The organism is Thermovenabulum gondwanense (genome assembly GCF_001601575.1).
In the GTDB taxonomy this organism is placed as follows: Bacteria; Bacillota; Thermosediminibacteria; order Thermosediminibacterales; family Thermosediminibacteraceae; genus Thermovenabulum; species Thermovenabulum gondwanense.
Genome location: NZ_LOHZ01000022.1, coordinates 115,061 through 208,766 on the forward strand (window position 1 = coordinate 115,061; position 93,706 = coordinate 208,766).

Below are 93,706 nucleotides of genomic sequence, written 5' to 3' on the forward strand. Positions count from 1 at the left end.
ATGTGGGATTTAAATTGTAAACAAAATCTGCGAGCTTCTTCCCGTCGTATGTCTGTTTTTTCTTAACTATGTGGGATTTAAATGGGCAGCAATTGCGGATTTGCAAATTGCATTCATGGGTTTTTTCTTAACTATGTGGGATTTAAATGAGAAGCGAATCAAGTGTATCAAACAACTTACGGGCAAGTTTTTTCTTAACTATGTGGGATTTAAATATTGAAGTTTTAAAAATTTATGACGGCTATTTTTGCGTAGGTTTTTTCTTAACTATGTGGGATTTAAATGAATTACGTCGCCTTCGCTGATTTCCTGCGGTGCCCAAGTTTTTTCTTAACTATGTGGGATTTAAATTTGTGAGAAACGTTTCTGGTTCTACTACTACTTTAGGTTTTTTCTTAACTATGTGGGATTTAAATAAACAAGCCTCTGCAATTAGTCGCAAGGCTTCTCGGGTTTTTTCTTAACTATGTGGGATTTAAATTTGCTTTGCTTGATGAATTGAAGGCGTTTCTGGAGCAAAGTTTTTTCTTAACTATGTGGGATTTAAATTCGTAATTTGTGTTTATTGTGAGTATTTTATTAATATGTTTTTTCTTAACTATGTGGGATTTAAATTACAAGGGATTTTATGCAGGATTATAAGAAAAGAAAGTTTTTTCTTAACTATGTGGGATTTAAATTTAAGAGTCATAACTGATAATAATATTATTAAAACGTAGTTTTTTCTTAACTATGTGGGATTTAAATTGATTTTATTGGTGGGGAATTAGGGATTCGAACCCCAGAGTTTTTTCTTAACTATGTGGGATTTAAATAAAACTCATAGTCTTTTGCTATACAATTATAAAATGTTTTTTCTTAACTATGTGGGATTTAAATATTAGTAATTTAAATGATTTAACACAAAAGACTTGGCGTTTTTTCTTAACTATGTGGGATTTAAATTCCCTCTCGCTACATTAAGGGGGGTGTACTATCATTAGTTTTTTCTTAACTATGTGGGATTTAAATGAATATAAATACACCATTTTATCACCTTTCTATTCTGTTTTTTCTTAACTATGTGGGATTTAAATGTACAGTTTTAGACAAATTTCGGCACGTTAAATACTAATGTTTTTTCTTAACTATGTGGGATTTAAATTCTCAAATATTGCAAAAGCATGTCCGGAACAGGGATGTTTTTTCTTAACTATGTGGGATTTAAATGGCAATATTTCCCAAAAACAGTATCGTGGGACGGAAGGTTTTTTCTTAACTATGTGGGATTTAAATGAGCATCCTTTTGCATCATCTTGGCCATTGACTTGGCATTAGTTTTTTCTTAACTATGTGGGATTTAAATCTTTGCAGCAGTCCAGGCTTTTGTCGCTGTTGTATTCAGTGTTTTTTCTTAACTATGTGGGATTTAAATTTCGTTAGTTGTCATATATACACTCCTTTAATAATTATTGTTTTTTCTTAACTATGTGGGATTTAAATTGGGATGTTTATAATTTGATAATGTTATTTAATGAGGTTTTTTCTTAACTATGTGGGATTTAAATGAGCAATCAAGAATCCAATCCCCTTTAGGGGGATGTGGGTTTTTTCTTAACTATGTGGGATTTAAATTACCGTGAATGTAGCGGCCAATCTCGATACGGTGGCGAAGTTTTTTCTTAACTATGTGGGATTTAAATGGCAAGGGTAGCATCGTAGACTGTGCCACCTTTCGCGTTTTTTCTTAACTATGTGGGATTTAAATGACATAGCGAAGCGTCTCCGCATCAGGAAGACCTATATCGTTTTTTCTTAACTATGTGGGATTTAAATTAGCAGTGGTTGCATTTTTTATCCTGGAGCGTCGCTGAAAGTTTTTTCTTAACTATGTGGGATTTAAATTCATGCAATACGGCGAAATATTGCCGGCGGTAATTACGTATCGTTTTTTCTTAACTATGTGGGATTTAAATGAGAGTGCCGATTCTGTCCGAGCCGACCAAGAAATTTCGTTTTTTCTTAACTATGTGGGATTTAAATCTTTTGTCAAATCAAAGCGCCCCACCTTCATATCAGGTTTTTTCTTAACTATGTGGGATTTAAATTCGTAGGGCAAATTCTTTTGCAGATTGGTAAGTGGGCGGTTTTTTCTTAACTATGTGGGATTTAAATAAAAGCTCGTAAAATATAAGCTAAGTCCATTAGGCGTTAGTTTTTTCTTAACTATGTGGGATTTAAATGCTGGAACAGCACCAGAAGACGCTACCAAACTAGCCTTTGTTTTTTCTTAACTATGTGGGATTTAAATAGGTTTGACGAAATAGTGTTCCATGTTGAAATTAGCCAGTTTTTTCTTAACTATGTGGGATTTAAATGATTAGAAGTCGGTGTTTGTGTAGGGTCTATTGTTCTGGTTTTTTCTTAACTATGTGGGATTTAAATGGGGAATTGATGGCCCGGACAATTGGCCTTCCGCACAGTTTTTTCTTAACTATGTGGGATTTAAATTGAAGCAGTATTGAACGGGGCTAAAGTCCTGGCTTCGTTTGGTTTTTTCTTAACTATGTGGGATTTAAATAGAAGACAGCAAAAAGAGATTAAAGTGCTGACAAGAGTTTTTTCTTAACTATGTGGGATTTAAATGCGAAGTTGAATACGTGCTCTTGCGGAGCAGTTCCAGCGTTTTTTCTTAACTATGTGGGATTTAAATCTTTTGACGTGGTGTTTGTCAAACGCTGTGGAAATTGTTTTTTCTTAACTATGTGGGATTTAAATTGCCTTCGAACAATACTTTAGTCTGATCCACTTTGCTTAGTTTTTTCTTAACTATGTGGGATTTAAATGTAGGATGGGTAACGGCTACGGTGATAGCGCTGGCCGTGCGTTTTTTCTTAACTATGTGGGATTTAAATCCAGAAACTTGGTGACATCAAGGAACTAAAAGTGTTCATCAACGTTTTTTCTTAACTATGTGGGATTTAAATGGGAAGAAGATACCGAAAGTAAGAACAAGCTCCGGCGTTTTTTCTTAACTATGTGGGATTTAAATTCGCTTGTTTGAGTCGCTCCCATGCCGCTGAAGCTATTTCGGGTTTTTTCTTAACTATGTGGGATTTAAATGCGTAACATATCATAGTCGCTGTGCCGCCCGCATCGGGATAGTTTTTTCTTAACTATGTGGGATTTAAATGAAACCGCTCTGGCCGTGGATGGCCGTAGGTGCTGCGGTTTTTTCTTAACTATGTGGGATTTAAATCTTGAGCTGTCGATGACAGATGCGCAATTCCTGGAGACGGTTTTTTCTTAACTATGTGGGATTTAAATCCGTCCTGCCTTCTTCTTGAATACGACGCTGGACTACGTTTTTTCTTAACTATGTGGGATTTAAATGTATTGGATGTTACAAAGCAGGTGCTAACAATAACGAAAGTTTTTTCTTAACTATGTGGGATTTAAATTTTGACCCAACAAAGGATTATGTGGTCGCGGCATTGGTTTTTTCTTAACTATGTGGGATTTAAATTTGTGAGAAACGTTTCTGGTTCTACTACTACTTTAGGTTTTTTCTTAACTATGTGGGATTTAAATGCACTGCTGCTTGGCGACAGGGTTAGCATAACTGACGTTTTTTCTTAACTATGTGGGATTTAAATTGCCGAATATCCTGCCTTGACGCAGGAGGAAAAGGACGTTTTTTCTTAACTATGTGGGATTTAAATGAAAGAATTGACCGCATAATACCAGTTAAACTTCCACGTTTTTTCTTAACTATGTGGGATTTAAATTGAAGGTAGCGGAAAAACTACATCAAGCTGGCGTGGTTTTTTCTTAACTATGTGGGATTTAAATGGAAATTGAAAAATGGGATCATCTTAAGCATTTAAAAAGTTTTTTCTTAACTATGTGGGATTTAAATTCAAATACAAAAGCCCAGCTACGGCGAAAAAAGCAATGCCGTTTTTTCTTAACTATGTGGGATTTAAATTATATGCATGGAAGTGGATAGGATAGAGAAAGATATGGCAGATAGTTTTTTCTTAACTATGTGGGATTTAAATATGTGTCAACATTAGCAGATAATGTAGGCGGTTTAGCGTTTTTTCTTAACTATGTGGGATTTAAATATCAAAGAAACACTGCAGTCCCAGAAACACTAATCGTTTTTTCTTAACTATGTGGGATTTAAATTTGTCTAATTTGTCTTTTGCAGAGTATGTGCGGGTTTTCGGTTTTTTCTTAACTATGTGGGATTTAAATGTGATAGACGAAAACGGCAGGGTATTGGTACCGATAAGGTTTTTTCTTAACTATGTGGGATTTAAATAAATGTTGTTGTTCGTTTTTCCGCTAATGTTAATGGTTTTTTCTTAACTATGTGGGATTTAAATTCGATGGATACTTTCAGATATATTACTTCAAATTCATGTTTTTTCTTAACTATGTGGGATTTAAATGCAGGTTCTCCAGTGCGATGGCCTTGCCTTCTTTTTTCGTTTTTTCTTAACTATGTGGGATTTAAATCTGTTCCGGATGTAGTGCCCTGATCCCTCTGTTTACGCTGGTTTTTTCTTAACTATGTGGGATTTAAATGCGGTACCGGCCTTCCATTGTATTTGCTTCCCCGACTCGTTTTTTCTTAACTATGTGGGATTTAAATCTTGCGGATCTTCGGCGTATGTGCCGATAATAATCTTAACCGTTTTTTCTTAACTATGTGGGATTTAAATGTATATTTCCTGTATTAAAATTAATGTCTTGCCATTGAGTTTTTTCTTAACTATGTGGGATTTAAATGGGCATAGCAGACGTGGAACTTCCTAGCCTGGAGGCCGTTTTTTCTTAACTATGTGGGATTTAAATTAGCTGGGCTTGTCTACATCATGGCGCAGTATGTTTGTTTTTTCTTAACTATGTGGGATTTAAATTCTCTAATAAACCAACAATTTAGGGAGGTGGTTTGGGTTTTTTCTTAACTATGTGGGATTTAAATCCGGGTTAGTGAGGAAGCCGCGCTCCAATATGGCCGCGTTTTTTCTTAACTATGTGGGATTTAAATCTGTTGCTACTGTGCTTTCATTTTGCTGTATAGGTAGTGTTTTTTCTTAACTATGTGGGATTTAAATAACATTGTTCCTGCCCCGGATCGCCTTAAATTTGAGGTTTTTTCTTAACTATGTGGGATTTAAATGTGTTACCTGGTCCACCAAAAGCCTGGCCAGTTTGTTGCCTCGTTTTTTCTTAACTATGTGGGATTTAAATTTTTATATCTTTCAGGCATGTATCGGTCGCATGGATATAGTTTTTTCTTAACTATGTGGGATTTAAATTTTCTTGAGTTAAACCGGCATTCTCCCGTGCGATTTTATGTTTTTTCTTAACTATGTGGGATTTAAATTGATGTGCAAAATATTTCTTCGCCCGGTTTTTTCTCCAAAGTTTTTTCTTAACTATGTGGGATTTAAATATAAAAGCGGCAATTGAATTTGAGTCCGTCATGGCTGAGTTTTTTCTTAACTATGTGGGATTTAAATGAATGTTGTGTAATCGCCAGTATATAAAATCGTCCCTGTTTTTTCTTAACTATGTGGGATTTAAATGTAAATTAATAGCAATGATAACGGAAGATGAAACTGGGTTTTTTCTTAACTATGTGGGATTTAAATGGTTTAAAAATAAGCCAAAGGTGCCAGAAATGGCGCGTTTTTTCTTAACTATGTGGGATTTAAATCGTAAAGGAGGTGTGCTGATTGAATCAGGTACCTGAAAAAGTTTTTTCTTAACTATGTGGGATTTAAATGTGTTGATAATCGTGGCAATGTTTTGGTAAGTATCGGTTTTTTCTTAACTATGTGGGATTTAAATTTCTTCCCGTCGAGTAATTATTTCGTCCAGCTCAGCGGTTTTTTCTTAACTATGTGGGATTTAAATCCGCCCCAACGTAGGCCAGCCGATCCGCTCAATGGCCCGCGTTTTTTCTTAACTATGTGGGATTTAAATAAGTTCTGGTCTGATCCAGAAATCAGAGGAGCAGAATTCGTTTTTTCTTAACTATGTGGGATTTAAATGCCCTTGTGGTGCGCCGCCAAGAGCGATGAAAATGTTGTTTTTTCTTAACTATGTGGGATTTAAATTATTGTAAACGGGCAGGTGATGCTATGCCGATGGAGTTAGTTTTTTCTTAACTATGTGGGATTTAAATCAATTTGCGATGCGGTACGTTCTGCATAAGCTATACGTTTTTTCTTAACTATGTGGGATTTAAATAGCCACATGGGAATATGCCAAAATGCGTTGAGCATTGGTTTTTTCTTAACTATGTGGGATTTAAATCATTCATGGCCGTTGCCGATGCAGCTACCGCATTCATGGTTTTTTCTTAACTATGTGGGATTTAAATTTTGGTATTTGTCAGGACCGTGCAGGTCCTTGTAAACCGTTTTTTCTTAACTATGTGGGATTTAAATAAGCCAATGTGCTCGTGCCAACCCAGTATCTTCAACGTTTTTTCTTAACTATGTGGGATTTAAATCCAGTTCCAAACGATGCCGGCAGCAGCAGCGATGCGCATAGTTTTTTCTTAACTATGTGGGATTTAAATTTCTCATTTTCTCTGTACCCAGTCGGCGGCGGATGTGTTTTTTCTTAACTATGTGGGATTTAAATATGGGTGGTATGCGGTTGCTCAAACTTGCCACACAGAGTTTTTTCTTAACTATGTGGGATTTAAATTGCAGTGGAGCTATTACGGATAGCGTTTCTGGCCGTTGGTTTTTTCTTAACTATGTGGGATTTAAATGGATAGAGGGAGTGGAACCTGCATTCTGTACTGCATGTTTTTTCTTAACTATGTGGGATTTAAATTTATAAAGGAAAACAGAAAAAAGCAAAAGATAATACCGTTTTTTCTTAACTATGTGGGATTTAAATAAATGAGAGGAATTTAATAAAGGAGGCAATAAACGACAAGTTTTTTCTTAACTATGTGGGATTTAAATTGTTGGCAATGCCTCAAGCGTTAGTGCGGTCATAGATGAGTCCCGTTTTTTCTTAACTATGTGGGATTTAAATAAGCAACGTCAAAGCCGAAAACGGAAAAAAATTCGTTGTTTTTTCTTAACTATGTGGGATTTAAATTTAGTATTTTCCTTATATAATCCAGCCCTTTTTGATAAGTTTTTTCTTAACTATGTGGGATTTAAATTGATACTATCGGTGATATTACCAATAAAATACCTACTACGAATTTCCTAACCATGTATAAAAAATTCATGTAAAGTATTAAACCGGCAAATGCTAATTTTATTAAGCCGTCTAATATTGCATTATTGTATGGGTTCATAAGTGCCATACTGCTTGACAGGTTTTTTCTTAACTATGTGGGATTTAAATTTACTTGAATCGTTTGGCTATGAAATACTTTTAAAAGTTTTTTCTTAACTATGTGGGATTTAAATCAATTTCCCCTACATCCGTCGAATCAAACTCAATTTGGTTTTTTCTTAACTATGTGGGATTTAAATTCGCCATGCAAATCGAGTATTTGATTGAGCAGTATATTAAGGTTTTTTCTTAACTATGTGGGATTTAAATGCGCGTAAGCTTACGGTTATTGGAGCGGCTAAGCAGGGTTTTTTCTTAACTATGTGGGATTTAAATTTGAAAAAGAAAGGCAGAAAAAAATAAAAGAAGGAAGTTTTTTCTTAACTATGTGGGATTTAAATTCAAGTAAATTCTTTGGTTTTGATATTATCTCAATATGTTTTTTCTTAACTATGTGGGATTTAAATTTTGTCAAGGTGCAAGGCTTTACAAACGCTCGTTTGCGAGTTTTTTCTTAACTATGTGGGATTTAAATGCGTTGCGGATATATAACAACTCACCTGGGAAACGTTTGTGTTTTTTCTTAACTATGTGGGATTTAAATGGCTAAAAAACGGCTTGACATCTACACGTACCAAGTTAGGTTTTTTCTTAACTATGTGGGATTTAAATGTAACACTTCCACACCGTGCCTTGTAGCATTCAGTTTTTTCTTAACTATGTGGGATTTAAATGGTTCCGATATTACCTCAGCAGTAGCTAATGCGACGTTTTTTCTTAACTATGTGGGATTTAAATATGTAAGTCGCACCATTGGGCAATGTCTGAGGATTAGTTTTTTCTTAACTATGTGGGATTTAAATGCAGATATAGGGGCAGCTACCCAGGCCCAAATTCATGATAGTTTTTTCTTAACTATGTGGGATTTAAATTTCTTCCGGAGACATACCGGAGTAAAGGGGTTCACCGTTTTTTCTTAACTATGTGGGATTTAAATTTGATACCGAGTATGTGGATGTCGACATTATCAAAGTTTTTTCTTAACTATGTGGGATTTAAATACTCTCATCACAGTAAATTTTATAAATCGTGACTTAGTTTTTTCTTAACTATGTGGGATTTAAATCAAAGACACATGGCTTGGAAAATATTATCTTTTCCAGTTTTTTCTTAACTATGTGGGATTTAAATCGAAATTTTTCTAGCGACAGGGCTGAAAAATTGACTGTTTTTTCTTAACTATGTGGGATTTAAATTCTTCTTCAACTTTTAGCCGCGAAAGGACTAATTCCGTTTTTTCTTAACTATGTGGGATTTAAATGAGCGTGACTTGATGCCTTTTATCCTGCTTTAATGAATTGTTTTTTCTTAACTATGTGGGATTTAAATATATAGCTTTCCAGGCTGAAACCACAATAGCGCAGTCTCCGGTTTTTTCTTAACTATGTGGGATTTAAATGGAGGTCAGTCCCATCCTCATAAACGCGGAAGTTAATCAAGTTTTTTCTTAACTATGTGGGATTTAAATACAGAATAGTTGCAACATAAATGCTGTCTATATGCTGGTTTTTTCTTAACTATGTGGGATTTAAATGGGTTCAATATATTCTAAAGATGACCAACCACCGGTAAGTTTTTTCTTAACTATGTGGGATTTAAATGGCGTCGGAGAGGCTTTATTGTCATACGTCCCTTCCGTTTTTTCTTAACTATGTGGGATTTAAATGCTTTAATGAATTCACTTTGAATTCACCTCCTAATTAGTTTTTTCTTAACTATGTGGGATTTAAATCTTGTGAGCTGGTCATTACTACGATAGTTTCTACCTCGTTTTTTCTTAACTATGTGGGATTTAAATCCAATATTGCATTCTGTTGTTTATTCTGCTTTTATTATAGTTTTTTCTTAACTATGTGGGATTTAAATGTGTAGACGTCCAGGATGATCGACTAGAAGTTGAGGGTTTTTTCTTAACTATGTGGGATTTAAATTCGATGGAAAAGAGATTATGGAGATCGATAAGTTCAATTATGTTTGCAAGATTAACGGAGTTGATTATCTAAAACAGGTACGGCAAGCCTTGGGACTTAACTAAAAAAAATAAGGCCCACCGCTTTCTTTTCGTCGGTGGGCCTAATATTCTCAATTTTCATCCTTAAAATATCGCTTAGCGAATTTTATGCGACGTTGGAGAGTGAATGGGGAAACATTTTTGTTTTGTTCGGTCCCTCCATCTCCATATAAATTCTCTCCGATAAAGATAACAAAGGCTGCTGCGCCTACGATGAATCCAGGCCAGAACAGCAATTTTCCGAATGTAACTTCTAAAATACTTCCGACAATAATTCCGGGTATTATTGAAAGAGCCAACACGATCGTCCAAATAAACACTCGTATGGCAATATCCAGAATACCCATAATTTTCACCCCTTTAGCTTCATTATATCACGAAAGGAGAAGATAATCCAGTTTTTTCTTAACTATGTGGGATTTAAATACGAGGAGCAGGCAAAGAAAGCCGCTCTCATAAAAGTTTTTTCTTAACTATGTGGGATTTAAATAAAACTTTCCTTGCCCAGGTCGTCCCACAACAGAACGGTTTTTTCTTAACTATGTGGGATTTAAATTGAATGTGGACGTGCTACTGGAGGAAAACAAATTTTTAAGTTTTTTCTTAACTATGTGGGATTTAAATCTGATTAGACTGCTGGAGAGGCCCAATCCTCGAATGAGTTTTTTCTTAACTATGTGGGATTTAAATGGCTCTGTGATGGCCACCGTTTTTAATTCCTGGACCGTCTGGTTTTTTCTTAACTATGTGGGATTTAAATTGGAAAGACGACTACTTCCGCAAGTGCGAGGACTGCAAGTTTTTTCTTAACTATGTGGGATTTAAATGATGCTGCCAGTAGAGCAGGTTGTAAACGACTTGGTTGGTTTTTTCTTAACTATGTGGGATTTAAATGAAGCAGGAAGAGTTGTTTGCGAGGTTTTGGGCGGCCGTTTTTTCTTAACTATGTGGGATTTAAATTGGTCTGGCGGCGGTTACCGTAAAAGTTGATAGGCTTCGTTTTTTCTTAACTATGTGGGATTTAAATGCGGTGCTCCTGGTAAACTTCCAGGATGCTGTAGCGTTTTTTCTTAACTATGTGGGATTTAAATCTCATATAAAGAGACTGCGGAAATCATGGGCGTGAAGTTTTTTCTTAACTATGTGGGATTTAAATGATACCCATGCGGCAAAGCCGGTGAGTGAGGGCATGGAGTTTTTTCTTAACTATGTGGGATTTAAATCAGCATAGGACAGGGTAACGCTAACATCTATAGCCACGTTTTTTCTTAACTATGTGGGATTTAAATGCGGGCTGGTGTGGCAGGTGATTAGGTTTCCTTGCGGTTTTTTCTTAACTATGTGGGATTTAAATCGGCCACTGTTTGCCGAGATGCTGGCAGTTCATCCTGTTTTTTCTTAACTATGTGGGATTTAAATCTATCCGCCCTCAGGCGGCCGCGGCAGGAACTATCAAGTTTTTTCTTAACTATGTGGGATTTAAATGGTCAACAACCTGGTCCGCCGCAACCCTTACAAAAAGTTTTTTCTTAACTATGTGGGATTTAAATGGATACCTTTGAGCGGATGGGGCCTGTTTTGTGGGGGCTAGTTTTTTCTTAACTATGTGGGATTTAAATGGACTTGTGAGCCGTTGTGAAAATCAACTCGGTAATAGTTTTTTCTTAACTATGTGGGATTTAAATGTTTTTAATCGGGTCATCAATAATCGCCACATGGGCACCGTTTTTTCTTAACTATGTGGGATTTAAATCAGCGGAAAGGTCCCGGTTCTTTTGCTCCAGGGCGGCAGTTTTTTCTTAACTATGTGGGATTTAAATGGATTATCCGTGCTTCGGTGCGGGTTCCATTCCACCAGTTTTTTCTTAACTATGTGGGATTTAAATGTCTGAGCAAAAATCTCAGGTCTCATTAATAACTGCAAAGTTTTTTCTTAACTATGTGGGATTTAAATCTGGGTACCCGCACCGGCCCCGGAGCCTGGTGGCCATCGTTTTTTCTTAACTATGTGGGATTTAAATGCGGGTGCTCCTGGTAAACTTCCAGGATGCTGTAGCGTTTTTTCTTAACTATGTGGGATTTAAATCTCATATAAAGAGACTGCGGAAATCATGGGCGTGAAGTTTTTTCTTAACTATGTGGGATTTAAATGATACCCATGCGGCAAAGCCGGTGAGTGAGGGCATGGAGTTTTTTCTTAACTATGTGGGATTTAAATCAGCATAGGACAGGGTAACGCTAACATCTATAGCCACGTTTTTTCTTAACTATGTGGGATTTAAATGCGGGCTGGTGTGGCAGGTGATTAGGTTTCCTTGCGGTTTTTTCTTAACTATGTGGGATTTAAATCGGCCACTGTTTGCCGAGATGCTGGCAGTTCATCCTGTTTTTTCTTAACTATGTGGGATTTAAATCTATCCGCCCTCAGGCGGCCGCGGCAGGAACTATCAAGTTTTTTCTTAACTATGTGGGATTTAAATGGTCAACAACCTGGTCCGCCGCAACCCTTACAAAAAGTTTTTTCTTAACTATGTGGGATTTAAATGGATACCTTTGAGCGGATGGGGCCTGTTTTGTGGGGGCTAGTTTTTTCTTAACTATGTGGGATTTAAATGGACTTGTGAGCCGTTGTGAAAATCAACTCGGTAATAGTTTTTTCTTAACTATGTGGGATTTAAATGTTTTTAATCGGGTCATCAATAATCGCCACATGGGCACCGTTTTTTCTTAACTATGTGGGATTTAAATCAGCGGAAAGGTCCCGGTTCTTTTGCTCCAGGGCGGCAGTTTTTTCTTAACTATGTGGGATTTAAATGGATTATCCGTGCTTCGGTGCGGGTTCCATTCCACCAGTTTTTTCTTAACTATGTGGGATTTAAATGATTTTAAGTCAAAAGAAGATGTTGATAAATGGTTTGTTTTTTCTTAACTATGTGGGATTTAAATCTGTTACTTCCTCAAAAGGTTTATCTAAACAAGGTTGTTTTTTCTTAACTATGTGGGATTTAAATCTGAGCATCGCTTAAAGTTTCGGGTGGATTAATATCGTTTTTTCTTAACTATGTGGGATTTAAATGAATACGACGAAGTCTTGGCGAAGCTGGCTAAACGGAGTTTTTTCTTAACTATGTGGGATTTAAATTAGTCATGATTAGGTTTAAGTGTTTTCTGAACAATTGCGTTTTTTCTTAACTATGTGGGATTTAAATGTTGCAATATAATCAAGCCATCTTACTATACTGCTAAGTTTTTTCTTAACTATGTGGGATTTAAATTTCTCTGCCCAATCTATCTTTAAAACCGGTTAAACCGTTTTTTCTTAACTATGTGGGATTTAAATAAAAGTTTCTTGAGTTCTTCTGCGTCTTGCCTAATTGTTTTTTCTTAACTATGTGGGATTTAAATGTATGTGGTGTAACTGAAAAAGTCACATTTCCTGTTGTAGTTTTTTCTTAACTATGTGGGATTTAAATTTTTTGGTAACGTATGATGGCGTAAGCGTAACAGAAGGTTTTTTCTTAACTATGTGGGATTTAAATTGTGGAATGGGTGGCAAATGCTACGGTGGCGGCGGTGGGTTTTTTCTTAACTATGTGGGATTTAAATTCGTGAGTTTGCAGAGTGCGAGGGCCTTAACTATAAGTTTTTTCTTAACTATGTGGGATTTAAATTTTATAATAGCTGATTATAACAATATCGTTATAATAGTTTTTTCTTAACTATGTGGGATTTAAATCAGCGCAACGAAACAGGGCGATGCCGAAACATTCCGCAGTTTTTTCTTAACTATGTGGGATTTAAATGTGCCATTGTTGCAAGTCATAGTCGCTTTCCTTTATTTGTTTTTTCTTAACTATGTGGGATTTAAATGCTTGCAAAAGAACAGAGCCTGCCACGCCTCTGGGTGTTTTTTCTTAACTATGTGGGATTTAAATCAAAATTGGGAGAGCGGGAGAGCCTTTCGGCAAGCTCCCGTTTTTTCTTAACTATGTGGGATTTAAATGAGCTAATGATGAAAGGGCAGAAGGCAAAATAAGAGTTTTTTCTTAACTATGTGGGATTTAAATAAGGGAAGCTGAACAGCGAAGTTGGCCTGAAGGGGATAGGTTTTTTCTTAACTATGTGGGATTTAAATATGCCGACTTCAATCGCATTGAAGGAAACATTCTTGAACGTTTTTTCTTAACTATGTGGGATTTAAATGTGATAGAGTGCATGGCCAGGACGACTACAGCGACCGTTTTTTCTTAACTATGTGGGATTTAAATTTACGAGAGAGCTATTCCGCTACAGGCAAATCGCTGGGTTTTTTCTTAACTATGTGGGATTTAAATCTGACTACATATTCCCCATATTCATTCTGTTCCAAGGTTTTTTCTTAACTATGTGGGATTTAAATGCTAATGCCATTATTATCCGACCTCCTTGATTATTCTAAGTTTTTTCTTAACTATGTGGGATTTAAATGAAATTGATGGCTGAGTATGGAGGTGGGCAGTAATGGGGTTTTTTCTTAACTATGTGGGATTTAAATTTATTGTGTCATCAGGATTTGTTTGCTGTAATAACTACGTTTTTTCTTAACTATGTGGGATTTAAATTGCAACGGTGCGCATTTCTCACAGGTAGGATAATGTGTGTTTTTTCTTAACTATGTGGGATTTAAATTGGTTTATTAGAAACCTTCTCTGCCATTTGATGCTCACCTCCTTGCAAGAAGGCATAAAAATACCACCTCAACCGCTTTGGTTGGGTGGTCTAATGTGCAAACACCTTTATTTCTGTCGCTAATTCTCTTATTGGGACACCATCGATTTTGTAATCATCCAAAAACTCCTCTATCGTATCATATTCTTTTTCCGTCTCTGGTTTATTGTACTCGCAAATATAAATCTTGTCATAATACAAAAGTGAATAATCTTTACCCTTATACTCAAACTCAATCTCGCCTATCCTCTCTAAATCCTCAATAAACTCGTTTAAATCCTTATAAGTATCATACATCATTCTTCATCACTCCAAATATCCTTGATTTTTTCTTTTTCTACTTCAGTTAATGGTCTGAATTCCCTTTGTCTTTCGCCATTCTTCCAATCATGTGCATGAGGGACAATAGGATGCGTTTTGGGATGTCCGTGATCCGTTAAATCGATATCCACTTTTGCATTACCTTTTTCGTCATAAAATCTTCTCTGGGTTATTTTGTCCAACTTGGGATTCAGCAAATCTACAACTGCATTAGGGAAAGCTTTTACACTCTTATTTGTTGTGCCTTTGATAGTAATTATACCACTTTCCTCATCAATTTTCACTATGTTATTTATATTCAAGTTTTCAAGGTATTTATTAAGTCCATTCAAATAATGTTTATCGATATTGTTTATCTTGTCACCTACTTTTTCATAGCTCTTTTTCAATTTTTCAGCAGCTTTTAGCCGTTCTATCAATGGAGCTTGCTCATTGTATAAAACTTCCCTTGCTCTTCTCCTGATAGTCTGTATTGTCACCTTGTCACGCATCTCTTTATAAGCCTGTTTTTCCTTTTCGCTTCTTGGGTCCTCGGTCAACGAGTTTTTTCTTAACTATGTGGGATTTAAATAAGCTTTTTTGCTAAATTTCCCCCATTCAAAACTCATTCGTTTTTTCTTAACTATGTGGGATTTAAATTTTCATATTTTTACTATGCACTGCCCTTCCTATGCTTCACCGTTTTTTCTTAACTATGTGGGATTTAAATTAGACTGCGCTTTTTGCTCTGGGTTAAATTATATATTTGTTTTTTCTTAACTATGTGGGATTTAAATGCTACCGACAATAATAAGCAGCGAAAAGACGCCAGAGCGTTTTTTCTTAACTATGTGGGATTTAAATGAAGAAGAACGCCTGCTAGCATCTGTCGCCTACCAGGGTTTTTTCTTAACTATGTGGGATTTAAATCCTCTATAGACTGGTCAAGGAATGGGTCGGTGTAGTCGTTTTTTCTTAACTATGTGGGATTTAAATTTGTCCCGTCGTCATGTTCAACCCCCAGCCAAGCCGTTTTTTCTTAACTATGTGGGATTTAAATGCGCAATTTCTAAAGCCTTTTTGTTGTAGTCTCGTATGTTTTTTCTTAACTATGTGGGATTTAAATGTGGCACCTTGCGCACGTAACCATATTGCATTCCTCCGTTTTTTCTTAACTATGTGGGATTTAAATCGGCTTGGCAAAATCAAGCTCGGCAAAAAAGACGAAAAGGTTTTTTCTTAACTATGTGGGATTTAAATTGCAAGTTGAAAGTGATGTGAAAGGGTGATGAGTTGTTTTTTCTTAACTATGTGGGATTTAAATTCGAGATAATACACCTAAGGAGGTTAGCGATAAAGTTGTTTTTTCTTAACTATGTGGGATTTAAATTTCGTACCACGCGCGGATTGTCAACGCGGGCGGCACGCTGTTTTTTCTTAACTATGTGGGATTTAAATTTCTTCCTCAATCCTTGCCAGTTCTTCGTCCGCGTCAGGTTTTTTCTTAACTATGTGGGATTTAAATGGACATTGGAGCGGCCATGTTTTCGTCTATCAGAAGAAGTTTTTTCTTAACTATGTGGGATTTAAATCTGGATTATATAAGCTCCGTCGGTATCTGGTGTATCAGTTTTTTCTTAACTATGTGGGATTTAAATGCGTCTGAAGCTGTTCATTGACGTTTACTTACAGCTGTTTTTTCTTAACTATGTGGGATTTAAATTGTTACTTTCGGCGACGGTGTATCTGAAGACTGGACTTGTTTTTTCTTAACTATGTGGGATTTAAACAATTACTGTTTTAAAAGCTGATGTGCAATGTGGAGATGGTTTTCTCTTAACTATGTGGGATTTAAACTACTAACGAAAAGGTACTTTTTCCATCAAACCTCTACGTTTTCTCTTAACTATGTGGGATTTAAACAAGTATATGTAAATGATTTAAATCGCGCTCTCAAATTTGGTTTTCTCTTAACTATGTGGGATTTAAACTTAACACAGTCGTCCATGGCCTTGTAGAGGAATGTCAAAGTTTTCTCTTAACTATGTGGGATTTAAACCTGCAATACTTGCGTTGGCTGGTCGAAGCAGGGGCCAGGTTTTCTCTTAACTATGTGGGATTTAAACAGACGATGAAGTTGATCAATTATGGGCGGAAGCATTGTTTTCTCTTAACTATGTGGGATTTAAACGTTCAGCCCGAACCAAATAATGTGATTACCGCCCTCGTTTTCTCTTAACTATGTGGGATTTAAACTACAGTTTCTTGTAATTGGACATGGCCATGTTGGTTCGTTTTCTCTTAACTATGTGGGATTTAAACTGCGTTCTTTTTCTGCGGTCTCTTGGCTTTTCTTTAACTGTTTTCTCTTAACTATGTGGGATTTAAACCGACCTTCATTGACGGCACTCGCTCTCCCGAGACCCGTTTTCTCTTAACTATGTGGGATTTAAACGCGGAGGAATGTAAACGAAGGATAAGGCAAGATCCAAGGTTTTCTCTTAACTATGTGGGATTTAAACTTTTGAATATGCGGACGGGGAGGTGAAAGAGTGGCAACGTTTTCTCTTAACTATGTGGGATTTAAACAGAGATGAAACCGGAAGTCTTTTTTTATTGCTTCTACGTTTTCTCTTAACTATGTGGGATTTAAACAGAGATGAAACCGGAAGTCTTTTTTTATTGCTTCTACGTTTTCTCTTAACTATGTGGGATTTAAACGAAAGAAGCTGGAGCAACCAACATCAGATACCACTGGGTTTTCTCTTAACTATGTGGGATTTAAACCGTTAGAAAAGTCCTGGCCAGTAGTATTGGCAATGTGGTTTTCTCTTAACTATGTGGGATTTAAACAAATACTTGGAAAAGCGCGTGGTTGAATTATTAAACAAGTTTTCTCTTAACTATGTGGGATTTAAACCCAACTGTGCTTCAAGCTGTTTCTTAGCTTCGTTCACTTCGTTTTCTCTTAACTATGTGGGATTTAAACCTTGAAGTTTTGCGAATCTCAAATACTCTGGGATTTGTTTTCTCTTAACTATGTGGGATTTAAACCTTTCTTTGATAACCGAATAAGGCTTGTTGGTTAACAGTTTTCTCTTAACTATGTGGGATTTAAACTACAAAGAGATAGTTGAGCTTTATAACGAGATATGTGGTTTTCTCTTAACTATGTGGGATTTAAACTTCAATGCATCAGCAATTATTTTGATTATATTGTCGTTTTCTCTTAACTATGTGGGATTTAAACCAGCAGAACTTCAGGATAAAATATTTGCTTCAGCAGTTTTCTCTTAACTATGTGGGATTTAAACCGGATTTACCCAGCTCTTTTTTATTGCCAATGCGTCGTTTTCTCTTAACTATGTGGGATTTAAACTAATCGTGGTTTGCGTGTAGGGTTTGCTGAACAACCTTCGTTTTCTCTTAACTATGTGGGATTTAAACGATAGAAAATCGCTGTCCTCTGCTTTCTGGAATAATCCGGTTTTCTCTTAACTATGTGGGATTTAAACATATAGTGTGACGTATTCTGTCACGCTGGTACGGGTTTGTTTTCTCTTAACTATGTGGGATTTAAACTTTGGTAATTTCGCTTTATAAATTCTATCTCTCTATCGTTTTCTATTAACTATGTGGGATTTAAACGTAACAACTCGAAAAAGTTTTCTCTTACAATTTGACAGTTTTCTCTTAACTATGTGGGATTTAAACTTTCTCAGCTTTATATTCTGATAGCCATACGACCTTCTTCGTTTTCTCTTAACTATGTGGGATTTAAACTATGAGGATAGTGGGTTGACAGTAAGTTAGAGATTTGTGTTTTCTCTTAACTATGTGGGATTTAAACCAAGTGCAGTTATATTAAGAATTTCAGGGATTCTCTGTTTTCTCTTAACTATGTGGGATTTAAACTTGTAAGTATCTGCAATTCCAATTTCGTAGATGGATTTAAGTTTTCTCTTAACTATGTGGGATTTAAACGCGTGTCCGAATTAGCCGCTTCCTTTTCTCGCTAATTTCGTTTTCTCTTAACTATGTGGGATTTAAACGAGTGTGTGACGCGCTCAACAGTTTCACAAAAAAAGTTTTCTCTTAACTATGTGGGATTTAAACCAGGGTATGATTACAACGTGGTTCAGACAAAAGTAAAGTTTTCTCTTAACTATGTGGGATTTAAACGGGATGAAGGAAAGCATGTCCCAACTCATGAGCGCAGAGTTTTCTCTTAACTATGTGGGATTTAAACGATGAAGGTATTAAATCACATGATATCATCTGCAATGTTTTCTCTTAACTATGTGGGATTTAAACTCCATAACGGTATAATTTCTTCGCTGGGAATCTTTTTGAGTTTTCTCTTAACTATGTGGGATTTAAACAAAAAGGAACTACTCAAAGAAGCAAAACAATATTTCGTTTTCTCTTAACTATGTGGGATTTAAACGGGATATGGTAAGAACTGAATTCTTATCAACATTGAAGCGTTTTCTCTTAACTATGTGGGATTTAAACAAATTCTATTATAAGGTTGTTCCTTTGGAATGTTTATTGCATAATTAAAATGGACAGAGTTGCAAAATAAAATCCCCACTTTTGCAACTCAAAAATCCCCAAATATGCAAAGGTCATTGCAGGCACCCATAAAAAATATTACCCTTGTAGTTAAGGACAAAAACTGCAAGGGAGGATTGGAGGATGCTTACAATGACCCAAATTAATGATATCAGACATTCGTTCTTTTTTAAAGGAGAAAATATCAGTGAGATAGCTCGTGAGTTCAAAAAAGATCGAAAAACAGTGCGTAAATACATCTATCAAGAGGACTGGAATATGAAACTTAAAGCTAAGGAAATCGAAAATGCATTTCCAAAACTCAACCCTTTCAAAGCTGATATAGACCAATGGCTTGAAGAAGATAAAAAAGCTCGAAAAAAGCAGCGTCATACCGCTAAGAGAATTTATGATAGGCTTTGCGAAAAATACAAAGATAATTTTAACTGTTCTTATCGCACAGTTGCAGCTTATGTAGCATCGAAAAAGAAAGAGATTTATCAGGATAATTCTTGCTGTCTGCCGTTAGAGCACATTCCAGGTGAAGCACAGGTTGATTTCGGTGAAGCTGACTTTTACGAAAATGGAATACTTTATCACGGTTTTTATCTTAATGTATCTTTCCCTTATAGTAATGCTGGATTTACCCAACTTTTCAAGGGTGAAAACCGTGAATGCCTATTTCAAGGCTTAAAAAACATATTTGAATACATTGGTGGAGTCCCGCCTATACTATGGTTTGATGACCCGAGCACATTAGTGGCAGCTATCCTAAAGGATGGAGAACGCAAACTAACCGATGCTTTTCTAAGATTCAAAGAGCATTATGGCTTTGAAGCAGTATTCTGCAACCCGGCAGCCGGGCATGAAAAGGGTAATGTGGAAAACAAAGTAGGATACCATAGACGTAACTTCTTAGTCCCAGTCCCAAAGTTTGAAAAGTTAGAGGATTTTAACCGAGAACTCCTGCAATTATGCGAACAAGATATGTATCGTGAGCACTACCGGAAGGACGGGACTCACGCAGAGATTTTCAATGAAGATAAAAAAGCTTTGCTTAAACTTCCTGATATTCCTTATGAGGTTGCCGATTACATAACTGTTAAAACCAATGCATATGCAAAATTCAGCTTAAATGGAGGGAAACATATATATTCTACCGCACCAAAATACGCCAATAGCCGAATACTTGTAAAAATAACGGCTAATGAGGTAATACCGCTGGATGAAAGTCACAGGGAAATCGTTCGTCACCGCAGGCTTTACGGGGATTCCAAACAGGAAAGCATGGACTGGCTGCCTTATCTCACTCAACTATCCCGCTGTCCTGGAGCCCTAAAATATTCAGGAATTTACAACATGCTGCCTGATCCTCTCAGAGAATACCTTGAAGGATGTAGTAAAAGTGAACGCGGTAAAGCACTTAAGATTCTTGCTTCTCTTTGTATAGAAAGCAGTTTTGAAAAGGCTTTAAGCGCTGTAACCCAGGCAATACTTTATGGGGTAAAGGATTTAGACAGTTTAATAGCCATCCATAGCAGGATAACTGGTATAACCCCTCAATTAGAACTGGTAAGACTTCCTGAAGAAATTCCAGAATTAAAGGCATTTAGTTTTAATGCTGAGGAATACGATAAAGCCTTTTTGAAAGGCGGTGCTAATATATATGCTAAGGGATGAAATTGCAGATTGCTGTAAAGCATTAAAACTAAGTCAAAATTTTGCAGAAAACTTCGATAAGATAGAAGCTAAAAGTCACGGCGAATACCTTTTAAAACTTCTTAAGTTAGAGATTGAACACAGAGAAACAAGAAAAAGAGAAAGGCTTCTTAAAAAAGCCGGATTTTACACAATAAAAACCTTTGCCGATTACATATTTGACGAAATAAAGTTACCCACAGGGCTAACTCAAAAGGATTTGAAAGAATGTAAATTTATAGAAGAAAAACGGAACCTAATTCTTTACGGCAATGTAGGAACGGGGAAAACCCATCTTGCTACAGCAATTGGAGTAGAAGCCTGCAAAAAAGGATTAAACGTTAAATTTTTCCGTACTGCAGCGTTAGTAAATAGGCTTGGGGAAGCCAGGAAAAGAGGTGAACTTTCCGGATTACTGAAACAGTTTTCAAAATTGGATCTTTTAATCTGTGACGAATGGGGTTATGTTCCATTGGAACGTGAAGGGGCTCAGCTTTTATTTCAGGTAATTTCAGATTGCTACGAACGCAGGAGTGTAGTTATTACTACAAATCTTGAATTCAGTCGTTGGGCATCAATATTTTATGATGAACAGATGACAACCGCTATGATAGACCGGCTAATACACCACAGCTACTTGTTAATATTTGATGGTCAAAGCTACAGGATGAGGCAATCACTCATGAGGCAATTAAGTTAACATAAAAATTCCCCACTGGTGCCTGGGGAAAAATCTTTGCAATATTGGGGAATTTACTCTTGCAAAAAACACTTTGGAACTTGAAAGTTTTCTCTTAACTATGTGGGATTTAAACTTTGAAAATTGAAAAGGAAGATATTCCAGCATATTTTTGTTTTCTCTTAACTATGTGGGATTTAAACGATGGTGAATATGAACTTACAGTGGTTGATTCAGATGTTTTCTCTTAACTATGTGGGATTTAAACCAATTGCTTTTGAAAACCTGTTCTTTGACTTATTCGTTTTCTCTTAACTATGTGGGATTTAAACGTGCAGGAAGGTTAAAAAATAAAAAAATTTTAAAGGAGTTTTCTCTTAACTATGTGGGATTTAAACTTTATTGTAGATTTTCCCCTGCCTACACTTTTTTTCGTTTTCTCTTAACTATGTGGGATTTAAACTAAAAAGACTTTCGGGCTGTAATTAGGGTTTACTTAGGTTTTCTCTTAACTATGTGGGATTTAAACGTGGAGATACTATCCGGCAAGTGGGACAATATTTATCGTTTTCTCTTAACTATGTGGGATTTAAACGAGGGTGAAAAGATTGTGCTTGAAGGAGAAGAAATACCGTTTTCTCTTAACTATGTGGGATTTAAACTAATCCTTCCGCTTCCCAACACCTCCCCAGTTAACCATTCGTTTTCTCTTAACTATGTGGGATTTAAACGCTGGACGTAAATTGACCCGCTTTCTATGTTTACATGTTTTCTCTTAACTATGTGGGATTTAAACGGGGGGCGGTCCGAACGCAACGTAACGAGGGGCTGGAAGTTTTCTCTTAACTATGTGGGATTTAAACCTTGCTTTCATCGTATGTATCCGCAATCCCAATTTCGTGTTTTCTCTTAACTATGTGGGATTTAAACAATTAAAAGAAAAACCCTTCCCCATTTCGTCGGGAAGTTTTCTCTTAACTATGTGGGATTTAAACCTGGTACGGGTTTAATTCTGGCGTGGGGATACTGTTAAGTTTTCTCTTAACTATGTGGGATTTAAACCGATGGAAGGAGAACCAGTAGACATCGAAACCAGCCTGCGTTTTCTCTTAACTATGTGGGATTTAAACGCGCATCATTGAAAAAAAGATGCCTAAAGTCATAGTGTTTTCTCTTAACTATGTGGGATTTAAACGGCCGAGACATTCTGGAAGATTGCACAGGCTGCAGGGTTTTCTCTTAACTATGTGGGATTTAAACCAAGCTCTGCATATCTGGCCTCGCGCATCTTCATGTAGTTTTCTCTTAACTATGTGGGATTTAAACATTGTAACTGAAACAGAATATATGAATGCTCTAAATGCGTTTTCTCTTAACTATGTGGGATTTAAACATATTATTCAACTACAACGATTCGTGTATATCACGAGTTTTCTCTTAACTATGTGGGATTTAAACTTGCTCAATTATTAAGTAATGGTGACATTCGTATTTATGTGTTTTCTCTTAACTATGTGGGATTTAAACCATCTATACCTAACACACGAGGTGTTTCGAAAATCAGTTTTCTCTTAACTATGTGGGATTTAAACCAAGGATACGGGCCAGCGGCGGTTTAAGAAGGCTTTTGTTTTCTCTTAACTATGTGGGATTTAAACAATTCAAGCAGGAGGTTTACAATTGGCTCAAGGCTAACGGATTTGAATCCTTGGTCTATGAGACGGTCAACCCCCAGAGGTTTTCAGCCTTTATAAAGGAGCTCTTGGAGGAAGAAGATGAACTTCGTTTTCTCTTAACTATGTGGGATTTAAACTGGCTGTCGTAAGATACTTGAAACAGGAATTGTCCTCGTTTTCTCTTAACTATGTGGGATTTAAACTGAAGATTTCAAAAAAAATGCTGAACAATTTTTAGAAGTTTTCTCTTAACTATGTGGGATTTAAACGGCTAATATGTGGGGGAATATGGAGGGGAGCTTATGGTTTTCTCTTAACTATGTGGGATTTAAACCGAATTTGATAATATTATCTACGTCTGGCTTCTTCGTGTTTTCTCTTAACTATGTGGGATTTAAACCAAAATGAAACGACGCCTGAAATACCTCCAGCGGGCTTAGTTTTCTCTTAACTATGTGGGATTTAAACATGCGGAATTGGCGTGAGATGCCGGCTACGATGATAAGGAAAGGTTTTCTCTTAACTATGTGGGATTTAAACAGGGTTCATGTGGAGATTGAGGAGGTGTACTAAAATGTTTTCTCTTAACTATGTGGGATTTAAACATCCTGAAGTGGTGTCTCACTAATGTAAACGTAAAGAGTTTTCTCTTAACTATGTGGGATTTAAACGATGAAAAAATTGTTTTTACTATCGTTGGTTATTTTAGTTTTCTCTTAACTATGTGGGATTTAAACATATCTCTGTTCGAGTTAGCCGAAATGGTACTAGAAGGTTTTCTCTTAACTATGTGGGATTTAAACGCAGAGAATTCTTCGTATATTCGTTTGTCGTTTAGCATAGTTTTCTCTTAACTATGTGGGATTTAAACTTGTCAACTACGGTGAACCTGTTTGATGGGCTTGTTACAGTTTTCTCTTAACTATGTGGGATTTAAACGGGCGTAACGGGTTATTCATATGCGGGCCAAAAGGGACAGGCAAAACTCATCTTGCAGCAGCGATAGCAAACCAACTCATACATAGTTTTCTCTTAACTATGTGGGATTTAAACATAAAAACCCACCAACAAACTTGTTTAATTTTTCGCTTGTTTTCTCTTAACTATGTGGGATTTAAACGGCTTCATTTACATTCAGGGCTTTGGCTATCAAATAGTTTTCTCTTAACTATGTGGGATTTAAACTTCTTACTATTCTATCATATTGGCCTATGATCTAAATGTTTTCTCTTAACTATGTGGGATTTAAACGCAAGCAAAATAATGCCATCCTTCTGATAAGGTATCAGAGTTTTCTCTTAACTATGTGGGATTTAAACGAAGAAAAAGAAGAAAAACGGGTGACAATTAGAATACGTTTTCTCTTAACTATGTGGGATTTAAACTGAAGAAGAACGGCACTCCCGCTTCCTGGCACTGGTGTTTTCTCTTAACTATGTGGGATTTAAACAAGGATAAAAAATATCCGTTTTACGATGGGGTGAATGTTTTCTCTTAACTATGTGGGATTTAAACGTTTTATTTAATTCAAGATGTGTTTTGTGATAACAACAGTTTTCTCTTAACTATGTGGGATTTAAACGCTGTTGTGCAATTTGCTTCTGTTCCTCTTCGTATTCCCGGTTTTCTCTTAACTATGTGGGATTTAAACAAGGATTAGCAGGGAAAGTGTAGCGAATTAAGCCATGTTTTCTCTTAACTATGTGGGATTTAAACCGCTAAAACTGTTATGAAATACAAAATTGGTCAAAAGTTTTCTCTTAACTATGTGGGATTTAAACCATCACAACAAGCCATTCCTCCCTGTTTCTTCTCCAGTTTTCTCTTAACTATGTGGGATTTAAACTGATATGTCGGTGCGGGACTTTGTTTAGAAAATACGAAGTTTTCTCTTAACTATGTGGGATTTAAACGGAATGGATCGGTATTCGTTGGTGAGTTCAATTATGGTTTTCTCTTAACTATGTGGGATTTAAACTTCTAGAGGCGTATACAGGGTTAAGCAGACGAGAAATAGTTTTCTCTTAACTATGTGGGATTTAAAGAATTTAAGCTTTCAAGAAGATTTTTTGCGAAAAGCAGTTTTCTCTTAACTATGTGGGATTTAAAGCAGGAAGTCTACCGCTCGAACGAGCCGGTCTCAATCGGGTTTTCTCTTAACTATGTGGGATTTAAAGTGTTAATATCCAAACCAAAGAAATCATAAAATTTTTTATGTTTTCTCTTAACTATGTGGGATTTAAAGTATAAGCCGAAAAAGCCTTGTGCTTATCCGATGTACAATAAGTTTTCTCTTAACTATGTGAGATTTAAAGTCAGAAGTAGCAAGACAGACTAAGAATGCACTAAGACAAGTTTTCTCTTAACTATGTGGGATTTAAAGCTGGTGGTAGCTGTGGTCCCGGACGCAGAAGTTAAAGTTTTCTCTTAACTATGTGGGATTTAAAGGCTGTCGTGCAAGGCTGTTTTCCATCACATAACAATATACGTTTTCTCTTAACTATGTGGGATTTAAAGTTTCTATTTGTTTTTCTGTTTCTCTTAAACGTTGTGCAAGTTTTCTCTTAACTATGTGGGATTTAAAGCGCAGGGACGTAGAAGTAGAATGGCGAGGAAACCCTGCGTTTTCTCTTAACTATGTGGGATTTAAAGTCTTGACCGCCTCGATAGCGGCTTCGGCCCAGTGGCCTGGTTTTCTCTTAACTATGTGGGATTTAAAGTCAGCAGCAGTCCCTATTTTCAAGCTTCTAAATTCGTTTTCTCTTAACTATGTGGGATTTAAAGTTCTCCCGGTAATCATCGAAGTTTTGCGCATAGTCTGTTTTCTCTTAACTATGTGGGATTTAAAGCTGTAAAGAAGGCAATCCCATATTGGGCAATGTCTGCGTTTTCTCTTAACTATGTGGGATTTAAAGACGCATGGCGTGATCCAGACAAAGATCCGGAAACAGTTTTCTCTTAACTATGTGGGATTTAAAGCGGTGTTTTGGAGAAGGAATCGGGAAGGATGGCTTGGTTTTCTCTTAACTATGTGGGATTTAAACCTGGTGGACTGCACCAGAATGGGCACGCTCCAGTTGCGTTTTCTCTTAACTATGTGGGATTTAAACTTAATCTCAAACTGCATTTTGAGTAAGCTCCCTTGCTTGTTTTCTCTTAACTATGTGGGATTTAAACGCGAATTTGAGGAAATTGAGCGGGTGCAGGACTACGAAAAGTTTTCTCTTAACTATGTGGGATTTAAACCTTGAGGTGAACGAAGTTAAAGACATACTCAAAGATGTTTTCTCTTAACTATGTGGGATTTAAACGAACTCAAAAGAGAAGGAGTTTTTGATAGTGTAGAAAAGAGTTTTCTCTTAACTATTTGGGATTTAAACCCAAAAACGCAGGAAGTCAAGCTATTTTTCTCATAATGTTTTCTCTTAACTATGTGGGATTTAAACCGGCACGGCGGAATACTTCTTCAAACTTCGATATATCGCGTTTTCTCTTAACTATGTGGGATTTAAACGGAGTAAGAGGGACATATTTCTCTTTCTTATTTTTAGGTTTTCTCTTAACTATGTGGGATTAAAACGAAGGTTTGGGAAGAGCTTATTCGAGAGAAACAAGAGAAGTTTTCTCTTAACTATGTGGGCTTATATACATATAGAGATGGAGATGGAATAAAGAACAATAAGAGAAGCAAAAATTTCTGTTTTTCGGTGTTTCTGAGAAATTATAAACTGGTGGGAGACTTTTTTGAGTCTGCTAATGAGGAAGAACCATTAAAACTTTTTTTTAACGTAAGCTATCCTGATGCAGAATTTGTATTAAGAATTTACAATGGACTTTTAAATATACCCAATTTTAAATATAAAGATTTTAAATTGAAAAGGGGCTCAGTTAGGTTAATAAGAGAGAAATCCATAACAAATAATGAGGTGGTTTTTAAGACATTATCTCCCTTATATATAAGGGGTAAGGATGGAAAGCCTCTAACGCCCATTAATGAAAATTTTGAAATAGAATTAAATTATATAATGAACACGGTTTTAATGAATTACAGAGGTTATGGCCTAAAAAGGGATCTTTGCTTTACACCTCTTGATCTTCGAAAACAAATTATAAAAGAAAAAATAGAATCATTTATAAAAAAGACAGGAAAAGAATATATGACATTAACGGTTTATAAAGGAGCTTTCAAATTATTCGGAGACCCCGAGGATTTAAGAGATATCTATTTTTTAGGGATAGGCTTTAGACGAAGTGAGGGGTTCGGAATGGTGGAGGTGGTATAGGGATGGAAAAGGATGATGTGATTACTTTATATCCTGGAAACTGGCTATATAATGCGGGGGTGATTGGGCTATTGAGATCTGTGGAGGAGGTTGAAAAATTACCTCTCGATTGTTGTTTTAATTTTTATGATGATGGATCTCTAAGTGTTAAAAAGATTATCTTTAATGAATTGGATGTTGAGAGAAGATATTTTTCAGAAGAAGAGAAAATATCTTCAATTGTAGGAAAATCCAATTTGTATAGGAATTACTTGCAGCCTTCATGGATAAGTAGTTTTCCTTATTTTGTAAAAAATCTTTCAAAAATTAAAGAAAATGATGTATCATTTTACTGTAATCTTTGTTATAGAAGATTTGCTTTACCTAACTCAGAAGTTGAGGATTTAAAAAGCAGGGGTTTAAAGAAATTTTTAGAAAGTATTAAAAAATTTGATATACGTCATAATGCAATTTTAGGTCCATCCTTAGGAGAATTTCCCAACAGTTTTTGGAATAACAATCAAAGTCTTTACATTTGTCCTCTCTGTGCTTTTCTAATTATTCATCATCATCTTGCTTTAACTCGGCTTCGTAATGGTTCGGAAATCTTTATAAACACTCCATCTTTCGAAATAATGTGGCACTTAAACAAATATGCAAGACAAATTTTTGAAAAAGAGAATGTCGCAACCACCAAAGAGCTTCTTGGCATGTCACTTATTGAAATGGTTTTAAAACTTAATATTCAACTTGGGAAATGGACCATAATGAATATTGAAGTTGTCAGTAAATATAAGATTGATAATAAAGATAGAATAGATTTCTTTTCTTTACCGTATGAAATTGTATATCTTCTTTCTGATCGAGAGATTGCAAGCTTATTAAATGACATTGGAGAATTTAATGTTTTGAACATGGTTTTAAACAGTAATTTTAAAGGAATTTTAGAATTTGCTGAAAGAATTTTTAGAATTGCGTTAAAATCTGAAAGAGAAAAACAGGAAAATAAGTTTATAAATGATAATGTTAAACTTGAAAGGAACAAAGGAAACAACTTGATTGCCTTTTCCCAGAAATTGTTCAAACTTTATACGTTGATTGAGGAAAAAGTAATAAGGAGGTTTTTGTATGAGTGAAAACTTAAACTTTGAAGAGATAAAAAAGAATTTAGAAGAGCAGATAAAACAGAATAAGATTGAATTTGATTCGTTTAAAAAAGCTATTAATAGTTATAAAGATCTTGGTCTTATGCTGGAGAAATTATTGGAGTATGCAGCAAGAAATATAGAAGGTGATGATAAAGATAAATTTTGGGGACTATACAAGGATATATCTTTTCAAAATGTTAGTGAATTGTGTGATAGATTAAGAAAATATGGAGAAAATTTAAGACATTCTAAAGTTTACGAGAGATTTTACGATAGTGATAAAAAGGCTCCTAAAAGTATAACTTTTAGAATACTCGAGCTAATAAGACTTGGGAAGAGGGATGAAGTTTTTTACATAATTTTAAGAGAATTTGTCAATGCACAGCAAGAAGTTGATCAGAGCCTAATAAAAGCCTTTAATCCAAGGTATTCCGTAGAAAGTTTTAAAGTTCTTGTTTATTCTTTTTTAAGCGGATTGTTAGAAAAATTTGAGGAAATTGAAAAATAATAAGGAGGGTGTAAAGATGAGTAACATTAGTAAAAATCAATTAAAACATATAACTCTTACTATTATTTTTAAGGCCTCTGCATTAAATAGGGATGAAAAAATTGGCGGGAATATCCTTTCTATTAAAAAATTAAAACAGGGCAATAAAATAGTTAGTTTCATTGGAAAACCTGCTATAAGGCATTATCTTTTTGAAACATTAGTAAAATCTTGTGGTTGGAAAGAAAGTACAGTAATAAAAAAGGAAGAGGTTATTCAGTTTGATATTACAAAAGATGATATTTTAACAAGTCCTGAGCTTGATGCCTTTGGATATATGTATACTATAGGAAAACAGTCTTCAATCACAAGAAAATCTCCTGTGGGTATTACCAAAGCTATTGGTTTAGATCCTTATGAGGGTGATATGGCTTTTTATGCAAATCATGATCTTGTTAATAGAGGGATAAGACAAGGACTTGACGTGACTCCTGATCTTTATAATAAAGAGGAACACCATTCCTTTTATAAAGTGAGCTTTACTATTGATATTGATGTTTTGGGGAAAGATGAGTGGATAATTAATGAAGAACCTAAGTTTAATAATGGGACAATAGAGATAGTATTACCAGATCAGAACCGGAAAGAAATAAGAGATGTTGGGCTTATGAATAGTGAAGATAATAAATATAAAGTAGAAAATGGAACTATTAAGTGGACGAAAATATATGATAACAAATACAAAATAACTTTTGAAGTTAACGAAGAAGAAAAGAAAAACCGTGTTATACAAATCCTTAATGCCATCAAAAATGGTTTTTATGCTCAATCAAGCAATGAGTCAAATACAATTGTTCCACTTTTTTTAATTGCTGGATATGTTAAAGTCCCATCCCCTATATTTCATTCATACCTCGACATAAGCCCACTTGAGGGAAAAACCCATAGGGTTATAGGAGTTTTTGATGCTTTAAGAAATGGTTGGATTGAGGAAAAAGTATTCCTAATGGATAGCGAAAAAGTGAGAGTAGAGAGAAAAGAAGAGCTAATAAATAAGATAAATGAACTAAATTCAAAAGTGAAAATAACAGAAAATTGGGATGATTTTCTTAGAGAATTAAATGACTTTAGCAATAAGGAAAGGGAAGATTAGAATGGATACAAAAACTATCGGGGGACTAAAAATTAAAATATATCAACCTCAATCTCATTATAGAATGCCCTTCACCTATCAAAGAAGACATACTTATCCTCTTCCTCCATATTCCACAGTTCTTGGCTTGATAGCAAATATCCTTGGAATAAGAAACTTACCAGATCAAGAAGAACCATGCATCAAGGAAAACTGTAATTGCTCTTATCATAAACTTAAACAAATTAAAATGTCTATTTGCGGGAAATTTCAGGCTAAAAGCACTGAATACATATGGCTTCGTAATCTAAGTAAAAATGCACATATAGGGAGATTTGGTTCTATAGAAAATAGATTTGTTGCAGGACATATTGAACATATTGGAGGGCAATCTCTTTGTCTTATTGATATTTTGAATGATGTTCAAATTTTAATTTATCTGTATCACCATGACTATACCTTTTTAGATGAAATCAAACAAAAATTTGAAAATCCAGCTAATAGATATTCTCCCTTACATCTTGGAAGAGCTGAAGATTGGATCGTAATAAAAGAATTAGAAGATATTGAGCTTGAAGTTCATGAGACAAACGGAAATTATGGTTATTTCTTCTGGATTCCTGAAAGGATTTTTAATATAGGATGTAAATTTGAATTTGACAAAATAAATGGGCTAATTTATAACCTCACCACATTTTACAAGATAAAGGATGGGGTAAGAAATTTTGATTATATAAAAACAAAGCTTAATGATGGAAACTTAGGGGATATTTCCACTTATTTTGATACAAAAGAAAAAATACCTATATTCTTTGCAGATCTAAAGGAGGGTTAAAATGATTGAGATTTTAGCAAAATCCCATGTTAAAGATGGGAAGAAAGTAACTTTATCAAAGCATACTTCTGATGTACTAAAAGTATTCGAAAATATTAAGAGAAAACTTAACAAAATAAATAGCGCTGATTTAATAGAAGCAATAGAAATTGCTATCTTTTTACATGACCTTGGAAAAGTTTTGCCCTCTTTTCAAATAAAGTCTCTTGGTAATAAACACTATAAACCCTGGGATATATATCATGAGATTCCCCATTCCTTATTTTCTGTTTTTTGGGTTGATAAGGATAAATTAAAAGCTAAGTTTAATAATGAAAATTACTTAAATTTTATAATTTCATCTATTGCTTATCATCACTGGAGAGAAAATTTTGATGACTTTATCTCAAGACATAATGAAATTTTTATAAAATTGTGCCAGAAGGTAATGGAGGAATGGGGTGAAATCCTAAAGGAAAATCTATCTCAAGAATTTTCGTCATTTAATGAATATAAAGATTTTATCGGCATAAATAAAAAATGGACTGAAAGTATTATAAATAGAAGAAGCTTTACGAATCTTGCAGTTCCTCCGTATAAATTTGACTATGAACCATTGAGAGGAGAAATAAAGAAAGAATGGATATTGATATCAGGTTTTTTGCAAAGATGTGACCATTTTGCATCATGGTGCGAAGAGGAAGGAGAAAATCTAAATGAAGTGGAAATAGAACCCAAAAGAGAAAATGAGGTTAAAGATGTAATTGGAAATAAGATTAGAGATTATGCATGGCAGTTCAAGGTATTAGACGGAAAGACAGACAAAAATATTATACTAATTGCACCTACTGGGTATGGCAAAACTGAATTTGCGTTTTTATGGGGAAAAGGAAATAAGTTCTTCTATACTCTTCCTCTTCGCTCAGCAGTTAATCAGATTTATGAAAGAGCAGGAGAAATATTTGGGGAAAATACAACAGGGCTTCTACACTCGGATGCTGATGCGTATATATTAGAGAAAGGGATTGACGAAACTAACACAATGAAATCTTATGAACTTGCAAAACAGCTTTCCTATCCAGTAATAATCTCCACAGGAGATCAGTTTTTCCCATATGCTTTAAGACCACCTGGTTATGAAAAAGTGTTTGCGACTCTTTCTTATTCTCGTCTTGTAATTGACGAAGTACAAGCTTACGACCCAAAAGCTTGTGCAATAATCACTAAGTTTATGGAATGGATTTACAAAATGGGCGGAAAATTTCTACTAATGACTGCAACACTACCTAAATTCATAGAGAATAGGATAAGAAGTTTAGTGATTGATCTTGAAATAGTAAACATTTATGAAAAAGAGAAAGAGAATTTTCAAAAGATCTTTAAGCATAAACTTAAAATTAAGTTAATAGAAAATAAAAAAGAAGGGAAAAACCCAGAATTTGAATTGCCGGAAGGAGAAATAGAAGAAATAATTAAGAAAGCTAATGAAGGTAAAAGAGTTCTTGTAATCTTAAATACCGTTGATTTTGCTCAAAGGGTTTATGAAAAATTAATGAATAAAACTTCTTCTCCCTTAAAAGATAATATTTTCTTATTGCACTCTCGTTTTACCTTTGAAGATAGAAAAAACAAAGAAAATGAATACATTAAAAAATTCGAGAATCCAAAACCTTCTACGGAAAATATTGGCAAAATTCTTGTTGCTACACAAGTTGTAGAGGCTTCTCTTAATATAGACGCAGATGTTCTCTTTACTGAAATTTGTCCTCTTGATGCTTTAGTCCAAAGGATAGGAAGAGTTTTGAGAAGGTACTTTTATAAAGATGGAAAAATTAGAAATAAGAGTGATAATACAGAATATAATATATCTCAAAGCGAGTTTAAGTCTTTTGAAAATGAACCTAATGTTTATATGTGGGTCTTCAAAGAAGGATTACAGTCTGGAAGAAAGAAAGTTTACTCCGAGGAGTTGATTAAATTTTCCATTGTATGGTTGTGGAAGAAGGGGAAAGGAGATATAGAAACTTTATTGAAGGAGATATCCCAAGTTGAGACGGGTATCAAGGATTATGATGAAAGTGTAGTAGAAAAAATTTTTAAGGAGGAATTTTCCCTTCTTTTAGAGGATAATTTAAAAGAGAAAAGCAAAAAGCAAAAGAAAGAATCTAAAGAGAATATTTATGAAACAATTTTAAAAGATAACAAATTACTGGATAAGTTAAATGAAATAGAAATTGAATTGTCAGAATATGATAAATATGCTTTGGTGACTTTATTTTATTCAACAATAAAAAGGAATGGAAATTATTTAAAGGAGTTTTTTGATACCCTTAGTCTTCTTGATGCAGGATGGATGTCTGAGAGAAAGTCAGAAGCAGAAAGGATTTTTAGAGAAATTTACGATGTAGGAGTTGTACCTAAAAATAAATTAGAAGAATTTAAAAATGAAATTGAAAAATTTATTGATAAAATAAATCTTAATAAAAAGGGATGGTCTTTGTTTACATGTTTTAAAACAGAAGTTTTGTCTAAGTATGTACTATATTTGCCAAGATATTCATTATCAAATAATCCAATCTTAGTTTATGAAATTATAAAAATAAAATTAGATGAAAAATGGGCAAAAAGGATAGAGAAATGGCTATCGGGTATTTATCTTTATCAAGGGGAATACAACGAGGAGCTTGGTCTTAAAGTCTAAGCATTAAGTTAACATAAAAATTCTCCACTGTTGCCTGGAGAAAAATCTTTGCAATATTGGGGATTTTCCTCTTGCAAAAAAACAAAATAACCTTTTTTCTGCTAATTTAGCAATTAAATATTTTATCTAATATAGACTTTAATTTTCACAAAAATATTTAAATATCTCACACCGTTTTTTATATTATCATATATAACCATGAGAAAATTAATTCACTTTAAATTTGCCTATAATTTCTTGAATATTACCTTATCAAATGATAACATTGAATTAATAATTCTTATTGTTCAATATAAGTCGCAGAGAGGAAGGAACCCGAGTGCCTTTATTGACTATCAAAGCCAAAATTCATGCCGATGATTATACCGAAAAAATAATAAAAGATGCTATGTTTTGTGCTACAAAAGTGTATAATGGTATATTGTGGCACTTAAGAAAAGAATTTGAAGAAGAAGGAAAGGTAAACATATCAAGAAAAAATTTAAATAGTATTATGAAAAAAACTTCAAAGAATAAATGGGTATTATTCTATGTCCGTCCAGCTTACAAGAGATGAAGTCAGGGAAGCATTTAAATCCTTTTTTTCTTTAAAAAAAGTAGGTGTTACAAAACATAATGCACCCGGGTTTCGTTCTAAAAATCAACTATCGCCTATAAAATATGTTCAAAGCGGTTATATAATTGAAGGAAATAAAGTTACTATAAGTCTTGGAAGAAAAAGGGGAGACGGAGTAAAAAATGTCTCTTTTAGTATATCTTACAGAAAAGATATTAATTTTGAGCGCGTACGTCAGCTCACCATTACCTACGATAAAAAATGCGGGCAACTTGAAGCTCGTCTGGTAGTGGAAGTCTGTGAAAAAGCAAATGATGGGATAAAAAAAGTAGCAATAGATGTTGGAGAAACAGTACTTATGGCCTGTATTTTCGATGATGGTAAAGTTTTTCTTTATTCCGGAAGGTTAATTAAATCTGTCCGCAGGTATTGGCAAAAGGTACGTAAAAATCTTAAAACCAATTCTCAAAGATGGAAGCAAATATCTCATAGAGAAAATAGACAGGTAGAGCAATTATTGCATATAGCTACAACGCACTTTATTGAACAATGCTTAGAGAATAAAGTTGGGGAAATTGCAGTTGGTAATTTAAATGGTATTCGAAAAAATATTAATTTTAATGATTCAATGCGACTGCATGCTTGGCCATATAGAAAATTGATTGAAATGTTGAAATATAAAGGTGCTTTAGCGGGTATAATGGTTCGAGATGATATTAATGAAAGTAGAACATCTATAACTTGTCATGCCTGCGGCAAAGTATTGGCATCAAATAGAGTATACAGAGGATTATATAAATGTTCATGTGGATGGAAAGTACATGCCGATATAAATGGTGCCTTAAATATTTTTGAAAAGGCTTATAAGGTATCTCCTTTAAAGGGGAGTAGTGGCTTTGTGGCGAAGCCCGCGGCTGTTTCATTCTATCTGGGGTGGAACGGTGTCGCTGAACCTATACATAAATAATTGTATTAGGACGTCACCCTACCTATAAGGGACTCTTTATAAAATTTTTAATGGAGGGATATGATGTTAGAGGTTATATGCACAAGTATGTTTTCGGGGAAAACCGGATAGCTGATAAGAAGGATTAGAAGATGCAGGATTGCCGGACAATCGGTGGTGTTACTAAAACCCATTATTGATAAAAAAAACGTTTGCGAGGTTAAGTCGCATAACGGTAATACCTTCTTAACGCAGGGACGATCGGGTCATGCAATCATGTAAGAAAAGTATGAATCAGATCCAAGCAGTCCGAAACGATTTCATTGGGTGCTCGTCCTATTATTTGAAGCTGTCGAGAGCGCCAATCTAGACTTTTGACCTGATCTGCCAAAATCACACCTTCAACAGCCGAGCCTCCTGGCAATTCCACTTCAAACGGATAGCCTTTTTTTTGCCGGGTAATCGGGCAAAGTACCGCAAATCCTGTTGATTGATTAAATGCTTTCGGTGATAGAACAATCCCCGGCCGCCTTCCTGCCTGTTCATGCCCTGATTGTGGATTGAAATTGACATAAACAAGATCCCCGCGATCCGGCGGTTGCATCAGAACAATTCATTCCCTTCTACTCCAAAATCAATTTCAGCATGGCGATTTTCCGGTGTTATTTTGGCTAAAAGTTCTTCTAATGTCGGCTTTTTCTTTTTTGGGATCAACTTGATCGCTTGATTCTCAATAACCATTTCCAATTCTAAGCCTTGGCGAATCGCCAGCTGTTCAGCAATCACGCTTGGAATACGGATTGCAAGGCTGTTTCCCCATTTTTGCACCTTTGCTGTCATAAGAGGCACCTCTTTCTGTTCGTTTGATTCCATTATACCACCTTCCTTTTCTTTTGTATATACATAGTTTATACATAAATTTAAAAAAAGATTCGCTTTTTCTAAGGTGTCCGCAATACTCGGCGGGCTTTTTTATTGGACAAAGCGAGCAAATGCAAGTCTTATAGCTTGAGGCTTATAATTTTTGTATTTGGTTAACAGGAATTTTGTTATTTCTTGTAGAAATTGTACTTAGACAAAGGGTTTTTATGGAGGGATTCGATGTTAGAGGTTATCTGTGGAAGCATGTTTTCAGGTAAAACGGAGGAACTCATTAGAAGGCTCAGAAGATGCAGGATTGCCGGACAGTCGGTGGTATTGTTAAAACCCGTTATTGATAAAAGAAGCGTTTGCGAGGTTAAGTCGCATAACGGTAATACCTTCGAGGCAAAAGAGATTTCATGCGGTGAGGATATCTTGAAGGCTTCCGAAAATGTACAGGTGATAGGCATCGATGAGGCGCAGTTTCTTCCGGAAGATGCCATCCAGGCCATAATAGATTTATCTCGAATTTACGAAAAAAGGGTGATTGTATCCGGGCTTGACATGGACTATAAGGGAAGGCCTTTTGGAATAATGCCTACGCTTTTAGCTGTTGCCGATGATATTACCAAACTTCACGCGGTATGCGAGGACTGCAAACAGAATGCTTCGGTAAGCTACAGGGTAACTGAAGAACAGGAGCAGGTAGTAATCGGTGCAAAGGACAAATACGTTGCCCTTTGCTGGAAATGCGCCATTAAAAGGGATGCCAGCAAACTGGGTGTATACAGCGAAAGCGATGTTTTAAATTCCGGGGAAAAGATATAATAAATTGGAATAGGATGGTATGACATGAAAAATATAGAAAAATATGAAAAATTAGTAGAAAAAGCAAAAGATTATTTAGAAAAAAGAGACTTTAAGAAGGCAAAGGAATACTTTTATAAAGCCCTGGAAATCGATGATAATGCGGTACTGAGAAATAATATAGCTCTGACGTTGTTTTTATTAGGAGATTCTGAGGGAGCACTATATAATTTGCAGTTATTGTTTACAAGCAGTGAGGAAAAGATGAACCCCAACGTATATAGTTATGCTTTAGCTTCTCAGATTTACTCATCTATAGGGAATGAAGTCCAGGCAAGATTTTTTCTAAAAAAAGCAATAGAAGAATTTGAAAAATTAAGAAAAATGTTCAACGTTTTTTTACCCGATTCAGTAAAAGAATATGTAATAATGATAATAAAATCTGCCGCAGCTTTAAAAGACCATTATTTGATCTATGAACTTTTTAATAAATGGCAGGGATACCATATAAGCTGGGAAAATTACTATTTAGCTGGTGTTGCATGTTTTAATATGAAAAAATATAAACAGGCGGCTAACTTATGGGATAAAATTTCAAAGACAATTTTTTTTGCTTCTGATATTGCTAAAATAGCAATATTAATTCAGGATGGGGTGATCCCTGCTTTTGAATTGGAATACGAAATATTGTCTTTAGAGGATTTGAAACATATAATCAAAAAATCAGATGATCAAAAAGACGGATTAAAGAAAATAATAGATAATGGATTTATAAGGATGTATTATTTATCCTATTTACTGGAAATATTAGAAAAAGATGTTTGTGATGAAATATGTGAAAATATGTTAAGACAGTTAATACTTTTTACCGATAGATGGGGAGATGAACTGGCAAAAAGGATTTTACAGTCCAATAGATTCCCGGAAAAAAGCAAATTCATTGCAGCAGGTGCCCTTATAGAAAAAGGAGTATATAATCCTAAAGACAAGATACCAGTCATAATAAATGGGAAGGAAACATATATAGAAATTAAACAAACGCCAATTATAAATGAGCGAAATGAGGATCTGGAAAAAATTTTATTAGAATCTCATACTTTGCTGGAAAAAAGCAAAATAGAGGATGCAATAAATCTTTTAGAAAAAACTATTAAAGAAAAAGGAATCTATCCTCCCATAGTCTTACAATTGGCAAACATATATAAAGATAAAAAAGAGTTTGTAAAAAGCCGTTCTTTATACAAAATTCTGGAAGAATTGGGCTATATGCATCCCGAGTTTTTATATGACTATGCTTCTTTTTTGATGAAAGTTGGGGAAATAGAGAAGGTTATTGAGATTATAAATAGAATAGAAGATTTTGTAGAAAAAACTAATAACACTAAAATTAAAACAGAACTGGAAAGAGTGAAAACGCTTTTACTATTTATGATTCAATTAAAAGAATATAATTTTATGGAAGATGAAAAAATGAGAAAGGAAATTGAAGAAAAGCCTATATCGATATATGCTACACTGCAAAGAGGCATGAAAAATAAACCTGCTCACTGGATCGAAGGGGCTTATAATTTTTACGGATTAAATAAAGCAAAAAAGAGAAATGAAAGAGAAAAAGAAATAATTGAATTTTTATTGAAAAAAGAAAATCTTAAAAAATTGTTATTTGAATTGAGCGGGGAAGAAAAGGAAATATTGAAATATCTGCTGGAAAAAGGCGGATGGAGCAAAATAGGCAACATTACAAGGAAGTTTTGTTCTATGGAAGGAGAAGGATTTTTCTGGAATGAAGAGCCTCCTAAAAGCCCGCTGGCTAAGCTGTGGTTAAAGAACCTGGTTAATATCGGTAAAACAAAGATTGAGGGCAAAAGCTATAAAATAGTTTCCATACCGGTGGATTTAAGAAATATGATGGCGGAAATACTAAAATAGGTTTAACAATAAAGTTTATCAGGAAGAAGGGTGTATATGAGAAGGTTAAGTCTTCTGTTGATTTTCCTCTTAATTTTTACGTTAAGTTTTTCAGGGTGTGCAAGGCAAAGCCAGCCTCCTAAGGAAAATCCTCCGGTGGAGGAGTTGAAAATAAGCGATTATTTCCCAACAGCAGCGAATTTGTACTGGATTTATGAAGGTGTGGGAAATGAATATGCGGGAGGCAGGGTGGATACGGAATTCATTGACGAAAACAGGGTTCAGCTTTCCCAGGATAACGGAGGAACGGTTTTGGCAAGGGTTTTTGAAGTAAATGAATATGGGGTGAAACTTATTTTTTCAAAGGAGGAAAGTTATTACAGGATAAATTACTTAAATGAAACACCTGAGCAGGAAAAATTCTATTTAAAAGCACCATTGAAGGTAGGAACAAGCTGGCAGGATGGAGAAACCACATGGACGATTGCAAGTTTAGAAGAAAAGATTAAAGTCCCTGCAGGGGAATATGTATGTATTAAGGTTGTAGGCAAGTCAAAGGACTCTACTTTAGAAAGATATTTTGCAAAAGGCGTAGGACTGGTAAAACAAAAATTTATTGCGGGAGAAGCGGTGGTGGAGGATAATCTTTCAAAGTTTGGGGATGCTGAAAAGGATAACAACCTGCCCAAAAAAGAACTGGTTATATTTTATCCCTCACAAAATATCGATAAGGTATTAAAAGATGGAATTAATGAAACTTTTAAGACGGGAGAAAGCCTGGCGGATAAAATTACAAATATTTTAAAACAGGATAAATACAGGGTTTTGAGCAAAGATGTTAAGCTTTTGGATCTTGAAAGAAAAGATACGGTGCTCAGGGTGAATTTCTCCAAGGATTTAATCAGCGGAATGAATGCTGGGTCTTCCTACGAGGGATTGATTTTAGATAGCATTGTAAACACTTACGGAAATAATTTTGGGGTAGAAGGGGTAATCATTAACATTGAAGGAAAAGGGTATGAGTCCGGCCACTTTGCTTTTGGAAAGGATGAGGTTTTAAAGGTAAAGCAACATTAAAATAAAAAGGATTAGATAAACGAGCTATCCGGATGAGCGGGTAGCTTTTTTTATGCAATTTTCCCCCTTTTTTCAAATAAACATAGAAAAAGGGGGGAAATGCATGATTATACCGGATGATAGCGAGATAAAAAGGATTTACAATATGGCCGAAAACAAGGCTTTAATATTAAAAAATTTAGCGGATTCGATTATAACGGAAATAGAAATGAACCTTATCGGCAGGATAGAAAGCAGGTATTTAAAAAGTTTTGATAAAAAGATTGATTACCTTATAAACAATTGGAAAAGGTTGGAGGTGACAATTGATAAAATAAAATGGTATATTGACAACTACCTCAGTTTTATAGAGGATGAAAATTTGAGAAAAAAAGCCTTCGTATTTCTGGGTATAAGTGAAAATCCTGAGGACTTTCAAATACTTGATGTAAATTCAAGCTATAACAGAGCATTGGCCGCAAAATACGCAGAAGACCATGCGGAAAATCCAAATACTTTTAAATATCCCTTTTTTGCAGGAGCCGATTGCGCCAATTTTATATCCCAGGTTCTGCACGAAGGAGGAATGGCTTTTCTCGGAGGGTCATGGGAGAGCTTCAACTCCTGGTTTTGCTATACAAATAGCGTTAGCAATCTTACAAAAATCTCACTGACCTGGAGGGTGGCCAGGTATTTCAGACGGCATTGGGGCAATGAAAACGGCATAGGCAGAAACAGGGCATATAATTATTCGGAGATGAAGGTAAAGGAGGCGCTGGAAAATTTTGATGGTTTGTATTCTTTTTTGATTGAAGGGGATGTAATACAGTACGGCGACCCCAAAAATTACAATATACCGTATCATACGCAGGTGATTCATTATAAGGGTTTTAATCCCGATATTAAAAGAAATGATTTATTTATGGCCCAGCATACGCGAAACAGAAAAAACGTGTCTTTTTTTAAATACCTGAAGGCTTTCAAGGATCCAGAAGAAAGGAACGTATATGTATATAAAATGAAAAAGGACTAAATTTTTGATATAATATGCGGTAGTAATTAATTTTTGAAGGAGGAGAATCAGTACAGTGGAAACAATAGATTCTGCTAAAAAGCAGCATTTTGAAAGGGGAAAAAAAAGGGTTTATTACGGACTAATGAGCGGATACGTAGGTATTTCAGTCAATATCCTTTTATTTATAATTAAGTTTTTTATAGGGCAATTCACAAAAAGCGTGGCAATATCGGCGGATGCTTTTAATAACTTAGGAGACATAGGTTCATCAGTGGTAACTATAATAGGTTTTAAATTGGCTTCAAGGCCACCGGATAAGGATCATCCTTACGGATATGGAAGAATCGAATACATTACAAGTTTTTTAATATCTATATCCGTTGTTTTAATCGGTATTGAGCTTTTCAGGAACTCCTTAGGGAGGATAATTAACCCCGAAAAGGTTGTGTTCAATATTGTCTCGTTTATTATTCTTCTGTTATCTGCAGGGGTAAAATTCTGGCTGGGGCGTTTTAATGCCAATCTTGCAAAAAAAATAGAGTCAGGAGCTCTAAATGCCAGTGCTTTTGATAGTTTCGGGGACGTTATTTCGACCTTTGCGGTATCTATTTCCTTCTTGCTTTCAAATCATACTGACTTACCCGTAGATGGATTTATCGGGATAATGGTTTCACTATTTATAGTGTATACGGGATATAATCTTATAAAAGAATCAGTGGATGTTTTAATAGGAACAAAGCCGGAAAAAGAATTGATTGAAGATATACAAAAAGTTGCGCTAACTAAAAAAGGGATTTCCGGTATACACGATATGATGGTACATAATTATGGTCCGGGAAGGTGTATAGTAACCTTTCATGCCGAAGTTCCGGAAAGCATTCCCATTGATGAAGCCCATGAAATCATTGATGAGCTGGAAAGGGAGTTAATGGAAGAACTTGGAGTATTTGCGGTGGTTCATATGGACCCGGTAAATTTTGACGATGAGGAGCTCAACAAAACCAGGGTTGAATTGGAGGATATTTTAAAAGATTTCCCGGAAATTTTATCCTTTCACGACTTAAGGGTAGTTGGGAGGGGAAGAAAGAAAAATATTATTTTTGATATCGTGGTATCCCATGATGTTAAAAACGAGGAGGAAAGGGAATTAAAAAAGGAAATCACCAATAAAATTAAAGAAAGATATCCGGGGTATAACCCGGTTATAGTGGTAGACAGGGAATATGTTTAAAAGTAGAAAAAAATATTAAAATGTAATATAATATTAAGAAAATATTCAAAAGGGGGATATTTATGAAAATCCCTGAATTTAAAATAGGAATGAGCACCACTTTGCAAAAAAAGATTACTGAAAAAGAGGCGGCTTTTGATTACGGTACGGGAGTTTTAAAAAGCCTCCTGGATACACCCTCAACCGTAAAGCTGGTGATCCAAGCAGCGTCGAAAATGATTGACCCTGTCCTCCCGGAAGGTTTGGTTTCCATAGGTAAAGGTATAAACGTTATCCATATGGAACCGGTACCTGCGGGTATAACGGTAACCGTAGAGGTTACATTAAAAGAAATTGATAAAAATAAACTCCTTTTTGAATTTGTGGTATACGATGAGCTAAGCGAGGTTGCAAGAGGACATCACGAAAGGTATATTGTAAGCAAAGATATTATTGAAAAGAAAGCAAAGGATCGGTTAGAAAGGCTGAGCGGGTTTAATATTTAATCTAATGCCGGTAAGAAGAAGCTGAAAGTAATTTCTTTTTACCGGCTCTTTTATGCTTAAAAAACTTTCAAAGCTGCGGGTAAGGAGCCTTGTAAAATGTAAAATACCAACCCGTTTCAGTTTGAATTGTCCCATCTTCAAGCTGCTTTTCAACAACAGCGTGTGCGGATATATAAATCATCTGGTTGTAAGCAAATCCTAATTCTTCTAAAGATATTACATATGTGTCTTCGGATACTGAAGGCATGTAAATGTTTTTGTAATCGAATTTACCGGGCTTTTGTGTGAAAGAAGAAGATTGGATCTTAAGGGTTAAAGGTGCGGATTTTATTGTTATATTGTATGATATTGAGGATAGTAAGGCATATAAGGTATGCAAACACATATTGGAAATAATTAATTTACTTTGATAATAAAAAGAATATAATATTATTATAGTTATACGTCTAAATATTTGACGTATAACTAATAGGGAGGGGTTTGATGGAATGTTTTGAAAAAAATACTTTATACGGGTTATTTATGAAGGTTATTCGGCTTCATTACTTAAAACTTTACGAATATTTGGAGGGATTAAATATTTATCCGGGGCAACCTCCTATTTTATTTTCGCTTTATAAAGAAGACGGGCAAAGTCAAAAAGATTTAGCAAAAAGGCTAAATCTAAAACCTGCAACCCTTACCGTTATGCTCGGGAGGATTGAAAAGGCAGGGTATATTATAAGGAAGCAGGATGATAGGGATCAGAGGGTGCAGAGGGTTTACTTAACCGATAAAGGCAGAAAAACTTGCGAAATTTTAAAAGAGGTAATTTCACGAATAGAAGGGGAATGTTTTAAAGATTTTTCCGAGCACGAAAAGGAAATACTTGAGGATTTGCTGTTAAAAATGTCGCGGAATCTCGAAAATAATTAATATGTAGGTTTAGAGGTGATAGGATGAAGAAGTTTTTAAAATTTTTAAAGCCATATAGGACATATATTTTTGTTTCTCTCGGGTTGGTTTTTCTTCAGGCACTTTCAGAGCTTTATTTGCCAGATTTGATGTCGGACATAGTAAATTACGGAATTGTAAACGGGGATATCGGGTATATTTTGCGAAAAGGTGAACTGATGATCTTAATAGCATTGGGAGGTACATTTGCTGCTGTTGTTTCAAGCTATTTATCGGCTCAGTCATCAATGGGATTTGGCAAGATGCTTCGGGAAGAAATATTCACTAAAGTAGAGAACTTTTCCCTTTATGAGTTTAATAAATTTGGAACTGCATCTTTGATAACCAGGACCACAAATGATGTAAACCAGCTTCAAATAGCAGTATTGATGGGGCTTAGAATGGTTGCAAGGGCACCCCTTATGGCTGTAGGAAGTATAGTAATGACCGTTTCAAAGGATACCAGGCTTTCTTTAATTGTTTTTGTTTCCGTATTCGTAGTATTATCTTTGGTTTATATTTTTTACAAAACGGCCACTCCAATATTTAGAGCAATTCAAAAGAAAATCGACAGGGTAAACCTGATATTAAGGGAAAACCTTACTGGCATAAGGGTAATAAGGGCTTTTAATAAGATTGACTACGAAAAGAGAAGGTTTGATGTAGCAAACAGGGATTTAACCGAAACTTCTATGAAGGTAAACAGGCTGGTTTCAGGACTTATGCCTTTGATTATGCTGATTTCAAATTTAACCTTTATTGCGTTAATTTGGTTTGGAGGAATCAGGATTGACAGAGGGCAAATGCAGGTAGGAGATTTAATGGCTATAATTCAATACGTCATGCAGATAATGTTTTCAATAGTGATGCTTTCTATGATTTTTGTTATGCTGCCCAGGGCATCGGCATCTGCATTGAGGATTCAAGAGGTTCTTGATGAACCATTTAAGATAAAAGACCCCGAAAAAGTTGAAGAAATTAAAGATGTAAAGGGTGTAATAGAGTTTAAAAACGTTACCTTCCGTTATCCCGGTGCCGAAGAGCCGGTGTTATATGATGTGTCTTTTAAAGCGGAACCCGGCAAGGTAACCGCAATTATCGGAAGTACCGGTGCAGGGAAATCCACGATACTAAACCTTATTCTAAGGTTTTATGATATAAATGAGGGAAGTATTTTGGTAGACGGTGTGGATATCAGGAATTTAAAACAGGAAAACTTAAGAAGCATTATAGGTTATGTGCCTCAGAAAGCCCTTTTATTTTCGGGTACGGTTGCCGAAAATATAAGGTTCGGGAGTAAAAATGTAACCGATGAGGATATAAAGAGGGCTGCCGATATTGCTCAGGCTACGGAGTTTGTTTCTTCTATGATGAACGGATTTAATTCAGAGGTATCGCAGGGAGGGGTAAACCTTTCCGGCGGTCAAAAGCAGAGGCTTGCAATAGCAAGGGCGGTTGCGAAAAAAGCCAGGATATATCTTTTTGATGATTGTTTTTCTGCCCTTGATTTTAAAACTGACCTTAAGGTGCGTACTGCATTGAAGAAAGAAATAAAGGATGCAACGGTAATTATTGTGGCTCAAAGGGCAGCTACTATTATGAATGCGGATCAAATAATAGTGCTCCACGAGGGCAAAGTTGTCGGTATTGGTACTCATAACGAGCTTATGAAGTACTGCGATGTATATAAGGATATTGTATCATCACAGATTTCGGAGGAGGAATTGGCATGAGCATAGGCCCAGGAGGACCGGGTTTTTCAGGAAGGAGAATGGGGGGAAGGGGATTTGCAGGTGGCCCGCCCATGACAAGGCCTGCTGAAAAGCCTAAGGATTTCAAGAATACTTTAAAGAGATTGATAAGGTATTTAAAGCCCTATATTTTTCAGTTTTATATAATTATCATTATGACAATTCTAAGCACCTTCTTTAATATTTTCGCACCCAAGGTAATGGGAAAGGCAACTACAAAGCTTTTTGAAGGATTTATACTAAAGATAAGAGGGGTGCCGGGAGCAAACATAGATTTTGCTTATATTTCTCATATATTGCTGTTGTTAGCCGGGCTATATGTTTTAACCTCATTTTTTGCATATATACAGCAGTATCTAATGGTAGGGGTATCTCAAAAAACTGTTCAAAATATGAGAAGGGATGTTTTTGAAAAACTTTCAAAACTTCCTTTAAAATATTTTGATTCCCGCACTCACGGCGAAATTTTAAGCAGGGTTACAAATGATATAGACAATATCAGCGTAACTCTTCAGCAAAATATTACCCAGTTTATATCTTCAGTGGTAACCATATTGGGAATTATTATAATGATGCTAACAATAAATCCTGTTTTAACCCTGGTTACCTTTGCTACCCTTCCCTTGAGCGTTTTTGCGACTATTTCTATTGCTTCCCGTTCTCAAAAGCTTTTTGTAAAACAACAAAGGGTATTAGGAGAGCTTAACGGACACATAGAGGAGGTATTTGGGGGGCATAATCTTATAAAGGCTTTTAACAGGGAGAGGGATTCCATAGATTATTTTAACCGCATAAACGAGAACCTTTACGATGCAGGCTGGAGAGCTCAGTTTATGTCAGGTGTTGTTATGCCCATAATGCACTTTATAAGCAATTTGGGTTATATTGCCGTTTGTATTTTGGGTGGAATATTCGTAACAAAAAGGAGCATCACTATAGGTGATGTTCAGGCTTTTCTCCAATATTCAAGGCAGTTCAACCAGCCCATAACCCAGCTGGCAAATATAGTAAATATAATACAGTCCACAATAGCTTCGGCAGAAAGGGTATTTGAAATTTTGGACGAGGAAGAAGAGGTAGCCGATGATGCAAAACAGGTTTTGGAAAAGGTAAAGGGTGATGTTAAATTTGAAGAAGTGAACTTTAGATACAGGGAGGATTCACCTCTTATTGAAGATTTGGATATAGATGTAAAAGCTGGACAGACGGTTGCGATCGTAGGGCCCACGGGTGCTGGAAAGACCACCCTGGTGAATCTTTTAATGCGTTTTTACGAGATACAGGGCGGGAGGATAACCGTTGATGGCGTGGATATAAGGGACATAAGCCGCGAAAACCTGCGAAAAATTTTCGGTATGGTACTTCAGGATACCTGGCTATTTAACGGAACTATAAAAGAAAATATTGCTTATGGGAAAGAAGGGGCAACCGATCAAGAGATAATAGTAGCGGCAAAAGCGGCTCATGCCCACCACTTTATTAAAACCCTGCCTCAGGGATATGATACGGTGATAAATGAAGAAGCCTCCAACCTTTCTCAGGGGCAAAAACAGCTAATTACAATTGCACGGGCGGTAATTGCAAACCCCGATATACTGATACTCGATGAAGCTACGAGCAATGTGGATACTCTAACGGAAATATATATTCAAAAAGCCATGAAAAGTTTGATGAAAGGAAGAACAAGTTTCGTGATAGCCCACCGATTATCCACCATAAGGGATGCGGACATTATCCTGGTGGTGAATAAAGGGAAAATTGTGGAGAAAGGGACTCACAGGGAGCTCTTGGAAAAGGGTGGTTTTTACGCAGATCTTTATAAGAGCCAGTTCATGGGAGCTGCGGTTTAATTAAAAATCCTCTTCTACCCTCTGCGAGCCCATGATATCATGATAAGCCAGGGATTCTCTCTTTGTTATAAAAAGATTATCCAACTTGCTAACCACGGGGACCACAATTAACGGTAAAAGCATGGCCAGGCTTCCAAACATGGGAATCTTTCCCGAATCGAATTTATATATTATTGATAACCCCAGGGATATTGCAAGGCCCGTAAGGGAGCCTGCCCATGCGCCCAGCTTTGTGGTGTCCTTCCTGAAAAGCCCGAAAACATACGGAGCAAGAAAAGTTCCGGCAACGGTTCCCCAGGAAATAGCCATAAGGGTAATTATGATGGAAGGTTTTAAAATGGCTATTATCAGGGAAAGTCCGATAAAAATTAAACAGAATAACCTCATTAAGGTTACCTTTGATTTTCCAGAGATTTTTATACCCAGCCCTTCGATTAAATCAATGCTAACAGCAGAGCTTGAAATCAATACTAGCGAGGAAAGGGTGGACATGGAAGCGGATATGACAAGGGCCAGGATTATTGCGGCTATGGCTTCCGGCATTGCCATTTGTATAATTTTAGGGACCATTAAATCCGGGTTTGGTTTACCCCCTTCTAAGGGGATGGAAGTGAAAAACAACCTTGTCATGGAACCGATAAAATAGGCCGTAAAGCTTATTACCAGTGAAAAAACCGTTGTAATTACCGTTGCAGGTTTTATGGATTTTTCATCTTTAATAGAATAGAATTTATGGACCATTTGAGGTAATCCCCATGGGCCTAAGCTGGTTAGCACCACAAGGAAAAATAACGGCCAGAATCCCGGGGGTCCAACGGGGGATACTAATTTGGGATTTATCTGGTAAAGTTTTCTAATGCCCGAAACTAATCCTCCTACACTGGGGTGGGAGGTGATGGAATAAACCATTATCAAACTTCCAGAAAACATGATTATCCCCTGAATAAAATCCGAAAGGCTTACGGCAAAATAACCGCCGAGAATTAAATAAAAAGCTGTAAGTCCTGCCATTATTATAAGTGCCAATTGGTAATTGATGTTAAATACGCTTTCGAAAAGATAGCTCAAACCCATGTATACCGAAGCGGAGTAGGGGACCAGGAATATAAAGATAATAAAAGCGGAAAATATTCTGTAAAAAGGCGAATTATATCTTGCTGCAAGAAGTTCCGGAAGCGTGCGAACGTTTAACCGCCGGGTAATTTCTTTTGTGGGTTTTGCCAGCACCCTCCATGCTAAGTAACCTCCAATCAAACTATTTCCAATAGCAATCCACAGTCCGGAAAGCCCAAATCCCCATCCGATTTTTCCCGCATAACCGATAAAAATCACTGCGGAAAAATATGCCGTACCATAAGCGAATGCGGACATCCAGGGCCCCATATTTCTCCCTGCAAGTAAAAAGTCGTTGAGATTTTTGGTTTTTTTCATACCTATTATTCCGACGACGATCTGGGATAGAATGTAAAGAAAAAGAATAAAAAACTTCACTTTAAATACCCTCCTTATTATTTTTTGATAAAAAAAAACCCGCCCCGTAAAGGGGCGAGTTTTTGCTCGCGGTACCACCCTGATTGGTTTATCAAGGAGAAAACCCTGATAAACCCACTCTTCCCCCTAACGCGGGGCAAACGGCCCAGCCTACTCGAAGACCTTTCAGCCTGCAGCATCGGGAATGTACTTCGCCGCAAAAACTTACCGGTTCGCACCGTCCACCGGCTCTCTTTGAAGCTTTTGCGGTTACTCTTTCCCTCATCGCCTGTTTATGGTATATTATTAAAAGGCTTGATAAGATAAAATTTCAACACATTAAATAGTCATAATATTGAAATAGTAAATTGTAAAATATTATCCTATATTATATAGCCTGTATTCTGATATGTCAATATGCATGGGAAAAATTTTTCGGGGGATTTGTATGAGGATTTTTCAATTATTGAAATTAAAAAAGAACGAAGAGGCAATAAGTTTTCTTGAAAATATAGATTATAATGTGGAATTTTTAGAGTACGGGGGGCGAAAGATACCGAGAATTTACGGTGATTTTTGGACTTCAAAGCAACGCCAGAGCTCTTCCATACATGAAATTTCTTACAGGGCGTGTTTTAAACCGGAACTTCCCTATTTTTTTATTAATCTTTTGACGCAAAAAGGGGACGTGGTGTACGACCCCTTTTCGGGGAGAGGGACAACCGTTATCGAAGCAGGACTTAACGGAAGAAGAATTATTTCCAACGATGTAAATCCGTTGAGCGAAATCCTATGTAAACCCCGCTTTTTTATACCTGATTATGAAAATGTAAAGGAAAGGCTTGAGCACATTCCTGTAAAAAATAATATCCTTTGCGATATAGACCTTTCTATGTTCTATCATACCGAAACATTAAAAGAAATATTGTCACTTAGAGAGTATTTAAACGGCAAAAGGCAAGGGGGAAATGAGGATTCAATAGATTTGTGGATCAGGATGGTTGCCACCAACAGGCTTTCGGGCCATTCTTCCGGTTTTTTTTCGGTCTATACCCTGCCTCCCAACCAGGCGATTTCTCCAGAAAGGCAAAGAAAAATAAATGAGAGGCTGAATCAGACGCCTCCTTATAAAAACACGAAAAATATAATTCTAAAAAAGACCGGGAACCTTTTAAGAAAGATTACCCCGGAACAAAAAAAGAACCTCCTTTCAGCAGGGGAAACGGGACTTTTTCTATCAAAGGATGCAAGAGATACAAAAGAAATACCCGCCGGTACCGTGAGCCTTACCGTTACCTCGCCGCCATTTTTAGATGTGGTGCAGTATCATCAGGATAACTGGCTGCGCTGCTGGTTTAACGGAATAGATGCTGAAGAAATTTCAAAGAAAATCACCATGGCAAAAACCATCGAAGAATGGTGCAGTATTATAGAGGAGGTTTTCTTAGAGCTTTACAGGATAACCAAAAATGGAGGATATGTAGCTTTTGAGGTAGGCGAGGTAAAAAAGGGCAAAGTATACCTCGATGAATACGTAATCCCCCTCGGGATAAAAGCAGGATTTACCCCGGAAGGAATCCTCGTGAATTACCAGAAATTTACCAAAACTTCAAAAATATGGGGAATTGAAAACAACCAATTGGGAACGAATACAAATAGGATTGTGGTTTTTAGTAAAGAAAATTAAAATTAGATATTATTATATAAATTTAAGGTAAGATTATATTTGAATTTAATCTATTTATTTCTTCTCTGATACTTTCAATAATCTCTTTGTTGTAAATTTCTTTTTTACCATTTTTTGAAGTAATAGAAAAAACCACAAAAACCTTTCCTCCGTATTGTTCGGTAAATTTTGTATGGGATTTGGATAACCATTCTAACCAGTTATGAATCTGGGGCGTATGTTCGTAGGTTATCGGCTTAATTTGAATTCCTATAAATTTTTTATTTATTTCTATATAAAAGTCTACGTTAAATAGCCTGTCCCATTCATCAGGAGCGGGTAATATCTTTACCCCTAATTCCTCTTCCAAGCGGCCGTATATCGTGTCGCGTTCTGTCGTGTATCCCTGGAACGTCCTATCTATTACGAGTTGATAAATGTAGTTTATACAATCTTTTTCTGTTACTTCTTCGATTTCCGAACGTATTACCTCGGATACTTTTACAAAAAGCTTTCTTCCTATATCTTCTAAATATTCCTTGGCTGTTAGATTTAAGTCTTTTTCGTTCTTAATTAATCTTTCTTCTAAGAGTTTTAAATAAGCCTTTTCCCATTCTTCTGGTGTCTTTGGTGATACTTCCCTGATCCACTGGGCGACCGGACCCACCATACTTTTTTTGTTTAGACCCCATCTATTTGTGGCCATATTCAGTATCCATTCTTTTGCCATTAGGTATCACTTCCTTCTAATAATAAGAATTTTTCCTTAAAACGGTGAAAAATTTCGCGATCAGCTAAGGCAAGTCCGCTTTTTACTAAATAAGCGTTTACAAATATTTTGTTTTTCAAAAAGACGTAAGCATTTGCCGTATCATTTTGAATTTGAGAATTGCCGTCAAACTTTAGAAACACTTCTTTGTTCAGGATGTAGTTTTTAAGATATTCAATGGTTTCTTTTTCTTTTTTTATTTTTATTCCCAAAAACTTTACCTTTAACCCGCTGTCAAGTTTTACCGTATCGGGGGAAATTATTTCGGAAACATTGTAGTATTTTTCTTTATCAAAATCTATGAGCTTTGGGTTAACTACTGGGGAAGCGTCTTTGATTCTCGGGGTGTAGTTTACTTCTGAGAGCTTTATTTTATCGCGTTTTTTTATTATTTCCACCGTATGAAGAAAGTTGTCATTTTTAAGGTTGAGCTTTTTTTCAATTACTTCTAAAAACTTCGGATTTATTTCATATCCGATGCCGTTTCTTCCGAGATCTAAAGCTACTTTCAGTGTTGTACCGCTTCCAAGAAACGGGTCGAGAACGGTTTCCCCTGTAAAGGAAAACATTTTTATAAGCCTGTAAGGCAGCTCCTCGGGAAACATAGCTTCATGCTCTACTTGCCTTTCCCCTTTGAAGTTCCAGTGACCGCTGAAATATTCCTTCCACTCTTCCTTTGTTAAGATCGATGCGCTTTTTACTTCGGCAGGTATTTTTTCGGGGCTTTTTCCCGGTTTCTTAAAAATGAGGATAAATTCGTAATCTATTTCCACCATTCCGTTTGGTGGGTAAGGGTATGAGCCCATTACATTTGCGCCGCCGCTTGTGTTCATTGTGGTTTTTTTCTGCCAAATTATAGAGCCCATGTAATCAAATCCTATGTCTTCGCACTGGGCTATTATTTCTGAATGCAGGGGTATAATTTTATACCTGCCGTATATTAAAGAGCGGGCAAATTGATCCCCGATGTTGATGCAAAGCCTTCGCCCATCCTTTAGCACCCTGAAACATTCCTGCCATACTCTATATAAATCCCTCAGGTATTCGTGGAGGGTTTGTCCGTAGCCTATCTGGTTTTCAACTCCATAGTCCTTGATATGCCAGTAAGGAGGAGATGTAATTATCAAATCTATTTTTTGATTTTCAATTTCGGACATATTTCTACTGTCACCAATAATGATTTTACCCCAATTGATCATTTTTGGACTCCTTTCAATGTCTGGTTGTGATAACTTTTTATGACTGCGTACATTAATATTATAACATTTGCTTTTTCGTAAAAATCAAAATTAAAAAATTTACGCCGTTGAATTGTTTGAAAGGTAGCAAACCTCTTCAAGGGGCAATATTTTTTCCGCAACTATCGTGGGGGTCCTATCATCGTTTATATCGGTGGTTCCCCATATCACCAACGGATGGGAGTATTCAAGATAGAGTTCGCATTTTTTTATTACTTCCGGAAATATTACCAGTTCCAAACTTCCCGTAAGGTCTTCGAAGCTTGCAAAAAGCATCCTTTCTCCGTTTCTCGTTCGCGCCCGCCGCATATCCGTTATTATGCCCGCGACGCATACCCTGTTCCTTTTTTGCATTTCGCATATTTGAGACAAGGTGTGGGTCCTTATTTTGGACGCGGTTCTTTCAAAAAATTCCATGGGATGCCTTGTGACGTAATGCCCTAAGGACGCAAGCTCGTGGGAGAGTTTTTCAAAGGGAGAAAAATCCGATAACATTACGTCGTCTATCAGGGGCTCAAAAGAGGGACTGCTTTCGCCGATAGAAAGCTGATTGCCGTCAATAGCTTTCGTTTCCTTTAGCACCTTTTTTAAAGCCAGAAGCAAAACGGGCCTTTTAATCCCGAAGGAATCAAAGCAGCCGGCGAGTATAAGGGATTCAAGGGATTTGGAATTTATTATTTTTTTATTTACCCTTTTTACAAAGTTGAAAAATCCTGAAAAAGGTTCTTCTTCCCTTAAAGAATATATTTCCTTGATTCCTTGAGGTCCAAGGTTCTTGATCAAGCCAAGTCCGGTTCGAATAAAAATTTTGCCTTCTTCAATTTCCGGAGTAAACCCTATGCCGCTTTTGTTTATATCAGGCAATAGAATTTGTATCCCCGAGTTTCTAGCTTCGCAGAGATATCTTTGAAGCCTTGACGGCGTATCCATATAAAGGGTGAGGAGGGAAGAAAAGTACTCCACCGGGTGGTGAACTTTCAGGTAAACCGTGTAATATGCCAAAAGCGCATAGGAAATGCTGTGAGATTTATTAAAACCGTAGTCTCCGAAAGCTTCTAACGTACTGAATATTTCCAGGGCGGTTTTTTCTTCAATACCCTTTTTTTTCGCTCTATCTAAAAATTTCGGTTTTTCCTTTTCAATCTTTTCCTTATCCTTTTTGGCAATAGCCCTTCTCAAAAGGTCTGCTTCGCCGAGGCTGTAATCGGCAATGATGTTTGCCGCCTGCATGAGCTGCTCCTGGTAGATGAAAACCCCGTAGGTGGAAGATAGCACATCCTCTAAAAGAGGGTGAGGGAAGGACACGGGGCTTTCTCCTCTTTTTCTCCTGACGTATTCTTCGGTCATTTTACTTGTCAGGGGGCCTGGCCTGTAGAGGGCGAGAACATCGGATATTTCCTCTATGCTTTCGGGTTTTACTTTTCTTAAAAGCGTCCGCATACCGCTGGATTCTAACTGAAAGGTAGAGGTAGTATTTCCGCTTTTTATGGCTTCGAAGGTTTTTAGATCGTACAATGGTATATCCTTTAAAGAAAGTTTTACCCCTTTTGTTTTTTCGATGAATTTCAGGGTGCTGTCTATTACGCTTAAAAACCTGAGTCCCAAAAGGTCGATTTTTACGAGGCCTAAGTCTTCCAAAGCGTACATATCCGCCTGGGTTATTATTTCCTCACCCGATGCCCTTTCTAAAGGTATGTATTCGGTTAAAGGCTTATCCGCTATAACTACTCCCGCAGAGTGCTGGGTCATATGGCGGGGTAGGCCCTGCAGTTTTTTTGCCGCGGTAAATGCCTTTTTTGTTTTTTCGTCGGAAAGAACCGCATTTTTAAAGTTCGGGCTTTGATTTATAAAGGTTTCAAGATCGACGGCGGAATAGGGGACAAGAGAAGTCAACCGGTCTACGGTTTCGTAGGGAAGCCCTATCGCCCTTCCCGTATCTCTGAGCACCGCCCTGGCCTGCAGGGTAGAAAAGGCTCCCGCATGGGCTATGTTTTCTTTACCGAATCTTTCCCTTATAAAATCTAAAACCTTCCTCCTGCCCGTATGGCAGAGGTCTACATCTATGTCGGGAGGGCTTATCCTCTCGGGGTTTAAGAACCTTTCAAAAATCAGGTTGTATTTTATCGGGTCCACATCGGTAATAAAAAGGCAGTAGGCTACGAGGCTTCCTGCCGCTGAGCCCCTTCCGGGCCCTACCATTATTCCGTTTTTTCTCGCAAAATCCACTATTTCTTTTACCACCAGAAAGTAACCCACAAAACCCGTCTTTGCTATTACGGAAAGCTCGTAAAAAAGCCTCTCTTTGACCTTCGAAGGAAGGGGATTTCCGTAGCGTATGAGGGCTCCTTCCCAGGCGATTTTTTTCAGGTATTCTTCTTCGGTAAAGCCTTCGGGCACCTTGGCCTTTGGTAAGTTTACGGTGTTAAGGTCAAGTTTTACGCTGCACCTTTTTGCAATGTATTCCGCATTTAGCAGGGCCTCGGGTATTTCGGCAAAAAGCTTTTTCATCTCCTCTTCAGATTTAAGGTAGTGCTCCGGAGTGGTGTAGCGGGGGAACTCTTCCACTGTAGACAAAGTCTGAACCGCCATAAGCACCCTGTGAAGGGTGTAATCAGTTTTTTCAATAAAATGCACATCATTGGTGGCTACGATATCCAGTTTTAGCTCTTTGGACATGTTCAAAAGCCAGAAATTGACTTTTTTCTCCAAGGGGAGGCCGTGGTATTGAAGCTCCAGAAAAAAGTTATCCTTTCCGAAAATGTCCATGTAATTTTTCGCTTCGGTTTTCGCACCATCGATATCGCCTTTAAGGATCAATTCCGGCAACTTTCCCTTTACGCAGCCGCTTAAGGCTATGAGCCCTTTTGAATACCTGCTTAATAAGGTTTTATCCGTCCGGGGCTTAAAGTAAAAACCTTCCAGATGCGAAAGGGATATTATCTTGTAGAGGTTTTTTAGACCTTCATCGTTTTCGGCGAGCAAAACTAAATGATTTGGAGATTCCTTTCCCTCCCTCTTTTTCATATTGTCCACCACGTAAATTTCGCAGCCTATCAGCGGTTTTATTCCGTTTTCCATGCAGGTTTTGTAGAAAGGGACCATTCCGTATAGCCCTCCGTGATCCGTAAGGGCAAGGGAGTCAAAGGACAGGCCCCTTGCTTTTTTTATTAAATCCTTCAGGCGGCAAAGGCCATCCAAGAGGCTGTACTCCGTATGAAGGTGAAGGTGGCAAAAGCCCATATAAAAATCTCCTCCATCCAAACATATGTTCGATTATATTATACACAAAAAAGGAGAAATTTAAAAGAGAAAATAATTTTTGGAGGAGAAATGTGATAACCGGATTTATCGCAGGTATTTTCGCTGCAACATTTTGCCTTTTTTTTAACAGCTTTCTTTACAAACTGCATAAGGATAAAGCAGTGGTTTACGAAGCGCCGTTTTTGGAAGAATTTATTAAGACCTATACGGCGGTTTTGTTTCGTGGGAATATTTTGTTTTCCCATTTCGGATTCGGATTGGTAGAAGGAATCTTTGATTTCCTGAAGGATGAAAGGGGGAAGATGAACAGGACTGCGGGTTGTTTTGCGGTTTTAAGTCATATGATTTTTGGAATGATCGTTTATTATGCGGTCAAATCAGGGTATCCTGTTTTTGCAGGATTTTTAATGTCAAGCTTTCTTCATCTTTTATGGAATATTTTTATATACAGGGTGAAAAAAGATAATAAAAATAAAAGCCCGGGATGATTTCCCGGGTTAAAGTTAAAAAAGCGATAATTTGTCATCAATAGCAGCTGCAGAAATATCCTGAATTGGAATTATCTCCTTTATTTCCCCATCAAACATTAGGACAAGACTGGGCTCTCCTTTAATTCCCAGCCTTTGAGCCATGCTTTTTCCCTTATATACATCTATTTTGTTGAATTTTATTTCGGGGTGTTTTTTACAATATTCTTCTACCAGAGTCATTTTTTCTCTGGAAAGGGCATCGGTGGGATCGTAACATAAAACAATCTGGGATCCTTTTACTCCTTTGAATTCTTTTTCGAACATTTCCGTTTCAGCAATATATCGTTCGGCCATGAAGCCAGCGATGGCACCGTCCCCTACGGAAGTAGCCACCTGCCTTAAGGTTTTTTCTCTTACATCGCCGCAGGCAAAAACGCCCGGGATATTCGTTTCCATGTTTTCGTTGGTTATAATATAGCCTCTTTCGGTCATGTTCAATATTCCTTTAAAAATGTCTGTATTTGGTAAATAACCGATGAAAAGGAAGCATCCGTCTACCTTAACCGGTATTTTTTCTCCCGTTTTCACATTTCGCAAAACAACGGTCTCAAGGGTTTCACCTCCGACAAATTCATCCACCATAGTATTCCAAATAAAATGAAGCTTTTCATTTTTTAATGCCTGTTCCTGAGCAACTTTATTTGCATCCATTATTCCAACGTCATGGATAACGGAAATATAAATTTTATTGGCGAATTTGCTTAAAAATATTGATTCTTCGATTGCTGCATCGCCGCTGCCCACTACCAATACGTCTTTTCCGGTATAGTAAGCGGCGTCACATGTGGAACAAAAGGATATACCCTTGCCGAAAAGAAATTTTTCTTCATTTTTTGCGCCCGTTAAACGAGGTTTGCCGCCGGTGGCCACAATTACAACCTTAGCGTGGTAGTCGGTTCTGAAGGTTTTAACCACCTTTGTTTCTCCTTCCAGTTCTACTCCGGTAACATCTGCGTATTTTATTTTTACACCGAATTTTTTAACCTGCTGTTCAAAAAGTTTCATGAGGCCGGTACCGGAATTTCCTTCGGGGAAACCGGGATAATTTTCTATTTCATTTGTGTAAGTTGCAAGACCGCCCATTAAGGACTTTTCAAGAAGGATGGTATTTAATCTTGCTCTTCCGCAGTATATGGCGGCGGTCATACCGGCTGGACCACCACCAATGACCACAACATCGTAGTTTTCAATATTTTTTGGCATATATTTTCCTCCTCGTTAAAATTTTCATTTTTCTCTATTATGCATTTCGGCGGGGTAATTCCCCGCCGAAATATTAAGTTAAAAAGTATTTTACTAAAAGCTTGGAACCAAAATACGCACCGATAAACATGGAAAGGAAAAATAACCAGCCGTGAAGCGACATCGAAGCCGTGCCGCTAAAAAGTGCACCGATGTTTCAGCCGTAGGAAAGCCTTGCTCCGTAACCCATCATCAAGCCGCCTAAAATAGCCGCTACAACCTGCTTTCCACTTTTGATTTTTTTAATTCTGAACTGGGATGCCAGCAGTACGGCAAGAAGAGCTCCGAAAATTATTCCCAGGTTTTGAATGGAACCTCCGTCATTTAAAAAGCCACCGGCTAACGCTTTTGCATTGGCCTCGTTTTGATAGAATGCCCAGGTTTCGGGATGAGCTCCGAAAATTTTTGCTACCCATGCGCCCCAGTGTACAAAGGGTGTAGTTACACCCCATCCATGGCCGGTAAGGATGAAAATTACAATATTTAGTAAACCGAGGAAAATAGCCCCGAGCCAGTATGGAAAAGCGTCCTTCAAGAGGGCCTTTTTAAGCTTTTCAGATTCTTCCTTATATTTACTCACGGTAACCCCCCTTACTTATTTTTTTCAATGTAAATGTACCAGTGTCCTTCCTCGATTTCTTCTATTTCTACTGAATAGCCTTCTTTTCTTGCCCATTCAGGCACATTTTTCATAGCACAGCTGTGGTCAATTTCAACTATCAATATATCTCCTACATTTAGCTGGTTTAACTTATTCTGGGTTTTAATTAAAGGAACCGGACAAGCTTCACCAAGACAATCAAGATGTACTTCAGCCATACAAGATAACTCCTTTCTTTAATGGTATACTGATTATTCGGCTTTTCTATAGTCCCACCAAAGGGCTAACCAGTATAGGGCAAAAAGAAGTACTAATTGTCCAAAGAAAGCCAGAGGCCATCCCAACACATTGGGCAGGAAAATGGATGGAGCATTTTTTATCACGTTGGCTTTCCACCATCCAAAGTGATAAGCCCCGAGAGCAGATCCTGCGATAAAGAATACAAGTGCAATCATATTCATTATATAGGCTTCTCCTACCCTCATCAGTGTTCCTGAAGCGCAGCCGCCCGCTATTACCGCACCAATACCGAATATAATACCGCCTATGATGGTGTGGATACCTACGGGGCTTATATTTCCGGGTACTGGTTTTCCAGCTGAAAATGCATTGTATTGAATAGCTGCGAATCCAACTGTGGCAATCATAATTGCTATTAATACGGCTCTCAAAAGGGATGTGCTTCCTGTTAGAAAAGGATCCCGGGTGGCAGCAGTAAAGCAAAACCTGGAACGCTGAAGGACAAAACCAAGAGCAATGCCCAGCATCCACCTTATCGCAAGGGGGGCTTTAATATTTGAAAGGAATACTCCGAAAAGAATTATTGCTGCAAGAAGAGCAATTCCATAGCCCAATTGGTTCTTCTTTTTAACAGAGGGTTTTGCAGTTACCGTATGAACCCTGGATTTTAATGAAGCCTGAGGCTGTTCCAATACCAACACCTCCTAATTGATGTGAAGGCCTTCACTTTCTCATGATATAATTATAAAACCATTTAAAATTAATGTAAAATTATTAAAAATTATACCGTTATAAGAATTATTTATATTAAATAAATATGATATAATAATATTAAGCATAATTACCGCTTTTGCGGAAAAAATAAGGTGATAAAATGAATGTAAATTTACTTAATACCTTTGTGACTATAGCGGAATCCGGGACCCTTTCTAAAGCGGCTGAAAAGCTTTTTATCTCTCAGCCTGCATTAAGCCAGCAGATTAAACAGCTGGAGAATTATTTTTCCGTTCAGCTTTTTGAGAGGACAAATAAGGGTGTAAGTTTAACCGAAGCGGGAAGAATTGTTTATGAATACTCCACTAAGATTTTATCTTTATGCAAGGAATTGGATGAAAAAATGAATGCCCTCAGGTCATCAATAAGCGGGATTTTAACGGTCGGTGCTACTTCTGCAATAGGAGGATATGCGGTACCCTGCAGTATTTTTATTTTTAAGGAAAAATATCCAGAGGCAAATATAAAGCTCCGGGTAGGCAATAAAAGGCAGGTAGAAGAAGAATTAAGAAATGGGCAGGTGGATGTGGCCGTAATTGAAGGAACAAGGCCGAGGGAAGAAATTACCGCTGAAGAAATTGCAACGGAAGAGCTTTTTGTTATTGCCCCGAATAATAACCGCTGGAGCGGGAAAAATACCATAACCCTGGAAGAGTTTTTAAAAGAACCTTTGATTGTAAGAGAACAGGGGTCAGGGACAAGGGAAATAGTTGAAGGAACCTTTGCGGCTCTTGGTATAAAATGGAGCGAATTAAATATAATAATGGAACTGAGCAGCAACGATTCTATAAAGGCGGCGGTAGAAGCAGGGCACGGAATTTCTATAATGCCATCCATAGCATTAAAAAAGGAGGTATATAACAAAACGCTGGTTACATTAAACTTAGAGGGTATTAACCTTCAGCAAAAAATTTATGTGGCCTATAAGGAGGATAAAATTTTGAACAAACTTGCCAAGGCTTTTATACATTTTATGCGACTCCCCAGTAGAGGATTTTGCTAACTCTTCTTTATATATACCTGCCATATTCCATTGTCTATTTCCTTTATTTTAACTTTAAACCCTTTTTTGGACATTTCATTTTTTATATTGATAGCTGCACAGCTATGATCGGTATCTAGCACAATGACATCACCCTTTTGTATATTCTTCAGTTTTTCTTCAACCTTAAAAAGAGGTACGGGACATATATCCCCAACAGAGTTGATAAAATGTTTCATAAATTCTCCCTTTCTTATGATTTTTTGCGCTATGCAGTACATTTTAAACCAATCTATATGAATTTTCAAAAGTCAATTTTTATTGTATAATTAACTCTTGTTGAGTTATACTTTATATTAGGAATTTTTTTGAAGGAGAAGCTATGTTTGCACTGAAATTTTGCGAAAAGATAGAAGATTTCAACAGGATTACGAAAGACATCGAAAACGGAATAAAAGGTTTTTTTTCCTATGGGCTTTCCGACTCACAGAAGTCTTTCATAATAGCGGGGCTCAAAGAAAGGTTCGGTAAAAGAAATTTTCTGGTAGTGGTGCCGGATGCTCTTGAGGCTAAAAGGATAGCGGAGGACCTGGAATTTTTCCTGGGGAAGGAAGAGGTACTGTATTTTCCTTCCAATTACGTGATTCCTTATGAAACCGAAGCAAAAAGCCTTGAGTTTACGGCACAGAGATTGTCGGTGCTCGAGAAGCTACTTTTTAATAACTCCAAGATAGTAGTAGCCCCGTTAAATGCCCTTGTAAATAAGCTTGTGCCGCCGAATATAGTGAAAAATTTCACATTAGAGCTTGAATACGGCCGCGAAGAAAATCTGGAGGAAATAATTCTAAGGCTTATAAATATGGGTTATGAAAGGGTCGAAATTATTGAAGGGAAAGGGCAGTTTGCTCAAAGAGGCGGTATACTGGATATTTTTCCCCTTACTGCCGAATATCCTTACCGCATTGAATTTTTCGGCGATGAAATAGATTCCATAAGGTGTTTTAATATTGAAGACCAGCGCTCCTTTGACAGACTGGAAAAAATAAGGATATTCCCCGCCAGGGAGGTTATATTTGACGAGGAGACCGGTAAAAAAGCGGCTTTAAAGGTTTCGCAGGATTTGGAGGAAAAGAGAAGCGCTCTATATTCTGCAGGGAAAAAGGAAATTTTTGAGACATTAAAGGAAAAAGTAGGAGTCCATATTGATAAGCTGGAAAGGGGAATTTTTTTCGAATCAGCCGAACTTTATACGGGATATTTGTATGAAGAACTTTGCTCCCTTATGGATTATTTCTCCACTCCTCCTTTTGTGTTTTTTATTGAACCCGGCAGGCTTATGGAAAGTTCGAAAAACATCGCCTTTGAGATCGAAGAGACCTATAAAGGGCTTTTAGAAAAGGGGCACATCCTTCCTTCGGCTTCGGAGATTTATTTTTCTGTGGAACGGGTAATTGACGAGATGAAAAAATATCCCTCTTTTTATATTTCCATGTTTCCGAGGATACCGAAAGAGTTCAGTATAGGAGGGGTATATTCCTTCCAGTTCAGGGCGGTTACAGCCTTTAACGGAAAATTTGAACTTCTAGTAGAAGAAATAATGAATTATAAAAAGAGGAGATATGGGATAATTTTATTATCGGGGAATGAAGAGAGGGGAAAACACTTATCAAAGGCATTAAGGGAAAAAAACATTGAAGCGGTATTTTATAAAAGCTTAAAGGGAGAACTTATGCCCGGGCAGATAGTGGTGATCCCCGGATCCATAGGTAAGGGCTTTGAGATTCCTGAAATAAGGGTAGCCGTAATTTCGGATACGGATGTTTACGGAAGGCCGAAAGTGAAGCAGGCAAAGCCTGCCATTACTAAAAAAGGCAAAAAAATAACCGCCGTGGACGAGCTGAGCCCGGGAGATTATGTGGTTCACGCCACGCACGGAATAGGAAGATACCTGGGTGTGGAAACCTTGGAGGTGGAGGGCAACAAGCGGGATTACTTCGCCCTCCAGTATCTGGGAGGGGATAAACTCTACGTTCCCACGGACCAGGTGGAACTTATCTATAAATACGTTTCTCCCGAAGATAAGCCCCCGAAGCTGAACAAGCTCGGCGGAAGCGAATGGAGCAAGACAAAAGCAAAGGTCAAGGAATCCATCAAAGAAATGGCAAGGGAGCTTATAGAACTTTACGCCGCCAGGCAAAGTATAAAAGGTTTTGCCTTTTCAAAGGATACGGTATGGCAACAGGAATTCGAAGAAATGTTCCCCTATGAGGAGACCCCGGACCAATTGATGGCAATAGAAGAAGTAAAAAAGGATATGGAAAGCGATAAATGCATGGACAGAATAATATGCGGTGATGTGGGATACGGGAAGACGGAGGTAGCTTTAAGAGCGGCTTTTAAAGCGGTCATGGATGGAAAACAGGTAGCTGTGCTTGTACCCACTACAATACTGGCGGAACAGCATTACAGGACCTTTGCCGAAAGATTTTCCCCCTTTCCTTTGAGAGTAGAAGTAATAAGTCGTTTTAAGTCTAAAGCTGAACAAAAAGCGATTTTAAAGGACTTAAAAAACGGAGCGGTGGATGTTATCATAGGAACCCACAGGCTCCTTCAAAAGGATGTAAGATTCAAGGACTTAGGGCTTCTTATAATAGACGAAGAGCAGCGGTTTGGAGTGGCTCATAAAGAAAAAATAAAACAGCTTAAAAAGAACGTGGACGTGCTCACCATGACCGCAACACCCATTCCGAGAACCCTGCATATGGCATTAAGCGGTATAAGAGACATGAGTCTTATAGAGACACCTCCGGAAAACAGATTTCCCGTTCAAACCTATGTGGTGGAGTACAACGATTCCCTTATAAGGGATGCAATATTAAGAGAGCTGTCAAGAGAAGGGCAGGTATATTACGTCTACAACAGGGTACAGGACATAAAGGAGGAAGCTATGAGGCTTTCCTTACTGGTGCCCGAGGCGAGGATTGCGGTAGCTCACGGACAGATGGATGAGGACGAGCTGGAAGAGGTGATGTTGAAATTCTACCACAGGGAATACGACGTTCTGGTATGTACCACAATTATCGAAACCGGGCTGGATATACCCAATGTAAACACCTTGATCGTAATAAATTCGGACAGGTTTGGATTATCCCAGCTGTATCAGCTTAGAGGCAGGGTCGGGCGGTCCAACCGGCAGGCCTTTGCGTATTTTACTTACAAAAAAGATAAGGTCCTATCGGAGCAGGCGGAAAAAAGGCTGGCGGCCATAAGAGAATTTACCGAATTCGGTGCCGGGTTTAAATTGGCTATGAGAGACCTGGAGATAAGGGGTGCCGGAAATGTCCTCGGGACCGAACAGCACGGACACATGATGGCGGTGGGTTATGATTTATACTGCAAACTTTTAGAAGAGGCGGTAAGGGAATTAAAAGGGGAAATTGCCCGGGAAGAAGAAGTACAGCCCGTTATTGACCTGAAGGTAAATGCTTTCATTTCCGAGGATTATATTCAAAATGAGGCTTTAAGAATGGAGATTTACAGGCGGATTGCAGCTCTGGAGACCCTGAAGGAAGCCGAGGAATTGGAGGAAGAGATTGAAGACCGTTTTGGAGACCTGCCGCAGCCAGTGAGAAATCTTTTAAGTATATCAAAATTAAAATTGCTTGCTAAAAAATTAAAAATTGCAAATATTATAAGAAATGAAGATTACGTGGTTTTTAAATTTAAGAGCAAAGATGCCCTGAATGTGGAGGATTACTTGAAATTAGTCGCTTTCTTTAAAAATAGAATAATTTTTTCCGGAACAGCGGTTCCCTCCTTTTCGATAAGGGTTAAAAATATGGATGATCATAAACTATTTATAAGGATTGAGGAGTTATTAAAAGAAATGGCGAATTTTCTCTTCATTACCTATAATGAATAAAAAAGGTTTGTTACTCTAATACTAATGATGAAAGCATTTTCCACAGGAAAAGGAGGGGAAAAAGTGAAGGCAACGGGGATAGTTCGTCGCATAGACGACCTGGGGAGGGTTGTTATACCGAAGGAAATAAGAAGGACGTTAAGGATTCGCGAAGGCGATCCTCTTGAAATATTTACCGATAGAGAAGGAGAAGTAATTCTCAAAAAATACTCGCCAATAGGTGAACTCGGTGATTTTGCAAGAGAATACGCCGAAGCCCTCCACGATTCCTTGGGGCATATCGCGTGTATTTCGGACAGGGATACGGTTATCGCCGTTTCCGGTGCTCCAAAAAAGGAATTAATGGAAAAGCCCATTAGCTCCGATTTGGAAGCCATAATGGAGGAAAGAAAAACGGTATTAATTAGCAAGACGTCGGAAAAAGAGTATATAAAAATAACCCAGGATGAGGATGGCAAGGTAAGGTACACGAGCCAGGTAGTGGTGCCTATAATAGCCGAAGGTGATCCCATAGGTGCCGTGATACTCCTTTCAAAAGAAACCAATGTGGCTATGGGAGAATTAGAGGTAAAGGTTGCGGAAACTGCAGCCGGATTCTTAGCAAGGCAAATGGAACAGTAAAGGAAAATAGCAGCTTTACGCTGCTATTTTAAAATTTCCGCCGGCAGGTTGTATTTTGATGCATTGGTAGTGAAGCTATTTTTTAGCTTGTAGGCGTACTCATCGTAAGCTTTCTTATCCTTCCAGGAATTTTTTGGATTTAAGATTTCCTCAGGTACACCCGGGCAGTATTTGGGTATCATAAGGTTAAATATTGGGTCCTTTTCGTACTCTACGTCTTTTAGAAGGCCGCTTAAAGCGGCTTTTATTATTGCTCTCGTATAGTTTAAGTTTATTCTTTCTCCCGTTCCATAAGGCCCTTTTATCCAGCCGGTATTTACCAGGTATATATCGGTATTAAATTTTTCTACCTTTTCCTTTAAAAGCTCGGCGTAAACGTAAGGAGGTCTCGGTAAAAAGGGAGCACCGAAGCAAGCGGAGAAAGTAGCTTTTGGCTCGGTAATGCCCCTTTCGGTTCCCGCCAATTTACTGGTATAACCTGCTATGAAGTAAAACATAGCCTGTTCTTTTGTGAGCTTTGCAATAGGAGGAAGAACACCGAAGGCGTCAGCGGAAAGGAAAAATATTTGTTTTGGATGTCCTCCCACGCCCTGGATTACCGCATCGGGTATGTAGTCTACGGGGTATGCGGCTCTGGTGTTTTCGGTAAAGAAATCGCTATCGTAGTCTGGCATCCTATTCTCCCGGGAAAATACCACGTTTTCCAGTATGGTGCCGAATTTGATAGCGTTGTAGATCTGGGGTTCTTTTTCCTTGGAAAGGTGAATGCATTTTGCGTAGCATCCGCCTTCGAAATTAAAGATACCGCTATCGGACCAGCCGTGTTCATCATCGCCTATGAGCCTTCTTTCCGGGTCTGCCGATAGAGTTGTTTTACCCGTCCCCGAAAGCCCGAAAAACAGCGCCGTATTGTTTTTATCATCCACGTTTGCCGAGCAATGCATGGGGAATACTCCGGAGCCGGGCATAATATAATTTAAAAGGGAAAATACCGATTTTTTGATCTCGCCAGAGTATTTTGTACCACCGATTATTATTATTTTGTTCTCAAGATCAAGTATAATAAAGGCTTCGGAATTGGTTTTATCTATTTTTGGGTCGGCTTTAAAACCGGGAACGCAAATGACGGTGATTTCGGGGGAAAAATCTTCATCGATTTTGCCCCGTAAAAAAAGCTGTCGGGCAAATAAGCTTTGATAGGCGTATTCGGTGATTACCCTCAACGGTTTTTTGAAATTGGGGTCGGCACAGACATAACCGTCAAATACGAATACATCCTTGTTTTGAAGGTAAGCTTGAATTCTGAAAAGTAAATTGTGGAAATTTCTATATGAAAATGGTTTATTGTTTTCCCACCATATTTCGTCGTGAATGGTTTCGCTGTCTACAATAAATTTATCTTCCGGAGAGCGGCCGGTGTATTTTCCGGTGTTGACGAGGAGTGCGCCGTTTTCCAAAAGAACTCCTTCTCCTCTTTTTACTGCTTCTTCTACAAGCTTTGATACGGGCAGGTTGCGGTAGACATTTTTTGCATTTAGCATAAAATCGCTTAATTGGGACATGGTCATAAAATCCTCCCTTTTAAATATATATACTTTTTATAAAATAGCGAAAGAAATGTGTTATATTAAATTGGATAAGACACGAAATATTATATCATAAAAAATGAATAATGCATATATTATTAGCGCGAAAAAATTATTTTTAATATATTACTTTTTTGAATGACATCTATAACAAACTTGAGGGAATAAGAAATAAGTGGTATTATATATTCGTCTTTAAAATTGATTTTAAAAAAAAGGGGCAAAGCTTTAATGGAAAAAAAGACATCATTTTTAAAAGGAGCCTTTATTCTGACAGTGGCGGGATTTATAGTAAAAATACTGGGTGCGGTTTACCGTATACCCTTGGCAATGATGATAAAGGATGAAGGCATGGGGCTTTATCAGATGGCCTACCCTATTTATGTAACCCTTCTTTCCCTGTCTACAGCGGGTTTACCCACCGCGATTTCCAAACTGGTCTCTTCCAATATAGCGTTAAAAAAGTACAAAAATGCTTTCAGGATTTTCAGGGTATCCCTTGCTTTTCTGGGTATAATAGGGTTTTTGTCTACCGCAGCGTTAATCATCTATGCGCCTTATTTGTCCGCAAGAGTGCTGGGGAATCCAAAAGCCTATTATTCGCTGGTAAGTATTGCCCCCGCCATATTCTTTGTATCAATTATGTCAAGTTTCAGGGGATTCTTCCAGGGGCTTCAGGATATGACCCCTTCGGCTATTTCTCAGGTAGTGGAGCAAATTGGAAGGGTAGCAACGGTATTTTTTCTTGCATCTTTGCTTTTGCCAAAAGGTGTGGAATACGCGGCAGCCGGTGCAGCTTTTGGTCCGGTAGTAGGTGCGGTTCTGGGTTTACTGGTTCTCGTGGCGGTGTATTATAGAAAACAAAATGAAATAAAAATAAAAATGATGGAAGATCTGGAGAAAAGGCTTGACAGCCCTATCAAAATTTTTAAAGACCTTATGATTTTTGCTGTCCCCATTACCCTGGGGGGATTAATAATTCCCGTAATGAATTTAGCCGACGCTGCTATTGTTCCGATGAGACTGCAGGTAGCCGGTTTTTCCGTGACAAGAGCTACCGAACTTTACGGGCAGCTAACGGGAATGGCGGCACCGCTCATTAATCTACCGGCGATCGTTACTATATCCTTATCGGCAAGCCTTGTGCCTGCTATATCCGAAGCAGTCGCTACAAACAATTATAAGTTGGCTTCAGAAAGAGCTCGGTTAGGGATTCGGATAGCATTGATCTTTGCAATTCCTGCTGCCGTTGGACTTTTTGCCCTGGCCACCCCCGTATCGGTGCTTCTTTATAAAAACGCCGAAGCGGGAATTCCCCTTTCTATTCTTGCCTGGGGGATAATATTTCTCTCCCTTCAGCAGACCACTACCGGCATACTGCAGGGTGTAGGCAGGGCCGCAGTCCCGGTATATAATCTTCTTCTCGGTGCTGTAACCAAGATTATCACAAACTATGTTTTAACCGCAATTCCTTCAATAAATATAAGAGGCGCTGCCCTGGGCACCGTTCTCGGGTATGCCGTAGCATCTTTATTAAATTTAGCTGCAGCTTCAAGGTATTCGGGAATGCGCGTAGATTTTGTAAAGATGATTCTAAAACCCGGAATTTCCGCCTTATTTATGGGAGCATTTGTGGTCTACAGCTTTAATTTTCTCGTTTTGAAAGGCCCCGGGCATAATTTGAGCACCCTTTTAAGTATAATGATAGGTGTTCTTGTTTACCTGTTTTGCCTATTAATATTGGGCGGCATAGAAGAATCAGAACTTACTATGATGCCTTTCGGGAAAAGATTAAGTAAGATAATAAAAAAGATAAGCCTTTTGAGGAGATGATTTATATTGGCAAAGGAAGGTTTTGAAAAATTGGTGGATATTATGGCAAAGCTGAGGGGAGAGGGTGGCTGCCCCTGGGATAAAGCTCAAACCCATGAATCTTTGAAACCCTTTTTAATAGAAGAAGCCTATGAAGTAATAGATGCGATTGATGCTGAAAACCCGGAAATTTTAAAAGAAGAGCTGGGGGATTTGCTTTTGCAGATAGTATTTCATAGCAGAATTGCGGAGGAAGAGGGTAGATTTAGCATAAATGATGTGATAGAAAAAGTTTGCGATAAAATGATAAGGCGCCATCCTCATATTTTTGGAGAGGTAAAAGCCGATACTGCCGAAGAAGTGCTGAAAAATTGGGAGGATATAAAAAAGGAAGAGAAGGATTTCTCTTCCTATGCCGAATCCATGGACAGGCTTCCGGAACAACTGCCGGCTCTTATGAAGGCTTTTAAAGTACAGGAAAAAGCTGCCAGGGTAGGTTTTGATTGGGATAGCGTTGATGGTGCCTTGAATAAGGTTTATGAAGAACTGCAGGAAATCCAGGAAGTATATAAAAGTGAAAAAAGAGAGAAAATAAAGGAAGAAATAGGTGATTTGCTCTTTGCGGTGGTAAATGTAGCTCGTTTTCTAAGGGTAGATCCCGAACTGGCATTGAGAGATGCTACGAAAAAATTCGTAAAAAGATTCAAATACGTGGAAGAAGAAGCAAAAAGACAAAACAAAGACCTTTCGAAAATGACCTTAGAAGAAATGGATATCTTATGGGAACAGGGGAAAAATAAAGAAAAAAAGTTTTAAATTACCTCTAAAATTGAAGGAATTTGGCTTTTTGTGGAGAATAAGAAATTAGAACAAAATAGAAATTTTCAGGGAGGGAATGAGAGTGAATAAAGCAGATCTCGTATCGGCAATGGCAGAAAAAAGCGGACTTACTAAGAAGGATGCTGAAAAAGCATTGAATGCCTTCATTGATTCGGTGATGGAAGCTCTTTCTAAAAAGGACAAGGTTCAACTCGTAGGTTTTGGCACTTTTGAAGTGAGGGAAAGAAGTGCGAGAAAAGGTCGCAACCCGCAGACCGGAGAGGAAATTGACATTCCGGCTGCCAATATTCCCGTCTTCAAAGCAGGAAAAGCTTTAAGAGATGGAATCAACAAATAATAATTAGTTAAGATATTGAATTGAAAATAAAAAGGCAGGCTTATAAAGCCTGCCTTTTTATGTATGCGTAAAATAAGGATAAAATTAATTTCTCGGGAATATATTTTTAAAAAGGATGACAGAAAGGGGGTCTAAGAGAATGATAAAAAATAAATTGGGTATAGCCCTAAGCGGAGGAGGAATAAGAGGAGCGGTACATTTAGGGATATTAAAAGGATTATTCGAAAACGAAATTTATCCCGATATGATAGCGGGGACGAGTGCTGGAAGCATTGCCGGTGCATTGGCGGCTTTTGGAATAAATTTTGATGATTTTGTGAACAGGCTTATGAGCGTAAAACCCTGGAGAATGCTCGATCCGGCTTTTTGGATGGCCTACATCGGGGTATTCATTTACTTTTTATGCACCAAAAGACCTACGGTTCTTTCTAAAGGGGCTGAAGGACTCTTTAAAGGAGAAAGAATTGAAAAGTATTTTGATGAGCTTTTTCAAGGAAAAGGATTTAAAGAATTAAAAACCCCCCTTTTTATCATAAGCACCGATGTGGAAACCGGGGAAGAGGTGGTATTTTGCTCAAAAGAAAGTGTAAAAAACAAAGATAAAAAGGGGAGGCAATATCTTTTTGATAAAAAAATATCCGAAGCGATAAGGGCGAGCATCTCGCTGCCGGCAATTTTTGTTCCGAAGAGGATTGATGGAAGAAAACTTGTGGATGGAGGAATTATAAACAACGTTCCTGTAGACATTCTTTTTGATATGGGAGCACAAAAGGTTATTGCGGTAGACCTTTCGGTAAAAAAAGGCAAAAACAGGGCGGAAACTTTGACGGAAATTATATTTTCATGCATAGATATTATGTCCGATGAACTAATAAAAATGAAAGAGCAAAATTACCCTGCTTTCTATATTTCTCCGGATATTTCCAAAATAGGGTATACCGATTATTACCGTATTCCCGAGTTAGTAAAAATAGGAGAGAAAATTGCAAAAGATAATATAAGTAAAATAAAAAGTTATTTGATTAAATGATTAATGCTCCATGTAGGCTGCACCGTAAGTAAAGTCATTAAAAAATTCCTGAAGCAGAAGAAAGAGTTCTTCGCTGAAAAGGGTAATATCCATAAAAATTCCCCCTTAACAATTGTATACAAGTTTTCTGTAATTATTATATACATATATGTCATGATGTGTCAAGAGAAAAATAATTGACATCTTAATAAATGAATAATACACTAAATATTAGACAAGGATTCAGGGAGGTAATTATTATGGCACTATTCAAATGCTCCATGTGCGGGTTTGAAAAAGAAACCCGGTGCAAACCGAAGGAATGCCCGGAATGCAAGGCAAAGGATAGCTTTACAAAGGTGGAAGTAAAGGCTGCGGAGGATGCCGCTGAGGGGAAAAAAACTACAAAAAGATGCTGCAAAAGCAAGGAATAAATATTGAGGTATAAAATATTAGACCTTCTTTTTTATTTATATTATCGGAAGCGGTAAAAAAACCGCTTTTTTGCTTTATTTTGACCGGTAAAAGAGGTGTCATTGATGAAAAAAAAGATAAATTTAACGGAAAATGCAAAGAAGGTGCTTGAAAAAAGGTATCTTGCTAAGGATTCACAAGGGAAAATAATAGAAACCCCGGAGGAAATGCTGGAGAGGGTTTCAAAAGCAGTGGCAAAGGCCGAAGAATTTTATGGAGAGGATCCATCCTACTGGGAGCAAAAATTTTATGATCTGATGGCCGACTTAAAGTTTTTGCCCAATTCACCTACTCTTATGAATGCTGGAAGAGAGCTGGGGCAGCTGTCAGCCTGTTTTGTACTGCCCGTGGAAGATTCTATGGAAGGGATTTTTGAAACCATTAAGAATGCCGCACTAATACATAAATCCGGCGGAGGAACGGGTTTCAGTTTTTCAAGGCTGAGACCTAAAGGCTCTACGGTAAAGTCTACCGGTGGTGTTGCTTCGGGTCCCGTATCTTTTATGAGGGTGTTTAATGCCGCTACTGAAGCTGTAAAGCAGGGCGGCACCCGAAGAGGGGCCAACATGGGCATTTTGAGGGTAGATCACCCGGATATTTTAGAATTTATTCAATGCAAAAGGGACAGTAAGGAATTTACGAATTTTAATATAAGTGTAGCGATTACGGACAAGTTTATGGAAGCTTTGAAAAATGACGACTATTACGAGCTTGTAGAACCCCATACAGGAAGGGTAGCAGGTAAATTAAAGGCAAGGGAAGTATTTGACCTGATAGTGGAGATGGCCTGGCTAAATGGGGAACCGGGAATAGTTTTTATAGATCGCATTAATGAAAAAAATCCCACTCCCCACGTGGGCAGTATAGAAAGCACTAACCCGTGTGGGGAACAACCTCTCCTACCATTAGAGAGTTGCAACTTGGGTTCTATAAACCTTTCAAAGTTTGTAAAAACTGAAAATAATGTCTATAAAATTGATTACGATCAATTAAGAGACACCGTTCATACGGCGGTGCGCTTTTTGGACGATGTAATTGATGTGAATAAATACCCGCTGCCCGAAATTGAGCAAATGACAAAGGCTAACCGCAAAATAGGGCTTGGGGTAATGGGATTTGCCGATATGCTCATAAAGCTTGGAATTCCCTATGATTCCGAAGAAGCTGTAAAACTTGCAGAGGAAGTGATGGGATTTATACAAAGCGAGGCTCGTAAGGCATCGGAAGAACTGGCAAAAGCTCGAGGAGCTTTTCCAAACTTTGCCGGCTGTGTTTACGATAAGATGGGAAGCCCTCCTGTAAGAAATGCCACGGTTACAACAATTGCTCCGACGGGTACCATAAGCATAATAGCCGGATGCTCCAGCGGCATCGAACCCGTTTTCGCATTGGCTTTTGAGAGAAATGTTCTTGATAGACAGCGGTTGATCGAAATCTACCCGCTTTTTGAAGAAAAGATGAGGGAATTGGGGCTTTACAGCGACGAATTAATGGAAGAAGTATTAAAAAAAGGATCTTTAAAAGATATTGAAGGAATTCCCGAAGACGTTAAAAAAGTGTTCGTAACCGCCCATGATGTATCTCCCGAGTGGCATGTCAGATTACAGGCAGCTTTTCAGAAATATACGGACAATGCGGTATCTAAAACCGTAAATTTCCCTCAGGAGGCCACCAAGGAGGATGTAAGAAAGGTTTATCTTCTTGCCTATGAATTGGGCTGCAAAGGTGTGACGGTTTACAGGGATAAAAGCCGAGAGGAACAGGTCTTAAATAAAGGCACTAAAGGGGATGAGGAAGGTAAAGAGGCTGTAAGAGCATTTTCGGAAGAAAAACACATAACTCCTCGCCCGAGACCTTCCATAACCTACGGGAGCACCGAAAAGGTAAAAATAGGATGCGGGAATCTATATATTACCGTTAATTCCGATGATAAAGGCATATGCGAAGTATTTACAAATCTGGGACGAGCCGGAGGATGTCCGTCTCAGTCAGAAGCCACCAGCAGGCTCATTTCACTGGCACTTCGCTCAGGGATCGATGTTAATGCTATTATAGAGCAATTAAAAGGTATAAGATGCCTTTCTACCATAAGGCAGATGGCAAGCAATAAGGACATAAAGGTTCTGTCATGTCCCGATGCCATAGCTCGAGCCTTAGAAAGGAATATTTTAAAAGCAGAAGGTTTAAAAGAGGAAAAGAAAAATAACGGTAATGGGGTAGAATACTATAAAAAGCTATATGAAATTGAAGAAGAAGGAACCGCTTCTAAGGGAAATAAATGTCCCGAATGCGGAAGTGTGCTGGAAACCGAAGGAGGGTGTGTAGTCTGCAGAGCCTGCGGTTTCTCAAAATGCGGATAATTAAAAAAGCCACGGCGAAAGCCGGGCTTTTTTATTGCTTTCCTAATTGTTTTAAAACTTCAGGAGCGGATTCTATAAGTACAAATATTCCGATTCCCACAAATAGGATACCGGCAATTAATTTCAGGTAATGTGTTGGAATGTATTTAGTCACCACATTGCCAAATAAAGCTCCTATAAGGGTAACCAGAACAAGGGCCAAAGATGCTCCCAGAAAAATAGGCAGGGGTTTGTTGTACTGGGTAACCAAGGTAAATACCGTAAGCTGGGTTTTGTCGCCCAGCTCTGCTAAAAATAGCATGCCAAAAGCCATTAAAAAAAGTCTAAAATCCATTTTTAAAACCTCCCGATTATATTATTTCTAAATTTGAAAAATAGATTTGTTAATTTTTTGGAAAAATTAACATATAAAAAAGACCTTTATTTCGGCATAAACCGAAATAAAGGTCTCGTTCCCCGAAATTCAGGCGAAGGCCCAGGCAAGAGCCAGTATGTTGAGCCTTCGAAGGCAAGCAGCCCGAACTACTCCCCTTTATTTTATAACCGCTAAATATCTTAATTAGATTCTAACAAAATATTATCATATATAGAATAAATTGACAATATTATTGTCCCCAAAAAGAAATACTTTGCCGCTGTAAAAGGTAAAAAGCCCATGAATATGCTTGTGATATAAGATTGACAGGCCTGTCAAAGTTTGATAAACTTTGTAATAATAATTTTTAGTAAAAAACTGGGGGCGAAGGTTTTGGATAAGTTCGAGAAAGAAGGGCTGAGCTTTGACGATGTGCTTGTGATACCTGCCAAGTCGGAAGTTATACCCAAAGATGTGGATGTAACCACAAGGCTTACAAATAAAATAAGGATTAACATCCCTATTGTAAGTGCTGCCATGGATACCGTTACCGAGGCAAGGCTTGCCATAGCCCTTGCAAGAGAAGGCGGTATAGGGATTATACACAAGAACATGCCCATAGAGAAACAGGCTCAGGAAGTGGATAAGGTAAAACGATCCGAACACGGAGTAATTGTGGATCCCTTTTATCTCTCACCCGAACACACCATTAAAGATGCCATGGACTTAATGGCTCATTACAGGATCTCGGGGGTACCGATCACCGAAAAGGGTAAGCTCGTGGGGATAATTACTAACAGGGACATAAGATTTGAAGATGACCTTACAAAGAAAATAAGCGAAGTAATGACGAAAGACAATTTGGTAACCGCACCTGTTGGCACCACCTTGGAAGAAGCGAAGGAGATACTGAAAAAACATAAAATTGAAAAACTACCGCTGGTGGATGAAAATTACAATCTCAAGGGTTTAATCACTATAAAAGACATTGAAAAAGCAATAAAATATCCCAATGCGGCAAAGGACCAAAAGGGAAGGCTTCTTGTAGGTGCAGCCGTTGGCGTTGGAAAGGACATGATGGACAGGGTTAAAGCATTATTTGAGGCTAAGGTGGACGTGGTAGTGGTGGATACGGCTCACGGACATTCGGTAAATGTATTGAATGCCGTTTTTAAGATAAAGGAAACTTTCCCCGAACTACAAGTAATTGCTGGAAATGTCGCGACTAGCGAGGCTACCCGGGAACTGATAAAGGCAGGTGCCGATGCGGTTAAAGTGGGAATGGGCCCCGGCTCCATTTGCACCACCCGCGTTGTAGCGGGTATCGGGGTGCCGCAAATAACCGCAATTTACGATTGTGCAGAGGAAGCGGCAAAATTTGGGGTGCCAATTATTGCGGATGGAGGTATAAAATATTCCGGGGATATAGTCAAGGCAATTGCAGCGGGGGCCGATTCTGTTATGATCGGTGGTCTTTTTGCTGGGACGGAGGAAAGCCCGGGAGAAATAGAAATTTACAAGGGCAGAAGTTTTAAGGTTTACAGAGGAATGGGATCCATAGGGGCTATGGAAGAAGGAAGCAAGGACAGGTACTTCCAGGAGGACAGCAAAAAGTTCGTGCCCGAGGGGGTAGAAGGAAGGGTACCTTACAGGGGACCGCTATCGGAAATCGTATATCAACTGGTTGGAGGATTAAGAGCAGGGATGGGGTACTGCGGAGCAAGAAATATAGAAGAGCTCAAAAAGGCAAAATTCATTAGAATTACCTCCGCAGGATTAAAAGAAAGCCATCCGCATGATGTGTATATAACAAAAGAGGCACCCAATTATACGCAGTTTTAGGGGAGAAACCGGAAATTTTCCCAAAGCGGAAATTTCCGGTTTTTATATTACTTTATAGTTAAAAAAATTGTCTAAGTTTTTAATTTGGAAATAATTTTTGCAGGAAAAATTTAAACGGGAGTAGAATAAATAAAGTATTATCTCAAAATAAAATAAAAAACTATTTTTTTAACAAGTCAAAATAAGGGAGGAGATTCGACTTGAAAACTTATCCCACTGACAAGATAAGAAATATTAGCCTCATAGCTCACAGCGGAGCAGGGAAAACCACTTTAACCGAGGCAATGCTTTTTCTTTCCGGGGCGATTGACAGAATGGGTAAGGTCGAAGAAGGCAACACGGTGAGCGATTACGACCCCGAGGAGATAAAAAGGAAAATTTCTATTTCCCTTTCCATTGCACCGGTGGAATGGAAGGATTTTAAAATAAACCTACTGGACACTCCCGGGTACTTTGATTTTGTTGGCGAAGTAAAAAGCGCACTGAGGGTGTCCGACGGTGCTGTTATAGTAGTATGCGCAGCTGCAGGAGTAGAAGTTGGCACGGAAATAGTTTTTAAATACGCGGATGAGGAAAAACTGCCGCGGATTTTCTTCGTAAATAAAATAGACAGGGAAAATGCCAATTTCCAGAAAGTTCTAGAGAGAATGAGAGAATTATTTGGAAGCAAGGTAATTCCCCTTTTTATCCCCATCGGACAGGAAGCAAATTTCAAGGGGATTATCGATATCGTGAAAAATAAAGCTTATTCCTTTGACGGCAAGGCCTTAAAGGAGATTCCCGTTCCTTCCGAATACCAGGATGAGATTGAAAACTACCGTTTAATGATAATGGAATCGGTGGCGGAAACCGATGACGAGCTTCTGGAAAAATATTTGGATGGTCAGGAATTGAGCCAGGAAGAGATATCAAAAGGTTTAAAAATTGGGGTAAAACAGGGATTAATTTATCCCGTGCTTTGCGGCTCTTCAACCACCGGGAAGGGCGTCACCCTTTTAATGGATGCAATTTGCGAGTTCGTTCCGTCTCCAGCGGAGAGACCTGCAGAGGTCGGGTATAATCCCAATACGAAAGCTGAAGAAAAGAGAACCTTTAAAAAGGATGAACCATTGTCCTGCATTGTATTCAAGACGATGGCCGACCCCTTTGTAGGAAGGTTAAATCTTTTTAAGGTTTGCTCCGGGGTTTTAAAACCCGATTCCGTTGTATTCAATTCGGTTAAAGGAGATATAGAAAAAATAGGGCATATCTATACCATGAGGGGTAAAAAGCAGGAGCCGGTTCAAGCTGCCGAAGCCGGAGATATTGTGGCGGTGGCAAAACTTCAGTTCACCTCCACAAATGATACCCTGTGCGAAAAAGAGCATCCGATAGTTTTAAGACAAATCGCTTTCCCCGAGCCGGTAATTTCCTTTGCGGCTGTTCCGAAATCAAAGGGTGATGAAGAAAAGATTTCGGCAGGTCTACAGAGGTTAACGGAAGAAGACATGACCTTTAAGGTAAGCAAGAATACGGAAACCAATCAGCTTCTGGTTTCAGGCATGGGAGAAATTCATTTGGAGGTTCTCGCCGGTAAGCTCCACCATAAATTTGGCACCGATATGCTCCTCAGCTTGCCGAAGGTTCCCTACAGGGAGACCATTCGCAGTACGGTCAAGGTGGAAGGCAAGTACAAGAAGCAATCGGGTGGTCGCGGTCAATATGGCCATGTATGGATTGAATTTTCACCTATTGATTCGGAAGATGGATTTGAATTTGAAGAAAAGATTTTCGGTGGAGCCGTTCCCAAACAGTACATTCCTGCGGTAGAAAAAGGCATACGCGAATCAATGAAGGAAGGAGTTCTTGCAGGATATCCCGTGGTGGGCTTTAAGGCGGTGCTTTACGATGGTTCCTTCCATCCTGTAGATTCTTCGGAATTGGCGTTTAAAATTGCAACTTCAATGGCCTTCAAAAAGGGAATGACCCAGGCAAAACCCGTATTATTAGAGCCAATCCTGGATGTGGAAGTTGTGGTACCTGAATACTACATGGGCGACATTATAGGAGATCTAAATAAGAGAAGAGGAAGAATTCTTGGGATGGAACTTTCCGATGGTATGCAGCACATAAAGGCTCAGGTGCCCATGGCGGAAATGTTCAGGTATGCTACGGATTTAAGGTCCATGACCCAGGGCAGAGGATCTTTTAAAGCGGTATTCAGCCATTACGAAGAAGTTCCCGCACCCATAGCGGAAAAGATAATTGCCGAATCTCCAAAAGCGCACAAAGAGGAAGAAGAAGAGTAATATATATTTTAATGCGCCCCTCACCGAATTATATGTTAAAATTCAGGGAAAATTAAAATAGAATTTTTTTCAGGGAGGGGCAAAAATGACGGATAAAGATAGGGAAAGAAGGCTCGGGCATATAGAAAAACCCGAGGATGCCAAATTTAAAAAGAAAATTGACGACGAATTAGAGGATGAACTGGCAGATGACACGATGTACGGAGAAATAATGTCGAGTTTGATGGGCTGGATTTCTCCTGAACAGCAGTTGAGAAGAGCTAATAATCTTGTGGAAATTTCAAAAGAATTGGATGAACAAAAGGAAAAAGAAAAGAATAAAAAGGACAAAAAGTAAGGGAGGGATTACCCTCCCTAAATTTTTAATAAAAAATTTTCCAAATATATCTTGAAAAACTAAAACCTGTATTTTATAATATAATTGAAAGTCAAAGAAAGTCAAAGTCAAAAATGAGGTGATTGCGGGAATGCCTAATCTTGCGGATGTAATTGAAAATTTTTTAAAAAACCTGATAGAAGAAGCGGGAAACATTTTGGAAATTCAAAGAAACGACCTGGCCAGCAGATTTCAATGCGCACCCTCGCAGATTAATTACGTGCTTGCTACCCGTTTTACCCTCGAGAGAGGCTATATTGTGGAAAGCCGCAGGGGCGGCGGAGGATATATAAGGATAAAAAAGGTAAGAATAAGTGATGATGAGTTTATAAAAGAAGTGATAGATTGTATAGGGGATAGCATTTCCAGTACTAAAGCCTTTGACTTGATTAATATTTTAGACCGGGAGGGAATAATTAATAAAAGGGAAGCAGAAATAATGAAGGCAGCTTTAAACAAAAGGACCCTTGGAATACCTCTTCCGGAAAGAGATAGGATTCGAGCGAGAATTTTCAAGGCTATGCTGACTGCCCTTTTGAATGAACAAATAGAAAAAAGGGGGTAATTAAAATGATGTGTCAGGAGTGCAAGGTAAACCCTGCTACGGTGCACATCGCAAAAATAGTAAATGGTGAGAAAACAGAAATGCACCTCTGTGAAGAATGTGCAAAAAAGAAGAATTTTAGCCTCATGGGAGATTTTGGTTCTTTGAATTTCGATTTTGAAGTGGAACCCTTTTCCGTGCAAAAGTTTCTATCCAGCTTTTTTGAGCCTGTTTCAAAAGAGATTAAAAGGAGCAATGAACCTCCAAAGTGCGATAGATGCGGTTTGACCTTTCCGAGGTTCACCCAGATCGGAAGATTCGGTTGCAGCAATTGTTACACCGCATTCAGAGGACAGTTGGATCCGATGCTGAGGAGGCTCCACGGTAAAACCTATCATGCGGGGAAGGTGCCCAAAAGGAGCGGAGGGAAAATAAGGCTAAAAAGCGAGATAGAGAAGTTGAAGAGGGAACTGCAGGAAGCGGTAAATGCGGAAGAATATGAAAGAGCTGCGGTTTTGAGAGATAAAATTAGAGAATTAGAGCAAAAACTTGCAAGCAACTGATAGGGGGCGGGGCAATTGTCTTTGGAAGAAATTCTTGATACTTCAAAGATCTCCTGGCTGAACAACCTGGGGCCAGAATCGGATATTGTAATTTCCAGCAGGGTGAGGCTTGCCCGTAATTTAAAGGATGTTCCTTTTCCTCATCTGCTTTCTGATAAAAAAGATACCGAGATAATCGAGCTTGTGTACAATGCTTTCAAAGCCAATGAAATTTTGTCCAAGGAGTCAAAAATATATCTCATGAAGGAACTTACTCCCAATGATAGACAGCTCTTTGTGGAAATGCACCTTATAAGCCCTGATCTGGCATCTTCTGAAAAGGGAGCCGTGATTGTAAGCGGTGATAAAACCTTCAGCATTATGATAAACGAAGAGGATCACATAAGAATTCAGGTGATTTTTCCCGGGCTATCTGCGGAAGATGCCTATGAACTGGCGGGAAAAATAGACGACGTTTTGGAAGAAAGTTTGGAATTTGCTTTTGATGAAAAACTCGGCTACCTTACAGCTTGCCCCACAAATGTGGGTACAGGAATAAGGGCTTCGGTAATGCTGCACCTTCCGGTGCTTACCCTTTTAAAACAGACCGACAGGATGTTTTCCGCTATGGCTCAGTTAGGGCTGGTGGTAAGAGGAATATACGGCGAGGGCACCGAGGCCAAAGGTAATCTGTATCAAATATCCAATCAGATTACCCTGGGCAAAACCGAAGAGGATATTATAGAAGGCTTAAACAGCGTGGTAAAACAGATTATTTCCAGTGAAAGGCAGGCCAGGAGAAATTTAAAAAATGAGGATAGAATAAGGTTAGAAGATAGAATATTAAGGTCCTACGGAATACTTACCAATGCCAGGCTTTTATCCTCGGAGGAAGCAATGGCACACCTCTCCAATGTGAGGCTGGGGATAGACCTGGGCATAATTAAAAATTTAAAACCTGAAGAAGTAAATAAACTCTTCATGATTTCAGGACCTGCGTACATTCAAAAATTAAACGGCAAAAGTTTACAACCTGTCGAGAGAGATATAATAAGAGCTAATTTTATTAGAGGGAAATTAATAAAGGAGGGATAATTCGATGAACGGGAAATTTACCGAAAGGGCTCAAAAGGTAATCACTTACGCTCAGGAGGAAGCAAGGAGGTTAAACCACAATGTGGTAGGGACCGAGCACCTGCTCTTAGGTCTAATCCGTGAAGGGGAAGGAGTAGCTGCAAGAGCTCTTACCAATCTGGGAGTGGACTTACAGAAGGTAAGGGAACAGGTGGAGAATTTAATAGGTGTAGGGCCATTTGTAATACAGGGCCCCATAGGATATACGCCAAGGGCTAAAAGGGTTCTGGAACTTGCCATGGATGAATCCAGAAGGCTAAAACATAATTACGTTGGCACCGAGCACATACTACTCGGGCTAATCCGGGAAGGGGAAGGAGTTGCGGCTCAGGTTTTAAACAATTTGGGGGTTAGCTTAGACAGAGCTCGAAATGAAGTCCTTTCCCTGCTGGGAACGGATGTTAAGGGCCAGGCGGCCTTCAGAAGGTACAATAACACACCTACGCTGAACCAGTTCGGCAGGGACCTGACGGAACTTGCCGCTGAAGGGAAATTGGATCCGGTTATCGGGAGGCAGAAGGAGATCGAAAGGGTAATTCAGGTTTTGACCAGAAGAACCAAAAATAATCCCTGCCTCATAGGAGAGCCGGGTGTAGGTAAAACCGCCATTGTGGAAGGGCTTGCACAGAGAATCGTGGAGGGAGACGTTCCCGAAATATTAAAGGACAAGAGAATAGTTAGTTTAGACTTAGCTTTACTGGTGGCAGGCACAAAATTCAGGGGAGAATTTGAAGAGAGGTTAAAAAAGGTCCTGACGGAAGTTAAACAGGCCGGGAATGTAATACTTTTTATCGATGAAATGCATACCCTTATTGGTGCGGGAGCAGCAGAAGGGGCTATAGATGCCTCCAATATCCTTAAGCCTTCCTTAGCCAGAGGAGAACTGCAGACAATAGGGGCCACCACCTTAGACGAATACAGAAAACACGTGGAAAAAGACCCGGCACTGGAAAGGCGCTTCCAGCCCATAATGGTGGATGAGCCTACGGTGGAAGACACCATTAAAATATTAGAGGGATTGAGGGATAAATACGAAGCTCACCACAGGGTGAAGATTTCCGATGAAGCTATCGCTGCAGCAGCGAAGCTCTCTTCCCGGTACATTACCGACAGATTCCTTCCGGATAAGGCAATAGACCTTATAGATGAAGCTGCTTCCAGGGTAAGGCTCCAGTGCCTCACGGCGCCTCCCGAACTGAAAGAGCTGGAGGACGAACTGGAGGCTTTGAGGAAGGAGAAAGATGCGGCAATAAGGGCTCAGGAATTTGAAAAGGCTGCGAAACTAAGGGATAAGGAGCAGGATTTAAAAGCAAAACTTGACAGTTTAAAATCCAAATGGCAGAGCGAAAATAAGCTCGACAATTCCACAGTAACCGAGGCGGATATTGCAAAAATTGTTTCCAGCTGGACCGGTATTCCGGTGGAAAGATTAACGGAAGAAGAATCCGAGAGGCTCTTAAAGATGGAAGACATCCTTCATAAAAGGGTAATCGGGCAGGATGAAGCGGTAAAAGCCGTGGCAAGGGCAATTAGAAGGGCAAGAGCCGGATTAAAAGACCCAAAACGGCCGATAGGATCCTTTATATTCCTCGGACCAACGGGTGTGGGTAAGACGGAACTGGCCAGGGCATTGGCGGAAGCAATGTTTGGTGACGAAAATGCCATGATAAGGCTGGATATGTCGGAGTATATGGAGAAATTTGCCGTATCCAGGATGATAGGCGCTCCACCCGGATATGTAGGCTACGAAGAGGGCGGAGAGCTTACCGAAAAGGTCCGCAGAAGACCCTATTCGGTAGTGCTCTTCGATGAAATCGAAAAAGCTCATCCGGATGTGTTCAACATTCTGCTTCAGATTCTGGAAGATGGAAGGCTGACGGATGCCCAGGGCAGAACGGTGGATTTCAGGAACACCATAATAATCATGACTTCCAACGTAGGAGCTAACCTGATACAAAAATCCAGGACCTTCGGTTTCATGCCCCGGGAAGAGGAAGAAAAGAATTACAATGATATGAAGGATAAAGTCCTGGAAGAGTTGAGAAGGACCTTCCGGCCCGAATTTTTGAACAGGGTTGATGAAATAATAGTTTTCCATGCCCTGAATGAAACCCATATTAAGGAAATAGTCACCCTTATGCTCCAGCAGGTAAATGAAAGGTTGAAGGAATTTGACATAGCAATCGAAGTTACCGATAAAGCAAAGGAATGGCTTGCCAAAAAAGGATATGACCCGATGTACGGTGCAAGGCCTTTAAGAAGAGTTATTCAAAGAGAAATTGAAGACAATTTATCCGAAGAGTTGTTAAAAGGCACCATTGCCAAAGGCAATACCGTATTGATAGATGAAAAAGAGGGCAAACTCACCTTTGAAAAAAAAGAATTAAGTATTGCAAGTAAATAGAAAATGAATTACCATAAAGGCAAGGCAAAATCCTTGCCTTTTTTACATAGTCAGGAGGAGATTATGGCCAATAAGAAAAAATTCGTATGCCGGGAATGCGGTTTTGAATCTGCAAAGTGGTTGGGACGCTGTCCTGACTGCGGCAGCTGGAATACCTTTGAAGAAGTCAATATAAAAAAAGATAATTACCCCGAAGCCTTTAAAAAAAGCGTTTTATCGCAGCCGGTTCTTTTAAATGAAATAGAAACCATAGAAAAAGAAAGGGTAACTTCAGGAATAAAGGAACTGGACAGGGTACTGGGTGGCGGAATAGTCCCTGGGAGCCTGATATTAATTGGAGGGGATCCGGGTATAGGTAAATCCACTCTCATGCTTCAGCTGGGCGGTAATCTGGGAGAAAATTACCGCGTGCTGTATATTAGCGGAGAAGAATCGGCAAGACAAATAAAAATGAGGGCGGACAGGCTGGATATAAAATCCCGGAATTTTTACCTGGTATGCGAAAACGATATGGATGCTATCGAAAACTGCATAAATGAGATTAATCCTAACTTTGTAATACTGGACTCTGTACAGACTGTTTATATACCCGGGTTGGAGTCGGCACCCGGCAGTATAAATCAGGTGAGAGAAGTTACCTTAAGATCATTAAGGATAAGCAAAGAAAAAGGAATAGCCGTTTTTCTTGTGGGGCATGTGACCAAGGAAGGGAATTTGGCGGGCCCTAAAACCCTGGAACATATGGTGGATACGGTGCTCTACTTTGAAGGAGAAAGGTATCAATCTTACAGAATTCTCAGGTCCGTAAAAAACCGGTTTGGCTCAACGAACGAGATAGGAATTTTCGAAATGAGAGAAAAAGGACTGGTAGAGGTGGAAAGCCCTTCTAATTTTTTGCTTTCCGGGAGAACGAAGAATTCTCCGGGGTCTGTGGTTACATGCACCATAGAAGGGACCAGGCCCCTTCTAATTGAGGTACAGGCTCTCACCTGCTCTTCCGGATTTAACATTCCCAAAAGACAGACTTACGGAATAGACTATAATAGAGCCTCCCTTTTAATAGCGGTTCTGGAAAAGAACATGGGATTATTTTTAAATAGAGAGGATGTTTTTATAAATATAGCCGGGGGTATTAAGGTTACCGAACCTGCTGCAGATTTAGCGGTGATACTGGCGGTTTTTTCGAGCTTTAAAAATAAACCTCTGTTAGAGGGACTTGTGGTAATGGGGGAGGTTGGGCTTTCGGGGGAAGTAAGAAGTGTGAGCTATCCGGAAAAGAGGGTTTACGAAGCCTTGAAATTAGGTTTTTCCAGGGTAATACTCCCCAAAGCTAACTTAAGGGACTTAGACGCAAAGCTTTTAGATAAGGTTACCGGAGTATCGAATCTTATCGAAGCGGAACAGGAGGCCTTTTAAAAACAAAATCCGGGTTTTTTCCCGGAAAAAAATTAAGATAAATTGTAAATCCCAAGGGTTGAAAGTTTTTCGTTCTCCTTAGAAATAATGTCATTTAAACTTAAACCCAGAATATTACAAAGAGCAGCTAAGTAAAACAGATGATTCCCTATTTCCTGCTCAAGGACTTCCTGGCAATTTTCGCATAAATCACCCTTTAAATGAGTTTCCATAAACTGTGTTAGTTCGTGAAGAGAAATATTGGCGGGGAACTGTTGTTTTTTAGCGTTTACTTCTAAACATCCGCAACTGGTGACCGATTTTGCGACGGCTCTGTTAACACGTCCGGCGGTTTCCTGTATTTTGGTGATTATGTCGATGATGCTTTTGTGTCTAACCAGACACTGGGAGACTGTAGCTTGAAATTCGTTGCACGTATTGTCTTTCATCGAACTCCCCCCTGAGAAAATCTCTGACAAGTTTAATTATAGCCCTCGCCAACTTTGTTTGTCAAATAAAAGTATAAGAAAATTATTAAAAATAAGCCTTTATCAGCAGCACTAAACAGCAAAAAATAGATTGACAGCTATAGGCATATATAGTATAATAAAATTTTTACTTGACATATAATATTTTTTATGTTATTAATTAGAAAAGAGTATTCCAGCTGTCCCGGGAGGGCAATAAAATGTTCAATATAGGAGACAAGGTAGTATATCCGATGCATGGAGCGGGAGTAATCGAAGCCATAGAAGAAAAGGAGATACTGGGGGAAAAACATAAGTATTATATAATGAGGATTCCCACTAATAATATGAAGATAATGGTTCCTATCAATAATGTGGAAGAAGTCGGTATAAGACAGGTGGTAAGTGATGAGGAAATAGATGAGGTTTTTAAAGTATTGAAGGGCTCAAAAAGTAAAATGCCAGCAAACTGGAATCACCGGTACAGGGTTAACCTTGAAAAGATAAAAAGCGGAAATATATTTCAGGTAGCCGAAGTGGTGAGGAATCTTTCCCTCAGGGAAAGGGAAAAGGGGCTTTCCACCGGAGAAAGAAGGATGCTGGAAAATGCTAAACAGATACTGATAAGCGAAATAGTCCTTTGTAAAAATATCGGGGTCGATGAGGCCGGTAAATTAATAGAACAGGCATTTAATTAAGGGGCTTTATGCCCTAATTTTTTACCAAAAAATTCTATGACCGTGGAATAATAAAAAAATATATTATATAATGAGAATAAAAGAAAAAATAGAGAAAAATTCGGCAATACTTTATAATAGGAGGTGATAGAGCAGTGGTCTACAGGTTAATCAGAGCATTTCTACTTATTTTAGGACTGGGGATAGGTTATGAAATAAGTTTTCTGCTTTTTAAATTAAATGATATATTCAATGTCCTAAGTATCAACTTAAATGCAAAAATAGCGGTTTATATCATAATTTCTGCTTCCTTTGGAGTATTATTTCTCCTTATAAGTCCTAAAATGATAGAAGCCGGAGAGAAGGCCAAGGTTTTTATTGAGAACAAACTGAAGAAGACCCCGATGAGGGACCTTATTTACGGTTTTTTTGGGTTACTGATGGGACTTATTATTGCTAATTTATTTTTAAGGGCTTTCTTGAGCATACCCTGGATTGGTTCTTATTTACCTATAATTGCAAACATTTTACTGGGTTATCTCGGAGCCAGCATTGCCATAAATAAAAAAGAGGAGCTCTCAAACCTCGTCCCCTTTTCTTATATTTCACCGAAGAAAAATCAGGCTCCTACGATTGTGAACTGGATAAAACCCAAAATACTGGACACCAGTGTGATAATAGATGGCAGGATTGCGGATATCTGTCAGACGGGATTTATAGAAGGTCCTGTTATTATTCCGAGATTTGTCCTGGAAGAGCTAAGGCATATTGCGGATTCATCGGATGTACTTAAGAGAAACCGTGGTAGAAGAGGGCTGGATATATTAAACAAAATGCAGAAAGAATTAAACATCGATATAGAGATTTATGAAGGTGATTTTGAAGATTTGGCTGAAGTTGATAGCAAACTGGTGAGATTAGCTCAGCTTCTTGATGGCAAGATTATTACCAATGACTTTAATTTGAACAAGGTGGCCGAGCTTCATAAAGTTCCTGTTTTGAATATTAACGAGCTTGCCAATGCGGTTAAGCCCGTGGTATTACCTGGCGAAGAAATGGTAGTGCAGGTCATAAAAGATGGCAAGGAATCCGGACAGGGTGTGGCTTACCTTGATGATGGAACAATGATTGTTGTGGATGGAGGGAAAAAACACATAGGAGAGACCATTGGGGTTATCGTTACCAGCGTGCTTCAAACGGCTGCTGGCAGGATGATATTTGCAAAACCTAAATCAATGTAGTAATTCCGGGGTGAAGACGATGTACGTTTCCGCAGTAATTGCTGCCGGCGGCAAGGGCAAGAGAATGAATTCTGTAAAAAGCAAGCAATACCTGCCGGTTAAGGGATTTCCAATACTTTATTATACCCTGACGGTTTTTGAAACACTGAGGGAAATAGACGAAATAATCCTTGTCGTAGGAGAGCAAGACCTGGATTTTGTGAGGAAGGATATTATTCTGAAATATAAATTTAAAAAAACCAGATTAATCGAGGGCGGTTTGGAGCGCCAGGATTCGGTTTACAACGGTTTGAGGAGTTGTTCTCCTCAAACCGATATTGTTGTAATACACGATGGAGTAAGACCATTTATTACCCACGGTATAATTTTAGAAAGCATAGAGGCGGCAAAGCTCTATAAGGCCGCAGGAGTGGCGGTGCCGGTAAAGGATACCATTAAGATAGTGGAAGATGGTTTTATAAAAGCGACTCCCGATAGAAGGAAACTGTATGCTATACAGACCCCTCAGACTTTTATGTACGAGGTAATACTGAAAGCCCATGAGATAGCAAGAAAAGAAGGGTTCTACGGTACTGACGATGCGGTTCTTGTGGAAAGATTGGGGTATAAGGTTAAAATAATTGATGGCTCTTATGAAAACATAAAAATCACCACCCCCGAGGATATAATAATAGCCGAAGCCTTTTTGAACCTGGGCTTTGGTGAATTTAAAAAGAGGTGACATTTGTGAGGATTGGTATAGGTTACGATACTCACAGACTGGTTGAAGGAAGAAAATTGATCGTAGGGGGGGTTAACATACCCTTTGAGAAGGGTTTGCTGGGGCATTCCGATGCGGATGTGCTGGTACATGCAATCAACGATGCCCTTCTGGGGGCCGCTGCTTTAGGAGATATAGGCAGGCATTTTCCCGATACGGATCCGAAGTACAAAGATATCAGCAGCCTTGTTTTGATGAAAAGGGTAGCGGAGCTTTTGAAGGAAGAAGGCTTTGGAATAGTTAATATTGATTCGGTTATAATAGCCGAAAAGCCGAAATTTGCGCCCTATATCGAAAAGATGAGAGAGAATATAGCCTTTGCACTTAATATTCAAAAGGAAAAGGTCAGTATAAAAGCCACCACCACGGAAGGCATGGGATTTGAGGGAAGAGGAGAGGGAATTTCTGCAAAGGCGGTTTGCCTTATTAAAAAGTTATAATTTTTATTGATTTTGAGATTCTGATTGTTGACATTTCATGTCGAATTTAATATTATAATTATTAAAACTGAATACAAATGCCATGATGGAGAAGAAAGGTCCTTACATGCCTCATACAGAGAGGGATTGTCACCGGCTGAGAGCAGTCCCATGAGGTTGGGCCCTGTGCGCTCCGGAGCATTGCATCGCAATGAGCGATAAAGCAGAGTGGGACCGCGAAACCCTTCGCCTCTGGGACGAAGGGTTTTTTATTTTCCCAAAAAATGAAAAAAGGGTGCAAGGAGGCGAAAAAATGAGTATAATAGAAGATGCCAGGTTAATAATGAAAAAAGATAAGGCGGCAAAGAGCCTTTTGGAGGTTGTACTCTGTTACCCCGGGCTTCATGCCTTAATATTTTATAAAATAGCCAGAAAATTTTATTTAAAAAGGATGTTTTTTATAGCCCGATTGATATCCCAGCTGGGAAGGTTTTTTACGGGTATTGAAATTCACCCGGGAGCTAAAATTGGCAAGGGACTTTTTATTGACCACGGGATGGGTGTTGTTATAGGAGAAACCGCGGAAATAGGGGATAATGTTACAATTTACCACGGAGTAACCCTTGGTGCTACCGGAAACGAAACCACCGTAAAAAGGCATCCCACCGTTGAGGATGATGTGATAATAGGAGCAGGGGCAAAGATATTGGGGCCCGTGAGGATTGGCAGGGGTGCGAAAATAGGGGCAAATGCGGTGGTATTGAAAGATGTTCCGCCTTACACTACGGTGGTAGGTATTCCCGCAGTTGAGGTCAAGAGAAGAAGGGAAAAAATGCTCAGGGAGGTTTTCCAATGAAGATTTACAACACGCTGACAAAGCAAAAAGAGGAATTTAAACCTTTAAAGGACAACAGGGTCACCATATATACCTGCGGTCCCACGGTTTATGATTTTTTTCATGTGGGTAATGCCAGGGTTTTCATCACCTTCGATGTAGTGAGGAGCTATTTGAAGTACAGGGGTTATGATGTGGTTTTTGTTCAAAATTTTACCGATATTGACGATAAGATGATCAAAAGGGCAAAAGAAGAAGGCATCACCGTAAAGGAACTGGCGGAAAGGTTTATAAAGGAGTATTTTACGGATGCGGATGCCTTAAGGGTGAAAAGGGCGGATGTCCACCCAAGGGCTACGGAGCACATTAAAGAGATAATTGAGCTCATAGAAAAACTTATAGAGAAGGGCTATGCCTATGCAGTGGATGGAGATGTGTATTTTGCGGCCAGGAAATTTAAGGATTACGGCAAGCTTTCTGGTCAGAATTTAGAAGAATTAGAAGCCGGGGCGAGGGTAGAACCGGGAGAGAAAAAGAAAGACCCGATGGATTTTGCCCTGTGGAAAGCGAAAAAAGAGGGGGAACCCTGCTGGGGAAGCCCCTGGGGTGAGGGAAGGCCCGGATGGCATATTGAATGCTCCTGCATGTCCATGAAATACTTAGGTGAAACTATAGATATTCACGGAGGGGGTTCTGACCTTATTTTCCCCCATCACGAGAACGAAATTGCGCAAAGTGAAGCTGCAACCGGTAAACCCTTTGCAAGGTATTTTATGCATGTGGGTTATTTAAATGTAAACAACGAAAAGATGTCCAAGTCTCTGGGTAATTTCTTTACGGTAAGGGAAATTTTAAAGGAATACAACCCGGAGGTATTAAGGCTCTTTATGCTCTCTACCCATTACAGGAGCCCGATCAATTTTAGCAGGGAGTTAATGGATCAAGCCAGGAGCGCTTTGGAAAGGCTTTACAATGCATTGTACGCCCTGAAACATTTACAGGAGGTAACCGGGGATAGGGAATTAAACCAAGAGGAAAGGGAATTACTGGACAGGCTAAGGTCGTTAAAACAAAAATTCATTGATTCTATGGATGATGATTTTAATACGGCAGAAGCGCTGGGGGCAATTTACGAGATAGTAAGAGAGGCAAATACTAACCTGAAGGATACTTCCTCTAAAAAACTGGTTACTTATACAAAAGAACTTATACTTGAGCTGGGAGATATTCTTGGGCTTTTTGGAGATTTTGGCAAGGAAGAATTGGTAGACGAAGAAATTTTGAAACTGATAGAAGAAAGGCAAAAAGCGAGAAAGGAAAAAAATTATGCATTAGCGGATAAAATAAGGGATGAGCTCAAAGATAAAGGTGTAATTTTAGAAGATACACCATCGGGGGTAAGATGGAAGAAAATAAAGTAGGAGTGATATAGAAAAGTATGGAAGATATATCGTCACTTGCCCTCGCCTTTGTAGGCGATGCGGTTTTCAATCTTTTTATCAGGACAATGGTAATAAAAACGAAAAAAAAGGTCAGGGATTTACACGTGGAGGCTATCAAGTATGTAAAAGCCTCCGCTCAAGCCGAAATATTAAAAAAAATTGAGGCTTTCCTTACTCCCGAAGAAAAGGAAGTGGTAAGGAAAGCCAGAAATGCAAAAGTAAATACCGTTCCCAAAAACGCTACCCTTGCCGACTACCACATGAGCACGGGATTTGAAGCCCTCCTGGGATATTTATACCTGTCGGGTCAAAACGAGCGGTTAAATAAGATACTTTTAGCATCCTATGAGATCATTAAGGGTTCATCCCGGGAAAACGACCACAGCTAAGATCCCCTTCGGGGCAATAACCAAGAGATTCACAGGGAGCTCCTGCCTTCTCAAAGAGGGTGGGAGCGATTTTTTTTACCTCTTTTAGCATTAGATTTGCAAGTTCCCTTATTTCCGATTGAGCCCTGTTACAGCATCTCAATGCAAAGAAATTATAAAGGCTCCTGGCATTCATCGTCATAACTATATTGGTCATCGTTCCCATGGGCAGGATATACCTGGCGTCTTCTTTATCCACTCCTGAATTTACAAGCTTTAAATAGGCTTCTTTTGCTCCCTTCAAGCCGTCCAAATAAATAAAAATTGCCTTTATATCTTTTTTAATATCCTCGGGGAGGGTAGAATAATATTTTCTTTTTATATATTCTTCCAGAATAAATAAGAGTTTCTCGTAAAAACCCTTTATACTGCTAATAATTTGAAATAATTTTTCCTTGGAAAATAAATTATAAGAAAAATCCATCCCTTCATAAATAAAGAGGCAAAATTCTATGGCGTTATCTTTGCGGAATAAAAGCTTTTCGTTTTCCATCTCAAATTTTAAACCCGCCTGCATAAAATATTCTTTGAATTCTTCAGGAAATATTAGAAAATTTTCACCGGTTTGTACAAAGGCGTCGGAAATACCTCTAATAAAATGAGAAAGGTTTTCCTTGAATAATTCTTCATAATGTTTTTCGGTAATTATATTTTTTTCTATAATTATACCAAACCTTTCATTAATTTTTGCCGGGTCGTTAAACTCGGGGGAAAGGGCTAAGCCTTTAATGTATGCTAAATTTTGTTTCTGCAATTTTTCTTCTTCAGCTTTCTGATTTATTATATCTTCTTTAAAGGGATTGTTGTAGCGCAAGCTTTGAACCGAATAAGAGGCTATGCGATGGCGGGTTAGCTGGGCAAGCAGGGTCCTGCTTACTCCTTCGATGCCAAACGTAAAGCTTACATGTTCGATCGGTGACAGATGCCCCATGCTGATAAGTTTATTGAGGAATTTTTCTATTTTTTCCCGGCTCATATTTTCCATTATTTCAAGAGGCCCTGAATTGGAATAACAAAGTCTTGCCGCCGCTGCAACGGTTTTTTCCGGTTCGGGGGTGTGAGTTAAGATTTTTACCTTCATTGCCCGTCCTCCTTGACTTTTTATGAAATTTAAAATATCATTTATAAAAATCCAAATTACCTTAAGAAAAATTATATCATGGGGTGGGTGGATTGGAAGATAAATCTTTTTTAATAGAAGGGAAAAATTCAGTCCTGGAAGCGCTTAAGGCTGGACGGCCGATGAATAAAATATATGTAAAAAAAGGGGACAGGGCTTTTATAAAGAGGATAAACGAGCTTGCAAGGCAAAATAATGTGCCCGTAGTAGAAGTGGATGAAAATTATTTAAACAGGATATCGGAAACAAAAAAACACCAGGGGGTAATTGCCCAGGCTTCTTTAAAGCCTTATTTGGACTTTGAGGAATTACTGACAAAGGCAAGCTCTAAGACCCGGGAACCCTTTATCGCGGTGTTAAACGAGATCGAGGACCCGGTTAACTTGGGCAGTATTCTTCGCACCTGTGATTGCCTCGGGGTAAACGGAGTAATAATACCTAAAAGAAGGGCTTGCGGCGTAACACCAACGGTAATGAAGGTATCGGAAGGCGCGGGGGAATACGTGGATATCGCCAGGGTTACCAATATAGCCTCTACGCTGGAGAAATTGAAGGAAAAAGGGATCTGGGTGGTAGGGGCTGATATGGATGGAGAAGTGTATTATGAAAAGGATTTAACCGGACCGTTGGCGCTGGTGGTCGGAGGAGAAGATAAAGGGCTGGGGAAGCTTGTAAAAGAAAGATGCGATTTTCTGGTGAAAATTCCCATGATGGGCCATGTTACTTCCATGAACGCTGCGGTGGCTTTTGCGGTAATAGGATATGAGATAATAAGGCAGAGGGCGTTAAAAGATGCTGGAAAGGCCTGAAGAAGTACTTTTTGTAGATGGGTACAACATAATAAACGCATGGCCCAATCTACAGAGCGCTAAGGAAATTGACCTGGAAACTGCCAGGCAGAAATTGGTGGATATTATGAGCGAATATTCGGCCTTGACCGGTGTAAAAGTGAAGGTAGTTTTTGATGCGCACATGGTGGAAGGAGGAAGGAGGATAATAGAAAATATAAACGGGGTAGAAGTGGTATATACGAAAGAGCGGGAGACGGCGGACAATTATATAGAAAAAATGGTGGAAAGTTACGGTAAAGAGTCCGGAAAAGAGTACCGGGTGAGGGTGGCCACTTCGGATTTTCTTGAACAGAGGATCGTGCTGGGCAAAGGGGCTATAAGGGTATCTGCCCGGGAGCTTTTATATGAGGTAAACAGGATTTTCGAAGAACGAAGGAAAAAGGAAGATATCATGAAATCCAGGAAGGAGACTCTGGCCGATAGGCTGGATGAGACAACTTTGAAAAGTTTGATTAATAGGATTAAAGGTTGTCAAGCTTGACTATAATCCGTGTTTTGAGATATAATTTATTCGTGGCTTATTTAATTTTGGGGGCGATAATGTGAATGTGGGGCTTCAAAGGGAATCCTTTGTTTGTTTTGAAGAAATGCAGGATGAAGAGGTGGTGTATGAAGCCCGGAGTGGCAGTAGGGAGGCATTGGAGTACCTTATAAATAAGTACAAAAACTTTGTAAAATCAAAAGCCAGGTCCTATTTTTTGGTTGGCGCCGATAAAGAGGATATTATTCAGGAAGGCATGATAGGCTTATATAAGGCCATCAGGGATTTTAACCCGGATAAACTGACTTCATTTAGAGCCTTTGCGGAGCTGTGCATAACAAGGCAAATAATAACCGCAATAAAAACTGCCACCCGCCAAAAGCACATCCCCTTGAATTCTTACGTCTCCCTGAATAAGCCAATATATGATGAAGATTCCGAAAGGACATTGATGGATGTAATTACCGAAGTTAAGATTACTGATCCGGAAGAACTCATAATAAGCAGAGAAGAGGTTGCAGATATAGAAGATAAAATGGGGGAGATTTTGAGCAAATTAGAGTGGGAGGTTTTAATCTCCTACCTGAACGGCAAATCGTATCAGGAGATTGCCAGGGATTTAAAACGGCACGTTAAATCCATCGATAATGCCCTTCAAAGGGTGAAGAGGAAGCTTGAAAAATACTTAGAGATTAGAGGCATATAATATTTTAAAGGTTGCCGAATAACAAAAAAAATAGTTTTAAATTCCTGTTGACCAAAATGCCTTTTCTTTTTATAATAGAAAACATGGAGAGATTCCCGAGCTGGCCAAAGGGGGCAGACTGTAAATCTGCTGGCGATGCCTTCGGTGGTTCGAATCCACCTCTCTCCACCATTTTGTGCGGGAATAGCTCAGTTGGCAGAGCACCAGCCTTCCAAGCTGGGTGTCGCGGGTTCGATTCCCGTTTCCCGCTCCATTATACATCGCGGGGTGGAGCAGTCCGGTAGCTCGTCGGGCTCATAACCCGAAGGTCGCTGGTTCAAATCCGGCCCCCGCAACCAGATGCCCACGTAGCTCAGTCGGCAGAGCGTCGCCTTGGTAAGGCGGAGGTCACCGGTTCGATCCCGGTCGTGGGCTCCATTTAATTTTAAGTAAATATTTGAAAATTATTTTTTGTTTGAGTATAATTGTAGTGTACAGGCTTTTTTATTTTTATAAAAAACTACTTACATACCAAGGAGGGCAAAGAAATGGCAAAACAGAAATTTGAGAGGAAGAAGCCGCACGTAAACGTAGGCACCATAGGGCACGTAGACCACGGCAAGACGACACTGACGGCGGCGATAACGAAGGTATTGTCAAATGCGGGATTATCCCAGTTTGTAGCTTACGATCAGATTGACAAAGCGCCGGAAGAGAGGGAAAGAGGGATAACCATAGCCACGGCGCACGTAGAAT

At 38.3% G+C, this 93,706-nt stretch carries 69 protein-coding genes, 4 tRNA genes, 2 pseudogenes, 7 CRISPR repeat arrays and 1 other annotated feature (1 of these 83 only partly in view); of the genes and pseudogenes, 56 read left to right on the forward strand and 19 right to left on the reverse strand.

Going from position 1 to position 93,706, the window contains the following annotated elements; all coding sequences use genetic code 11:
- A CRISPR array of direct repeats spans positions 1–7,184; the repeat unit is 29 nt; unit sequence GTTTTTTCTTAACTATGTGGGATTTAAAT (it extends 5,350 nt beyond the left edge of the window).
- 158 nt (positions 7,185–7,342) lie between these two features.
- A CRISPR array of direct repeats spans positions 7,343–9,294; the repeat unit is 29 nt; unit sequence GTTTTTTCTTAACTATGTGGGATTTAAAT.
- 16 nt (positions 9,295–9,310) lie between these two features.
- Positions 9,311–9,397: a phage major tail tube protein gene (locus ATZ99_RS12275; protein ID WP_083947320.1), complete on the forward strand. Its 87-nt coding sequence runs from the start codon at positions 9,311–9,313 to the stop codon at positions 9,395–9,397.
- 47 nt (positions 9,398–9,444) lie between these two features.
- Here the strand turns inward: ATZ99_RS12275 and ATZ99_RS03100 are convergent, their stop codons facing one another.
- The 3 genes from ATZ99_RS03100 to ATZ99_RS03110 form a co-directional block, all read right to left on the reverse strand.
- Positions 9,445–9,720, reverse strand: coding sequence for a hypothetical protein (locus ATZ99_RS03100; protein ID WP_068747782.1), 276 nt, complete (start codon positions 9,718–9,720; stop codon positions 9,445–9,447).
- A 50-nt stretch (positions 9,721–9,770) separates the two neighbouring features.
- A CRISPR array of direct repeats spans positions 9,771–14,042; the repeat unit is 29 nt; unit sequence GTTTTTTCTTAACTATGTGGGATTTAAAT.
- Between the two features lie 89 nt (positions 14,043–14,131).
- Entirely contained in the window at positions 14,132–14,380 is a 249-nt protein-coding gene (locus ATZ99_RS03105; RefSeq protein ID WP_068747783.1) for a hypothetical protein, read from the reverse strand.
- Positions 14,377–14,892 carry a hypothetical protein gene (locus tag ATZ99_RS03110; protein WP_157074692.1) on the reverse strand — a complete coding sequence of 172 codons (516 nt, stop codon included), beginning with the start codon at positions 14,890–14,892 and terminating at the stop codon, positions 14,377–14,379. The genes ATZ99_RS03105 and ATZ99_RS03110 overlap by 4 nt, the downstream gene beginning before the upstream one ends.
- A gap of 51 nt (positions 14,893–14,943) precedes the next feature.
- A CRISPR array of direct repeats spans positions 14,944–18,895; the repeat unit is 29 nt; unit sequence GTTTTTTCTTAACTATGTGGGATTTAAAT.
- 59 nt (positions 18,896–18,954) lie between these two features.
- Here ATZ99_RS03110 and ATZ99_RS11910 point away from each other — a divergent pair.
- The 11 genes from ATZ99_RS11910 (at position 18,955) to ATZ99_RS03155 (ending at position 35,054) form a co-directional block, all read left to right on the forward strand.
- Positions 18,955–19,101, forward strand: a complete 147-nt coding sequence (locus ATZ99_RS11910; protein WP_187694819.1) for a hypothetical protein — start codon at positions 18,955–18,957, stop codon at positions 19,099–19,101.
- Positions 19,088–20,614, forward strand: a complete 1,527-nt coding sequence (istA, locus tag ATZ99_RS03115; protein ID WP_083947322.1) for an IS21 family transposase — start codon at positions 19,088–19,090, stop codon at positions 20,612–20,614. Before ATZ99_RS11910 ends, istA begins: the two co-directional genes overlap by 14 nt.
- Positions 20,601–21,332 carry an IS21-like element helper ATPase IstB gene (gene istB, locus ATZ99_RS03120; protein WP_068747786.1) on the forward strand — a complete coding sequence of 244 codons (732 nt, stop codon included), beginning with the start codon at positions 20,601–20,603 and terminating at the stop codon, positions 21,330–21,332. The genes istA and istB overlap by 14 nt, the downstream gene beginning before the upstream one ends.
- 86 nt (positions 21,333–21,418) lie before the next feature.
- Positions 21,419–22,970: direct repeats of the CRISPR family, unit length 29 nt; unit sequence GTTTTCTCTTAACTATGTGGGATTTAAAC.
- Between the two features lie 125 nt (positions 22,971–23,095).
- Positions 23,096–23,927: a CRISPR direct-repeat array (repeat unit 29 nt; unit sequence GTTTTCTCTTAACTATGTGGGATTTAAAC).
- Positions 23,928–24,011: 84 nt separating this feature from the next.
- A CRISPR array of direct repeats spans positions 24,012–26,635; the repeat unit is 29 nt; unit sequence GTTTTCTCTTAACTATGTGGGATTTAAAC.
- Between the two features lie 20 nt (positions 26,636–26,655).
- Complete coding sequence (gene cas6, locus ATZ99_RS03125) at positions 26,656–27,270, forward strand: CRISPR-associated endoribonuclease Cas6 (protein WP_083947323.1); 615 nt, start codon at positions 26,656–26,658, stop codon at positions 27,268–27,270.
- Positions 27,271–27,272: 2 nt separating this feature from the next.
- Positions 27,273–28,385, forward strand: a complete 1,113-nt coding sequence (cas8a1, locus tag ATZ99_RS03130) for a type I-B CRISPR-associated protein Cas8b1/Cst1 (protein WP_068747788.1) — start codon at positions 27,273–27,275, stop codon at positions 28,383–28,385.
- Positions 28,378–28,905: a hypothetical protein gene (locus tag ATZ99_RS03135; RefSeq protein WP_068747789.1), complete on the forward strand. Its 528-nt coding sequence runs from the start codon at positions 28,378–28,380 to the stop codon at positions 28,903–28,905. Before cas8a1 ends, ATZ99_RS03135 begins: the two co-directional genes overlap by 8 nt.
- 16 nt (positions 28,906–28,921) lie before the next feature.
- Positions 28,922–30,037, forward strand: a complete 1,116-nt coding sequence (gene cas7i, locus ATZ99_RS03140; RefSeq protein WP_068747790.1) for a type I-B CRISPR-associated protein Cas7/Cst2/DevR — start codon at positions 28,922–28,924, stop codon at positions 30,035–30,037.
- A gap of 1 nt (position 30,038) precedes the next feature.
- On the forward strand, positions 30,039–30,851 hold the full coding sequence (gene cas5b, locus ATZ99_RS03145) for a type I-B CRISPR-associated protein Cas5b (protein WP_068747791.1): 813 nt from the start codon (positions 30,039–30,041) through the stop codon (positions 30,849–30,851).
- A 1-nt stretch (position 30,852) separates the two neighbouring features.
- Positions 30,853–33,531, forward strand: a complete 2,679-nt coding sequence (locus ATZ99_RS03150) for a CRISPR-associated helicase/endonuclease Cas3 (protein ID WP_068747792.1) — start codon at positions 30,853–30,855, stop codon at positions 33,529–33,531.
- A gap of 319 nt (positions 33,532–33,850) precedes the next feature.
- Positions 33,851–34,087: a hypothetical protein gene (locus tag ATZ99_RS11955; RefSeq protein WP_222927060.1), complete on the forward strand. Its 237-nt coding sequence runs from the start codon at positions 33,851–33,853 to the stop codon at positions 34,085–34,087.
- Complete coding sequence (locus tag ATZ99_RS03155; RefSeq protein WP_222927061.1) at positions 34,062–35,054, forward strand: RNA-guided endonuclease InsQ/TnpB family protein; 993 nt, start codon at positions 34,062–34,064, stop codon at positions 35,052–35,054. The genes ATZ99_RS11955 and ATZ99_RS03155 overlap by 26 nt, the downstream gene beginning before the upstream one ends.
- 253 nt (positions 35,055–35,307) lie before the next feature.
- Here ATZ99_RS03155 and ATZ99_RS03160 read toward each other — a convergent pair whose 3' ends face one another.
- Positions 35,308–35,637: a type II toxin-antitoxin system PemK/MazF family toxin gene (locus ATZ99_RS03160; protein WP_068747793.1), complete on the reverse strand. Its 330-nt coding sequence runs from the start codon at positions 35,635–35,637 to the stop codon at positions 35,308–35,310.
- Positions 35,637–35,906, reverse strand: coding sequence for an AbrB/MazE/SpoVT family DNA-binding domain-containing protein (locus tag ATZ99_RS03165; protein ID WP_068747794.1), 270 nt, complete (start codon positions 35,904–35,906; stop codon positions 35,637–35,639). Before ATZ99_RS03165 ends, ATZ99_RS03160 begins: the two co-directional genes overlap by 1 nt.
- Before the next feature lie 228 nt (positions 35,907–36,134).
- On the opposite strand from ATZ99_RS03165, the gene ATZ99_RS03170 reads away from it, so the two are divergent.
- The 10 genes from ATZ99_RS03170 (at position 36,135) to ATZ99_RS03210 (ending at position 46,930) form a co-directional block, all read left to right on the forward strand.
- Positions 36,135–36,722, forward strand: coding sequence for a thymidine kinase (locus tag ATZ99_RS03170; RefSeq protein ID WP_083947313.1), 588 nt, complete (start codon positions 36,135–36,137; stop codon positions 36,720–36,722).
- A gap of 24 nt (positions 36,723–36,746) precedes the next feature.
- Complete coding sequence (locus ATZ99_RS03175) at positions 36,747–38,630, forward strand: tetratricopeptide repeat protein (protein ID WP_068747795.1); 1,884 nt, start codon at positions 36,747–36,749, stop codon at positions 38,628–38,630.
- Positions 38,631–38,666: 36 nt separating this feature from the next.
- A complete protein-coding gene (locus ATZ99_RS03180; protein WP_068747796.1) occupies positions 38,667–39,686 on the forward strand; it encodes a GerMN domain-containing protein in 1,020 nt (339 codons plus the stop codon).
- Positions 39,687–39,789: 103 nt separating this feature from the next.
- Entirely contained in the window at positions 39,790–40,698 is a 909-nt protein-coding gene (locus ATZ99_RS03185; protein WP_222927062.1) for an amidase domain-containing protein, read from the forward strand.
- A gap of 55 nt (positions 40,699–40,753) precedes the next feature.
- On the forward strand, positions 40,754–41,911 hold the full coding sequence (locus ATZ99_RS03190) for a cation diffusion facilitator family transporter (RefSeq protein WP_245641292.1): 1,158 nt from the start codon (positions 40,754–40,756) through the stop codon (positions 41,909–41,911).
- Positions 41,912–41,973: 62 nt separating this feature from the next.
- Positions 41,974–42,396 (forward strand): thioesterase family protein, encoded by a 423-nt coding sequence (locus ATZ99_RS03195; RefSeq protein ID WP_068747798.1) that lies wholly within the window; start codon positions 41,974–41,976, stop codon positions 42,394–42,396.
- A gap of 284 nt (positions 42,397–42,680) precedes the next feature.
- On the forward strand, positions 42,681–42,806 hold the full coding sequence (locus ATZ99_RS12185) for a hypothetical protein (RefSeq protein WP_281178155.1): 126 nt from the start codon (positions 42,681–42,683) through the stop codon (positions 42,804–42,806).
- 73 nt (positions 42,807–42,879) lie between these two features.
- On the forward strand, positions 42,880–43,311 hold the full coding sequence (locus ATZ99_RS03200) for a MarR family winged helix-turn-helix transcriptional regulator (protein WP_068747799.1): 432 nt from the start codon (positions 42,880–42,882) through the stop codon (positions 43,309–43,311).
- A gap of 23 nt (positions 43,312–43,334) precedes the next feature.
- Positions 43,335–45,062 (forward strand): ABC transporter ATP-binding protein, encoded by a 1,728-nt coding sequence (locus ATZ99_RS03205; protein ID WP_068747800.1) that lies wholly within the window; start codon positions 43,335–43,337, stop codon positions 45,060–45,062.
- Positions 45,059–46,930 carry an ABC transporter ATP-binding protein gene (locus ATZ99_RS03210; RefSeq protein WP_068747801.1) on the forward strand — a complete coding sequence of 624 codons (1,872 nt, stop codon included), beginning with the start codon at positions 45,059–45,061 and terminating at the stop codon, positions 46,928–46,930. Before ATZ99_RS03205 ends, ATZ99_RS03210 begins: the two co-directional genes overlap by 4 nt.
- Here ATZ99_RS03210 and ATZ99_RS03215 read toward each other — a convergent pair whose 3' ends face one another.
- On the reverse strand, positions 46,931–48,421 hold the full coding sequence (locus ATZ99_RS03215) for a sodium:solute symporter family protein (protein ID WP_068747802.1): 1,491 nt from the start codon (positions 48,419–48,421) through the stop codon (positions 46,931–46,933). It abuts the gene before it with no gap.
- 47 nt (positions 48,422–48,468) lie between these two features.
- Positions 48,469–48,695: a binding site (T-box leader), on the reverse strand.
- Positions 48,696–48,848: 153 nt separating this feature from the next.
- On the opposite strand from ATZ99_RS03215, the gene ATZ99_RS03225 reads away from it, so the two are divergent.
- Positions 48,849–50,087: a DNA methyltransferase gene (locus ATZ99_RS03225; RefSeq protein WP_068747804.1), complete on the forward strand. Its 1,239-nt coding sequence runs from the start codon at positions 48,849–48,851 to the stop codon at positions 50,085–50,087.
- Between the two features lie 22 nt (positions 50,088–50,109).
- Here ATZ99_RS03225 and ATZ99_RS03230 read toward each other — a convergent pair whose 3' ends face one another.
- From ATZ99_RS03230 to dnaE, 3 genes are all read right to left on the reverse strand, one after another.
- Positions 50,110–50,796, reverse strand: coding sequence for an MjaI family restriction endonuclease (locus ATZ99_RS03230; RefSeq protein ID WP_068747805.1), 687 nt, complete (start codon positions 50,794–50,796; stop codon positions 50,110–50,112).
- Positions 50,796–52,034: a DNA methyltransferase gene (locus ATZ99_RS03235; protein ID WP_068747806.1), complete on the reverse strand. Its 1,239-nt coding sequence runs from the start codon at positions 52,032–52,034 to the stop codon at positions 50,796–50,798. Before ATZ99_RS03235 ends, ATZ99_RS03230 begins: the two co-directional genes overlap by 1 nt.
- Positions 52,035–52,133: 99 nt before the next feature.
- On the reverse strand, positions 52,134–55,313 hold the full coding sequence (gene dnaE / locus ATZ99_RS03240; protein WP_083947315.1) for a DNA polymerase III subunit alpha: 3,180 nt from the start codon (positions 55,311–55,313) through the stop codon (positions 52,134–52,136).
- Between the two features lie 92 nt (positions 55,314–55,405).
- Between dnaE and ATZ99_RS03245 the strand changes: the two genes are divergently transcribed.
- Positions 55,406–55,822: a hypothetical protein gene (locus ATZ99_RS03245; protein ID WP_068747808.1), complete on the forward strand. Its 417-nt coding sequence runs from the start codon at positions 55,406–55,408 to the stop codon at positions 55,820–55,822.
- A 15-nt stretch (positions 55,823–55,837) separates the two neighbouring features.
- On the opposite strand, the gene ATZ99_RS03250 is transcribed toward ATZ99_RS03245, so the two are convergent.
- The 4 genes and pseudogenes from ATZ99_RS03250 to ATZ99_RS03265 all read right to left on the reverse strand — a co-directional run bounded on the left by ATZ99_RS03250 (position 55,838) and on the right by ATZ99_RS03265 (position 58,639).
- Positions 55,838–57,067, reverse strand: coding sequence for an FAD-dependent oxidoreductase (locus ATZ99_RS03250; RefSeq protein WP_068747809.1), 1,230 nt, complete (start codon positions 57,065–57,067; stop codon positions 55,838–55,840).
- 73 nt (positions 57,068–57,140) lie between these two features.
- Positions 57,141–57,686, reverse strand: a pseudogene (locus ATZ99_RS03255) (YeeE/YedE thiosulfate transporter family protein).
- A gap of 11 nt (positions 57,687–57,697) precedes the next feature.
- A complete protein-coding gene (locus ATZ99_RS03260) occupies positions 57,698–57,925 on the reverse strand; it encodes a sulfurtransferase TusA family protein (RefSeq protein ID WP_068747810.1) in 228 nt (75 codons plus the stop codon).
- A 33-nt stretch (positions 57,926–57,958) separates the two neighbouring features.
- Entirely contained in the window at positions 57,959–58,639 is a 681-nt protein-coding gene (locus ATZ99_RS03265) for a YeeE/YedE thiosulfate transporter family protein (protein ID WP_068747811.1), read from the reverse strand.
- 182 nt (positions 58,640–58,821) lie between these two features.
- Here ATZ99_RS03265 and ATZ99_RS03270 point away from each other — a divergent pair, with 182 nt between their 5' ends.
- Positions 58,822–59,724, forward strand: coding sequence for a selenium metabolism-associated LysR family transcriptional regulator (locus ATZ99_RS03270; RefSeq protein ID WP_068747812.1), 903 nt, complete (start codon positions 58,822–58,824; stop codon positions 59,722–59,724).
- Here ATZ99_RS03270 and ATZ99_RS03275 read toward each other — a convergent pair.
- A complete protein-coding gene (locus tag ATZ99_RS03275) occupies positions 59,721–59,942 on the reverse strand; it encodes a sulfurtransferase TusA family protein (RefSeq protein WP_068747844.1) in 222 nt (73 codons plus the stop codon). The two genes, ATZ99_RS03270 and ATZ99_RS03275, sit on opposite strands and share 4 nt — an antisense overlap.
- A gap of 143 nt (positions 59,943–60,085) precedes the next feature.
- On the opposite strand from ATZ99_RS03275, the gene mfd reads away from it, so the two are divergent.
- Both mfd and spoVT read left to right on the forward strand, forming a co-directional pair.
- Positions 60,086–63,625, forward strand: a complete 3,540-nt coding sequence (gene mfd / locus ATZ99_RS03280; RefSeq protein WP_068747813.1) for a transcription-repair coupling factor — start codon at positions 60,086–60,088, stop codon at positions 63,623–63,625.
- Between the two features lie 63 nt (positions 63,626–63,688).
- Positions 63,689–64,246, forward strand: coding sequence for a stage V sporulation protein T (gene spoVT, locus ATZ99_RS03285; RefSeq protein WP_068747814.1), 558 nt, complete (start codon positions 63,689–63,691; stop codon positions 64,244–64,246).
- Between the two features lie 23 nt (positions 64,247–64,269).
- On the opposite strand, the gene pckA is transcribed toward spoVT, so the two are convergent.
- On the reverse strand, positions 64,270–65,808 hold the full coding sequence (gene pckA / locus ATZ99_RS03290) for a phosphoenolpyruvate carboxykinase (ATP) (protein ID WP_068747845.1): 1,539 nt from the start codon (positions 65,806–65,808) through the stop codon (positions 64,270–64,272).
- 255 nt (positions 65,809–66,063) lie between these two features.
- Between pckA and spoVB the strand changes: the two genes are divergently transcribed.
- The 6 genes from spoVB to ATZ99_RS03320 all read left to right on the forward strand — a co-directional run bounded on the left by spoVB (position 66,064) and on the right by ATZ99_RS03320 (position 72,664).
- The gene (gene spoVB / locus ATZ99_RS03295) at positions 66,064–67,665 is read left to right on the forward strand and encodes a stage V sporulation protein B (protein WP_068747846.1); all 1,602 of its coding nucleotides are present in this window, start codon (positions 66,064–66,066) and stop codon (positions 67,663–67,665) included.
- A gap of 6 nt (positions 67,666–67,671) precedes the next feature.
- Complete coding sequence (gene mazG / locus ATZ99_RS03300; protein WP_083947316.1) at positions 67,672–68,460, forward strand: nucleoside triphosphate pyrophosphohydrolase; 789 nt, start codon at positions 67,672–67,674, stop codon at positions 68,458–68,460.
- Between the two features lie 85 nt (positions 68,461–68,545).
- Positions 68,546–68,821, forward strand: a complete 276-nt coding sequence (locus ATZ99_RS03305; RefSeq protein ID WP_068747815.1) for an HU family DNA-binding protein — start codon at positions 68,546–68,548, stop codon at positions 68,819–68,821.
- Between the two features lie 139 nt (positions 68,822–68,960).
- Positions 68,961–69,851: a patatin-like phospholipase family protein gene (locus tag ATZ99_RS03310; protein WP_068747816.1), complete on the forward strand. Its 891-nt coding sequence runs from the start codon at positions 68,961–68,963 to the stop codon at positions 69,849–69,851.
- A gap of 239 nt (positions 69,852–70,090) precedes the next feature.
- Positions 70,091–70,264, forward strand: coding sequence for an RCKP-type rubredoxin-like domain-containing protein (locus ATZ99_RS12100; protein WP_187694814.1), 174 nt, complete (start codon positions 70,091–70,093; stop codon positions 70,262–70,264).
- 117 nt (positions 70,265–70,381) lie between these two features.
- Positions 70,382–72,664: a vitamin B12-dependent ribonucleotide reductase gene (locus tag ATZ99_RS03320; RefSeq protein ID WP_068747848.1), complete on the forward strand. Its 2,283-nt coding sequence runs from the start codon at positions 70,382–70,384 to the stop codon at positions 72,662–72,664.
- Positions 72,665–72,695: 31 nt separating this feature from the next.
- Here the strand turns inward: ATZ99_RS03320 and ATZ99_RS03325 are convergent, their stop codons facing one another.
- A complete protein-coding gene (locus tag ATZ99_RS03325; RefSeq protein ID WP_068747817.1) occupies positions 72,696–72,998 on the reverse strand; it encodes a TMEM165/GDT1 family protein in 303 nt (100 codons plus the stop codon).
- Positions 72,999–73,412: 414 nt separating this feature from the next.
- Between ATZ99_RS03325 and guaB the strand changes: the two genes are divergently transcribed.
- The 8 genes from guaB to radA all read left to right on the forward strand — a co-directional run bounded on the left by guaB (position 73,413) and on the right by radA (position 83,565).
- Positions 73,413–74,861, forward strand: coding sequence for an IMP dehydrogenase (gene guaB, locus ATZ99_RS03330; RefSeq protein ID WP_187694815.1), 1,449 nt, complete (start codon positions 73,413–73,415; stop codon positions 74,859–74,861).
- 200 nt (positions 74,862–75,061) lie between these two features.
- Positions 75,062–77,149, forward strand: coding sequence for an elongation factor G (gene fusA / locus ATZ99_RS03335; RefSeq protein WP_068747818.1), 2,088 nt, complete (start codon positions 75,062–75,064; stop codon positions 77,147–77,149).
- Positions 77,150–77,234: 85 nt separating this feature from the next.
- A complete protein-coding gene (locus ATZ99_RS03340) occupies positions 77,235–77,486 on the forward strand; it encodes a hypothetical protein (protein WP_068747819.1) in 252 nt (83 codons plus the stop codon).
- Positions 77,487–77,616: 130 nt separating this feature from the next.
- Positions 77,617–78,090: a CtsR family transcriptional regulator gene (locus ATZ99_RS03345; RefSeq protein WP_068747820.1), complete on the forward strand. Its 474-nt coding sequence runs from the start codon at positions 77,617–77,619 to the stop codon at positions 78,088–78,090.
- A 5-nt stretch (positions 78,091–78,095) separates the two neighbouring features.
- Complete coding sequence (locus tag ATZ99_RS03350; protein ID WP_068747821.1) at positions 78,096–78,632, forward strand: UvrB/UvrC motif-containing protein; 537 nt, start codon at positions 78,096–78,098, stop codon at positions 78,630–78,632.
- Positions 78,633–78,647: 15 nt separating this feature from the next.
- A complete protein-coding gene (locus tag ATZ99_RS03355) occupies positions 78,648–79,706 on the forward strand; it encodes a protein arginine kinase (RefSeq protein WP_068747822.1) in 1,059 nt (352 codons plus the stop codon).
- 4 nt (positions 79,707–79,710) lie between these two features.
- The gene (locus ATZ99_RS03360) at positions 79,711–82,149 is read left to right on the forward strand and encodes an ATP-dependent Clp protease ATP-binding subunit (RefSeq protein ID WP_068747823.1); all 2,439 of its coding nucleotides are present in this window, start codon (positions 79,711–79,713) and stop codon (positions 82,147–82,149) included.
- A gap of 63 nt (positions 82,150–82,212) precedes the next feature.
- Complete coding sequence (radA, locus tag ATZ99_RS03365) at positions 82,213–83,565, forward strand: DNA repair protein RadA (protein ID WP_068747824.1); 1,353 nt, start codon at positions 82,213–82,215, stop codon at positions 83,563–83,565.
- Between the two features lie 32 nt (positions 83,566–83,597).
- On the opposite strand, the gene ATZ99_RS03370 is transcribed toward radA, so the two are convergent.
- Positions 83,598–83,993, reverse strand: coding sequence for a nucleoside triphosphate pyrophosphohydrolase family protein (locus ATZ99_RS03370; RefSeq protein WP_068747825.1), 396 nt, complete (start codon positions 83,991–83,993; stop codon positions 83,598–83,600).
- Between the two features lie 239 nt (positions 83,994–84,232).
- On the opposite strand from ATZ99_RS03370, the gene ATZ99_RS03375 reads away from it, so the two are divergent.
- The 7 genes from ATZ99_RS03375 to ATZ99_RS03405 all read left to right on the forward strand — a co-directional run bounded on the left by ATZ99_RS03375 (position 84,233) and on the right by ATZ99_RS03405 (position 89,774).
- Positions 84,233–84,709 carry a CarD family transcriptional regulator gene (locus tag ATZ99_RS03375; RefSeq protein ID WP_068747826.1) on the forward strand — a complete coding sequence of 159 codons (477 nt, stop codon included), beginning with the start codon at positions 84,233–84,235 and terminating at the stop codon, positions 84,707–84,709.
- 134 nt (positions 84,710–84,843) lie between these two features.
- Complete coding sequence (locus ATZ99_RS03380) at positions 84,844–85,929, forward strand: PIN/TRAM domain-containing protein (RefSeq protein WP_068747827.1); 1,086 nt, start codon at positions 84,844–84,846, stop codon at positions 85,927–85,929.
- Positions 85,930–85,948: 19 nt separating this feature from the next.
- Complete coding sequence (gene ispD, locus ATZ99_RS03385; protein WP_068747828.1) at positions 85,949–86,650, forward strand: 2-C-methyl-D-erythritol 4-phosphate cytidylyltransferase; 702 nt, start codon at positions 85,949–85,951, stop codon at positions 86,648–86,650.
- Between the two features lie 5 nt (positions 86,651–86,655).
- Positions 86,656–87,129, forward strand: coding sequence for a 2-C-methyl-D-erythritol 2,4-cyclodiphosphate synthase (gene ispF / locus ATZ99_RS03390; protein ID WP_068747829.1), 474 nt, complete (start codon positions 86,656–86,658; stop codon positions 87,127–87,129).
- A gap of 292 nt (positions 87,130–87,421) precedes the next feature.
- Positions 87,422–87,964 carry a serine O-acetyltransferase EpsC gene (epsC, locus tag ATZ99_RS03395; protein ID WP_068747850.1) on the forward strand — a complete coding sequence of 181 codons (543 nt, stop codon included), beginning with the start codon at positions 87,422–87,424 and terminating at the stop codon, positions 87,962–87,964.
- Positions 87,961–89,364 carry a cysteine--tRNA ligase gene (gene cysS / locus ATZ99_RS03400; protein ID WP_068747830.1) on the forward strand — a complete coding sequence of 468 codons (1,404 nt, stop codon included), beginning with the start codon at positions 87,961–87,963 and terminating at the stop codon, positions 89,362–89,364. The genes epsC and cysS overlap by 4 nt, the downstream gene beginning before the upstream one ends.
- A gap of 17 nt (positions 89,365–89,381) precedes the next feature.
- Positions 89,382–89,774: a Mini-ribonuclease 3 gene (locus tag ATZ99_RS03405; RefSeq protein ID WP_068747831.1), complete on the forward strand. Its 393-nt coding sequence runs from the start codon at positions 89,382–89,384 to the stop codon at positions 89,772–89,774.
- On the opposite strand, the gene thyX (ATZ99_RS12280) is transcribed toward ATZ99_RS03405, so the two are convergent.
- Positions 89,740–90,330, reverse strand: a complete 591-nt coding sequence (thyX, locus tag ATZ99_RS12280; RefSeq protein ID WP_342669101.1) for an FAD-dependent thymidylate synthase — start codon at positions 90,328–90,330, stop codon at positions 89,740–89,742. The genes ATZ99_RS03405 and thyX (ATZ99_RS12280) overlap by 35 nt on opposite strands.
- A 288-nt stretch (positions 90,331–90,618) precedes the next feature.
- Positions 90,619–90,894: pseudogene (gene thyX / locus ATZ99_RS12285) on the reverse strand (FAD-dependent thymidylate synthase); the annotation flags it as partial.
- 92 nt (positions 90,895–90,986) lie between these two features.
- On the opposite strand from thyX (ATZ99_RS12285), the gene rlmB reads away from it, so the two are divergent.
- The 8 genes from rlmB to ATZ99_RS03450 all read left to right on the forward strand — a co-directional run.
- The gene (gene rlmB / locus ATZ99_RS03415; RefSeq protein ID WP_157074694.1) at positions 90,987–91,742 is read left to right on the forward strand and encodes a 23S rRNA (guanosine(2251)-2'-O)-methyltransferase RlmB; all 756 of its coding nucleotides are present in this window, start codon (positions 90,987–90,989) and stop codon (positions 91,740–91,742) included.
- Positions 91,726–92,265 carry an NYN domain-containing protein gene (locus ATZ99_RS03420; RefSeq protein WP_068747834.1) on the forward strand — a complete coding sequence of 180 codons (540 nt, stop codon included), beginning with the start codon at positions 91,726–91,728 and terminating at the stop codon, positions 92,263–92,265. Before rlmB ends, ATZ99_RS03420 begins: the two co-directional genes overlap by 17 nt.
- 61 nt (positions 92,266–92,326) lie before the next feature.
- The gene (gene sigH, locus ATZ99_RS03425) at positions 92,327–92,971 is read left to right on the forward strand and encodes an RNA polymerase sporulation sigma factor SigH (protein ID WP_068747835.1); all 645 of its coding nucleotides are present in this window, start codon (positions 92,327–92,329) and stop codon (positions 92,969–92,971) included.
- A gap of 85 nt (positions 92,972–93,056) precedes the next feature.
- A tRNA-Tyr gene (locus tag ATZ99_RS03430) sits at positions 93,057–93,142 on the forward strand.
- Between the two features lie 6 nt (positions 93,143–93,148).
- A tRNA-Gly gene (locus ATZ99_RS03435) sits at positions 93,149–93,224 on the forward strand.
- A gap of 8 nt (positions 93,225–93,232) precedes the next feature.
- A tRNA-Met gene (locus ATZ99_RS03440) sits at positions 93,233–93,309 on the forward strand.
- Positions 93,310–93,312: 3 nt separating this feature from the next.
- A tRNA-Thr gene (locus ATZ99_RS03445) sits at positions 93,313–93,388 on the forward strand.
- A gap of 110 nt (positions 93,389–93,498) precedes the next feature.
- The coding region (locus ATZ99_RS03450; protein ID WP_245641296.1) for a GTP-binding protein at positions 93,499–93,706 on the forward strand (208 nt) is incomplete at its 3' end.

Coding starts and splice junctions, on each gene's coding strand:
- ATZ99_RS12275 (WP_083947320.1), top strand. CDS start 9,311: ATGGAGATCGATAAGTTCAATTATGTTTGCAAGATTAACGGAGTTGAT.
- ATZ99_RS03100 (WP_068747782.1), bottom strand. CDS start 9,720: ATGGGTATTCTGGATATTGCCATACGAGTGTTTATTTGGACGATCGTG.
- ATZ99_RS03105 (WP_068747783.1), bottom strand. CDS start 14,380: ATGATGTATGATACTTATAAGGATTTAAACGAGTTTATTGAGGATTTA.
- ATZ99_RS03110 (WP_157074692.1), bottom strand. CDS start 14,892: ATGCGTGACAAGGTGACAATACAGACTATCAGGAGAAGAGCAAGGGAA.
- istA (WP_083947322.1), top strand. CDS start 19,088: ATGACCCAAATTAATGATATCAGACATTCGTTCTTTTTTAAAGGAGAA.
- istB (WP_068747786.1), top strand. CDS start 20,601: ATGCTAAGGGATGAAATTGCAGATTGCTGTAAAGCATTAAAACTAAGT.
- cas8a1 (WP_068747788.1), top strand. CDS start 27,273: ATGGAAAAGGATGATGTGATTACTTTATATCCTGGAAACTGGCTATAT.
- ATZ99_RS03135 (WP_068747789.1), top strand. CDS start 28,378: ATGAGTGAAAACTTAAACTTTGAAGAGATAAAAAAGAATTTAGAAGAG.
- cas7i (WP_068747790.1), top strand. CDS start 28,922: ATGAGTAACATTAGTAAAAATCAATTAAAACATATAACTCTTACTATT.
- cas5b (WP_068747791.1), top strand. CDS start 30,039: ATGGATACAAAAACTATCGGGGGACTAAAAATTAAAATATATCAACCT.
- ATZ99_RS03150 (WP_068747792.1), top strand. CDS start 30,853: ATGATTGAGATTTTAGCAAAATCCCATGTTAAAGATGGGAAGAAAGTA.
- ATZ99_RS03155 (WP_222927061.1), top strand. CDS start 34,062: ATGTCCGTCCAGCTTACAAGAGATGAAGTCAGGGAAGCATTTAAATCC.
- ATZ99_RS03160 (WP_068747793.1), bottom strand. CDS start 35,637: ATGCAACCGCCGGATCGCGGGGATCTTGTTTATGTCAATTTCAATCCA.
- ATZ99_RS03165 (WP_068747794.1), bottom strand. CDS start 35,906: ATGGAATCAAACGAACAGAAAGAGGTGCCTCTTATGACAGCAAAGGTG.
- ATZ99_RS03170 (WP_083947313.1), top strand. CDS start 36,135: ATGTTAGAGGTTATCTGTGGAAGCATGTTTTCAGGTAAAACGGAGGAA.
- ATZ99_RS03175 (WP_068747795.1), top strand. CDS start 36,747: ATGAAAAATATAGAAAAATATGAAAAATTAGTAGAAAAAGCAAAAGAT.
- ATZ99_RS03180 (WP_068747796.1), top strand. CDS start 38,667: ATGAGAAGGTTAAGTCTTCTGTTGATTTTCCTCTTAATTTTTACGTTA.
- ATZ99_RS03185 (WP_222927062.1), top strand. CDS start 39,790: ATGATTATACCGGATGATAGCGAGATAAAAAGGATTTACAATATGGCC.
- ATZ99_RS03195 (WP_068747798.1), top strand. CDS start 41,974: ATGAAAATCCCTGAATTTAAAATAGGAATGAGCACCACTTTGCAAAAA.
- ATZ99_RS03200 (WP_068747799.1), top strand. CDS start 42,880: ATGGAATGTTTTGAAAAAAATACTTTATACGGGTTATTTATGAAGGTT.
- ATZ99_RS03205 (WP_068747800.1), top strand. CDS start 43,335: ATGAAGAAGTTTTTAAAATTTTTAAAGCCATATAGGACATATATTTTT.
- ATZ99_RS03210 (WP_068747801.1), top strand. CDS start 45,059: ATGAGCATAGGCCCAGGAGGACCGGGTTTTTCAGGAAGGAGAATGGGG.
- ATZ99_RS03225 (WP_068747804.1), top strand. CDS start 48,849: ATGAGGATTTTTCAATTATTGAAATTAAAAAAGAACGAAGAGGCAATA.
- ATZ99_RS03230 (WP_068747805.1), bottom strand. CDS start 50,796: ATGGCAAAAGAATGGATACTGAATATGGCCACAAATAGATGGGGTCTA.
- ATZ99_RS03235 (WP_068747806.1), bottom strand. CDS start 52,034: ATGATCAATTGGGGTAAAATCATTATTGGTGACAGTAGAAATATGTCC.
- dnaE (WP_083947315.1), bottom strand. CDS start 55,313: ATGGGCTTTTGCCACCTTCACCTTCATACGGAGTACAGCCTCTTGGAT.
- ATZ99_RS03250 (WP_068747809.1), bottom strand. CDS start 57,067: ATGCCAAAAAATATTGAAAACTACGATGTTGTGGTCATTGGTGGTGGT.
- ATZ99_RS03260 (WP_068747810.1), bottom strand. CDS start 57,925: ATGGCTGAAGTACATCTTGATTGTCTTGGTGAAGCTTGTCCGGTTCCT.
- ATZ99_RS03270 (WP_068747812.1), top strand. CDS start 58,822: ATGAATGTAAATTTACTTAATACCTTTGTGACTATAGCGGAATCCGGG.
- ATZ99_RS03275 (WP_068747844.1), bottom strand. CDS start 59,942: ATGAAACATTTTATCAACTCTGTTGGGGATATATGTCCCGTACCTCTT.
- mfd (WP_068747813.1), top strand. CDS start 60,086: ATGTTTGCACTGAAATTTTGCGAAAAGATAGAAGATTTCAACAGGATT.
- pckA (WP_068747845.1), bottom strand. CDS start 65,808: ATGTCCCAATTAAGCGATTTTATGCTAAATGCAAAAAATGTCTACCGC.
- spoVB (WP_068747846.1), top strand. CDS start 66,064: ATGGAAAAAAAGACATCATTTTTAAAAGGAGCCTTTATTCTGACAGTG.
- ATZ99_RS03310 (WP_068747816.1), top strand. CDS start 68,961: ATGATAAAAAATAAATTGGGTATAGCCCTAAGCGGAGGAGGAATAAGA.
- ATZ99_RS12100 (WP_187694814.1), top strand. CDS start 70,091: ATGGCACTATTCAAATGCTCCATGTGCGGGTTTGAAAAAGAAACCCGG.
- ATZ99_RS03325 (WP_068747817.1), bottom strand. CDS start 72,998: ATGGATTTTAGACTTTTTTTAATGGCTTTTGGCATGCTATTTTTAGCA.
- ATZ99_RS03340 (WP_068747819.1), top strand. CDS start 77,235: ATGACGGATAAAGATAGGGAAAGAAGGCTCGGGCATATAGAAAAACCC.
- ATZ99_RS03345 (WP_068747820.1), top strand. CDS start 77,617: ATGCCTAATCTTGCGGATGTAATTGAAAATTTTTTAAAAAACCTGATA.
- ATZ99_RS03350 (WP_068747821.1), top strand. CDS start 78,096: ATGATGTGTCAGGAGTGCAAGGTAAACCCTGCTACGGTGCACATCGCA.
- ATZ99_RS03360 (WP_068747823.1), top strand. CDS start 79,711: ATGAACGGGAAATTTACCGAAAGGGCTCAAAAGGTAATCACTTACGCT.
- radA (WP_068747824.1), top strand. CDS start 82,213: ATGGCCAATAAGAAAAAATTCGTATGCCGGGAATGCGGTTTTGAATCT.
- ATZ99_RS03370 (WP_068747825.1), bottom strand. CDS start 83,993: ATGAAAGACAATACGTGCAACGAATTTCAAGCTACAGTCTCCCAGTGT.
- ATZ99_RS03375 (WP_068747826.1), top strand. CDS start 84,233: ATGTTCAATATAGGAGACAAGGTAGTATATCCGATGCATGGAGCGGGA.
- ispD (WP_068747828.1), top strand. CDS start 85,949: ATGTACGTTTCCGCAGTAATTGCTGCCGGCGGCAAGGGCAAGAGAATG.
- epsC (WP_068747850.1), top strand. CDS start 87,422: ATGAGTATAATAGAAGATGCCAGGTTAATAATGAAAAAAGATAAGGCG.
- cysS (WP_068747830.1), top strand. CDS start 87,961: ATGAAGATTTACAACACGCTGACAAAGCAAAAAGAGGAATTTAAACCT.
- ATZ99_RS03405 (WP_068747831.1), top strand. CDS start 89,382: ATGGAAGATATATCGTCACTTGCCCTCGCCTTTGTAGGCGATGCGGTT.
- thyX (WP_342669101.1), bottom strand. CDS start 90,330: ATGCAGGCGGGTTTAAAATTTGAGATGGAAAACGAAAAGCTTTTATTC.
- ATZ99_RS03420 (WP_068747834.1), top strand. CDS start 91,726: ATGCTGGAAAGGCCTGAAGAAGTACTTTTTGTAGATGGGTACAACATA.